Below are 115,343 nucleotides of genomic sequence, written 5' to 3' on the forward strand. Positions count from 1 at the left end.
GCCGGCGCGGGGCCGCGAGCGCGCCGCGGCCTGCGCCTAGCCGCGCGGCGCCCGCGGGCCGCGGCTGGCGCCGCCAGCGCCAGCGCGAGCGCGCCTAGCGCAGCGGCAGCGCCGGCTGCGCCGGGGAAAGCGCCGCCGGCTAGCAAGGCGGCGCCAAGAGCCACAGCGGCGCCGCCTGCCAGCGCCGCTCCAATCCATAGCGGGCCGGCAGAGCTTTGGCCCGCCTCCTCCAGAGCGGCTGATGCCTGCAGCCGCTCCAGCTCCCACTCGCGCAGCGCGGCGTCGCAGCTGTTCCACGCTGCGCGCATAGCGTCGCTCGTCTGCGGCAGGAACGCCGCGCTGCCGAACACGCTGCGTCCGCCTGCTGCAGCTTCCGCGCGCGCAAGCTCGGCTTCCGCCTCGGCAAGCTGCTGCGCCGCCTCCCGCTCCTGCTGGATAACGGCCTGCAGATCGGCGTTAAGTCGTTCCGAGCTTCGCCCGGCTTCCGCCTCAAGCTGTCTCTGCCCGCGAACATATTCCCGGTCCGCGACGGTTAACCGTAAAGCCAGCAGCTCTTGCTCTCCCCAATTCGGGGAAATGCGGCCTAGCAGCCGGGTTAAAGCTTCTGCGTCCGCTTGCAGCTCGGCAGTCAGCGTAATCTTTTCCTCTCTCAAAAGCTGCATCCGTTCGCTCTCAGACAGCAAAGCTTCCGCTTCTTCTCTTCGGGCAAGCAGCTCTTTGTCTACCAGAATGGCCTTGCGCTTTTGCCTGATCAGCTCCCCCTCATGCTCAAGCTGTTCTTGCTCTTGCGTGCGGCTTTTTTGCTCCCTCCGCAGCTCCTGCCAGCTATGCTCCGCTTCAGCCGTAATCCGTTCAGCCTCGGCAATTCCTTCACGCTCCATACCTAATTCTAGCAGCTTCAGCCATAACGGTCTTATCGCGTTCGCTTTTCCTGCAAGCTGCACGGCAGACTGCCGACGCGGCAGCTCTGCCTCAAGCTGTTCCATTGCCCGGCTAACCCGGTCAAGCTCCTGTTGAAGTTCATTGTATACCTGAATCGCATCAGCCTGCTTCCGGAGCTCCTGCTCGGTCTGCTCCAGCGACTTCAGCAGTTTATTGATCTGCTGGTTAGCCCCGCGCGGCTTGAACAGCTGCTCCATTTCGAGCTGCAGCTTTTTCTCGGCGGCCGCAATAACCTTGCCGTTCTCCCATCCGGCATGGTATAGATAACGGCCTAATTCCTCATGCGATAAAGCTCCGACCTGCTGCAGCTCCGTTAACGTGATCGCATACAGCTCGCGAAACAGCTTTTCGTTTGTTCCTCCAAGGTAGCTCTGCTCCCATTCCTCCTGAGTTGGCCAGCTCTCCTCGGCATCAGATTGAATATCATCCTTCGTAAGGTTAATCCTTCTAAGCTTCAGACGGCCTCCATTTACATGTGCGTACCGCTCCGCTATATAGGTTTGGCCTTCCGCATCCTGGAATACCAGCTGTCCGCCGTGAGTGCCGCCATTAACAGGCTCCTGCCGTTCCGCAGGCTGATTCCGCCTTGCAAAACCGAATAAAATTGTCCGGATAAATCCGAACAACGTGCTTTTCCCCGCTTCATTCATGCCATATAAAACAACGGAAGGACCGTCCAGCCTACAGTTGAATCCCTGCAGCTGGCCGAAGCCGTCAATCCGGACTTCCAACAGCTTCATTCATCCTTCCTCCCTTCAGCCGTCAGCAAGCCAAGCACATGCTCCTTAGCCTGCTCCAGCCAATGCTCGGGCAGCTCGTCCCAGTGCCCTCGGAGCAGCCTTCCCAGCTTGGCATGGCCGGAGAGCGGCGCAACGGCGGCGGCCGCTTCCCGCCTCCAAGCTTCCTGATCCTGCTCTAACCGCTGCGTTAGCCTGAACAGCTCGCCGACGAAGCTGTTTTCGTCTTCAAGCTCTGCCAAACGAACCTCCGCGCGCGTATTTACCTCAAGCGCGTAGACCCATGCGTATTGCGAACCTTGCTGCAGCTGTTCCAGCAAGGTCCGTACGGTAATCATCTCCGTCAGCTTATGATGCAGCGGGCCTTGCCCTTCCAGCCTTAAACGAACCATAACAGGCCGTCCGTCACCTTGAGCCGCAAGCTGCTCCACCTGCTCTTCCAATAGCTGCAGCAGCTCCTGCTCCGTATGCAGGCCGTTAATCGGCAGCCCCCCGTCCAGCCAGCGAACATCATCAAGCGGAATAAAAGTTAGCTGAACCGCCTTTGATACGGAGACCTCTACTAAATAGCACCCTTTTGGCCCGGTCTCCCGCGGATTGCGCCCTTGAATATTGCCCGAATACACGACATGCGGGTATTCATGCATTACTTTTCTTGTATGTATATGGCCAAGCGCCCAGTAATCGAAGCCTTTGCCGATTAGCTCCTCCAGCGAGCAAGGAGCATAAGGATCATGGGATAGATCCCCGTTTACGTTGCCATGCAGCAAAGCGATATGAAATGGCGCTCCTTCAACAGGCGTATAACGGGCGGCCAAATTTTCCGTTACATGCCGTTTCCCGTAAGACATCCCGTAAACAAAAGCGGCCAGCTCACCGTTTCTGCAGTAAGCCGGCCGATATTCCATGCCACTCGCGCCAAATTGCGTCACGTTGGCCGGCAGTTTCAGCTCCGCCCGCGCGCCGTTCAGCGGATCATGATTGCCGTGGATGACAAATACGGATATCCCGTAATGCTGCAGGCGTTCCCATTCTTTTAATAGGAATAACTGCGCTTTTAGAGAGCAATCCGCTTCGTCATACAAGTCGCCGGAGATTACGACGAAATCAACCCGTTCCTGGATCGCCGTATCCGTTAACCGTCGCAAGGCGCCGAAGGTAGAAGCCATTAGCTTCTCCTTCCGGGCATCCGGCAACTTGCTCATGCCGCGGAACGGGCTATCGAGATGCAAGTCTGCCGCGTGTATAAATCGAAAAGGAATCGTCACGTTTACTCCTCCGGCTTCAGCGATAAGTAAACTTTCTTCAGCTGCGAGATTACCCGCTGTAGCGAATAGACCTTTTTCGCTTTGTCCCAGCCGGTACGGGCAAGATTGTACCGGTAGGTCGGATCCGTTACCAGCTTCTCAAGCGCATCGGCAAGGGCCGGCGCATTTTCCGGAGGTACTAACAACCCGTTTACGCCGTCTTCGATTTGCTCCGCGATACCGCCGACATTGGTCCCCACTAAGGCAAGCCAGCATAATGCCGCCTCGGCAAACACGGAGCCGAAGGCTTCCGCGCGCGACGGCAGAACAAAGACGTCGAAGAACGGCATGAACTCTTCCGGATGAAGCATATAGCCGTAAAAAATAATATCATCATATAAGTCCAGCTGGACCGCCAGCTGCTCCAGCTCTTCCCGAATCGGTCCGTCCCCGATAATATGCAGGACAAAAGGATGGCCGCGATGTTTCAGCTCCGCGCAGGCATGCAGCAAAATATCCAGACCTTTCGCAGGCACCAGGCGGCATACCGTAATAAACTGCGGAACGGCATTCTCGTGGGCAATCGGCTTGAATCGCTTCTCGTCGAAGCCGTTAGGTATAACCTTAATGGCGGAGGAATCCTTCATATAAGGCGATAGATAAGTCCGGAAAGAATCGGATACCGTCAGCAGCCGGTCCAGCTTTGCCTCCAATTCGCCATAGATGGAGGTCAGGAACCGGTGCGCGATGCTGTTTTCCTCGATTTTACCGTTCAGGACAAGCTCCCGTTCGAAGGAGGAGTGAATCGTCATCATGACCGGCGTATCCGGGAACAGCTGCTTCATCACAAGCGCCGCTATCGGATGATGCGCATGAATAATATCATAGGAGCGCTTCAATCGCAGACGCGTCCACCAAATATAGTCCCGCATCGTCTGCAAATATTTATCTACGATAGGATCACCGAGAAACGGTGTCACGTCAAAAGTCTCGAATACGATTTCCTCTTGTCCTTTTCCTCTTACCCGCTTCGGAAGCGAGAATAATTCCATTTGCCAGCCTAGCTTCAAAAATCGCTCTTGAATATAAGGCACCATGGAGGACACGCCGCCCGGTTGTTCCGGCGGAAAAAACAAAGCCTGTAGTATATTCAATGTCCTTCCTCCTAAAAAAAATTATCACACTAATAGCGTTTTTAATCGCTATTGTGATGATTTTTACTTCGTAAGCATCATCTTAGAATTGTGAAGCAATTCTTTGCTTCGTAAGCATTTGCTTAAAAATTATCACACTAATAGCGTTTTTAATCGCTATTGTGATGATTTTTACTTCGTAAGCATCATCTTAGAATTGTGAAGCAATTCTTACTTCGTAAGCATTTCGCTTATAATTAGCACGCGAACTTTAATTTTACCCTGTCAAAAGCCGATATCTTTATTATTAGATAGATGCTTTGTTAGGCAGATTCGTTCTACGGTCATGCTTTTACCAGCTCGTAAATCATGATATATTAGAACATATGTTTCTGTAAAGCAACACTCCATAGGATATGGTGATACTACATTATGACAATCTTAACCTGGCTAACCGGGCCCAACGGCCAACTTATTTCTTCCGCTTGTGTCATTATCATCCTTATATTGATGCTCTTCATGTCCACCCGGTTGTATACCAGCTATCGGAACAAACGCATCTACCGGCTGCTTACCCTGACGATCCCGCTGTTTATGGTGCAAAATACCGTACTGGCCATGCTCGCGTATCCCGAGCAGAAGCTTCCGCCATGGCTGCATATCGTTTCGATGATTTTGCAAATCGTCTCTTTTATCATTATAAACTTTGTCTTCATGAAATTATATACTCATCGCGGAGCGCAAATAAAAGTTACGCCTTTTGTTCTGCTCATCGTCTTAACCTTTGTTATTGCCGCGGTGCAGTCCATGTTTATGGATCCTTCGGATGACACCTTGCTGCCGGGAGGGCAATACCGTCTCCTTGGACTCGATTTCTACTCTTTAATCGTAACCTTTATGATTCTGCTTGGCACCAAAGGCGCCGAAATGAACGGCAAATTCTCGGCCAGTCTTATTACTTATTTTATTCTCGACCTGTCTAGAATTGCCGACGGCTACGTCTTTCACGGTTCTGTGGATTGGCTGGTGCTGCTCAGTTATTTCCTTCCGATCGTCTATTTCATGCAGTTGTTCCTCCTGCTGTTCGAGTGGGTCCTTGAACGGCTGATGATGACTTATCAATCGTCGATTACGGATGGCTTGACGGGCTTGTACAACCGGCGGCACTTCACTTCCAAGGCCGAACAGATCTTGCAGAGGCAAAAGGGTCTCGCCGTCATCTTCTGCGATATCGATAATTTCAAGAAGCTGAATGATACGCATGGCCATCATAAGGCCGACGGCGTGCTGAAGCAGGTCGCGGAAATTATGAAGGAAGAGTCAGCTGGCATCGGCGCGGCCGGCCGATACGGCGGAGAGGAGCTGCTTGCCTGCATCTCAATCGACCGGGTGAAACCGGACCGTGTCGCCGAGTCGATCCGCAGCCGCGTTGAGAAAGAAACCATCGTAACCGTAAGCGTTGGCGTAAGCACCTCCAAGGACGCTAAGGAGGTTATCCAGCTCATCAAGCTGGCGGACGAAGCCATGTACCATTCCAAAACAACCGGCAAGAACAAGGTCACCTTGTTCAATGCCATGCCTTCCAGCAAGAAAAAAGCACTATCTACTTCATAGAAGAAGGTCTAGACCAGGCAACTGCAATCTGCCCGGACTAGACTTTGTTTTTTGTCCCATCCCCTGTGCTGTAAGCATCTAAAGAAGCTTACAGCACCTTTTCCACCTTCTAATTACCTCCCTAGCCTCCAAAAGATGCTTACAAAACGCTACCACAGCACTATTCCCTTCCATTGCTCATACATAAGCTTCCATAGAAGCTTACAGCACCATTTCCACTCTCTTTGCAGCTCTGTAAGCTCCAAAAGCGGCTTACACGCCGCTAACCCACAACAAAAATGCCTGCTCCCTCACCGGAGAGCAGACACTATCTCGTCAAGCATCAATTACTTCCTTACCAATCCAACCAGCAGCTGGCCCAACTCGTCCACCGTACCTGCCAAATAGGTTGGTTCCGCCAGCTTCAGCTCTTCTTCGCTGCCATAACCATAGCCGACACCAACCGAATCCATGCCATGGCGCTTGGCCCCGATAATATCATGCTTGCGGTCGCCGATCATCACGGCATCCTCCGCGGACAGACCGCAGGTTAGAAGCACATGCTCGATCACTTCGCCTTTATCGACCCTAGTATTATCCAGATTGCTGCCGCCGATAAACTCGAAAAATTCGCTTAGCTCGAAGTAGGCAATGATTTTTTCCGCGAAAAAGGCAGGCTTCGAAGTTGCGACGTATAAGGAAGCTCCCTGCTCCTTCAAGACCGCGAGCACTTCTTTAATGCCTTCGTACCGTTTGTTCTCGTACATGCCTCTCTCCGCGAAGTATTCCCGGTAGTATTTGATCGCCTCCGTGCACATCTCGTCCGTAAAGCCGTAAAACTCCTTAAACGAGCCGGCAAGCGGCGGTCCGATAAAAGGATCCAGTACATCCAAATTGTCGATGTCGACGCCGAATTTGCTTAGAGAATATTGAATGGCGCTTGTAATGCCCAGCTTGGGGTCCGTTAACGTCCCGTCCAGGTCGAATAAAATCGATGAATACGTCTTTGTCATAGAAGAGTCAGCACCTCGGATAATTGTTTGATTTCGAATTTCGGCTTAACGGGCGTCTCATTCGGCTTGTTATGCGGGTTATACCAGCAAGTATCGATGCCGCTGTTCAGCCCGCCTTGAATATCGGAGGTGAGCGAGTCTCCAACAATGAGCACTCTGGCCGGGTCGGTAATGCCAAGCTTCTTAAACGCGTAATCGAAAATGCCGGTATGGGGCTTCTGATAGCCCGTATCTTCGGATACGATAATATGCTCGAAGTAATGGTCCACGCCTGCCTTGGAAAAACGCGACAGCTGCACTTCCCGGATTCCGTTCGTAATAATCGCCAGTCTTACCTTGGAACGGAGCTCTTCCACAAGCTCCACAGCTCCGTCGATCAGGTATGCACCTGCTCCCAGATAACCGAGATAGCGGTTGCTGAACTCCTCGGCTCCAATCGTAAGGCCCGTTCCGTTGAACAGCCGGCTGAAGCGTTCTACGCGGAGCTCCGCAAGCGAGATCGCCCCTTTTTCGAAATCGTTCCACAGCTCCTGATTGATGGTCCGGTAGAGGGCTACATAGTCGGTATCCGGCGATTGAACCCCAAATTCTTCAAACACGCTTGTCAGAGCGAAGTCCTCTGCTTTCTTATAGTCGAATAGCGTATCGTCAGCGTCAAATAGTATCACGTCGTAGTTCATTGCAGTCAAACTCTCCTTGCTCATTATTAGTGTTAGACTTCCAGTGTTGCTTGCAAAATCATCCTCGCTTGGCCGGCCAACAGAATGCGGCTGCCGTTCACAGCCACCTTCACGATGCCGCCCCGTTTCGAAGCCTGATAACCCGTCAGCTCCTGTTTGCGGAGCCTCTTGGCCCAATGCGGCGCAAGCGCGCAATGCGCTAGGCCCGTAACCGGATCCTCCAATATACCCGCATTCGGGAAAAAGACGCGCGCTACATAATCATAGGGCGCACCTGCAGCTGCCTTTGCCGTTACAATGATTCCCCTGCCGCCTGTGGCGGCAAGCTGCTGCTGATCCGGTCTTAGACTGCGTACGGTTTGCTCGCTATCCACCTCAACGACGTAATCCTGACGGTTCTTGGCGGTATAACGCGGAATTAGCCCAAGACCATGGATAAGAGCTTCCGGCGCATTTACCGGCCTCGGCGTCTCTTCCGGATAGTCCATCGTCATCCAGCCTTCAATGGCATCGTAGGCTACGGTTATTACACCGCTTTTCGTTACAAACAGGGCCGTCTGATCGAAACGAATTCTCCCCGTATGCCACAACATAAAAGCGGCTGCCAACGTGGCATGCCCTCCTAGGTCAACTTCCGTCTCCGGAGTAAACCAACGCAGGTCATAGCCTTCCTCGATCGGAACCAGAAAGGCCGTCTCGGACAGATTCATTTCCGCCGCCACCTGCTGCATCCACCGTTCATCCTCCGGCTTCTCGCATAAGCACACCGCTGCCGGATTACCCCGGAATGGCTCGCTTGTAAAAGCATCCACCACATACATCGGCTTCATCTTCCGCCCTCCCTGTTATCCTTATTATAAACGACAAACGCAAACGACTGCATCTCTCCTTGGAAGAAGCGGCATGCAGATATAAAAAACCTCTATCGCGCGTCTCGAAGAGGAGCAGCAGCGATAGAGGCAGGTTGTAATCTAATTATTCATCCCTTAGCGGAATTAGAAGCTCGACTTCTTCCTCTTCCCAATGGCGTTCGTTAATATAAAATACTTCAATCGCAAGCGCGCTGTCATGCTTGTTCAGCTTCCGCTCATTCATCCAAGCAAACAATTGCTCATAGGCTTCGCCAATTCGTTTGTTCGAGGTGGCCACCATGGCATAGCGGTGTTCCGGAATCGTGAACTGTACCATGCCCCTTGGAAGCTCCTCCATATGATACACCTCATAACAGGCCCAATAGGATGCAAATACTTCATTGCCGAAATACGGGCTGTACAGAACAGGTGATTTGGATACGGTATTTAATTCATGCTTGCGGGATAAAAACTCGCTCTGCAGCCGGATCGCCTCATCCGGAAATGTGGAATAAGGACCGCAATAGCTGATGCCGGCCAAATGAATGGCAGGCTTCGTAATAATAGAGCAGTTGTCCAAGCGAATTCCTCCTAAAGTATTGTACGTCTACGCTAGGATGAGCTTTTATTTCGCCAATAGTGTAACATGAATTACCATTTTCAGGATAGTATTTTAATTGTTTTTTCCGGTCCCCCGCAAACAAAAAAAAGCCGGCTTCGGAAGCCGGCTGTGAATGATCTTACATATTAAAAACGAAGTCCTCGTCGCGCAGTTGCTCGATATGAACGGTACGCACATAACCGTTGCCTTTTTTCGAGAAGAAGTCATGCTGCTTCGTATGCGTGCTGATGCCGTTGAAGACGATCGGGTTAACCGGCTCTTCCGGGAAGTATGGTTCAAAGCCCAGGTTCATCAGTGCTTTGTTTGCGTTGTAACGAACGTAAGTTTTAACGTCCTCCTGCAGGCCAATCGGGGTGTACAGGTTATCCGTGTAAACCACTTCGTTCTCATACAGCGTGTTCAGAAGGGCGAACACTTCTTCTTTCAGCTGAGCTTGCTCTTCCGTCGTGAATCCGTTGAACAGCTCTTGAGCCAGAACGCCAACATACAGGCCATGGATGCTTTCGTCGCGGAGGATCAGGTCGATAATCTCGCCGCTGCTTGTCATTTTGCCTTGGCCGGCCAGGTAGAGCGGGTAGAAGAAGCCGCTGTAGAACAGGTAGCTTTCCAGGAATACCGAAGCTGCCATCGCTTTGTACAGCTGCTGCTTCGTTTCAATGCCTTGGTACCAGGAAGAGATCAGAGTCGCTTTCTTCTGCAGCTGCTCGTTTGTCTCTACCCACCCAAAGATGGCGTCGATTTCTTCCGTCGAAGCCAGCGTCGTGAAGATACTGGAGTACGACTTCGCATGGATTTGCTCCATCATCGACATAAACGCGAGTACCGCTTTACGCTGCAGGCCGTCCACATGCTCGAGAATTTTCGGCATGCCCACGCCGCCTTGAATCGTATCGAGAAGCGTCAGTCCGCCCAGCACGTTTTTGTATACGGTGCGCTCGGTGTCGCTCATTTCCATCCAGTCCATTTTATCGTCGGAAAGTGGAATTTCTTCGTCTGTCCAGAACTGCATCACGTTCTGCTGCCAGAAGGTAAGCGTAAAATCGTCATCCGGACGGTTCCAGTTTACTGCTTTCATCAATCCTGCTCCTTTGGTTAAAGGCTGCTTTCCGATTGTTTATCTTCCGGCAGCCTTGTCATTAGTTCGAATTATACGGCGCAGCTTGTGCATTCCTCAACGGAAAGACGCTTCGTTCTCGTATAGTAGAGCGATTTGAGGCCCTTCTGAGCGGCATAGATGTAGAAGCGCGCCAGTTCGCGGGTTGTTACGTTGCTGTTCACGTGAAGGACGGTCGAGATGCCTTGGTCCACGTGCTGCTGGATTTCCCAGATCAGGTCAATCAGCTTGAATTGATCGATATTGTAAGCCGATTTGTAGTAGAAGTAATTATCTTGAGCCAGGTAAGGCATCGGATAATACGTTGTCGAGTTCGCGTAAGTGCGAGTCTCGATATGCTCTACGATCGGCATAACGCTCGAAGTCGAGTTTTGGATGTACGAGATGCTTTGCGTTGGCGCAATCGCCAGACGGTAAGCATGGTACAGGCCGTGTTTTTGCACTTTCTCTTTCAGTTCAGCCCAGTCCTGAGGAGACGGGATTTCCATGCCTTCGAACAGTTCTTTTACTTTATCCGACGTTGGACGGAAGTCCGTTTCGATATAACGGGTGAAATAAGTGCCTTTTGCGTATTCGGAACGATCGAAATCCTTGAAGCTTGTACCGCGTTCTTTGGCGATTTCCATGCTTTTCTCGATCGAGTAGTAGTTCATCATCATAAAGAATGCGCTCGCGAACTCTTTCGCTTCGTCGCTTTCGTAAGCAATTTTGTTCTTCGCGAAGAAGCCGTTCAGGTTCATTGCGCCAAGGCCAACGGAGTGAAGCTCTTCGTTTGCTTTGCGTACGCCGGGAGCGTTGTCGATCTCGGATACGTCGCTGACCGTCGTCAAAGCTTCGATGCCGACATGGACGGATTCTTTGATTTTTTTGCGTTCCATGACGTTAACGATGTTCAGCGATGCCAGGTTGCAGCTGATGTCGCGGCGAATTACATCGTCCATGCCGTAGTCGTTGATTGTCGAAGTCTCTTGCACTTGGAAAATTTCGGTACAGAGATTGGACATCTTGACTTGACCGATATCCTTCAGGGCGTGAACTCGGTTGGCGTTCGATTTGTTCATGATGTAAGGATAGCCGGACTCCAGCTGGATCGAAGCGATCTTTGTCATCATGTCGCGGGCGTTCATGACCGCTTTTTTCACGACTTTATCGTTAGCGAGCAGCTCTTCGTACATAACGTCCATATCCATGTCGTCGAGGTGCGTGCCGTATGCTTTATGAACGGAATGAGGGCCAAAGACGTACAGCGTTTCGTTCTTTGCAGCCAGCTCATAGAATTTATTCGGTATGATCAAGCCGATCGACAACGTTTTGATGCGTGTTTTCTCGTCGGCGTTAATTTTCTTGCAGTCGAGGAATTCGATAATATCCCAGCCGAAAATGTTGTAGTAGCCTGCGCCGGAGCCTTTGCGCTGACCCATTTGGTCCGCGTAGGAGAATGCGTCCTCCATCAGCTTCAGTACCGGCATAACGCCTTTCGCGGCGCCTTCAACGCCCTTGATTGCCTCGCCGCGTCCGCGCAGCTTGGACAGGTTAACCGCTACGCCTCCGCCGATTTTCGACAGCTGCATGCATGTGCCAAGCACATAGTTGATAGAGTTCAAGGAATCGTCCATTTCGAGCAGGAAGCAGGATACCATCTCGCCGCGGCGGCTTTTGCCAGCGTTCAGGAACGTTGGGGTAGCCGGCTGCAGTCGCTGCTCGATCATCGCTTCCGCGATGCGGAGCGCTTTCGCGCCGTCGCCTTCGCCGAGGTTCAGGGCAACGATCGCTACGCGGTCCGGATATTGCTCGAGGTATTTCGATTTATCGTTGGTTTTCATTGCGTAGTCTTTGTAGAATTTCGAGATGGCCATATACGATTCGAACTGGAAGCCGCTGCTCTCGGTTAGATTAAATACCGCTTCGATTTGCTCATATGTATAATTCTCATATACATTCTCGTAAAAGTCGTTCTCGATGAGGTAGTCCAGCTTCTCGCGGAGGGAACCGAATTTCACGCTTTTCGCTTCCACTTCCTCCATAAAAGCGGCTACCGCTTCTTTATCTTTATCCAATTGATAGAAGCCGTCCGCTCCCCGTTGCATCAGTTCGTTGTTCAGCTCGATGTGTTTCAATATTTCGCACCCTTTCGACAAAGTATTCCATATCTTGATTCGTACCGGATAGTTCAAACTTCGATATGACCGGCACGTTGAACAGGCTTGAGATCGTATCTGCGCTCTTCGCGAAGCCGTCTCCCCAGTTCCGATTGCCGCTTGCGGATACCCCTTGCAGTTTATTGCCGTTGCGGTTCAAGAAACTCATGACGCGGTCCGGCACCTGACCAAATCCTGTCGTGTAGGTGACCAGAACGAAAGGCTCGTCCACTAGATCAAGCTCGCCAATGGGCATCGCTCTCATATTCAATTTATTAATAAAGCGTTTCACATTGCCTGTTCTTGAATCGTAGACTACCAGCATGTTTCTCTCTCCTCAAAAGAATTGCAGAGCAATTCTTACTTCGTAAGCATCGATCTAGCAACGTCTATCACTGAAATTTCAGCAATATAAAAGCGCTTCTGACAGCAAAAATGTCAAATGCGCTAGTTGACAAAATCGTTGAAATCTGACTACACAACTCAATATGTAGTTGATGAATTTGATTCTACATCAAGATATAGGTCTCGTCAATGCAAATTATGGAGAAAATATTTAAATGGGCTTTTTCGACACTCGACTATTTTAACAGATGAAGATATGATGGGATAGTGACATTTTATTGCTATTACGGAGGTACAAATGGACAAGCAAATGACGCCGGAGCTGCTGCGGGAAGCCATGCTCCAGTTGTTCCGGGATGCCGGATACACCGTACCCGAGCTGCTGCCTTACATAGATGGTTTAACCCGGGAGAACGATCGTCTGAAGCAGGAGTTGAAACGTTTGAGGCTGGCGGCCGCCCGCGGATCGGCTTCCTCGGATTCTATGAACACCCGATTGAAAGACGCTTTAAGGGAGTAATTAATAGATCGGAATTTGGACGTCAAAGATTTAGAGCAAAATCTATATCTAGTGTCCGCCAATTAAAAATTATGTCGAATACCCCTGTTGCATCCGCGACTTATTCTGATAAAATAATACAACCATTGTAGCAAAGGTAAGGGATAAGTCATGGATAGAGGGTTCATTACGGTCATAATCGGACCGATGTTTTCGGAGAAGTCGGGAGAGCTTATCCGCCGCTGCCAGAAGCTGATGCAATACGGCCGCAAGCAGGTGCGGGCCTACAAGCCGGCCGAGGATGACCGCTTCAGCAACGAAGAGATCGTCAGCCGGATCGGCTACCGCCTTCCCGCAACAAGCGTACCGCGCGCGCTCCCCTCATCGTCGGTGGAGCAAATCCTGCTCGAGTCGAGAGATGCCGACGTTGTGGCGTTTGACGAAGCATCCTTTTTTGGGAAGCCTATCATCGCCCTGGTAGAGGAGCTGGCCTACCAAGGGAAACATATTATCGTAGACGGTCTAAATATGGACTACCGGGGCAAAGAATTCGGCTACATCGGCGGCTTGCTGGCGATTGCCGACGAAATCGTAAAGCTGACGTCGTTTTGCGCCGTATGCGGCGATGCCAACGCGACCTTCACCCAGCGTATCGTCAACGGCAAACCCGCCAAGCTTGGACCGGTCTTTCTGATCGGCGATACGGAGAGCTACGAGCCACGCTGCCGCTCCTGCTTCGTCCCTCCGCACAAAGTGACGGGCGATGCTGCGGAAGAGCTCACAGACGCCATTACAGCGCCTTAAGCATACACGTCTGCTAAGCCCTCAGATGGAGGAGCAGACGTGTCGCGAAGGAAAACAAACAGGGTTGTCTCCTGTCACTCGAAGTGACGGAAGACAACCCTGTTTGTTTTAATACTCCAAGCTCGTCATTTGACCGCCGCAAAAAACAACCGTTCCGAACGGTCTCCCGCCGGCTCGAGTTCAAAGTCCGCATAGCAGTCGACCGTGCGGAAGCCAGCGCGCTTCAAGGCGGCTTCCATCCAGCCGCGGCCATACGCCCGCTGTTCGTGCATTTCTTCGAAGCGCTCGAACTTGCCGCTTTTCTCCTCGGCGAATATAGTCAGATGATGCTCGATCTGCAGACGGGACTCGTCCAGCTCGCAAGTCCATATATAAGCGACTTCATCCTCGTCCAGAACAAAAGGCTGCTCCTCCGCGTAACGAAGGAACACCTTCGGATCATGGACGTCGAACAAGAATAGTCCGCCCTCGCGCAAATTATCGTAAGCCGACTTAAAGGCTGCCTCCACGTCTTCTTCCTCGGTCAGATAGTTCACGCAGTCGCAGAACGAAATGACCGCGTCCACGGGCTCCGCAACCGTCCAGTCCCGCATATCCTGCTCCAGCCAGGTTGCATTCCCCCGTGCGCGGGCCATTTGCGACGAAGCTTCATCCCATTTGCTCCGCGCAACGGTCAGCATATCGGCAGACAAGTCGATGCCGTATACCTCGAGCCCGGATAAGGCCAGAGGAATCGCAATGCTGCCTGTCCCGCAGCCAAGATCCGCAACCGTCCTCGGCATACCGTACCGCTCCCAACTGTCGTGGGCGAATTGCAGCCAGTCTTCGTAAGGCATGTCACGCATCAGCCGGTCGTAGACCGATGCGAATTGACCGTATGCATCCATGCGGTTATTCCTCCGAAGGCTTGGCAGATGCAGCGGCATCCGCACCGGCATCATCCGCTTTGGCCGGATCCGCCAGATAAGTCCAGCTTCCTTTTTGCGTAATGAGGCCCTCCCTCATCAGCTTCCCTAAAGCGCGCTTAAAAGCCGATTTGCTAATGCCGAATCGCTGCTTGACCGTGTCCGCAGGCGATTCGTCGGAGTAAGGCATGCCGCCGCCCGGACGCTCCTTCAGGAAGGCCAGAATGCGGTCTGCATCCTCCAGCCGCCCTTCCTGCTTCAGCTTAGCCATCGACAGATTTACGCGTCCGTCTTCGCGGATGAACGTTACGCGCGCGGATACCCGCTCGCCAAGGCGAAGCGGACGGACACGCTCGGGTGCCGGAATCAGTCCGTATACGCCAAAGCCAACCACGCCGCCGTCAACAAGCACAAACGAGCCCATCTGAAGCGATTTGGTGACCCAGCCTTCCACCCACTGGTTGCGCCACGATTGCGGTGCCTCGAATACAAGCGGCCCAAGCTCGTCTTCGCCAGCCGTTCTGGCAAGCAAACGTCCCGCCTTGTCATGTCCAAGCACGACATGGACTTCATCGCCCGGCAGCGGGCGGAACTCCACCTTCTCCGGCAGCTCGGAAATCGGAAGCAGCAGCTGCCGTCCCAGCCCAAACTCCAGGAAGCAGCCAAGACGCGGATGCACGTCGGCAACCTTCAGCCGCGCCATCTCTCCTAGCAGGAGCTTTGGACGCTTCATCGTTGCGGCAATCCGGTCTTCGGAATCGTAGAAAATAAAGACTTCTACTTCATCGTTGATTTTCGGCTTCTTGCCTACCAGCTCGGTATAGTGCAGAAGCACCTCCGACTCTTCATCGGTCAGGAAATAGCCGTAGGGCGACACTTCGCGTGCCACCCTTAAAGTTACAATTGTACCGGCTGTCAGACTCATGCGAATTCCACTACCTTCGCATCGGACCACAGGCGTTCGATATTATAGTAATCGCGTTCGTCGCGGTGGAATACATGGACGATAACATCGCCAAGGTCAATCAGCACCCAGCGCGCCGAATCCATGCCTTCGATGCCTTTTACGCGCACGCCGCGCATTTCCGCCTGCTTGCGGATTTCCGTCGTAATCGCCTGCACCTGCGTATCTGAATTACCGTGGCAGATAACGAAATAGTCAGCCACCAGAGAGATTTCTTTCAAGTTTAATGCTACGATGCGATGCGCTTTCTTGTCTTCCGCAGCCGCCACCGTAATTTGCAGCAATTCATCCGAATGTACGGTCATAGCTCAACCTCCTTGTTTTTGCTGTTCAATTAAATCATTGCGGGATTCCACCGTAAGGGGATAAATCCGGTTCCCTTTTTCGAGCAGGAAAGAGATGGTAGAGTCGAAACCGGCGATAAGCGCCTGTTCAAGATTCGTCTCGCTAAGCTCGCGTATGCGTTCGACCCCGGGAAAATCCCGTCCCGGTTCCATGTAATCGGCCAGACAAACCACTTTGTCCAGCTTGGTCATGCCTACCCGTCCCGAAGTATGATACCGGATGGCATCCAGCACTTCCCGGTCCTTCACGCCATATTGGTGCTCAGCTACCCAATATCCGACTTCGGCATGCCATAATGCTTTATCGTGCTTCAACAGCCCTTGGTCAAGCTGCTGTTCCCGAATTATTTGCTCCATCTTGGCGATCGGCCAATATTTCGCCACGTCGTGCAGGATAGCGGCGAGCTCCGCTTTTACCGGATCTTCCCCGAACCGCTCGGCAAGGATCATGGAGGTCTCCATTACACCCTCCACATGCTTCCAACGTTTCTCAGGCATTTGCGATTTGACCGATTCGATCATTTGTTCACGATTCATAAAGCCCTCTCCCCTTTATAAACTGATGAACGGTGTCCGGCACCAGATAAGCAATCGAACGCCCCGCTTGCACTCTGCTTCGAATATCCGTAGACGATATGCCGATCGGCGGCATGGACGCCATCGTCACGCGCCTGCGAATATATTCTGGCAGTTCGTCCAGCTGTACCGCTGTCCCTTCCCGCTCCAGCCCAATGAAAGTTATCAGCTCCGCCAGCTCTTCAATACGATGCCACTTGGGCAGGTCGTTAATCCGGTCCGAACCGATAATATAGGAAAAGGCGGCATCCGGGTACCGCTTCTTCAGTTCCAGCACCGTGTCGATGGAATAACTCATTCCGCCGCGCTCCAGCTCAATGTCCAGCGCTTTGAAGGCCGGGTTGCCGCTCAGCGCTTCTTGCACCATCCGAAGTCTAAGCTCGCTGCCCGCACCCGGTTCATTATCCTTAAGCGGCGGCTGAAAGGTCGGAATAAACCATACCTCGTCCAGCCCGCAGCCGTCGCGCGCTGCCTCGGCTGCAATCAGATGTCCGGTATGAACCGGATCAAAGGTTCCGCCCATAATGCCTATTCTGCTCATGAAGCGCTAACCATCCTTTTCGGGCGACAGCACTATTTCGCCGCAGCCTTCGGCAGCTCAATCTTGCGGTTCTTCTCTTCCGTCGCTTCCTTGTATAGAACGATTGTTTTGCCGATTACCTGTACCAGCTCGGCGCCGGCAGCTTCCGCCACTTCCGCGCCGATCTCTCTTGGATCGTCCATGCAATTGTTCAATACCGAGATCTTGATCAGTTCCCTTACTTCAATCGCTTCTTCGATATGACGGACAAGCTGGTCGTTGGTGCCGCCTTTGCCTACCTGGAAGATCGGCTGAAGATGATGGGCCAGCGATCTGAGGTGACGTTTTTGTTTGCCTGTTAACATGGTTGTTCCTTCTTTCGTCTCTATAGGGTTGTCAATTTTCTCTTATAATAAAAATAAATCAGACAAGGGATTGCAATACCGTCTCGCGCATCGCTGCTGCAGGAGCTGCCTGCCCTGTCCAATACTCGAAGGCGTAAGCCCCCTGGTAAATAAACATGCCGAGTCCGCCGTGTACGCGGCAGCCGTGCCGCTCAGCGTCCAGCAGGAACTTGGTGCGGAGCGGATTGTAAATCAGATCGCTCGCAACGGCGCCCGGCTTCAGCCATGATGCCTCAATCGGAGATGCATCAGTATGGGGATGCATGCCAACCGAGGTTGTGTTAATGACGATATCCGCTTCGCCACAGGCAGCCTGCAGTTCATCGTTCGCAATCGCGCGAATATCCGCCAGAGACCGGAACGATTGCGCAAGCTCCTCAGCCCGCTCCACCGAACGGTTGGCGATCGTTATGCCGGAAGGCTGCTCGCCGGCGAGCGCGTACACGATTCCGCGAGATGCGCCCCCGGCGCCAATAACGAGAATCCGCTTGCCCGCAAGCTCCGGCTCGGCCTCTTCCTTCAAGGACCGGACATAACCGATCCCGTCCGTATTATATCCGATTAACCGGCCATTATCGTTCACTATCGTATTGACTGCTCCGATCGCCTGCGCGCCTGCGTTAATCTCATCCATATACTTCATAATATCCAGCTTATGGGGAATCGTCACATTCACTCCCCGTACGCCCATCGCCCGAATGCCCGCAACAAAATCTCCAAGCTTGCCCGGCGTAATATGAAAGGCCAAGTAGGCTCCGTTGATTCCCGTCTCGCGAAAAGCGCGATTCATCATAATCGGTGATTTCGAATGACGAACCGGATCTCCGATTACGCCATACAGCACCGTTTGGCTGTCAATACGGTTTCCCGTAATCCCATTGTCAAGCGCGGATACCGTCAATGTTCCCGTTCCCCTCTCTTCTATACAAGCGAATCGCGAAGCAGGACCTTAATGCCCTTAGGCGCATAGACGTCCACGATCGCGCCGGAAGTGCCATTCGCTTGAATCCAGCCCATGCCGGATACAAAAATATCCTTCTTCGCCCCCCGCGGAATGCGAATCGAATGGCGGGTCCACGCCGGCATTTCATCCAGTTCTTCGCGGGACGGACCGCCAAGCAGCTCCCCGCGGTGATCGGCGTACAGCTCTTCAGCCCGCTCCAGCTTTGTGCGGTGCACATTCAGAGCATTGGAGATATAGAACGTAAACGATTGACGCTCGCCCTCAACAAAGTCGAACCGGACCAAGCTGTTGATAAACAACGACTGCTTGTCATTTAACTGGTAGACCAGAGGCTTGATCGGCTTATCCGGCAGCAAAGCCTGAAGGAAGCCGCGCGGAACGATTTCCGTCATCCGGGTAGGATACACGATCCCCGGCGTATCGATAATCGATTTGCCGTCATCGAGCGGAATATGGACCGCGTCAAGCGTGGTTCCCGGGTAACGGGAAGTCGTTAGTTCACGTTCCATATCGCTGTAATCATGGATAAGACGGTTAATCAATGTCGATTTGCCGACGTTGGTTGCGCCAACGACATAGACATCGCGGCCCTTCCGGTGATGCTCAATCGCTTCAATGACATGCTCGAAGCCGATATTCCGTTTGGCGCTGCAGAGCACGATATCCACCGTGCGAAGACCTTCTGCCTTCGCCTGCTTCTGAACCCAGTTCCGAAGACGGTTCAGATTAACCGAACGAGGCAGCAGATCAACCTTGTTGACCACCAGCACAACCGGATTATTGCCTACAAAGCGCTGCAGACCGGAAATCAGACTGCCCTCAAAATCAAATAAGTCGACAATATGGACAACCAGGCTGTCCGTCGACCCGATGCTGCCGAGCAGGCGCAAGAAATCATCCTGATCAACCGTTATCGATGAAGCTTCATTATAATTACGAATACGGAAGCATCTTTGGCAAATAACCGGCTCCCGGTTTAATGCCGCTTCGGGCAGGTAACCCGACTCTTCCGGATGCTCCGTCTGGAGCTTTACTCCGCAGCCTGCGCATGCATGCGACTGACTATGCTGCTCTTCTCTCACTTCGTCTCCCCCTCATACCATGTCCCTTTTTTACGCAAACGGGAAAGAACAAAACGCTCAATTCTCCTGTTCACACGGGTCATTATTCCTTCGTCAGCAGGAGCAATCGGCGTGACCAGAATCGTATACAAGCCCATACGTTTCCCGCCGAGTACATCCGTAAGCATCTGGTCGCCAAGCACAACGGTCTGCTCAACGGGCAGCCCCAGCACGCTCAATGCTTTATGGAACGCTTTATTCGCCGGCTTGCGCGCGGCGTGAATAAACGGAATGCCCAGCGGATCAGCGAATTTGGACACTCTCGTCCTGTTATTATTCGACACAATGACGACTTTAAAGCCATAATCCCGAACTTGTTCCAGCCATTGCGTGAGCCTTGGCGTTGCAAGCGGCTCACGTGCTCCAACGAGCGTATTATCAAGATCGGTGATGATTCCGCGGACACCTTTTTTGTATAGCTCGTCCAGCTGAATATCGTACACCGAATTTACTCGTAAATGCGGCAATAATCTTTCGAACATGCTGCCTTGCCCCCTTGAACTTTCGCTCATCTCCTGCTATCTTACGAAACTATACCATATATTCGGATTTTGTTGCAAAAGAAATACCGCCCGCGCAAAGCGAGCGGCAAACTTTCCTTCTATTATAATGTACGCAAATTTCTACAATTCCTCTTTAATCGCTTTGATCTTTAGAATAAACCGGTCGGTCTCGGAGCTTGACGCCTGTATGGAGCCGTATTTCGCGCGTTCGAACCCGTCAAGCACCTCGCAGAACAGATTATTCAGACGCTTGTGGCTTGGCGACCATCTCTGAATCGCTTCGCGCAGCGTCTCATGCTCCTCTCGTTCATAACCTTTGCGCCGGCAGAGACGCAGCAGCTTCTCCGTCTCCCATACAATCCGGTCATTGCCTGAATACGCCCGGTATCTGAAACGAAGCCATGGCGTACGGAGCAAGACAAGAACAAGAACAATGGCAACGACGACGGCTGCCGATACCAAACCCCAGACGATAGCGGAATGGTTGACTCCCGTACTCTCGGTTACTTCCTCCTGCACCGGATCGGTATCTGGCGCTATGGAAGGCGTCGGCAATGCTTCCTGCTTCACTTCCGTTACCGTATAAGGGAAGGTGAAGCCTGCCGTAGGCTCGAACGGAATCCAGCCATAGCCGTCGAAATAGATCTCTACCCAGGAATGCGCATCCGAGTTGCGAACGGTATACGTGCCTGCTCCATCCGGATTTAATTCCGCTTCGCTTGGAATTCCACCGGCAGACGGCACATATTCCGAAACAGGGAGCACGCCCGGGGCAAAGCCTTTTACCCAACGGGCAGGCAACCCGATCGAACGGGACATGACCGCCATGGCCGTCGAGAAATAATCGCAATAGCCTTCCTTCAGTTCAAAGAGGAACTGGTCGACGAAATCCTTGCTGTCTCCGGTCAGCTTTGATTTATCCGGTTCATTCGTATACACGAAGTTCTGGCGGAGATAAGTTTCAATCAGCTTGGCCTTGTCATAATCATCCACTGCCGAAGCCGTTAGCGATACGGCGAGCGACCTTACCCGGCCGGGCAAGGAAGACGGAAGCTGCAAATATTGCTTCGTCTCGGCCGGATCCGGCAATTCCGCTTCCGTCTTGCGGAGCCCTTCTTCATCTAATATGGTGACATCCGAAGTTACCGCATAGCTTTGCGGATATCTGCGCAGCGGCTTGTCAGACCAGATCAGCTCCTGTTCGTTTACCGCCCACTTCAGGCTTTTCGGCAATACGGATGCATCCGGATCATCGACCCAATGAACCGATGTAATCGGAGAAGCGGCGAACAAGACCGGATAAATATTATTGTTCGCCATTCGGACCTGCTGGTCCACCTTCATCGTCTCCGCCTTCTCGCGTCCATCGATTAGCGGAAGCTCCCAGTCCTTGCCCACCGAGGCTAACCGGCTCCGATCCGTCTCATCGTTCACCGTCCAGCCTGCTCCGGTGTACGCCGTCTTTGTCTCGCCTCTCCAGTAGCTCTTATGGTTGGTCGTAATCGTCATAACCGGCGAATAGTCAAAGTCAAATCCGCCGCCAAGTTCTGAATCGTCGCGTCCATAGCCGGACTTGGAATTGCGGCTGCTCACGTCAACAGGAGCCGCGATTCCTTTGTCTCCGAGGAACACGTTAACCGTCTCGCCTTTGGATTCCTTCCACATCGTATAAGGATCCTGAATTATTGGCGATACCGAAGGCATCAGAATGCCGGCTGTCATCAGCACGGACAGAACAATGACGATCGGCATCAGCAGCTGCAGCGGATATTCCGTAAGCTCCTTCCAGCTGTTCGGATGATGGCTTGCCAGCTTGTGCATATGGTTGGCTACCAGCCAGAGCAGACCCAGAAAGACAATCCAGGCGACCTCATCCCATAACCAGATTGGAGTAAAGGAATCCGCGATGGTCAGGACGAGAATATTGACGCTGATAAATCCGAATAATCGCATCCTTGTCGTAATCCACATATCAAACAGGATATACAAAAGAAGCAGCGCTCCGCTGATCCATATAAAAGGATGCAGCTGCTCGGCGTACCCCCACAGCGTACGGAACAAATCGCCAAGCCGGTTCTCTTGACCGGAAACGGTCAAGACGACCTTTTTCAGATCTGCAAAATAAGCCGTCGCGCCTAACGCAAGCAGCAGTTGAACAACAATCCGCAGCACCCGCATGCTGCGCGGCAGCAGCCAGTCAGCCGCAACGGCGAAGAGCAGCGTGAAGCTGACCGCGTAGAAGGTCTCGCTCCACCAGAAGCCCTCAAAGATCCGAATCGTATGAATAAGCATAAGAGCAATAAATAATTGCGAGAGCTTCATATACCAGTTCGGCATAACACTGATAATCACAGTACGGCATAAAGTAAATACACGCGGCAAGAGGCTCATGCCCGGCCTCCTTCCAGCACGGCAGGAAGCTCCTGCAGCTGCTTCAGTTCAAATAATGCCCAGCCCTTGCTGCGGATCATCAAGCGCCACTGTTCCTCCAGCCGCCGGTCGCCGCCGATATGCATCAGACATGGCGTAAGACCTTTGCGGGACAGCCATTCCATCGAACGGACCGCTTCCCTGCCGGCAGTTCCGCTAATCACGATAGCAAAGGAACCCGGCTCCAGCCGCGAATCTGCTGCCGCAAGAGACTTGTACAGCCCTTGCTCTGCATCGGCATCCACAAAGGTTAAATGTTTCATTAGCGCGTTGCGCTGTTCTACACCGGACTTGGGCGGGAGAATCGTCAGTTTCTTGCCCGCGGACATTAGACCGATCGCCGTATCCCCCTTCAAACCGCTGTCAATAAGCGAAGCTGCGGTAGACACGGCCAGCTCGAACCTTTCCGCCCCGGGAACGGGGTAATCGGCCGCGTATCGGTCAAGAATAATAAGCGTGCGCGGCAATGATTCTCTCTCGAACGCCTTCGACTTCCAGTCGCCGGTCTTCGCGGTTGCGTTCCAGTGAATTCGCGACAGCCGGTCGCCGTACAAATATTCCCGAACGCCGTTGATTTGCGTAGTTTCCTTTGCCGCCCGAGGGGCTGCGGCATGGGAGAAAGGTCCGCGGAAGCCGCTTTGAATGCTATGCCATTGGCGCAAAGGAACAATCTGCGGCAATACGCTGAATGCCGACTCCGAGCCGAATTGGCCGGAATGCTCAAACAAGCCGAATACGTCATGGGAAATGCATTCGGTTGTGACGAAGCGGTACTCTCCCCGCTGAAGCGGCGGCGTCTGATACATCACATCGCCGGAACGCTTGAAGCTTGGGACGAATGAGGCTTCGAACTGCAGCTGCTGGCCGTTATGGCGCCGCAGCTTGTCTCTGACCAATACATAAGGAATCGGATAAACGCCCGGAACCTTTACCGATAACCGGACATCCAGCGTGCTGCCTGCCGTCAGCGAGTGGTCGCTGCCCGCGGTTGCCCCGGTCTGCCGGTAGCTGCGGATGCCGGACACGCGGCTGATCCCGCTCCAGCGGCCTAAGGCCAAATAGAGCAGCAGCACGTTCAAAATCATAAACAGCATTAATGCCGTTTTGCCGCCCTGAAACAATAAATAAAGCAATGCGGCGCCATAAATGATTGCGATAAGCCTCCAGCGTTTACGGGTCTTCGTCTCTTTCACCGCATTCATGGGATCACCGCTCCAGTCTGACGGGAACCTTTGTCTTCTCCAGAACTTCGGCTATAATATCCTCGCTTCGCAGACCGTTCATCCTTGCGTCCGTTTGAAGCAGCAGACGGTGGGAAAGAACATGCGGCGCTAATTGCTTGATATCGTCCGGAGTGACAAACGTACGCTGGGCAAGGAACGCGCTGGCTTTCGCCGCGCGCGATAACGCAATTGCGGCACGAGGGCTTGCGCCAAGCAGAACATGCGGATGCGAGCGGGTTGCGCGGACAAGCTGAGTCAGATAATTGCCGACCGCATCATCGATATGAACGGCTTGTACCTGCTCTTGGATTCGCTCGATATCTTCTATTGAAGTAATTTGCTCCATGCGGTCTGACGGATGGCCGGACTTTCTCCCCAGAATCATCCGCTGCTCATCCGCTTCGTTCGGATATCCGAGCGTCAGCTTCATCATAAAACGGTCGAGCTGAGCTTCCGGCAGGGAATACGTCCCTTCGAAATCGATCGGATTTTGCGTTGCAAGAAGAATAAAGGGAGCAGGAAGCATATACGTATCGCCGTCAACCGTAACATGCCCCTCTTCCATTGCTTCCAGGAGAGCGGATTGCGTCTTAGTTGTCGCCCGGTTGATCTCATCGGCGAGCAGGACGTTTGTCATAACCGGTCCCGGACGGAATATAAATTGCTCCTGCTTCGGATGATAAATCGATACGCCGGTAATATCGGTCGGGAGAAGGTCGGGATTGCATTGAATACGGCGGAATTGACCGCCGATTGTTCTCGCAAGTGCTTTCACCAGCTGGGTTTTGCCCGTGCCGGGAACATCCTCGAGCAATACGTGGCCGCCTGCAAGGACGGCTATCATTAAACGTTCAATTTCGCTTTGTTTTCCGAGAATGCATTCATTTAAGTTATTTAGAATTAAGGAACATAATTTCATGTCGGTTTCCATGGACATACCTCCTGCAAAGAATATGAGATGCAAAAAATAAGGGGATTTAGTACCATTTTACAGCAGCTCCTTCGAATAGCACAAATGAACGAACTGCCGAAAAAAATTGGAGGATTCCACATAACGCGGGCAACGCATTGCCTTGCTGCTGTAAATAGTGGGAATCGGTATTCTCATATGATATATTGGCAATATCTTCACTTTTAGACGAACGAAAGAATGAAAATGTTCTGTTCGCATAAAACTTTCCCGTAAGAAGGTGCCTATCTTTTGCTGACTCATCTATCCCGCTTTACTAACCGGTTCAAAAATGTATTCAAACTGCTGTTTCCCGTCGCCATTCTTCTCTTTCTGTATACGCAAACCAGCGGTTTCATCAAAGAGATCAAGCCCGCGGCGGCACTCCGTCTGCTAAAGCATCTGCACTGGAGCGACCATATTCAGCTTGCCACCGTCTGTTTCCTGGCGGTAGCGGTCATGTCGGCGTATGACTTTATATTAGTCAGATGGAACAAGGCGCGAATGCCCTGGACTGCGGTGTTCCGAATAAGCTGGATCGCCAATTCCTTCAATAATGCCATGGGCTTCGCCGGTTTAACGGGGGCAGGACTCCGCATAACGCTGTACCGCAAATGGGGCATTCAAGGCCCGGCATGGCTGCGGTCGCTGGTCTACCAGTCCTTATCCGCCCTTACCGGCTTGTCCATCCTCTCCATCTTGCTGCTTGTTGGCGTATGGAATGACCGAAGCCTTCTCGCGCATCATCTCTGGCTGTACCTGGCTATCATTCTGATCGCCGTGTATGTGGTGCCGTTCGTTTTACTCGGCAGACTGCCCAAGCTCCGCAACCTGCTTGGGCTGACGGACAAGGAACAGGAAGATGAGGTTTCCTTGCCGAAACCGCCGGCCTTCCGCATGACATTGGCATCTTTAGCGGAATGGCTGCTTGCCGGCTTCTCTTTCTGGCTGATCGTTCACTTGATGCATCTGCCCGTCGGATTCCGGGAAGCGATGAGCATCTATGTCGTGGCCGCCGTCGCCGGCGTTGCGAGCTTTGTACCGAGCGGTCTCGGGTCCTTTGACGCCATCGTCCTGCTGGCTTTCCAGCAGCTTGGTTTATCGCCCGACCAAGGGCTAGCCGTGCTTGTGCTCTACCGGATCTTTTACTGCTTCCTTCCATGGGCGATCGGGCTTGCGCTTGCGACAACGGAATGGATTCCGAACAAGGAAAAATGGACTCAAACGCAAGAGCAGGTTCTGAAGCCCGCCATCAAACGCTGGCACTCGGTCTGGAATTGGCCCAGCCAAACGGCCGTCCTTAGCGACATCAGCACTTGGGCGCTCGCAGCGCTTGTATTTATAAGCGGCATCATGCTTCTGGTCTCTTCGGCTACTCCAGGCAGCTGGCACCGGATGCACCTGCTTGAAGAGTTCGTAACGCCTTTTACGATGAAGGGCTCACACCAACTGGCCGTTCTCATCGGTCTTCTTATGCTGATGGTCTCCGAGGGCATCCGTTTCCGCGTTAAACGGGCGTACTTCCTGGCGATGATTTTGCTCATCGGCGGTACGTTCGCCTTGATTCTGAAGGGCTTCGAAATCGAAGAGGCGATCTTCCTCCTGTTTGTCTGCCTGCTCTTATGGCTGTCCAAAGACAGGTTCAACCGAGTAGAAGCGATCTTCACCTTGCGCAAAACGATTGCCTGGGCAGGCATCTCGCTTATTGTTATGCTGCTGTACCTGTCCGTCGGAATATCGACCAACGAGCTTCCGCCCGGCGTGCTTCATCATGCCAAATGGCATGCCCGTTACACGCTGAAGAATGAAGAGCTGCTGCGCGAAGGGATTATTGCGCTCGCGGTGAGCTGGATTTTGCTAACGGTCCGCAGAGTATTCGTACCAAGCCTCCCTCCTGCTCCGACACCCGGACCTCAGGACTGGCAGAAGCTGGAGCAGCTGCTTGGCAAGTATCCCGGCAATTTCCTGACCCATCTGCTGTATATTGGAGACAAGAGCTTCATGTGGTCGCAAGACAATCAAGCGGTACTCGCGTACGGCCGCATCGGCAAAACCCTTGTGGCGCTCGGAGATCCGATTGGCAATCCCGCGTCCGTCCGGCAGCTCGTTCGCCAATTCCGCGATTACGCGGATCATTACGCGGCGACGGCCGTCTTTTACCAGGTGAAAGCCGAAAACCTGCCGCTCTATCACGAATACGGCTACCGGTTCTTCAAGCTTGGAGAAGAAGCGATTGTCCCGCTCGACCAATTCCAGTTGTCAGGCCGGCGGAAAGCGGATTTGCGTGCGGCTTGCAACCGTTATGAACGAAACGGCTATACGTTTGATATCGTAAAGCCGCCATTCAGTACGATGCTGCTATCCGAGCTGAAGGCGGTATCCGATGAATGGCTGGATGACGACAAGGAAAAAGGGTTCTCGCTTGGCACCTTCTCCGAGTCTTATCTGGAGCTCGCCCCAATCGCCGTCCTGCGGGATAATGAGAACCGCGTTGCTGCATTTGCCAGCATCATGCCGGTGTACGATCGCAATAAATCCGTTTCCATTGACCTGATGCGTCACCGTGACGGTCTCAGCGGCGTAATGGATGTTCTGTTCGTTCATCTGCTGCAATGGGCGAAAGCGGAAGGCTATGAAATCTTTAATCTGGGGATGGCTCCTCTGTCGAGTGTCGGCGAATCGGTCTATTCGTACCGGGGAGAACAGCTGGCAAGATGGGTATTCTTAAAAGGCGGCCACTTCTACGGATTCCAAGGCATTCGGCGCTTCAAGGACAAATTCGACCCGGAATGGGAACCGCGTTATCTCGCGTTTCCGCAGAACAGCCTCTTCCTTAGGATGATCATTCAAGTAACAAGGATGATCTCCCGCGGCACGGGAAGCGGCAGATAAATATAAGCCTCACAATGAAAAAGCAGGTTTGCCCCGCATTCGGCAAACCTGCTTTTTGCATTTATCCCTTTGGACGGGCTACAAGCGCCGCCAGGAAGGAGAATATTATCGCCGCGGAAATACCGGCGCTTGTGACTTTGAAGATCCCGGAGATGACTCCTATCCAGCCGGAATTTTGCAGCTCGGTCAAAGCGCCGTGAACAAGCGCATTGCCAAAGCTGGTTATCGGAACGGTTGCGCCGGCGCCGGCAAAGCTGACCAGCGGCTCGTACCAGCCGATACCGTCAACGATTGCCCCTGCCACAACAAGCGTTGCCATCGTATGAGCCGGAGTCAGCTTCACGACATCAAACAGCAGCTGGCCAACGACGCAGATGGCGCCTCCTACAACAAATGCCCACAGAAATTGCATGCTGGTCTACTCCTTTCCGCCGCTGATCGCAACGGCATGTGCGATACAAGGAATGCTCTCGCCTTGCTGGAAGGAAAGCGGGGATAACAACGCGCCCGTCGCAACAACGAGTACGCGCTTCAATTCCCCCTTGGCGATTTTTTTGAGGATATGCCCATAGGTTACAACGGCCGAGCAGCCGCAGCCGCTTCCTCCCGCCTGAACCTTTTGCCGCTCCACGTCAAAAACCATCAGTCCGCAATCTTTGAACGTCGTCTCATCCATGGGTACCCCGTCGCGGATGAGCAGCTCCTTGGCAAGCGGGTGTCCGACGCTGGCGAGATCTCCGGTTACAATCAGATCGTAGTCCTTAGGCGTGCGGCCCGTATCGTTAAAATGTGCCTGAATCGTATCCACGGCCGCAGGCGCCATAGCGGCCCCCATATTAAACGGATCCTTGACTCCGAGGTCAATAACTTTGCCGATCGTCGCATATTCAACGACAGGACCTTCGCCTGCGGCGGCGACAACAACGGCGCCTGCGCCGGTTACGGTATACTGCGCGGTGGGCGGCTTCTGCGCACCGTATTCCGTCGGGTAGCGGAACTGCTTCTCCGCCGTGCAGTTGTGGCTGCAGGTTCCGGCCAGCACATATTGCCCGGCACCCGAGTCTACCATTAAGGATGCAATCGCAAGCGACTCCATCGAGGTCGAACAAGCGCCAAACACCCCCAGATTCGGAACGCCTAGCGTTCGTGCCGCAAAGCTGTTGCTTATAATCTGGTTCATCAGATCGCCGCCGACATAGAATTGCAGCTGTTCCTTGGCGATCCTGGCATTGTTCAGCGCAAATTCCGATGCCTGCTCCAGCAGCAGCCGTTCGGCCTTCTCCCAGCTTTTCTGCTGCATGTCGAGCTCCGGATGCACGAGGTCGAAATCCGCAGCCAGCGGTCCGTCGCCTTCGTCGGGACCGACAATGGTAGCCGCCCCTATAATAACCGGGCGGTTCTCAAACTTCCAAGTTTGTTTTCCCTGCAGCATCTTAATGAGCACCACCCGTACCAAAGATCAGATGAGCGATGCCGACAAAAAACGCCGCAACGGTACCATACACGATAACGGAGCCGGCCAGCTTGAACATATTTCCTCCCACGCCTAGCACCAGTCCCTCGCTGCGGTGCTCGAGAGCGGCGGAGCACATGGAGTTGGCAAAGCCGGTTACCGGTACGGCAGAGCCCGCGCCGGCAAACTGAGCGATTTTGTCATATACCCCGATGCTCGTCAGGATGACGGAAATGATAATAAGCACGGCAACGGTTGGATTGCTGGCATCCTCGGGCTTCATATGGGCCAGATGGATAAAAAGCTGCTGAATGGCTTGCCCCAGCACGCAGATGGCGCCGCCTATAATAAACGCACGAATACAATTGCCGAATACCGATCGAGAAGGCTCACGGGTCTTTGCAAAGGCTTGATATTCCTTTGGCGACATGGACATTTTGCGGTATTTGCCGCCTCCGGCGCTTTTCACTGCCATAACGTCACGCTCCTTTTTTATGTACACATTCGTAAGTACATTATTTGTCAACGGAAGAAAGGATATGTATAGGAGGGAGAAATGCACCAGCGACAACAGAAAAAAACCTCCGCAGCTTACTGCGAAGGTACAATAGCTAAGTATGTTTAACCTTTCGGCTTTACGAACAACGCGGCGATAAAAGAGAAAATAATCGCCGCGGATATCCCCGCGCTGGTCACCTTGAAAATGCCCGTAATAATGCCGATCCAGCCGGTCTTCTTCATCTCCTCCAGCGCGCCGTGAACAAGCGCGTTGCCGAAGCTTGTAATCGGAATGGATGCGCCGGCGCCGGCGAACTTGATCAACGGGTCATAAATGCCTACACCGTCACCGATTGCGCCCAGCACGACAAGCAATGTCATCGTATGGGCAGGCGTCAGCTTAAAGACGTCAAAGCAGATTTGGCCAATTACGCAAATCGCTCCGCCCACCAGAAAAGCCCATAAGAAAATCATATCTGCCTCACCCCGTTCTCAATGGAAACCGCATGCGCGATACACGGAATCGTCTCACCCTGCTGGAAGGAGATTGGAGACAGAAGCGCTCCCGTCGCAACAACAAGAATCCGGTTAAGCTCCTTCTCGCGCATCCGCCGAAGCAAATGGCCGTAGGTTACGGTTGCCGAGCAGCCGGCGCCGCTGCCCCCCGCTTGTACCTGCTGCTTCTCATAGTTATACATCATCATGCCGCAGTCTTTGTATACGGTCTGATGGATAGGGAAATTATGTTTTTCGAATAATTCATTCGCAATCGCGTAACCAACTTTGGATAAATCGCCAGTCACAATCAGATCATAATAACCGGGCTCAATGCGAAAATCACGGAAATGAGCCTGTATCGTATCGACCGCTGCCGGCGCCATAGCCGCCCCCATATTGAAAGGATCGCTAATGCCCATATCCACGACGCGTCCCATCGTAGCCGAGGTGACATAAGGACCGTCTCCCTGCTGAGTCACAACGCTGACTCCCGCTCCCGTTACGGAAAACTGAGCGGTTGGCGGCTTTTGGGAGCCGTATTCCGTCGGATAACGGAACTGTTTCTCGGCGGTAGCGTTATGGCTGCAGGCGCTTGACATTACATAGTTGGCCGAACGCGAGTTGACCAGATTTGCCGCGATCGCAAGGCTTTCCATTGAAGTGGAGCAGGCGCCAAACACGCCAATATACGGAATTTGCAGCGTTCTTGCCGCAAAGGTGGAGCTGATAATCTGGTTCATCAGGTCACCGCCCACCAGAAAGTTGATGGACTCTTTCGTTATCTTCGCCTTCTCGATGGCCAGATTCGCCGCTTCCTCCAATAAGGTCCGCTCGGCCTTTTCCCAGCTGTCCTGACCAAGCCGGATATCTCCGTGGACAATATCAAAGTCTTGCGCCAGAGGGCCCTGCCCTTCGAACGGACCAACAATAGCAGCCGTCCCCGCAATAACGGGATGATTCTCAAAGAGCCAGCTTTGATGGCCTTTCAGCATAATTAATGTCCTCCTCCAACCGCATGAGGATTAAAGATCAGATGAACAATGCCTACGACAAAAGCAGCGACTACGCCAAAAACGATAACCGGCCCGGAGATTTTGAACATTTTCCCTCCTACGCCCAGCACAAGTCCTTCGCTCCGGTGCTCAATGGCTGCGGAGGACATCGTATTGGCAAAGCCGGTGACGGGAACCGCTGTCCCTGCTCCCGCCCATTGGGCGATTTTATCGTAGACCCCAAGGCTCGTCAGTACAATGGAAAGAATAATCATGACCGCTACGGTCGGATTGCTGGCCTTTTTCTCGTCAAATCCGGCCCAATGAACAAACATCTCCTCGACGGCTTGGCCGATAATGCAAATCAAACCGCCCACCAGAAAAGCTTTAAGACAGTTAATGAGGATAGGCCGTTTGGGCTCGTGTTTTTTGGCCAGCTCCTGATATTCCTGCTGTACCGGAGTAAATTTCTTCTTATTGCTGGACATTGTCCTTACCTCCTGACTATTGAAGTCAATGATGAAGCAGCGGTTTCATTTTCGTAATGACCTGCCGCATTTCTTGCGCGCACCTTTCATACATGTGCTTGGCATCCGTATTCTTCGTCGAGAGTCCAAACAGCTCCAAATCGGCTTCGATCTTTTTCAATAAGGCGTACAGCTCGGCCTTCAGCTGAGGCTGGGGGACTTTAATATGATCATCGTAAAGATCTACATAAAGCTGACGGTAAGCATCAACCTGGGCAATAAAAACATTGTCCAGATGAACCCCGATTTTCTCGAGCTCGGTTGCGAGCCATCTGCGGTTAAGGCCAACGGTAGAGAGCGGCTCGTCCATGATTTTGCCGTCCATGATAACCGTCTGAGGCTCATGCTCGGGAGCTACCTTTATACCGAGATGAGCGGGGGTAAGCGGCTGGTTCTCCCTCGTAAGCAGCACGCTGATATCCCCGCTTGGCTCCATAATCGCGAACTCGACATCTGCTACCCGGAATACATCCTTCTTGCGCAGCTGCTCCAGCAGCTCATCGGCTGTCAACCGTTCCTTCTTTAGATTGTCCTCCAGCACTTTGCCGCCTTTAATAAGAACGGTTGCCTTACTGTCGATAAGGTCGCGTCCTTTCTTGCTCTTCAGCTGCAAGAACTCGATTCCGATGGAGACTAGAACCCAGCAGCCAAGCGAGATCAGACCCAAATACCAATTCGCCTCAAGATCAAGCGATACGTATGCCGCGAGGTTCCCGATCGAAATTCCGGTAATGTATTCAAAGAAAGAAAGCTGGGATATTTGCCGTTTTCCCACTAATTTCGTCAGCAGGAAGAGGACCAATATCGCCAGAAAGGTGCGTAGAGTAACCTCTAACCATTCCTGCACAATTCTTTTCCCCCTGTCGCTTGTTTCTACGTTTAGATTATTTGTCAAAAGGCGGATTGCAACACGAATAACCATTTTCCACAGCAGGAAAATGGTTCAGGTTAAGGTTCCACTAATTTCCATGAATGTAAGAAGTGAAAGGCTGACATATTAGTTTTGTTGTCAAGTTCTTAAGGAGGTGTTGGATATGACCGTAGCATCCGATGTCAAAACATGCGTTGCCTCTTTAAAGAGCGCGCAGGCAAGCCTGGAGCAATTTGCCCTGTCCACTGAAAACAAAGCGGCTAAGCAACTGTTCGAGCAGGCGGCACAACAGACGCAATCGATCGTTGATCAAGTGGCAAACCGTGTAAAAGATCTGGAAAACGAAGAGCCGCAGTACGTAGGTTTTTAATGGACTACGCATTCAAATGTTCTTCCGATCACCACAGGAATCATTTGAATGCTCTTTCCTGAGCAATAAGAAAATGGCCGTGCGAATAAAGTCGCACGGCCATTTTTCGTTATTTAATCAGAAGCAGAAGAACAATAAAATCACAAGAAGCACGTAAAGGACAAGAACAAAGGTCGTTAACGATGGCCGGCCGCCGCTTGATGCAGCAACGCTTTTCATTGGCATTCCCCCAGTAGGCTTCTGCCATTATGGTATGCGGCTTAGGCGCCGGCGGTTCATCCCCTTACAGGCTAAGGATGATTTCTTTGCCGAGGGGACTAACCGCCCGGATCTGTCCATCCCGGACGGATAGCTTGATGAACTCTTCCCATTGCTCAGGCGGAACCTCTTCTTGAGCGCCAGGCTCTCCATAGACTGCCGCAATCAGAATATTCGTTCCCGGCTTAAGCTTTGCCTGAAGCGTAGGGATCGCCGTCCGTTGATGCATCAGATTGGTGTTGGACTGGGCTTGAATAAGCTCGGCCCGCTCATAACCCCGAATGCCGGAGATGCCGCTGCCGCCAAAGCCGGTTCGTCCGATGACGCTGCAGGCTTGCCCGCTGGCGGCAAGCGTTCCGTCAAGCGGAAGAGCAAAGCCGCCCTCGGCCGCATCCAGCTCTCTTGCCGTCTCGATCCGGTGGATCCTGAGGTGCCAAGGCAGTCCGGCAATCACATAAGTCGTCACCGTAACATCCCGCCATGGCTTCCAGACGGACGTAAGGATGTCGCCATCCATGTCGGTCTCTTCGTTTTTCCGGCGGACCCGGTACAGGTTATCCCCTTCGCTTAGGGCAAGCATGGAGTCGTAAGCACCTTGGGACAATCCCCATTCCGCACGCGGAACGCTAAAGCCGAAGGAAGCAGAGTACGCAAACTTCTCGTATTTCGCCGAAGTGTGGGTATGCTCGTTGGTCCCGAGATGACCTGCGTTGAAGGCCGCAATATGATCCCGCCCGCTTTGCCTGCAGACAACAAGATGAGGGGCCTTCTGCACCGAGATGGCCGGCAGCATAGGCAGCGGGAGCTCCTCTGCCTGCCAGAACGGATGATCGTCCGGCAAGGCCAGCGGCAGAAAAGCTTTAAACGCCCAGTACACCGAGCCTGGCGCATTATAATTTTCGGCCATAATCAGATTGGGATAGCTGTATCCGACCGTTAGTATGCCATCCGACGAGAAAACCGGCTGGCTTAACCACCAACGCAAATGACGCAAATACAATCCCTTGACGATCCCAAGTTCAAACGGCAGAGCATCGGCAAAAGCATACGCCCCCCACAAAGCCCCCTGCGCGAAACGGTAGGTCAGGCTGCGTCCGTACGGAAGGGCCCGCCCATCCTCGGCAAACCAGTTCACGAACTGCCCGGCGAATAGAACTCCGCGCTCCTCGAAGCGTGCTGCCCGTTCCGGATCCACTTCCTTCATCAGCGCCGCATAAATAAGTCCGCAGTAATGAAAAGCCAAAGGCACGTAATAATCGCTATGACCGTTTACTCCGTCTTCGTACCAGCCATCCTCCAAATAAAACTGCTCCAGTCGGTCCAGGTTCGCCTCAAGCTGATCCTTCGCGTAAGGAAGACCAAGTTTATAAAAGCCTACGTTAACAAGAACATGGAAGAACAGCCAGTTGCAATCATGCGCCTTACGGCTGTTGATCTGATTAAGCCAGTTGTAGAAATGCTGCTTGGCTTCTGCGCTAAGCGGCTCCCACAAACGATTCGGAGCAATAGCTAAAGCAAGGCCTAGCGAGGCCATCTCCACCAGGCGCTGATCGTAATCGGCAACCTCGCCCCAATACTCCACATGCGCGGGATTGGAGCCGTTTGTTATTCCTTTAAGCACTAGCTGAAGCAGCTCATCGTCAACCTTGGCAGAGCCCGCCGCAAGCGGCGCAAGCCCCCAGACAATGCGGGAGAAGCCTTCCATCCCCGCAACTTCCGGAGCTTGGCCGGCGCCGGATCCGTTCAGATCCAGCCGTGCTCCACCGGCTGAATAATACGGCAGGAGCGGCTTGGTAAGCTGGCTGAAAGCGAGCTCCAGGTCTGCTCTGCTTCGCAGCGGATTCGAAGCGATTGCCGCGCTTACTCCCATGGAATCGTGACGCCTCCTTTAAGACGCGCGAGACCCTCCACAAAGAAATAATCGCCGTAAATAAGCGGTACATCCATGTTTTTGCGCTCCGGATAATGGCTGGTTCCATGCAGGATAAGTCCTTCTTCCTCTTCCTCGCCAAACGAACCGTAGTTCTCGTACAGGGATTTCAGAATGCGCTCTCCGGCACTCCGATAGCTTGACGCTTCCGCGGAAGGCACCAGCTCAGCCAGCAGCAGCAAGCCGCAGGCCGCGCATGCCCCAGCTGAAGTATCGCGCAGCCATTTGGTCTCCTCCGGCGCGCGGAAATCCCATACCGGCACGCTGTCCTCGGGCAGCTGCGATAGGAAGAAATGCGAAACCTGCTTCGCTGCATCCAGAAGGTCTTTGCGGCCCGTATGCTTCGCGGCCAAAGTCAGTCCATAGACTGCCCAAGCCGTGCCGCGGGACCAAGCGGATTCCGGTCCATAGCCTTGGCCGCCAATATACTCGGCAACCTCGCCGGTCCGCGAATCGAACCGGACAATGTGGCGGACCGAGCCGTCGGTACGGATAAAGTGGTTCAATACGGTACCCATGTGGGCTTCCGCAACATGGCTGTATCTTGGGTCTCCCGTCTCCCGGGCTGCCCATTGCAGGAGCGGTACATTCATCGCGCAGTCAATAATCGCCCAGCCGCTGTTGTCCTCTCCTTCACTCCAAGGGTTCCAGGCGCGGATGAAATTGCCCTTCAGGTTAAAGCGTCCCATCAAATAATTCGCTGCTTTCAGCGCCCTTCTGCGGGATTCTTCTCCGCCGTTCAGCTTATAATTGATTACGCTTGTCAGAATCCACATAAAGCCGATATCATGGTCGAGTCGGTCGTATCCGTCCAGCACTTCATCCAGCTTCAGCTCGCATTCTTCCGCAATTTGACGGAAAGGAAGGCCGGCATTTGCTTCACCTTCATGCAAAAGCCACAACAGTCCCGGCCAGAAGCCCGCCGTCCACCAGTGCGGAGCTTCCAGCACATACTTGCCGCCTTGGCTCGCGTGCGGGAATTCCGCGCCGATACGGGCGCTTGTCCGCAGCACTTTTTGCACCGTTTGTTCCCAAGCTTCATTTACCCATGATGCAGTGTTAATCTGACTAGTAGCCGTTGTATTTGTCATTTAGGATTCCACCTGTTCCTGAAATTTGAAGTTCAGTTTCAACGTCTTTTCAAGGGATGCTTCATCTTTAGAAATAAAATAAATGCGATAATAGCCCTCTTCCTGGCCTGAATGATTGGAATACAGGCGTTCTTCAATCGACACTTCCAGGCTTTGGGGGTCAAAGGACAACAGAACCGAATGCCGGCTGCCCTTCAAGATAATCTGGCCCTCTGACCGTACGAATGGCGGACATTTGCTGACGATTGTTTCTGTAATTGCCCCGCCTTCCTGGCTGAATCGGAATGTGTCGGTTAACTCAAGCTCCGGAAGCCCGGTTTTATGCCAGACAAACTCACGCTCAAGCGCTGCAAGTCCGCTGCCCGGGTAACAGGCCGCAAGCTCCAGCTTAAGCCGATCCGCAAGCTCTCCCTGCTCTACCCGTTCTACGATAGCCTTGCTCTCCGCGCCAACGGCTTGAAGCCGACCGTTCACTATCGGCAAGGAATGTCCTTGCGCTCCCGTACAGTCATATTCATAACGGCCTTCGCCAAAGTATTGCGCCGTATATTCCCCGCTTCCAAGATCCGCGGCAAACGCCGGGTCATCATCCGCAATGAGGATAAAATGGCCAACGTCGATGTGATTATGCGGTTCATCGTTATGCCCGCCTTTGGCCGCAAAGCCAAAGCTGCCCGATGCATGGCTTATCCGCGAAATCAGCCATTGCGCATCTTTAAGGTACCAGCTACCGCTCGGCCAGTCCGATTGCCTAGAAGCTTCCGGCTTGAACCAGAGCAAATTGCGCAAAGCATGGGCAAAGCGGCTGCAATGATCATCCGTGAAGCCTGCCCGTATCGCTAAAGGCGCGAAGCCCTCTCCTTCAACGCGACTAACAAGATAATCGGACAAACCGATGTTTACGCTTACATGGGGCGACGCATCCGAGAAGTTGGCCGGCCGGTTCCCGGCGAGATACGCTTTTTGCTGGAACCTGGCGATGGTCCGTACGTGCTTCGAATCAAGCAAATCGGCATGGCCGCCGGTGGCGCGCTTCAGCAGATCTGCGAAATAAACAAAATAACCAAAGCCGTAATTCCAATAGCCCGGCCCTTCCGGGCAAGCCCCGTCTTCCCCAAAGCCGGATAAATAATGGTTCATCGTTCCGATTGCCCGGTGAAGGATGGCTGCTCTTCGTTTCCGGTCAATGCCAAGCAGAATGGCCGTCGATCCAATTGAGCCTGCGCATACGGCGGACCAGTTATGATCGGCTGTCTCCCAATGATAAGGAGGATATCGATCATCCAGATAAGGGTTCAATATTCTTCGCTCGATTTGTGCCCGAATTTCATCTCGAAGCGCGGAAGGAAGCGATTGTTCGGTAATCGTTAAAATCTCGGCCAACGCAAATCCGGTTTCCGAGGCGAATAAATCGATATGCCGATCAAACGAATTCCCCTTCATATGAGCCGGCAAACACCAGGTCATCTCTTCCAAAATGGCCTCGATCGTATCGATTAGGGCCTTACGATATTCCGGTGAATCCGGATAAAGGCAATGCAGCAGCGCAAATGACGTGAGCCGGCTTCTGCGTTCGAAATACAACCCTTCGTAAATGAGGCGGTTCCCGTTTGTCTCGTACAGATCGTAATTTTCCCGGGTCAGAACCGGAATCGGACGCTGAAGCAGGCGTTCGCCCTCCGTCCGAATCTCTCCGATCATATCGGAGTAAGCCGGGGATTGCGCAATCCCTCTCCAGTCCGCTTTGTTTCCGGAGTACGTATATACATCGCTGGACGCCGCCGGTTGATCCGTCAGCCGCCTTTCCAGCAATTCCTTCGGCCATTCATAATACGTCCGCAAGATTCTCTCCTCCTAGCCGCGGTATTCGGTTGGCGTTAAGCCCGTCTGCGCCTTGAATGTCTTAATGAAATAGCTCTGATTGTCGTAGCCGAGCATTTCGCAAATCTCGCTTACGTAATAATTCGTCTGATCGAGCAGTTCCTTTGCCCGTTCGATCTTCTGGTCGGTTACATACTCGATAAAGGTCAGCCCGGTCTCCTTCTTGAAGAAACGGCTGAAATAACTTGGATTCATATGCAGGTGAGCCGCAACTTCCTCGAGCGATATCCGTTTGCCCAGGTTCATCGATACATACTTGCAGGCCTCCGACACCTCGCGGCGCTTGCTGACCGGCAAAGCGTCTTCCCTGGCTGCGATGTAGGACTGAAGCTGCGTATGGAACCACTCGAACAGCCCCCATAACGAATCGAAATAAACGATTTCCTTATGCAGCTTCTCGGCGGTTAAGGTCTGGGAAGCAAACAGCATCGCATGAAGCTTGAGCCGCATATCGATCAGCAGCTTGAGCACCCAATCCCGCACTTCCTCGGAGGCATATTGTTCCTTGCGGATATGCGTCTCCCACTTGCCGGCCAGCTGCTTGACTCGACCGCTGTCCTTCGCCATAATCGCTTCGCGGATTTCAACTGCAGCCTGGTCGTACATCGCAAGTAGTCCCGAACCATATTGGGCGGCTTTCGCCCATTTGGCGGTTTCCCCTTTGGACAGATAGAACCGCTGCTCATCCGCTTCCAATAAGTTGCACAATGCCTGCTTCAGCAGATGCGGATTGTCGCAGCCCGTTCCTATCAGAAAAGCCATTTGAATCTTCAGTACTTGTCCAAGCGTCCGTTGCACGGTTTGAAGAGCGGACTGCACCTGATCAAATACATTTTGCTTGATACCCGGCTTAAAAGCGAAGAGCAGCAAAGACTGCCTGCTGCTGTAACCGATATGCACAACGCGCAAAGGCAGCTCGGCCACCAGCTCCTCCATCACGTTGCCGATCGCGAAATGCAGCGTTTGATCCGATTCAAACCGGTTTTTGATCACGCTATAGCTTTCTATAAAAGCGGCTACGGGAAGGCATAACTCGCCGGGCAGGAATAACCCGTAGGTGCTGAAGTCGCGCTGCCATTGCTCGGCCGAAATAAGCGGCTGTTGGACAAATTCGCGAAACAGCTTCTCCTTGCGCAGAACCTGAGTCTCGCTGACCATCCGCTTCATCCGGTTTTGCTCGGATAATAGCTGCTGTTCTCCGTCAAAGCCTTCCTTAAATTTCTGCAGCAGCCGGGCCAATTCCTCCGGATCCAGCTGATCCTTAAGCAAATAATCCTGTACGTCAAGCCGCATCGCCTGCTGGGCATACTGGAATTCGCTATGACAGGACAAAATGACAATCCTTACCGAAGGATTCAATTTCTTTACCCTTTGCGCCAGCTCCAGGCCATCCATCTTCGGCATCCCGATATCGGTCACGAGAATATCCGGTATTTCCTTCTGCACATGCTCCCATGCCGCGAGTCCATTCTCATGCTTGCCGGACAAAACGAGACCAAGCTTCTCCCAATCCACCACTTCCGATAACAGCTCGATTACCGGATAATCATCATCCACTAGCATTACTTTATACATGAGCACGCCCCTCCTCCCGAATAGGGATATGCATCGTAATCCGCGTTCCTTTGTCGCTGTCGACGGTGATACGAAAAGCTTCGCCAAACATAATCCGCATACGCTCGGCGACATTCGCCACGCCAATTCCGGACATTCCCGGGCCTTTCGAACGCCCGGTCTCCCGAATCTCTTCCGACTCTGATCCCGCAGCCAATAGCCGCGCTCTCAGCCGTTCCAGTACCTCTTCATCCATTCCCATTCCGTCATCCTCCACCGACAGCTCGAGGAAGCGGTCGTTTCTCTCCGTCGTAATCCGGATTGTTCCGGCACTTTGATTAAAGCCGTGAATGAGAGCGTTCTCCACTAACGGCTGCAAAATAAACCGCGGTACCCGAACATCAAACGATGTTACGTCCACATCCACCACTAGCTGCGCTTCTTCCTTCTGCCTCAGATTCATCAGCTCCACATAATGCGTCAGAAGCTCGACTTCTTCATGCAGCAGAATGGCGTCCTCATCCCGGCTGATCGTCATCCTCAGCAGCTTGGATAAAGAGGCGATCATCTTGGCACTGTCCTGATCGCCGCTCCGCATGACTTTCATCCGTATCGAATTAAGCACGTTAAACAGAAAATGCGGGTTAATCTGGGCCTGCAGCATCGCAAGCTCCGCCTTGCGCTTGCGCGCTTGCGTAAGCGATACCTCCGAAATCATCTCCTTAATGCGGTCGAGCATTTGGTCGAACAGAAATCCCAATCTTCCGATCTCATCGGCGCCGCGGATACTGGACCGTACCTCCAGATTGCCCCGCTGCACGCTTGAAGCTACCTTCCCCAGCTTGATCAGGGGCTTCGTCAGCTGTCTCATCAAGAGGAGCAGCACGACGAGAAAGGCGAAAAACGACACGATCTGGAATAAAAAGACCCGGTTAAAAATCGAGCTGATGTTCACGATCGCATCCTGATAGGGCTCCGTTGCTACCAGATGCCAGTCATTAAAGGAAAGATCAGCCGTAGTCAGCAGCAGCTTCTTGTCCTCGTCTTTAATAATGGACGATGCAACGCGAGGATCCCTCTCCGCCATCTGCTTGCTGTATTCGAATTTCCCGTTTACTTGATCCAGCTTGGGCGATGACAGGATCTTGCCGTCTCCGTCAACAAGGACAACCTCCTGGTTACCCGTCAAGCTGCCCAAAATCTTGCTGAACTTATTCTCCATCATCGTCACGATGACGTAACCGTAAATCCGGGTGCTGTCGAACCGGAGCGTTCTCGCAACCGAAATCTGATACGGACTGCTTATGCGGTCATACGGAAAAATCGTCGGCGATGTGCTTACCCAATAAGACTGCAGCCCCGTGAGCTGTTTCAAGTTATTGAACCAGGGAGCCTCCTGAAAAGTAAGCGGATCCATTTCATCCTTGGAGTAGTTCGTAAAGGTCTCTCCGTTGGTGAGAATAATCGTGATGTAACTCTTCTCCCCTATATAAGTCAACGTCTCAAGCTGCTGCATGATCCGGCTCGTTGCCGTAAATTTCTCATAGGGATCCAAATCCGTATTCAGCATCTTGATAAAGCTTGCTTTCATATCCGCGTTGGCCTGCAAATAATTCGCCGTGTTGAGCATGCCTTGAAATAGATTATTGATCGAGCCGTTAACGAGCTGCATGGAATCCGTCGCGTTTTCCTTGGCTTGCCGTTCCACGGCTTCGCGGGTCAGCGAGTTATAGATCAGCATCGTTAAGACGGCGGGTATAAGAATACATATAACCGCTACAAGAGAAAGCTTTCCTCGGATGGAATGAAAATAAGACCTGATGCGGTACATCGCGCGAAGTCCCCCCTAGATAGAAAAGGGGGACAGTTCATCCCGTCCCCTTTGAATATTTATTATACCTTATTATTTTTTGTTCGCCGCAATAATTTCGTCCACGCGTTTCTTGGAGTTTGCAACGGTAGTATCGATGTCTTGGTTGCCAAGAATCAGCTTCTCGTACTCTTCGTTAATGGCTTTGTATACTTCGGCTTGATAAGAAGCAGGAGCGATAATTTCCGTTGCTTTCGAGTTCACGAGCGTATTCACAAGGCTTTCTTTGTCAACAAGCTCAGGGTTCTTCGTGCCGGCAAGAATCGTATCGATAATGCCCGCTACTTGATCGTTGCTTACGCCGTTCCAAGCCGGAATGTTTTTGCCTTGAACGACTTGGCCTTCCGTTGTGTACCAGCGAACGAATTTATAAGCTTCTTCTTTTTTCTTGGAGCTTTCCGATACCGCTACGTAGTCCGTCGTAACCGGCGTGATGCCCGATTGGTCGCCGGCATTGTTTTTCGGGAATGGCGCAACCGCTACATGGAACGTCAGAGGCAAGGTATCGGTACCGCCGATTTCCGTATTCATCCAAGAGCCGATCGTCAGCATGCTTGCCGATTGGTTAAAGAATTGGTTACGGTAAGCCAGCTTTTGCGAGATCATATCCGAATAAGGAACGGAGGACTTATCCTCTTTCTCCATTTTTACGCGAAGCTCAAGCGTCTTCTTGAAGTTGGGATCATCCAGGTTGGACGTGCCGTCGGCTTTCAGGAATTCGGATCCGGTTGGCTGGTTCTCCATCATCAGCTTCAGGTATTCCATCCATCCGCCGTTTTGCGGACCGTGGAAGTAAGTACCGTAACGTTTTGTCGCGCCTTCGCCTTTGGTCAGCTTTTTCGCGTAGTCCGCGTATTCATCCCAAGTCCAATCCGTCGGGACCGCAAGTCCGGCTTCGTCCAGATTGTCCTTGTTCAGAAGGACGTACCAAGGATTGAATTTGCCCGGCAGCGCGTACACTTTGCCGTTAAGATGCGTATCAACCTTGTAGTCCTCTTCTACCTTGTAGCCGTCTTTGGCAAGGAAGTCATCAAGAGGAGCTGCCATGCCAAGCGCTACGCGCTGCGCGTAACCGGCCGCGTCGCTAAACATCATCACGTCGATTTGCTCGCCGGATGCTACGGCAAGATCGAGCTTTTTCATCGATTCCTGCGTGTCGCCTTTTTCGCTCAGCTGTACCAGCTCAACGGTAACGTTCGGGTTCTTCTCATGGTAAGCATCCAGAGTTGCTTTCCAGTTGTACGCTTGCTCCGTGCCGTACGTGTAGAGGCGGAGTTTTACCGGATCGCCGCTAGCACTGCCGCCCGCGTTAGAGCTTGCTTCCGTAGAAGGTGCCGCGCTTGCGTTCTTGCTGCCCGAGTCATTGTTGCTTGAGTTTCCGCAGCCTGCGAGAACTCCAGTAAGCAATAAACTAATCGCCAATCCTGATGCCCATCTCTTTTTCATTTCTAAATGCCCCTCTCTGAAATGCAAGGTTATAGGATGTTGATAGTTTTCATTATAGTGAGCGGCAATCCGGTAAGGATGAAACTATCTTTACCTAAATTGCAACAAATTCGACTTTTTTGCTAACGCTTTCATGACTATTACCCTTTAACGCCGCCTAACGCGATACCCTCGATAACGCTTTTTTGACCAATGATAAAGATGATGAGGAGTGGCAGAATCGCCGATACGGCAGCGGCCATGATTAGCGAGTAGAACTCGCCGCTGAGCGACGTGAACTTCTGCATAGCCAGCGGAATCGTGAACAGCCGGTCCGTGCGAAGGAAGATCAGCGGATTCTGATAATCGTTCCAAGTCCAGATAAAACGCAGAATCGCATAGGTCGCAACTGCCGGTTTCACCAGCGGGAAGGCGATGCTCCAGTAGATTCGGAAATGGTTGGCCCCGTCTATTTTAGCAGATTCGATAAACTCTTGGTGAATTCCCATGAAGAACTGACGCAGCATAAAAGTTCCCAATACGCTGAAGCTGCTAAGGATAATCAAGCCCCAGTGGCTGTCGAACAAACCGATTTGACGGTACAAAATAAACTGAGGAATCAGAATCGCCTGGCTTGGCACCATGTAAGTGGCAAGCACGATCAGGAAAACGAAATTGCTGCCTTTGAACTTGATCTTCGAGAAGCCGTATGCGGCAAGCGATGAGAACAACGCCGAGATACAGGTCGTAATGACGGCGATTTTGATGGAATTCAAATAATATTTCCAGAAGGGATAGTCCCCTACCCATACTTCCTTATAGTTCTCGATGGCGTGCCAGTGACGCGGTATCCATTCGATCGGGTAGACAAAGACGTCCTTCTCGATCTTGAACGAAGTGACCAGCATCCAGATGAACGGAAGCAGGAACATGATACTGACGGCAAACATGAGGACGGTCAGAACGCCTTTGCGCCAGTTGAAAGCTGTGTTAGATGTCTCCATAAGGTTGGTCTCCTTCCGTTAGTAATTAACCCATTTTTTCTGCGCAAGCCATTGTCCGAAGGTAATGAGAAGGACGAAAATAAACAGCATGGCCGCGATCGACGATGCATAGCCGACCTTCAAATTCACGAATGCCGTATCGTACAGATACCATACCATCAGCGACGTGGAGCCGATTGGCCCGCCTTGCGTCATAACCGCGATAATGTCGAATACTTTAAAGGTCGAGATAATGCCGGTTACAAGCAGGAAGAACGATGTTGGGGACAGCAGCGGGAACGTAATGCGCGAAAATTTGATCCAGCCGTTCGCCCCGTCAATATCGGCCGCTTCGTACAGATCCTTCGGAATCGACTGCAGACCGGCGATGTAAATAATCATGTTGAAGCCAATCGATGTCCATACGACAATCATCATTATGGAGGCAAGCGCGAAATGCGGATCCGCGATCCACTTCGGCGGATTGCTTACGCCAAGCGTGTGCAGAATCTGGTTGATCGGGCCGAAAGACGGCTGGAACAATACCTGCCACACGATCGCTACGGCAACAATGTTGGAGATGTAAGGCATAAAGTAAGCAACCTTGAAGTAGCTTTTCAAGTAAACATGGCGGTCAATGATGACGGCGAGCACCATGGAAATCAGCATGTAGATCGGTACAGCTAGCAGGAAGATAAAGTTATTGCGTACCGAACGGATGAACTGATCGTCATGGAACAGCTTCTTGAAGTTGCCGAAGCCGACCCAGTCAATCCCTTTCCAGCCCTGAACAAAGTTCCAGTCGGCGAAGCTGAGTACGATTGTCGCAACAATCGGAAGAAGAACGAGAATACATACGCCAATGAGCATCGGGCTCACGAACAGCCATCCGGCCAGCGTCTCTCCGCTTTGCAGCGAGCGTACTTTTTTCGGCTTCTCCAGCTTGCCCATCATTTGCGGTGAAGTCTCCATCTTAAGCACCTCGAATTTCTTAGAATAGTAGGAAGTAGTGAAGTTGTTTTTATTATAGAGAATGAGGGAACGCGACCTATGCCGTTATTTTTACTTTTTTCTTGTTAGAATTGACTTCTTGGCTGGGGACTCGTCGAACGTTGCGTTGCCCGGGGACATGGGGATCGGGGGGATCGGGGGTTCTTCCGGATTCTAACGAAACGTGGTAACGCTATTTGGCGAAAAACAGCGGTTTTCCAAATCTAACGAAACTATATATCGCTATTGATGCATTTCGTCGCTAAAAACGGGGTAAAAGCCGGGAATAACGATACGTAGTTTCGTTAGAAATAGAAAGCCTCCCATTTTGGGCAAATAGCGATACGTAGTTTCGTTAGAAAAAAGAGACTGCCCCATGATGGGGCAGCCTGGGGCAGTTTTGTAGGGTGTGAATTCTTAATTCCCCGCTAAATACTCCAGTATTTAGCGGTTCGGACGAATGGATCAAATGTATGAGTATTTTCGTTGCCGGAATCAAACTTGTTTTCCTCCTGGACTTAATTCCTGTAGCTATTAGTCCTTCACAATTGGCATACTGCCTTTATAACCGCAAACGGGACAAGTAACGATCCGTTGATTGATTACTCCCGTTTTTAAGGCAAAAGCGAAATCCTTCTTCGATAACTTAAATCGACTACGGCATGCCGGGCAGACAAAATGCGTGGATTTGGTGCAATAATCGATGTACTTGTAAGTTAAAAGAATGATCACCGCCAGCGGGACAACGATCTGAAGCAGGATGACGACTGGACCGTGTTGATCCATCCTATTTGCCTCCTTCTTTGAATTTCAACTTAAGAATATCACAGTATGTCTTGGCAGCCGATATTTAGAAGCTATAAATAAAGAGGAGCTGTCCTTAAGACAACTCCTCTTTCTCTTCCGTTTCTATTACGGCAACTGCCCGAACCGGCGACCCGTCGCCGCCGGCGATCCGCAGCGGAAACCCGTAAAACTTAAAGTCCGTATCATCGGGAAGACGATTCAATCCCTGCAGTCCCGTATAGGTTACGATGTTGATCCCGAGCAATGCCCGCTCCAATTCTTCCGTCAATTCACCGCCAACAAAAGGTGGTCGCAGCGCAGCGAGCCGATGAAAGCATTCCAGCCCGGCCGACTCGAAGAAAAACAACCCCCGCCCTTCCGGCCATGAAGAATCTCCAACCCGCACTAAACGCGAAACCCCAAAAAATCGCTCTACCGGCAGCTCATCCAAGGTTGCGGCACCAGCATGCATATGAGATGGAGCATCCACATGTGTCCCGGTGTGGCTGCCCATGGAAAGATGCCGCAATTGCCAAGTATGTCTTTCGTATGTATGTGCTACCTTGACCTTAACTTCCGGATCGCCGGGATATACGGCCATTCCATCAGCAATGGGTACCGACAAATCAATTACTCTCATATAACCGTCCCCCTTCTGCAGACTATTATATACCGCATTAACGGCACATTGGACATCGAAGGGCAATATCATACATTAGTCTAACTAAGGAGAATGTATGACTATGAATCGGATATATGATTATATCGTCGTCGGAACTGGCCCCGCCGGTGCGGTAATCGCCAAAACCCTCACCGATGACAAGAAAACCTCCGTATTGCTCCTCGAGGCCGGGGCCAATAACGATAAGGATAAACCGATCACAGATTCGACCATGGCTTTGGAGCTGGAGGAGCAATATTACCCGCAATATTTTTGGCAAGGCGAAGGTATTCCTCAGACAGGACTGGATGACCGTATGTTTGAATGGACCACCGGCCGGCTTCTGGGAGGGGGCTCCTCGATCAACGGGGAGCAATATGTACGGCCTACCTCGGCAGTGATGAAGGAGTGGGAACGATTATTAGGGCCTCAATGGTCTCCCCAGCAGGCTGTCCGGCGATTTAAGGAGTTAGAAAAGTATAATGGGGAGACCGACAATCCTGCTGCCCGCGGATATCACGGAAGAATTGATATTCGGCAAGCCCCGAACCATCCGACTTCGATGGCAAAGAAACTGGTAGCGGCCATTGAGAAAGCAACGGGATTCCCGGAAATTCTAGATTATAATGACCCGGACACGCCTCTCGGCCCCTTTTCTCGCTGGCAATTGTACCAAAATCCGAACGGCCGCCGGGAAAACTCATCCGCCGCCTTTCTTTCTCAAGACATTATGAAGCCGGATGGCCGGGGAGTAAATGGACGTCGTCTGCGAGTGTTGTTCAACTCCACGGCTCTGCGAGTTATTTTCTCAAACAAACGTGCCAAGGCCGTTGAGTTTCTACAAGACGGTAAGCAGCAAAAAGCCGAGGCTAGAAAAAAGATCATTATTTCGGCAGGCATCAATAGTGCTCAGCTGTTAATGCTGTCCGGCATCGGGCCCGCTTCCATGCTAAGGGAGGCAGGTATTCCCTGCATATTCAACAATCCGAATGTGGGCCGGAGTCTAAGAAACCACACACTCAACTTTGCGGTATTTACAACAAACCCCGATGACGCTGCATTGCCTCCGAATGATAGCAATGCCCTTTACACCGGAGGAGCCTTTTTGCCCGATCCAACCGGTTCGAATCATGAACGCCGAGCGGTGCAAATGCTGGGCTTAGGCACGGAAGGCATGTTAACGTTGACATTGATTTATTTAAAGCCGAAGAGCCGCGGATCCATACAAATACAAAATAAGGATCCGCTTAAAATCGTGCTTGGGGATGAAGGTTTTATGACGGATCCATCCGATATGGAAGCCGTAAAAAATATTTATAAAATCTATGTCAAAAATATAGCAGCCGAATTGGCCTCCATCGACCCCTCTTACCGCCTCGTTTCGCCAACGCCCGATGTAATTGACAATGACCATAAGCTGGAGGAATTTATTAAACAAAATTTCGAGCACAACCATCATCAGCAAAGCTCCCTTCGCATGGCGCCTTTAAAGAGAGGGGGAGTTGTGGATCGGCTCGGGGGCGTACATGGGGTGAAGAATTTAATCGTTGCGGATGCCTCCGTCATACCGTTTACGGTTGACGGCAATACGTCCGCTGCCGCGTATTTGATCGGTTACACGGTTGCCAAGAGGTTACTAAATCGGGGACGGTTATTTGAAACCGAAGAAGAATAGCCGCTTCCCCATGCGGACGATGAAGGTGCCGGCAGCGGCGCGATGCACCTTGATGGGTTGGCTTCGGCTCGCCACGATCGTTGGTCCCGGCCACATGCCGTTGCACCTCAAAATCGGCGTAGGCGAAAAATCCCGGTGGACCTGCTGCTCGTTCTGCTGCATTCGCACCTCATAGTAAGGTTTGCCTTTTACCTTCTTTACCGGCCGCAGGATAGCGGAATCAGCAGTGGATCGACAAACTTCGGAATCGTGTTCGGATCCGCAGGATTCACTGTCATTTCATTTCCTGTGCGCCGGATGTTTAATTTCCATACGCAATGCAACTAAAGTTACTCACTTTTCGTTAAGAGACTTAGATGAAAAATATGCCAGAATCCATAAAGGCAAAAGCCGGCGGTCGGTTTCTTCTTTATGTTTACATATAGTAAATTTAGCGGCAGCGGTTTATTTTTTATTCTCAAATGCCGTTAACAAGAATAAGCAGTAAACATTTTCCAAGGAAAGGATAGGGAATTAGTGAAGGAAAACATCAGAGGAATTCTGTCGTTCAAGCTGGTTCGCGGCTGGCTGGCAGCCGTGCTTACCATGACGCTTGTCATGACTAGTCTTGATGGAGTTGCGCATGCCGCGACGACGGATACCGTAACAGGCATCGAATGGAGCTACGCGGAGTCGGACTACAATGCAGGCACATCATCGCTGGAAATGTACGTCGAAGACGGCAAAGTTGACCTCACCGTGCTTGCGTCCATATCGGGCTCAGCATCCAAAAAAGACGTAACGGCCGACGTAACGTGGAAATCATCCAATAGCTCTATAGTCAAAGTTGATAAAGGCGTGTTAAGCGGCATAGGCAAAGGCACAGCTACCATCACCGCTGCCTATAAAGGGTTCTCCTTATCGATCAAAGCGACTTCGGATTTCGTATACGACCAGGTTACGATTATGCAAAATGGACAAGCTGCTCCCGCTGCCTTAACGGACGTACTTCTTGGGCAGTCGCTAGTCTTTACGCTTGACGGAGACGGTCAGAACATTACGGACGATGCGACCTGGACAACTTCAAGCTCGTCTATCGCTACCGTCGATGACGGCCGCATCACGCTTGTTGGTGCGGGCACGGTTACGATCACGGCGAAGCATAAGGGCAAGTCAGACTCTATTAAGCTGACGATCTCGTCGCCTTACAAATCCATCGCTATTACTCCGGAAGCGGCTAACGATCTGTTGGAGCTTGAAATTGGCGGCGATGATTACAAGCTGGAAGCAGACGCCGTTCTGAAATCCGGCGAGACTTCTAACGTAACAAACGCTGCCAAATGGATAAGCGCCAATACCAAAGTACTTACGGTGAATAAAGGCGTCTTAACTGCCGTAAGCGCAGGCAAAACGACCGTCACCGTCTCTCATCTTGGAGTGACGGACACGCTCACGGTTGTCGTCCGGACTCCTTACCAGTCCATCAAGATTGCTCCGGAGAAAGAGTACCATATGCAATTGCAGGACGCTCCTCTGCAGATCAAAGCGGAGGTACTCAGCAATTCGAACGTAACCTCGGACATTACTGCCGCAGGAGCCTGGACTTCTTCCGATGTTACTGTCGCTACCGTTGATCAAGGCAAAGTCATTGCGAAAGCGGTTGGCACCACCAAGATTACGGTAGCTTACCGGGGCGTTAGCCGCAGTATCGATGTGACGGTATATCCGAGCATTACCAAGCTGAAGGCTGAAAAATCGTTGATTGACGGCTTCAAAGGGATCGAAGGCGAGCTTCCGAAAGTAACGGCAACAACGTTCGACGGCTCCAGCGTCGACGTCTCGAAGCTTGTGAAATGGACCGTTTCAGACGATGATATTGCTGAGCTTAAGGACAGCGTCTGGACAGCCAAGAAGCTTGGGGAGACAACCTTCACGGGAACTGTACAGGATCTGAAGGCCACGGTAAAGCTTGTTGTTCATTTGAAGCCAATTAAGCTTCTATCCGAAGCCAAAGACTTGAGCATTATTTTGGGTAAAGAAACGAATCTTCCAAACGTAACGGTCGTCTACGAGGACGGCACGGAAGCCGATATTTCCGAAGCGATGGAATGGAATACGACATCCGACAATATCGTTTTGCTGGAAAAGACGTTAAAAGGCCTGGAGGCATCAAACGTAACTTTAACAGGCAGCTATCTGAATAAAACCGTCTCCGTTCGAGTAAAGATCGAAGAGGAAATCGTTAAGATGGTTGTGGAGCCAACGAAGCTTGAGCTGAATCCGGGACGATCCAAAGCGGTTAAGGTCACGGGCTATTACAAGGATGGCAAGAAGGTTTCCATCGGTACCAAAATGAACTGGGTTGTTGCAAACGAGAATGTTGCTGCAATTAGCGGTTCATCATCCGTTAAGGCCCTTGATGTCGGTACAACCAAGGTGACGGGCAAATACCAAGGCAAAACGGTTGAAGTCCCTGTCGCGGTTACGCCAAAGCTGAAATCATTGCAGCTCTCGAGTAAATCCGCGCAGATGTCGGCAGGCGACACTTTGACGATCAGCGCGCAAGCCATCTACTATACGGGCAACCCGGCGAACGCGACAAGCAGCGCAGCTTGGACTTCCTCCAATACGTCGATCGCAACCGTCAAGGATGGCAAAATCACGGCGGTTCGCCAAGGCAGCGCAACGATTAAAGCAGCCTTCGGCGGTAAATCCGCCTCCATTCGGATCACGGTGAAATAACCCGATACGGTTAAACAAAAAGCCTTGCTCTCAACGTTAAGACGTTGATGGCAAGGCTTTGTTTCGCTTTTGGGGAAGATGTGCCTGTCAGCTGGCTTCATCCGCCCTCTTTCTTAATCCGCTCAACATCACGTCAAATGACGCTTCAAAAGTTGGGGTCAGCCTATCCATCAGCTGCTTCACCGTTTCTTCGGACGGAGCATACGTGGCAATGATGCCATACAACGTAAAAAAATAAATACGCGTATACATCAAAAGTTGTTCATCGCGAAGTCTATTTTCCAAGCACTCTTGGATGATTAGCGTCAGCTTCTCGAACAACTGGTTTCGAGCCAGATTGATTTCAAGCTTCGGATTTTTTTCATCCACTCTTTCCGACTTTGTATTAATAAACACCCCGTATAAGCTGCGGTTGGTCAGACAGAATTCGATGATCATCAGACTCATCTTCTTCAATTTGTCATCCGGTAACAGCGATTGAATCATGATTTCCTCAATCTTGCCTATGAGGTATTGAACGGGCGGCATAGAGAGCTGATGCAGCAAATCTTCTTTATCTTTGAAATAAATATAGATGGTCGTATGCGAGCATCCTGCCAGTCTGGCTATATCGCGCATGGTTACGGCGTCATACCCGCGGTTGCTGAATAACTCGCTTGCCGCGGCAAGGATGCTTTTCTTCGTTTCCTCCGACCTTAGTACTTGTCTGGATGTCACCTTTGGTCCACCTCTTCATCTAAAACTAAAGAAATTGTAACCAACGGTTAGGCCTAGAGTCAATCCGGACGAACGGCTTAACGGGTAATTTTGTTATCCAGCCATCCGCAAAGCAGCGTAAAGATTAGCAAAAACAAGATAAAACTCACGGCAATCGACTCCTTTTAAAATAGACTTAAAACGTCCGTTGCCAATGCGAAGACCAGCATGATTCCGAGTACAATCGATGATAGAATCGCCTCCTTCACCCTTGTTCCTCCTGCTTTTCGTAAAGCTGACCTCATATACAGGATGAAACCAATTATTAGCAGGAGCAGCTCTAGGGCGATGGACAGCCCTTCTAATTTCCATACCCCAAAACCTAATAAGGGCAGGTTCCCCCAATTTCCGGGGAGGATCGGCATATCCGCTCGATGAACGACGAGGTCAAGCAACCAATGGCTGAAGACGACCGCGCCTAAAACAAAGCCGGCCTTCCTGCCCCAACATTTTTTGGCTAACATTCCCGCTAATACAGCGATGATCATGGCTCCTAATAACGAGTGGGTATAATCCGCATGGATGATTCCCTTGCCGTATCCGCCGCCAAACGGCGTGTCTATCGTCTCAATCCCCGTTAAATACAACGGAACGAATACGGCGTCCAATAATTGCGTTGCCAACATTAACGCCCACAACGGTACCTCCGGCGTCTTGGCTCTTACACCTGCGGCCAAACCAAAATGTCCTGCAAACATGCTTATTCACGCTCCCATCCCATATAATAACCAACGGTTACAAACCACTGGTTATTATATAACCAGTGGTTACTTTATTTGTCAACTCTTTTTTGTCTGTATCGAAAAAAGCGACCGTGCATGTCAGCACAGTCGCTTTTTTTTTGCTCGCTAATTTATCCGTTCAACAACCCTGCCGCTACCAGCAAACGTTTCAGAAGCGTTGCGGCTTCGGCGCGGGTTACGCTGCCTGCAGGTGCAAAGGAGCCGTCTGGCAAACCTTTTAGCAGCCCTGCCCCGGTCGCTTTGCCAACCGCATCGGATGCCCAATTGGAGATTTGGCCGGCATCCTTGTAGTTCAAGCCAGCTGCGGCAAGCTTGCTGCTTGTTGCCAGCTCCATGGCCTTAACGGCCATCATCGCCATCTCTTCGCGGGTTACTTTGCTGTTTGGACGGAAGAATCCGTCCTCATAACCATTGATGATGCCCGCACCTGATGCGAGCTTCACCGTTTCCTCATACCAGCTGCCGGCTGGAACATCCTTAAAGATGCGTGCCTCGCCAATCTGGCGAAGGCCTAAAGCGCGAACAAGCATTGCGGCGAACTCGGCACGGGTTACCGCGCGTTCCGGTTCAAACTTGTCTGCCGATACGCCGTTCAGAATACCTTTGCCTGCAAGGAGGGCAATGTCCGCTTTAGCCCAATGGACTGCCGTATCCGTAAAGGCACGTTCCAGCTTTGCAGCGGTATAAATACTGTTGCCCATGCTCTTAATGGCCGCAACGGTCTTGCCGTCCTTCACGGCAATAAGGGCAGGTACCGAACTAAACGTACCTTTTGCCGGGTCATAGACCAATACGGTTAATTGGCCTGCATCCTGCGCGCCGTCTACCGCAATGGTTCTTTCCACGTAAACGCCGCCAAAGCTTGCAATAACAACCGTTTGCGCGCCGGATTGAACCGTGATGCTGAAATCCAGCGCAGAGCCAACCGTCGTTACGCCTTGGTCTGCCGCATCCTTATTCAGCTTGGCTGTCAGATCGGCCGCAGGCGATTGGATCGAGAAGGTCCAAATCGCGTTAGCCGTATCTGTAATCCCGTTAGCCTTGAGGATCAGGGCTAGCTGCTTCAGTGGGAACGTGAAGCTTCCCTGCTTGCTCTTCACAACCAATACCGTATCCGGCTTGGAGCCGGCCAGCGCCAGCAATGCTTTTACCGTAAAGGCTGCTTTGCCGGATGCCGCTGAAGCACCGATATCAACCGTAACGACAGAATGTCCGTCGTTGACTTTGTTTTTCAAGGCTAGGTCATTGTCTTCCGGCTTCCCAGCTGCCGCAATGACATCCTTGCCGTTGCCGTCAGTATCGCCCGTGTTGCCCGGATTCGTACCTGTGCTGCTGTCTTCCTCGCCTGTCACTTGAAGCGTAAATACCCGTTTGATGCCTTTATAGGTGACGGAGATTATTGCATTCCCTGGACGCACTGCTTTTAATACTCCGTTATCCAGATAAGCAATATTGCTGTTATCAGTCGTGATAACCGCTTCTCCCGTCACGTCCTCTCCGCTGCGGTTATAGACGTGAACCGCTTCCGAAGCCCGTTTCTCCATCTCGAAAGGACCGATACGGTCATTTCCAACCGCGAACCGGAACGGTTTTAACAGGCTTGCAAAGCCTTCGTTCTGCTCCTCGAAAGCAAAGCCCGGATTCGAATCATTCACAACAGAGATCCGTTCACCGCGCACGATAAGGTTATCCGCAATAACGGAGCCTTTTACGTTAGGAGTAACATCTACCCCGTTTGTACCCGCACCGTCAATAACCGTATTTTCGATGGAAACGCCGCTCACGTTAAAGTTGCCATGAACAAGCAGTCCGGCATACGTGCTGTTGAGAGCCGTGTTATTCCGGATGCGTACAGTACCGTTCAGATCCTTCTCGCTTGCGAATACCCAAATCGCGCCAAGATTCATGCCATAGCCTGTATCGAAGCTGCCCGTGCGAATCAGCGTATTGCGTTCAACCACCGTTGTACCGCTGAACGGCACCGGATTGAAACGTGTCGATATGGCTACGCCCGCACCGTTAGTAATGGTGTCTTTGGCGATATTGTCGGTCAGCTTATTGTCTTTACCGCCGAAAATAACCATATTATCAGCCAGCCAAGGAAGAGATACGGTGTTAAAACGCGCCGTATTATTTACGCTGGCTACGCCTTCCGCGGACCACATCGCAATGCCGTCGTCACCCGGGTAACGGATGTCGCTTTGCTCTAGCATGCTATTGCTCGTTCCGACACAGAAGTTAATGCCGTCCGCCATCAGATTGCGCATTCGGAGACCAACCATATGCAAGCTGTCCGTATAGCCGGTGCTTCCTTTCAGTCGCGTCAGCCAGAGCCCCGTCTTGGAATGCTCAATCCATACATTCTGGATAACGGAGCCTGGGCCAAATTCGCCTTCGAAGCCATGCGTGCTTGCTTCGTCATCGCGCACATTCAAGTCGCCGTCAACGAGCAGGTCATACACTTCGGTATGTCCGCCATCGCCGATAAATCTGGCTCCAAGAAGCGTGGTATACCACATGCCCGCACCGCGGATCGTCACGTCGCTGACATGCAGCAGGCTGCTGCGAAGCTCAAACGTACCCGCCGGGAACCAGACGCCTTTGCCTGCTGCTTTGGCTGCTGCCATGGCGTCGTTAAAGGCTGCCGTATCATCCGCGCCGTCATCGGCGGTTGCGCCGTAATCCGCAACGGAGAGGAAGCCATCCGGCATGGTCAAAGGATCCGCAACCTGCTCCATGTCGGCCAAATCGATTACGTAGTAATCCGCCGTGCTGTCCTTGTCTTTCTCCAACCGGATCGTTGCACCGGCAGGCACATCGCCGATATGCGCATGGATCTCGTCGAAGAAGCGGTGCGCGCTGCCCTGCTTCGGATCATTGGACCAAGGATAGCTGCCGTATTCCCAAGCATATTTTGAAGTCAAATTCAGCTTTTGCTTAAATTCGCCGTTTACGTAAAGACCTAGCGTTTCCTGCAGGCCGCTGCCGTCCGCGCTGTCCGGAATCGCATAACGCAAGACGATAGAGTTAGCAGGCTGAGCGAGGGTAAACTCTACATATTCGCCGGTCTCCTTAAGCGAAACCGCCTGTCTGCCCGAAGCTTCGGAGGCCATGTCGCGGTATACTCGGGATGGCCCAATCAATGCGGCATTGGTAGCCGCATGCTCCGCTTCGTAAGTAACGTAAGGAACGGTCGCTCCGCGATAAGCCAGATTCACCGCATGATCAATGGAGAGCGAATCAATGGAATAGCCGCCGCTGCCTGATGCTCCCTGTACCGTAACCGTATTTACGCCTACGCGAAGATCAAGCGACAACTTGGCGTTCTTCCAGCTCGAACCCGCAGGGAGGTTTACGTCATCAGACGGAATACCGTTAACCGTTACTTTCAGGGTACCGGTTTGACTTCCCAGGTAACGTATGAAAGCCTCGTAAGCACCTGCTTCTTCCGCGTTCACAACAAAGCGGATCAGGTCGCTTTTATTCTTCAAGCCCGCTAGATAACCCGTGCCCGTATAACCTTCCGATAAAGCTGCCGCCGAGATGCTTTGACTGTGGAAGGCGTTCTCCGCTTCGTAAACAACCTTGTCTTGCACCGGAGTAAAACTCCAAACGGCCGGGGAAGCGACTTCGCCGTAATGCAGCGCACCGCCCTCTACATGCAAGGCTCCCTTCTTATCTGCCGCATTAACTAGAGCAAAATGCCCCAACCGCTCTTCCATAACCCACTGCTCGGCATCCGTAATAGCCGCACTTTCTTTGAGAGTAAGGTCCAGCGACAGCAGCTTGCCCGTAGCGCGGTTCTTGATCAGCTTGCGACCATTGTAGTCCTGCAGCAGCCATTCCGCGCTAGAATTACCCGGGCCGGAGCTTGCCGTTATAACCGCCGTGCCGTTTGATTCAGCTAGATTTTTACCGCTTGCCGTTATGGTGATGTAATTGGTATCGTTAAAAATCGGAGTGCCGGTCACTTCGTTCCGCTCATCGCCCATTACCGGCGCCCTAAAGTCAACCGGCGCGTTGTCAAAGCTCCATTGCAGCGTCCCGTAGGATGCAGGGAACAAGCCGCGTTCCGCGTAGCCCGCACTATTTTGCACATTGATATATTCATCGTCAAAGCTGCCGTATAAGCTGCGGATCAAATAGGTCGTGCCTTGCGGCTCGATGGACCAATCCGCTCTTGCCGCCGCTCTTTCCAATGCTCCGCTCGTGATGTAGCGGTAATTATCGTCTACCGAGACGTAATGACCGGTTACGCGGTTGCGGATCCGGTAAGATCCGTTATCTGCTTCAAGCAGCCAATGCGAGTAGCCGTTATCCGCATCCACGTTGCCGTACAGCACAACGCCGCCATGGTTCTCGTAAAGGAATTGGCCGGTTGCGGCATTTTTGATCCGGACGGGAACGGCTGGCAGCGGCGCTTTCGGCACCTCAACCGCTTCCGCCGCGAACTGCCCTTCAGCATTGCCGGCAACAAGCTTGCTTACTTTCGCATACCCTGCATCGCCCCCGCTCGCCTCATAGACATAATGGCCGGCCCAAGCGCTCTTCATATTCACATAGCCTTCATTTGCGCTGTCCTGCAGGTACCACTTGGCGCTGCCCCATTGCGGGTAGATGTTTTCCGCAACCAGCTTGAAGTCCGGCGCGTCCTGCTCGACCGAACCGCCGACGCCCTCCATCGAAACGTAATGGCCGGTTGCGAGGTTTTTGAGCCTTACCGATCCAACTCCGTCGCCTGCGTCTTCCGGGAACCAGATCGACGAGGTTTCGGATTCGGGAATATCGGCAAATTTCAATTTGCCTAAATCCGCGCCGGCTTCCGTCACTTCGTACAGATAACCGCCGGTCAGCTTGCTCTTGATCCGAAGATTGCTTGGCGCAGCCTCCGGCACATTGATAAAGCGCCAGCGCGGGCTGCCCCAGTTCGGATTAATAATGCCGTACTCGGCATATTTGGTCAGGTTCTGCAGGTTGATGAATTTCTGCGAGCCCTCTGCGTCGTTTACGTCCAGAACGCTATGAATCAGCCTGGAGCCGCCGCCTTTATCCTCGATGACCCATACGGCGCTTCTCCAGTCGTCCTCCACGTCGGATACTTTGATATGACCGTCCGTTACATTTTGCAGGTTGATATAATGGTTGGTCGCTCGGTTCTTGATCCGCTTGCGGCCCTGGAACCGCTCAATGACCCATTGATCCCGCTGATCGTCCTCGCGGATATTGCCGTATTTCAAATTGCCCTGCGAATCCTCGTACAGATACATGGATTGCCATTCATTCATAATGCGCACAAATTGCGGGGAACCATCCGTTGCTGCCGATGCATCGGCAACCAGCCATTGCGCCGGATTTGTATTCGGATCAACCGTGCCCGCTTGGGCAGAACCCGTTGCATCCGCGTTATGCAGATAGACATTGGCTCCGCTAGCGCTTTGGATCGTCTTATAATCGTCGTAGATTTTTGAAGATGCTATTGTCCACTCGTAAGAAGAATCGATAGCTGAAAGTTTATCCGCCGTCAGAGGATCTGTCGGCCGGGCCGACCCGCTCCGGATATAATGGCCGGTTGCCAAGTTACGGATAAGCGTCTTGCCGTCGAAATCTTCCATTATCCATTGATAGAGGTAACTGCCTGCATTCGTGCCGTCCAGCGCTCCGTATTGAACAATACCGTTATTCTCATACAGATAAGAAGCCCCCGCCGCATCGTCGGAATAGCTTGCTATCCGGACAGGTTGAACATCCGCCGCCATATCGATCCGCCATTGCGCGCTTCCCCATGCCGGCTGGGCCCAGTCATTGGCACGGACATTGGTATCATCCGGGAACTGGGTATTCAGCACGTAATTTAACGGGGTTTCTCCTTGTGCAGCAAATACGTTTGCGAAAGTAACGAAGCCCGCGCTTGATGCCGCCGCCATCGTCCACTCGCTTTTCGTGCCGTCTTGCGCGATTGCTTTAAGCTGCATCCAACCTTCATCGCCTTGCGTAATGTAATGCCCGGTCGCGCGGTTCCTCAAGCGGACGACCGAGCTTCCGTCTTCCTTTGCTTCAACCGTTTCCATGTACCAATGAGTTGCCGGGTCGGTAATGCCGCCGGCAGCGCCGAATTTGACAAAGCCGTCTTTATCTTCGTACAAATATTGCCCGGCCTTGAACTGATTAACGATTCGTACCGGAACGCCTGCCGGATCAACCGGCTCCAGCGCCCATTGCGGGCTTTCGAACGTGATATTGATATCGCCGCTGACTTCGGCAAATCCGAGCTGGTCTTCCTGGTGAATGACCAGGTTCGCGGACGGGTCGCCGGCATTCTTAATAATGATATAACCGGCCCGGCTGGAATCCGCAAGGATCCATTGATCAGACGTGGTGCTTGTTGAAAGGTTTCGGCTGTAGAGAGGACTCCTCCGCTGTTTCGTATCCTCCATCGTGATGTAATGGCCGGTCGCGCGGTTTTTGATCCGCTTCACCCCGCCGCTTTCTTCAATCAGCCAATGGGAGCTCTCGTTGTCCATCGCCGTAAAGCCGTAACGGACAACGCCGTCCGAGCCCTCATACAAATAATTGCTTTTCCATTTGTTCTTGATCCGCACATAGCTGTCTGACCCGCTGCTAACCGCAGCGACTGTTTGACTGTTATCATTGTCGGCCGCATATACCGGAAACGCCGTCAACAGCAGCAGCAGCGCCATCAAAGCGGACAGCATCGCCTTGCTTCGTGCCATTCGTACTCCCCCTTAAGTCTCGTCAAGGATTAGTTGCATCTCCCATCTTAGAATGTAAGGGTTTACAGGACGAGGTGTATTATTGGGAATATTAGGTGTTATATTATGATGCTTGCCAGCGCATAGAAGCTTTATCTCTTCTTGCCGAATACGGCAAGGGTCAGCACGGAACCTCCGGAGAGCAATATCGCAATCAGGATAAAAGAGAGCTGCATGCCAGATAGAAACGACTGACTGCCGTTCAATACCGCTCCAAGCAAGGCAACACCAAGAACCGATCCCAACTGGCGGCTTGCGTTAATCGCCCCGGATACCGCGCCAGTCTGTTCCCTCGCTACGGAGGACATCACCGCCGCCATCAGCGAAGGAATGACAAGAGAAACTCCAAAGCCTATTAACAGCAAGCCAATACAACTCCAAGCATAGCTTGTGCCGGAATGGGTCCATGCCAGAATCAGCGTCCCCGCTGCTCCAAGGCCAAATCCTGCCGCCATAGGCTTGCGCGCGCCAATCCGGCTGACGATCCGTCCGGTCAGAATCGGATTAAAGGCCAGCGGCAGCATCATCGGGAGCAGGGACAGGCCGGCCGCATGAGCCGATAATCCTTTACTCTGCTGGAAGTATAAAGGCAATACAAACAGTACACCAGACAATCCCGCATTAATGGCCATTCCGGCTATCAGCCCCGTAGAAACGGTGCTGTTCTTGAACAAGCTTATAGGAAACAGCGGAGCATAACCTTTTGCCTCAATAATGACAAACAGGATCATACTCAAAGCCGCCAAACCAACCGTTCCCAAAATAACGGGAGAGCCCCAGCCATAGTACTGTCCCTCCATCAGACTAAAAGATAACGCAGCTATGGTAGCCAAAGCGGTTACCTGCCCGCCCGCATCAAAGCTCTTATGCGCGGATCGAGGAGTCTCTTCTGCCTGCATGCAAGTCAACAGCAGACTTACCGCGGCAATCGGTACATTAAGCAGGAAGATGCTCCGCCAGCCAAACGAGTCCACGAGTATTCCTCCAATCACAGGTCCTGCCGCCATTGCGGCTCCCGTAACTGCCGTCCATATTCCTAGCGCCTTGGCCCGTTCTCTCGGCACGGGATAGGCATGAGACAATAACGTTAACGAGGCCGGCAGCAAAGCTGCTCCCCCGATTCCAAGAATAGCCCGCAATACGATGAGCGCTCCTATAGTTGATACGACCGCGGATGCAGCCGATGCGGCAAGAAACAGGATGAGACCGCCGACATAGACCCGTTTGGCTCCCAATCGGTCTGCGAACACTCCCATTGAGAGCAAAAGCCCGGCAAACACGATCGTATAGGCATTCACGACCCATTGGAGATCGATGAGCCCTCCACCGAGATCTTCGTGGATCGCCGGAAGGGCAACGCTAACGACCGTCATATCCAGCAGCACCATAAAATAGCCAAGCGATAGTCCGAGCAGCAGCAGCCTGCTTCCGCCGGATACTTGTTGTAAAGCTTTCTCCATTGTTTTCCCCTACCTTACTCTTCATGTCGAATTCCCATAGAGTGTATAATGAATCCGACAAGAGCTTAAGAGGAGAGCTTATCCTAGGAGTTTTTCTTCTACGATAGAATTTAAATAAGCATTTCATTTCATAACGGGAAGAAGAAGGAAGGTTCTGTAGCATGGACGACTCGGTAAGATTAAAAGAGCTTGCGCAATTCTTGAAGACGCGGAGAGCCCGGCTGTCCCCGGAGCAAGCCGGATTGCCGGCCAGCGGGCGAAGGCGGACACCCGGGCTAAGACGCGGGGAAGTAGCTATGCTGTCCGGCGTAAGCGTGGACTGGTATACATGGCTGGAGCAGGCCCGTCCGATTCAGGTATCCGCTCAAGTATTGGATTGCATCAGCCGCGCGCTCCAGCTGGATGCCGATGAGCGTAAGCATTTGTTCCTGCTGGCTATCCAGCAGGTTCCGGCTGACCCCGCCTTGGAAGAAAACAGGATCGACGACAATTTGCAAAGCTTCCTTGACCGCCAAGGTACAAGTCCGGCTTTTATAACCGATCAACGTCTGATTATTAGAGCATGGAATAAAGCCGCAAATCTCATTTACGGTCCTTTCGATTCGATGTCGGAGCGCGAACGCAACACCGTATGGCGTTCTTTCCATTTGCCCGGCGTCCGGGAGCTTCTGAAGGAGAACTGGGAGAAGCATGCGCGGCACAGGCTTGCGCAATTCCGTGCCGGTTACGCCAAATTCCCGGGCGACGCCTGGTGGCTGGAGATGATTGACGAGCTGCAGCGAACAAGCGACGAATTCCGGGAATGGTGGCCGCAGCATGACGTGCTGAACGGACCGGAAGGGAGAAAGATCAATTATCATCCGAAAGCCGGAACTCTCGAGTTTAACCAGCTTTCCTTTATCGTATCGGACTCCCCCCACTTTACCGTCACTGTTAACCTCCCGGCTGATGAACAGACCGTCTCCAAGATGGAGCAGCTGCTGCGCAAGCACTAATGCTCCATCTTAAACAGAAACGCATCCGGTGAAGTTGGCGATTTACTGCCGCCGGAAGGTTCGATCGTAAGCGCAAGCTGGCTTGCGTTTACCAATGCCCCGGCTTTCACATAGAGATGGGCGTGCTTCTTCTCCGATTGCTCGAGCAATCCCAGGTTTACCCGGCTGCCGCCTTCCAGCGCCCATGCTTGTATGTCGTAATCGCGGCTCGACAACATGCCGTCAAGCAGAACCAGCATTTCGCCGGAGTCGCTGTTAAACCAGATATACCCTTCGCCCAGCTCATTGTTAAACGGATGCACTTTATAACTGGCCGTCTCCGGTGCGTTTATAAAGCCCAATGCTTCGGGCTCGTGCGCGGCGACGTAATCATTGCGCTGATCGGCAGGCTGCCGGACGCTGTTATAGAGCGAGGCCGCACAGACGACGAAAATGACGGCGGAGACAAGCGCGGCCGCCCATTTGCTGCGGGAAGTCCAGCCGCTTCGCAGCCGTTTAACGATACCGCGTCGCTGAACATGGGATCTCAAGCTCCTACGGATCCGATCCGACGGAAGTCTGTCTTCAGCGGTTTGTGAAATTCCTTCATTTGCAGCAGCAGGCGCAAGAATAGACCGCCACTCGGATACTTTTTCCCTGCAGGCACAGCATGTATTTAAATGATTGGCCATCTGGGCGTATCTCACGCCGGTCTGTTTCCCGAGCAGCCAATCAATCCATTGTTCTTCGCTATATCCAACCGCACATTGGTCTTTCGGCTTGCCGGTCATCTCCGCCCCTCCTCTACTCCGGTATTCCGGTCGCTTCCCCTTCGCTCCAGATGCTTCCTCATATTGTTTAATCCGTATCGCACCCACGATTTTACGGTGCCAAGCGGTACGTTCCAGGCAGCGGACAGCTCCTTCTGCGTAAGCGGGCTGTAATAGCTGTATGCGACCGCGTCCCGCTGATTACGGGGCAGCTTCATAAGCGCTTCGTTTAATTCCTCTTGCTCCAAACGCTGCAAGGCGATTTCCTCCGAACTTCGGCTGCTTGCTGCGGCGTCCTGCCCAAGCTCTTTATCCTTCTCGGCTATCCGTTTCGATCTGCGCAGACGGTCAAGCGAGCGGCTCCTGGTCATAACCGCCAGCCATGCCTCCAGCGATCCGCGCCCGGGATTATAATCCTTCCCCCGCCTCAGCACTTCAAGAAACACATCATGGCAAACATCCTCCGCCTCCATCCGTTCTCCCAGCATACGCAGCGCAACCTGCATGACAAGCGGCGCATATCGGGCATAAAACCGGTCAAAGGCATTTACCTCGCCTTCGCACATGTCGCGAAGAACCTCGCTCATATCCTCCAAGCGGCTCATCGCCATTCCTCCCCCGTTAACCGGATCAACCTTATCTACCTAACGTTGTACCAGATTTTTCGCCGGAGGAAAAATAAATTTTTTTTCAGGTTCGTAAATCCAATTTTCGTTTCCGTTCGTACCGATTACGTACGCTTCAAGGCGATGCAGTCAAAATTTCCAAGCTACAGGAGGGGATCGCATGCTTCAAGCATGCCGCAAAAAAAGCGCTAAATACTTGCTTGCGCTAGGAATGACATTAGGTGCCGTCTCATTGGGAGCAGGCGCAATGCCGGTCTCGGCAGCAGCGGCGGTAGAGCTGTATACGCCGTATCTTCAATTGTCCGCGCCGCCGGGGGATTCGATCGCATATTCGGTGGATATTATCAACCACGGCTCGTCTACCCAGACGGTGGATCTTGGTTTCGACGAGAAGGGCAACAAGTGGGATTACGAGCTGACGGCCGGAGGGCGTACCGTAAGCAAAATCGCGGTTAAACCGGGTGAATCGCAGACCGTAAACCTGCAGCTGGATGTTCCGCTCGAAATTAACAAAGGCGTATACCAGTTTCAAATGAATGCGGACGGCAGCGTTCTGCCGCTTGCCGTTCAAGTCTCCGAGCAGGGTACCTTCCGGACCGAGCTAACGACGGATCAGCCCAATATGCAGGGGCATTCGGATTCTACCTTTACCTTCAGCGCGACGCTTCGCAACCGCACGGCCGAAAAACAAACCTACGCGCTCGCTGCCGGCGCAGCCGCCGGCTGGGATGTGACGTTCAGCGACGGCAGCAACAGCGTGACCTCGGTTGAGGTCGACGCCAACGGCCAGAAGACGATTACGATTAGCGCGAAACCGCCTCAATCGGTTAAGGCCGGTACTTATGACATCCCTATATCCGCTTCCAATAACTCTACAAACGGCAGCACAACGGTAGAAGCCGTCGTAACCGGCACTTACGACCTTGCGTTAACGACGCCTAACGATCTATTAAGCACAAAGGTGACCGCCGGCTCTACGCGCAAGCTTGACCTGGTCGTCACCAACAAAGGATCAGCGGAGCTTAAGCAAGTGGCGATGACCGCGGAAAGTCCTACCGACTGGGAGGTTACCTTCGAGCCTTCGACCATTGCTTCCATCAAGCCGGGAGAAACCGCCCATGTTCAAGCCACCATTAAAGCGGATAAAAAAGCACTCGCAGGCGACTACGTGGTGAACGTCAATGCTGCTGCCCCGGAAAAATCCGCCGATGCGCAGTTCCGCGTCGCCGTGAAATCCTCGGTCCTCTGGGGCTGGATCGGCATTGTCATTATCCTGGCTGTTATCGCGGCGATCTACGGCTTATTCCGTAAATTCGGGAGGCGGTAACGATGGAGTCATTCGCCAAGGCACCGATTATTGAAATGTCCCGGCTGACGAAAAGATACGGCGAGCAAACGGCCGTGAACCAGCTGGATCTGACAATTCAAAGAGGGGAAGTATACGGTCTTCTTGGCCCCAACGGCGCGGGCAAAACAACAACCATTCTGATGATGCTGGGACTGACGGAGCCAAGCTCCGGCAAAGTCAGGGTATGCGGGCTTGATCCGGCTAGGCAGCCGCTTGAGGTGAAGCGAAGAGTAGGCTATATGCCGGATGATGTAGGATTTTATGAAGACCGCACGGCGCTTGACAATTTGCTTCTAACGGCAAGACTAAACGGCATTCCTATCGAGGATGCCAGGATTCAGGCACTGGAGCTGCTTGAGCGGGTTGGCCTTCAGCATACGCTGACCAAGAGGGTTGGCGCATTCTCGAGAGGGATGCGGCAAAGGCTTGGCATTGCCGATGTGCTGATCAAGAAGCCGGAAATTATTATTCTCGACGAGCCAACGCTTGGCATTGACCCGGAAGGGGTACGCGAACTGCTCGAGCTGATTGAACAATTAAGCCGGAACGAAGGGCTAACCGTCCTGCTGTCCTCCCACCATCTTCATCAGGTTCAGCAAATATGCGACCGGGTAGGCTTGTTTGTTCAAGGCAAGCTGATTGCTTCCGGCAACATCGAATCCTTGGCGAAGCAGCTGGACGATGACGGCAGCGTCACGGTCGAGCTGTCCGCCGCCCCATGGTCCAAGGAGCTGGATGATCGCCTTTCCAGCCTTGACGGTCTTCTTACGTATAAAGGTCCTGCCGCTTGGGATCATGCTTATAGCAGCGTTCAGCCATTGGAAGCCGTAATCACGGGCACGCGCGATCTAACCTCGGAGGCGGCCCGGACCGTGCTCGACTGCGGGGCTTCCTTGTTCGGCATTCGCCGCAAGCAATACGGTCTGGACGATATTTATCACCGTTACTTCGAAGGAGGGGGACAGCTTGAACGCAGCAACAGCATTCAATAGCGGCTTTTGGAAAAAGCTTGCCCGCCGATTAAACGGCAGCCCGGTTCAAACGACTGAAAGCCGGCGCCGCAACTACTCTCCCTTTTGGGTGCTGGTCCGGAAGGAATTCGGCGACCATCTGCGGAGCTGGCGCTTCACGATTCTAATCGGCATTATAACGTTGGCCTGCATTGGCTCCATCTATGCCGCAGTGACCGCTATTCAAGCGGGCGTCAAATCGCAGCAGACGGATACCTCCTTTTTGTTCCTGCAAATGTTCACCGCTTCGGACGGCTCGCTGCCGACGTTTGTCACCTTCGTCTCGTTTCTGGGGCCGCTGATAGGGATCGCTCTCGGCTTTGACGCCGTCAATACGGAGCGCAGCAAAGGAACGCTGAGCAGGCTGCTGTCGCAGCCTTTGTACCGGGATGACTTTATCCTGGCGAAATTCACGGCATCGCTGCTGTTAATCTCTGTGGTGCTGTTTTCACTCGGGCTGCTTGTCATGGGACTTGGCCTGTTTGTTATCGGTTATCCGCCAACACCGGAGGAAGTACTTCGTGTTCTATGCTTCCTCATCGTAGCTATTGTTTATGTAGGCTTCTGGCTGAACCTTTCGATTATCTTCTCCATCCGGTTCAGGCAGACGGCCACATCCGCGTTGTCGGGTATTGCGCTTTGGATTTTCTTCTCGGTATTCTACAGCATGATTATCGGACTGATTGATAAAGCGACTGCGCCCGCCGATTCGGCCGGCATCGGCGCGCAGATCAGCCACTTTAACGGGATGCTTCTGCTCAACCGCGTATCGCCTTCTTATCTGTTCTCGGAGGCTACCAGCACGCTGCTGATGCCGGGCGTCAGATCGCTTGGCCCGCTGACCACCGAGCAGGTTGTTGGGGCGATAGCAAGTCCTCTGCCCCTTATGCAAAGCATCCTGCTGTCCTGGCCGCAGCTTATTTGTCTCATTGCCGAGACGGCAATCTGCTTTGCCATCTCTTACGTGCTGTTCATGCGCCAGGAAATCCGTTCGCGGGCATAACCAAAAAAGCTTTCCCCGCTCTTCATCGGGAGCGCCGGGAAAGCTTTTTTCCTTATTCACTCGGATACTGCTCCAAAAGCTCGCCCGTCTGCGAACGTGCAAGGATAACGGAATCCGGCCCTTCCTCTTCCTCAGATAAATTGAACCAGAATCTCTCGCCGGCCCCGTATTCAATGATTTGGCAAGGCAGTTCCTTGCCGCTCGACCTGCTCTTAATCCACATGCTTGCAATCCCAGGATCATAGATTTTTCCGTAATACATACCTGCGTAATACGGCACATCGCCGTTAAATCCGTTAAAGGACCAACCAAACTTATGCTCTCTCGGCTCCGCCGAAGTGGAGCCGCCAGTAAAATGCCAGCCGAATATAGTCTTCTTCAATTGCGCGATTCCGAAATACTCCGGATAAGTGCCCCAGTCATAAAACACGATGGCATTCTTCTTCCCCAGCTTTTCAATATGAGCTACCCTTGCCATCGGCTGGTTCAGGGATAGCGCGGCCCTTTCCATTCCTTGTTCACCGCTTTGGCGAATGATTATTAAGGAACAAACTAATAACGCTAAGATAAAGCACAACAGCATTATTTTTGATTTTTTAGCCAAGTCTCCTGCCTCCTTCCAAACCATTCCACCTTAAAGACGCAATCGAATTCATTATGTTGCGGCAACAGCTATACTGCAAAACAAAAGGACTGTCCCTGTATCATCAATCGTGAAGGGACAGTCCTAGTTTTTTCTCAACATACGTTGGATTTCCTCCAGTAAAATCCGGATAAAAGCAAAGGCTTTAGTGCTACGTTGGAGTCACTCATACTGCGGAGGTGTATCCAATGCAGACCGAGTTGCTTGTTAAAAACGCCCCGGTATGCTGTAGTAAATCCAATGTAGCTCTCTCCCTACATCGTTTATACCTTCACCGACCTGGCTTGTTCCCGGTAATCAATCGGGGCGAGGCCCGTAACGCTTTTGAATACCCGGTTGAAATGGCGGATATTCCCAAAGCCGGTACTCTCCGCGATAATGGTCACCTTTTCGTTGGAGGACACAAGGCGCCTCTTCGCTTCGGAAACTCTAAGCTCGGTCCAGTACTCGACTAAAGAGCTCCCCGTCCGTTGCTTGAACAACGTCGACAGATAAGCCGGGTTCAAATAAACCTTCTCCGCGACTTGCGTCAGCGACAAAGGCTCGTGATAATGCTGGTTCACGTACCGGATGACTTTCTCGATCGGATCATGGTCGGCGTTCTTCTGCCCGTTTGCAATACATTCAGCCAGCTTCTCCAGATAAGCGCTGCAGCAATCGATCAGCTCCGTGCGGGAAGTGAGGGAACAAATCTCCAGCAGCACCGCCTGGATCGCGCGGTCGCCAAGCCAGCTTTGCGTCAGCTCCAGCTTCTCCGCTTCCTCATACCCGTGAATCAGGAGCTTGCAAATCTGCTGGTGAATCGCTTCCGGACTTCTGGCTTGCGAGCAGAGAGCGGTTACGAAAGAAGCCGCGTATTGTTTTGTCCGTTCCGGCTTTCCTTGCTGAATCGAGGACTCGAGCAGCTCAAGCGGCAGCTCGGCGAGCGAGCTCCAAGCCATCTCCCCTTCGCCTTCCTTCATCCTCGAATAGCTGATCACGCGGTCACCGCCTACGATTAAACGGTGCAGCTGGGCGACCTTCGCTTCCTGGAACGATTGCGGAATTTCCTTAATTCCGCTTACGGTTCTGCCTAATCCAATCGTTACGGTTAATCTCGACAAGGAAATCATCCGTCTGCGGATCGTCTCCGACAGTTCGAACAGCGGGTCCCCCGCCTCCGGCTGGCCGGGCAGATTAACTAACGCCACAACCTCGGTCTCGGATAAAATAAACGAAAAACCTTTTGCCCGCTGATCCAAGAGCTCTTGGACAATCTGCTGAATATACAGCTGAAACAAGCTTGGATCGGCTTTCTCATACCGTTCCTTGTCGAGCAGGTCTTTATCCAGCTTAATAATCATGCAGGCAAAACACGGCTCTTGAAAGGTAACGCCGATTCTCGCCAGCAAGGCCAGATCCGTCTCGTTCACGTAGCCCTTAAGCAGCCCTGCCACCAGATGCTCGCTTACATGCTGGCGGATGATCCGCGCATCGGCCGGCTCCGCCGTGTACAGTTCGGGTACCTGCTGCTGGGACATGGCGAGCTCGTTCTCCAGCTTCCCCAGCGTCTTGAACAGCTCCTCCCGCTCCACGGGCTTCATCAGATAATCCCGAACTCCGTGGCGGAGCGATTGCTGCAAATACGTAAATTCGTCAAAGCCGCTAAGAACGATAACAAGCAGCTTCGGAAACCGCTCCTTCGCGATTTGAATCAGCTGCAGCCCGTCCATCCGGGGCATCCGGATATCCGTCAATAACACGTCGGGTTTGAGGCTCTCCACCATTTCCAGAGCTTCGTACCCATCCTTCGCTTCGCCTGCAACCTGCCAGCTGCCGGAAGAGGACTCGATGATTTTACGAAGTCCCCTGCGGAATATCGCCTCATCGTCAACAATCAGAATGTTTGGCATGCGCCTGTCTCCTCCCTATCCCGTCATTGAAATAGCGATTGGCATCGTTAAGATGACCTTTAATCCTTGGAACGGCATACTCTCCAGCTGCAGACCGTATTGCTCGCCGTAATGCAGACGGATTCTGCGGTGAACGTTCATGAGACCGTTGCCGGAAGTGCCTCCGAGGTCATGGATTTTATCCAGCCGCTTGCGCATCGCGCTTAGCTGCTCGCTGGTCATGCCTATGCCGTCGTCCTCAATGACGATCATGAGCATCCCCTGCTCCTGATAGCAGGACAATTGAATCCTTCCTTCGCCGATCCCTTTATCAAGCCCGTGATTAATGGCATTTTCTACGATCGGCTGAATCATAAGCGGAATAACCGGGCAGCCGTGCAACGATTCATCCACCTCGAGGCGGAAATCAATCCGGTCGTCGTAACGCATCTTCTGAATGGTCATGTAACCTTTTACATGGTCCAGCTCATCGCGCAGCGTTACGATTTCCTTGCGCCCGCTTAACGAATATCGAAGCAGACGGCTTAAATTATTCGTCATCGTAACCACTTCCCTATTGCCCTCCACTTCGGCATACATGGAGATCGAACCAAGCGTGTTGTACAGAAAATGCGGATTAATCTTGCTCTGCAGCGCGGCGATCTCGGCATCCTTTTCCCTGATTTCCGTCTCGTACAGCCGGTAACCCAGCTCGCTCAGATGAGACACCATCATGTTAAAGGCATTGCCCAGCTGGCCAACCTCGTCCCACTGCCGGACCGGGAACGATACCTTAAGATCGCCCCTCTCCACCTTGCGCATAAGCGACCGCAGCATCCGGAGCGGACTTGTAATTCTGAACGCGATAAAAACCGACAGCAGCACGGCAAGTCCAACACAAATGCCGCCGATCAGTATGATCGAGTTGCGGACCATGAGACTGTCCTTCATCAACACCGATACCGGTACGACGCCAACGGTGGTCCAGCCCGTTACCTCCGAGCTGACATGGGCGACAAGCAGGCTTTTTCCGTCTACCTTATGATGAGAGACGCCTTCATTCGATAAGCCTTCGATCACGGGATAGATCGTCGTTTTTTCCTTGCGCAGCACCAGATCTCCGGCACTGTCCGTCATGTACAGCGACTCCTTGCTTCCCAGACTGACCTGAGACAGCAGCTTGCGCACTTCCGCGGGATCGATGTCAATCACGATATAGCCAAGCGTATCCCCGCTGTCGAAACTCCTTAGCTCACGGGCAATCGAGAATACTTGATAGGCCGTCCCGCTTGTCGACTTTACTTCATGGGTGGTTATAAATGTCGGCTGGCCGAAGCGCCCCTTTGCCTTCTCCAGCCATTCCGTATTGCCGCCAAGCTGATAAGTCGTCATGTATTGGCTTTCCGGCAGCACGACATAAGAGGCGCCATGCTCGCCGAATAAGGAAATGCCCATAATATCGACACGCCCGTTCAGAAACACCTTGGAGACAAAGTTGTTCAAATCATCGATTTCCTGCAGGGACAAGGCTTCGCCGGGTTTCCTGGACGTTGCGAGAAAATCCAGAATCTCCTGATATTGATACGGCATCAGCGACAGCCGGTTCAGCTCATTCATATACGTATCGATATTCAGCGTCACCTGCTTCAGCATCTGAAGCTGATACTTGCCGACCTGCTCCTCCATCTTGGACGCAAAGATCGAGAAGGACCACGCTCCGATCACTCCCAGCGGTACCACAATAAGAAGCACGTTGACGAGAATAAGCTTGCGGGCAAGCGCAAGATTTTTGAACCATTGCTGCAAGCGTCTGTAGATTGTCATCATCGCTCACCCCGCTTATTTCGACAGCTCAAGATTGATTTGCTTCTCGGTTGCCTGGAGCACCTGCTCGGGCGTCTGTTGACCGTAGATCATCCGCTCGAACTGCCGAATGATGACCTCGATAAAACTATGCTGCTTCGTATGCTTTGGCCAGAAGGCGACGGAATTGGCCGCGGCGGCGTAATCGCTGCGGTAATCCAGCGATTTGAACGCATCCGATTCCATTACCGCGTTGACGCTTGGAACATGGCCCGCTTCCGCCCATTTGGCGCCATGTTCCGCCAGCCAGTTCATGAACAGCATTGCGGCGTCCCGTTTCTCCTGCGGCATATCATGCTGCGACGGAATCGCCAGCGTATGGGAATCCGCCCAAGCAGCGGGCTTATCATAGATGGTAGGCAGGGGCACAACGCCGAAGTTCAGGGCGTCGTTTTTCTCAAGCGCGCCGGTTGCCCATACGCCCGTAATAAGCACTGCCGCTTTTCCTTCATTAAATAGCTTGAAGGAATCCGGAATGTTAGGCGGTATCAGCCTGCTCTTATACAGCCCTTCAACATAGTTTAACGCCTTCAGGGCAGCCGGGTTGTTAAGCACCGCCTTGGTGCCTTCCGCGTTATAGAACTTCCCGCCGCCTTGAATCTGGTTATACAGACTCCACCACAGCCACACGGCATCGATTCGGGTGCTCGGCTGGGCAAGCGGGGCGACATCGTTAGGGATGGCCTGCTTGATTTGCTGCAGGAAACGGGTAAATCCGTCTTCCCCGCCTTGAAGCACCGGCTTGCCCAACGCGTTAAGAACACCGGCCTGCTGCAGATAGGTTTTGTTGTAATACATGACAAGCATATGGGTATCGAGCGGCACGGCATACGGCTTCCCTTGGAAGGATACCGCCTTCATCCCTGCTTTGTTATATACGTTCCAATCCAGACCCGCTTCTTGCGCAGGGCCGGATAAATCTTCAATGTAACCGTTCTGCACGAATTGAGGCAGGGAGCTTGCGTGAATAATGGCCACATCCGGCGCGTTGCCGGAAAGAATGGCCGTTCGCAACCGCGAATAATAGTCGTCCAGCCTGGAATTCATCTGGACGACTTGAATGTCTTCGTGCTCTTTATTAAATTGATCGACCATCTCGGTCATAAACAAATTGTCTCCCCCGCTGAAGGGGGTCCAATAATTAAGCTGAATAGCGGGAGCTTTAGGCTCGGCGGATGCCGATGCGTTGTTTTTGTTAGGGCTGCAGCCAGTCAGGGTAAGGCTTGCCGCAAGGATGATACTTAAACCTGATGTAAGATAAGAGCGAGGGGACAAGCCTCTCATGACAGCGCCTCCTAAAAGAATTGTGAAGCAATTAGGTTAGTAGAATTGCTGTACAATTCTTGCTTCGTAAGCGTTACTAAGAATTGTGAAGCAATTAGGTTAGTAGAATTGCTGTACAATTCTTGCTTCGTAAGCGTTACTAAGAATTGTGAAGCAATTAGGTTAGTAGAATTGCTGAACAATTCTTGCTTCGTAAGCGTTACTAAGAATTGTGAAGCAATAGGTTAGTAGAATTGCTGAACAATTCTTGCTTCGTAAGCGTAATCCTATTGTGCGGAACTTCTCAAGATGTCCATATAATCGACATGCACCTCTGCAGTCGCATTCTCAAGTATAATGGCGTTCTTGCCCGCCTTCAATTGCAAGGTGACCGATTGAGTCTGGTAATTGTTGCGTTTTCCGTTTGGAAAAACAATTCTTTTCGCTTTGCTGCCGCTGCCGTCTACGCGAACCTGAAGCTCAGCGTCATTGCCGGAGGAATTGGCGGCCGCAAGCCTAATCTCATAAGATCCGCTTACGGGCACTTGAATGTTGGCAAAACGCAAGCCCTCGCCTTCACCCGGCGTAATCACGGCTTTGCCTCCCGCTGAAGAGAACAGATTCTCCTCCGCTTCGCCTCGCGCTCCCGCCGCGGCATATTCCGCTTCGTATCTTGGAACCTCAATGGCATCAATTTCCCCTTGCCCGCCGGCAATTGCGATATGGATCTCATTCATGCCCGCCGCAAGCGAAATGTCGGCGTAAGCGCAGCCCTTTCCATCCGTTTCGGGAAGTTCAACATCCGCGGCTTGTTCGCCATTGACGCTAACGCTTGCTTGAAGCTTTTCTCCCGTATCGTTCCGATAATGAATAAGAAGAGGGGCCGTAGTATGGATGGTGGAAGGAATCAGATCAAAGCTTGCGTCGGCAGAGGCTGCCGCCGCCTTGAATACCCCCATTCCCGCAGGGACCTCAATGGCTGTATCGAGACTTAACGGCTTGCCGATCCGTAAATTCCCGGCTTCATCCCATGCCAGCTTCTGCGCGCGTGCCTTCCGGTTGCCCCAGCCGTCCGTAGGCGCGGTTGTTGCGTGATAAACGATCCACTGCTCCGTAACGTCAGGCGAGGTTACGAAGGAATTATGCCCCGGACCGTAAACGCCGGCGTCATCGTCCATCTTCAGAATCGGCTCCTGCGCTTTCGTCCAGTTCGAAGCCACCAGCGGATCCGCGCCTTCCTTCAGCGACAGCATGCCAAGCGCGTAAAACGGCGTCCAGCTGCCCGCTCCCGAATACACGATATGAACCTGGCCATTATGATGGAGAATCGAATGCCCTTCATTAATATAAGGAGGGCCTCCGGCTTTCTCCCATTCCAGATCGGGCTCGGATAAAAGGACGCGAGGGCCGCTGATGGTCAGTGGATCGCTCATCGGGGCGATATACGTATTTTGCTGCACGTTAATATCGCCTTCCCAGCCGGACCATACAAAATACAGCTTGTCGTTCAGCTCCATCGCGAGTCCGTCAATCGCCCATTTATCGGTGTCATCCTTCACCTGACCTTTAAACGTATAGCTCCCCATCGGATCATCGGTGTTCGCTTCAAGGACAAACATCCTGTGGTTCTCGTTCTGACCGTCGTCAGCGGCGAAATAGACGTACCATTTCCCTTGCAGGAACTGGATTTCCGGCGCCCACAGCTCAGCCGAATAATTGGTTCCGATGTCCGGGTACCAGACAACCTTCCGCTCCGCCTGCTTGAAATCGATGGTACGGGATTTCATGACCATGATATCCGCGCCGTTATGCGTAAACGTCATATAATAGTAGCCGTCCTTGTACACCACGGCGGGGTCCGGCGTATCGATCTCCGCCAGCGTATTTTTGAACGTACCGCCATGGCCTTTATAATCGGCCGCAACCTGGCTTGTTTCGTTTGCGCTATCTTTCATTGCCCACACTCCTATGCCAGCCGCCGCGACCAGCAGCAACGCTGCTGTCAGGACAGCCCATCGTTTTGCGTTCATTTCACACCTGCTTGCGTAATGGCCTTAACGAACGAGCGCTGGCCTACGATAAAGATGATAAATACCGGCAGCGTGGCGATAACCGTCATCGACATCAGCTTGCCGTATGCCTGCGTATAGCTGCCTTGCGCCATCATCGCAATGCCTGCCGTAATCGTGCGCATCTCCGGCGAGGTTGTGGAATAAAGCGGCCATACGAAATCATTGTAAATGCCCATAAAGGTAAAGATCGCGAGCGTAACCATAATGGATACCGAGGCAGGAAGCAGAATCCGGGAGTAAATCTGCCATTTGTTTGCGCCGTCGATTCGTGCGGCCTCTTCGATCTCCTTCGGAAACGCCGTGAAGAACTGGAACAGCAGAAATACGCCAAATGCGCCGGACGAATAAGGAAGAATAAGCGCCGCATACGTATTGATCCAGCCAAGCGCGTTAAATTCCATGTACATCGGCAGGAACGTCAGGACGCCGGGAATCATCATGGAACCGATAAACATAGGGAACATCAGCTTTTTAAAAGGCAAATCCTGCAGACGGGCAAGCGCGTAGGCCGCCATTGACGAGAAGAGCAGCACAATCGCCGTGCCGGCGACGCCTACAAACAAAGAGTTCGAGATCCAGCGCGTAATCGGTACGTTCATCAGGTTGCCTTTTAACCCGTCCAAGTAGTTCTCGAACGTTGGTTTTTTCGGAATCAGACTCATCTGTCCGGCAAGAGCCTCGAAATCGTTCTTGAAGGAAGTGGACAACATCCAAATGAGCGGAAGCAGGAAAATAACCGCTATGATGACTGCTACGAGAACAAGTAATGTTTTTTTCATGCCCCTACTCCTTCCTTCCGTAAGCGATTTTGTACTGGACAGCCGACACGATAATAATGATAAGCGCCATCAGAATCGCCATCGCCGAAGCCGAACCAACCTGCTTGCCCTTAAACGCTTCGTCCAGCACGTTCATAAGCAGAACCTTGGTGCTGTCGCCGGGCCCGCCGCGTGTGAGGAGGAACGGCTGCGCGTACACGTTAAACGAGGCAATCGTCGAAGTAATAATGATAAACAGCATAACCGGTCGGATCGACGGCAGGGTGATGCTGACGAACCGTTTCCAAGCATTCGCGCCGTCAATCGAAGCCGCCTCGTAATAATCTTCCGGCACCTCATTCAACGCGTTGGTGAAAATAATCATATTAAAGCCAATCGTCCACCACAGCGTGGTCAATACGAGCGACACCCATACCCACGGCAGATCCGTCAGCCACGCAACCGGATTGATATGAAGCTTGGCCAGCAAACCGTTCAGGAAGCCCGCGTTCGTATCGAACATCATCAGCCAGATTACGGCCATTACCGATCCGGAGATGGCGTAAGGCATGAAGTAAAACGTTCGGAAAAGCCCGCGGATCCGCTTCGGCAGCTGATTCAGCAGCAAAGCGAGCGCAAGGCCAAGAACAACCAGCAGCGGAACCGAATACAGAACGAATTGCACCGTATTCCATAGACCGGTCGTAAACTGCTCGAACAAATAAGAGCCGGGCGTAAAGATTTTAACGTAATTATCGAAGCCTACGAATTTATGCGTATCCGACAGCAGCTCGAAGTTATGGAACGAAATATAAATACCGTATAAGATCGGGATCAGCAGAAAAGCGCAAAAGCTGAGCAGGTACGGCAGTACGAACAAGGTTGACGTTAAGCGGGATTGCAAAGAGCTCTTGACCATTACAGCTCCTCCATTCGGATTAAAGGTATAAACAGAGGGACGAAGAAGCTGGTTGTCAGCCTCTTCGTCCTGCCGTTGCTTATTTTTTCATCGCTTGTCTGGACTTCGCTACGGCATCGTCCAACGCTTTTTGAGCGTCCTTCTTGCCAAGCAGCGCGTTGCTCAGTTCGCCCCAGATCGGATCGGAGATCGTTCCCCAGTTCAGTACGTTTGGCGCGAATTGAACGTAATCGAACGATTTCGCCACGTTGCTTTGCATGTCGAGAGCTTTGAATTCCGCGCTTTCCAGCATTGGCTTGGAAGCCAGCGCTTGACCGGAAGCCGCCCAATCCATCGAGTTGGTCGATACGTATTTCAGGAAGTCGCCGATGCCTTTCACGACATTTGCGTCTGTTACGCCTTTAGGCAGTACGAAGTTATGGGAGCCTGCGTATACCGCTTGTTTAGCCTTGCCGATTTGCGGAACCGGTGCTACGCCGTAGTTAATGCCCGCTTCGTCGAATTGGCCTTTCATCCAAGGACCGTTAAATTGAATCGCGTTTTTGCCTTGCAGGAACAGCGTATTTTCTCCGTCCTGTTGAACGTTGCCAGGCGATACGCCTTTGTCCACGAGACCGCGCATCCATTGCACCATCTCAACCGCTTCAGGCGAGTTGTAGGCTACGTCCGTGCCGTTCCACAGGTCGCCGCCGTTTTGCCATACCAGCGTCGGGAAAATAAATTGCTGCGGCCAAAGCGTTGGAACGACATAGCCGTACACGCCTTTCGATTTGTCTGTAAGCTTCTCAACGTCGGCTTCGAATTCGGCACGGTTGGTTGGCGGAGCCGTAATGCCTGCTTTATCGAACAAATCCTTGTTGTAGTACATGACGAGCGGATGGATGTCGAGCGGAATGCCGTACCATTTGCCGTCGATTGTCTCGTAGTTCACCGGAGCTTCTACATAGTCCGCTTTATTAATCGAAGCTGCCGCCGCCAGATCGTCCATCGGCTGAAGCTGGCCTTTGTTCACGTAAGTCGGAATTTGGTCGACGTGCATGATTGCCAGGTCCGGACGGTCTTTGCCCGCGCTCATCGCTACGTCAAGCAGCTTGTAGTATTCGCCGTTCGGCTGAATGACAAGTTTCACTTTGTACGTGTCCTGCGAAGAGTTGTATTTCTCTACAATCTTCTTCATGAATTCGCCGTCGGCACCGGAGAACGGTGTCCAGAACAGGATGTCGGCTTTCTCCGCTTTCGCGTCTCCGCTATTTCCCGCAGCCGCGTTTGTGCCGCTGTTTGCCTGGTTGTTCGTGCCCGCGTCTTTGCCGCCGTTGTTGCTGTTGCTTCCGCAGCCTGCTGCCGCTATAAGGCTAAGTGCGATAAGCGAAGTACCCAAAAGCTTCATCGATTTCTTCATGTTCGCTTCCCCCTAGAATGTGTGTCGTTCTTTCTGATACTCATTCTAGCCGGCCGGGGTTAGCGCGCCCATGTCGCTTTTTTAGAAGGAGTGGACATATTTTTAGATCGTTGCGAAAAAATTTGTCCCCCTCCTGAACGCAAAACCCCGGACAGCTGGGAGAATTTTCTCGTGCTGTCCGGGGTTTGTCAGTAAGCGGCGGATTCGCCGGTCTTTACGATGCGCGGCATCGTTAAGCACGCGAGCACCTCGCTTTTGCGGGACCTTAACGATGCGACGTATCGTTAAGCCCGCTCAATAGTGCCTTTTGGGCCGGAAATCCGGCCAATCCGCGAACCTTTACGATGCGCGGCATCGTTAAGCGCACGAGCGCCTTGCTTTTGTATGTCCTTAACGATGCGCCGCATCGTTAAGCCCGCTCAAAAATGGCCGCTCCGGCCGAAACTCGGCCATTTTCCGCGGAAACGAGCCGGTCGCGTCGACCAGCTGCCACCAAAGCCGCGTACTATTTGCCTTCGTTGATCGCTTTGATCAACTCAAGCGGCACCTTCGGCTTGCGGTCGTACGTCAGCAGACCGTTGATCTCCTGCTCGACGTCCGTCAGCTGCGTATAGCAGTAGCCTTGGACAACGCCGGAGAAAATAAGCGGCTGAATAACATTGCGGAGGCGTTCAACAAAGTCCTCGTCGCTCGATGCGCCGGAGTAACCCCAGCCTTCCCAGTCGCTCTTCTTGTAGGCAATGCCGCCGAACTCGGTGACGATGATCGGCTGCCCGTCGTATTCGTAGCCCGCTACGCTAAGGCGGCGGTTAGCCGGCATAGCCGACACGGCTTTTTCCACGCTGCCGTAACGGTCTTCGAGCACTTCGCGTCTCCACTCGTAATCGTGGATGTTATACAGGTCCGTTGCTACCATCTCCCAGCCGTCATTGGAGATGACAAGGCGGGTGGGGTCAATCGACTTGGTCAAATGGTACATCGCAAGCGCATGCTGCTGCTGACGAACGTCGACCTGAATGTTAGGAACGCCCCAGCTCTCGTTCAGCGGTACCCATACGGCGATGCATGGATGGTTGAAGTCGCGTTCGATCGCTTCCTGCCATTCCTTCGTAATGCGGCGAACATATTCTTCGGAGTAGTCGCAAGCGTTCGCCATTTCGCCCCATACGATAAGCCCCAGCTTGTCGCACCAGTACAGGAAGCGCGGGTCTTCAACCTTCTGATGCTTGCGCGCGCCGTTGAAGCCCATTTCCTTCATCAGCAAGACATCCTGCTTGATCGCCTCGTCCGAAGGTGGCGTCAGGTTGCCGTCCGGGAAGTAGCCTTGATCCAGAACAAGCTTGCTGTAGTAAGGACGGTTATTCAGATTGAACTTGCCGTTCTCAAGCGAGATTTTCCGCATGCCGAAGTAGCTTGTTACGCGGTCAACCTCGGCTCCTTCAACAGACAGCACGTATTCGACATCGTACAAATTAGGACGCTCCGGCCACCAGAACCGGTCCATGCCATGGTCGTTCAAGCCGCTTAGCTTAATCTTCCGGCTTTCTTCTCCCGCACGCACTTGATACGTATCTTCCGACACAACCTCTCCGGCAAAGGAAATCTTTACCGACAGGCTGACATTTTTCATTCCTTGCGCAAATCCGCCGACAAACGAACGGATCTGAATTTCGTTTGTATCGATATCCGCTACGTATTTCACTTTGCGAAGATGAACCGGCGATACCGCCTCCATCCACACGGACTGCCAGATGCCCGTTGTACGGGTATACCAGATCGAACGGGATTTCTCTTCCCAGAACTGTTTGCCGCGCGGCAGGAATACATCCGTGCCGTGATCCACTGCTTTGACCACAAGCGTGTCGTCGCCGTCTGCGCGCAAAGCATCCGTAACGTCAGCCTGGAAAGGCGTATGACCGCCTTCATGGGAAGCTACCAATTGGCCGTTCACCCATACATAAGCTTCATAATCAACGGCGCCGAAATGAAGCACCACCCGTTTGCCTTGGAAGGACTTCGGAATTTCGAGCTTTCTGCGGTACCATACCACATCATGAAAACCCGGATCGCCAATGCCGCTTAATTCGCTTTCGAAGCTGAACGGCACTTGGATTTTTTTCGAAAAGCTCCTGCTGCCCGAATGCCAGCCTTCTGCGCTGCCTGCGCGCGCATCGTCAAATTCAAATTCCCATTCCCCGTTCAGGCATTCCCATGCGTTACGGTTGAATTGAGGTCTAGGATATTCGGCTCTTGGCAAGTTGGTCATTTGTTACGCCTCCATTAGTTAACCATTTAGTTGTTATATTAACGAAATCATATGATTCTGTTGCCTATTTTATCGCCTGCCCTCTTAACCGTCAACTAAAAAGTTGTTTTATTAACAATTAGGTTATATAATAACCAAGACAACGGAAAGCGAGGAAACCGGCGTGCATATACAAGTCAGCACCAAATACATGACGATGCTTGAATGTTTTTCATCGGAAACGAGGGTGAAGATGATCGAGCTGCTTAATAACGGACCGATGAGCATCAAGGAGCTTGCGGAGACGCTAGGCTTGTCGTCGGCAATCGTAACAAAGCATATTCAGAAGATGGAGGAAGGCGGCCTGATCAAGACCGAGAGTTTGTCGGGAACCCGCGGGAGCCCAAAAATGTGCTCGCTTGCTATCGACTCGCTTACTTTGCAGCTTCAAACCTCTTCACAAGAAAAAGCTCTTATAGAAGAATCTAAATACACCGTAGAGATCCCGATTGGCCAATATTCGGATTATGCGGTCAAACCAACCTGCGGCCTTGCATCGGAGAGCAAAATTCTTGGGCTTGTGGATGATCCGAGATACTTCTCCGATCCGGAACGGATGAATGCGGCGCATCTCTGGTTCGGCAGCGGTTATGTCGAATACCGGGTTCCGAATTATCTGCATGCCGGACAAGCGGCTTCCCAGCTGGACATTTCGCTCGAGCTCTGTTCGGAAGCCCCTTCGTATAACGAGAACTGGCCTTCCGATATCAGCTTTTATATCAATGACATCGAGGTTGGCATATGGACTTGCCCTGGGGACTTCGGAAGCAAACGCGGGGCGCTGACGCCTTCCTGGTGGCAGCTTGGCACGCAAAACGGTCTGCTCAAAAGCTTGTCCGTTCAGCCAACCGGTACGTTTCTCGATGGCGTCAAGCTGTCCGACGTGACCCTTGCGGATGTCGGCCTTAAGCTTGGCGAGGATTTCCGCTTCAAGCTCGCCTCCCTCGAGACTGCCCGCCATTGCGGCGGAATCAGCCTGTTCGGCAGACATTTCGGCAACTACAAGCAGGATATTATGGTCAATGTTTATTACAAGGATAAGAGCAGAACCGAATCAAACTCATAAATAATAGCTATTGGTCCCGATAGCCGGCTCGATGAAACAGGAGAGCCGGCTTTTTCCGTTTTTTTATATCTAATTAGATATAAGAGACTTCAAAATTCCTTTGCTATACTACATTTTGAAAACGCTTACCAAAGCGTTGATTAAAGGATAAGGAGATGATGTTGTTGAAAAAATGGAAAACCCTGCTCGTCGGCGCGGCCGCAGCCGTTATGCTGATGCCGCTTCACGTGAGCGCGTACAGCAATCCGATCAATATTTCAGACTCTTGGCATTGGGGGAACAATGATTTCTATGGCGAAGGCGACCCGTATATTTTGAAATTTAACGGCACCTATTATCTTTACGTCAGCACCGTTGACGATCAGAGCGGCGTTAAAGTATGGTCCTCTACGAATCTCGTCGACTGGAGCTATCGGGGCTTGTGCACGACAGAGGCGGTTACCAAGGCGGCTTATGCGCCTGAGGTTGTCTATTGGAACGGCATGTTCTACATGTACACCTCCCCGGGCGGAGGCGGTCATTACGTGCTGCAAAGTACAAGCCCAACAGGTCCATTTACGGTTGCAACGGGCAATCTGGGCATGGGGATTGACGGCAATGTCTTTATTGATGACGACGGCAAATGGTATTTCTACTCGACCGGCTCCAATACGATTAACGCACGGCCGATGACAAGCCCAACGGTCTTTGGCGCCGCGGTCGGCACCGGCTTATCGATGTCAGGCTGGACGGAAGGCTCCACAACCTTCAAACGCAACGGAAAATATTATATGACCTATACGGGCAATCATGTATGGAGCACCGGGTACCGAGTCAATTACGCAACCAGCACAAGCCCAACGACCGGCTTTGCGCCGGCGGATAACCAGAATCCGGTTCTGATCGACACGGAAGGCTCGAATGTCGGGCTTGGCCATAACAGCATCATCAAAGGCCCTGACCTGGATTCGGATTTTATGGTTTACCACAGCCATGCCTCCGGAGGCAATCTGGTCTACCCGGGCCGCAAAATGAATTTGGACCGCATCGCCTGGAACGGAGACAAGATGCTGGTCCTTGGACCAACAACGGCTTCCCAGCAAAATCCCGAGCTGGCGGATTTCGAAGACCGCTTTAACCGTACCTCCATCGGAACCGGATGGACGAACATCGGAGGCGGCACTTGGGGGATCTACAATCAAGAGCTGATGTGGCAGGATACGATTGGGAACACCAATACGTACCGCCAGGTTACCAGCACGGGCACTGCCGGAGATTACACGGCGGAATTCAATACCAAGCAGATGAAGCAAGGCACCAGCAGCAATCCGGTGTACGGCACCGTTTTCTCCTACACCGATGAGAGCAACTATGGAACAGCCGTCTTGAATCGCAGCCTGAACCGTCTGGAGACAAACTTCGTCGTTGGCGGCGTCAGCCAGGGCTGGCAATATTCCGCGCTGCCTTCCGGCTATGACTATACCAAGTGGCATCAGATCCGCGTCGAGAAAGCCGGCACCAGCTTTACCGTCTATGTGGACGGCATGAAAAAACAGTCCCGGACCGTCAGCGGGATCGGCGGCGGCAAGATCGGCTATACCACAACGGATGCGCATGCGGACTTCGGCTATACCGCCTTCAGCAATAAAGTGAACGGAAGCAGCGCATGGAATGCGTACAAGCCTCTTCCGGGCAAAATTGAGGCCGTTCATTACATGAACGGAGCCGAAGGAACGGCCTACCATGACTTAACGGCCGACAATATCGGCGGTGCTTACCGCAGCGGACCGGTTGATATCCGCAGCTCGGCAGCCGAAGGCAAAAATGTCGTAGGCTGGAATCAGACCGGGGAATGGCTGAAATACCGCGTCAATGTGGCGGAGACCGGCTATTATGATCTGGACGTGCGTCTAGCGACAACGTTTGCCGATGCAAGCTACCGCGTATGGGACGGGGCTACCGACTTGACCGGCGTCGTTGGCGTTCCTAGCACCGGCGACTGGGAAACGTGGACAACTTCAAGCAAAAAAGGGCTGTATCTGACCGCCGGTTATCATGAGCTGCGCTTTGAGTTCGTCAAAGGCGAATTCGACTTCTCGGGCATGACGTTCTCCCGCGGCGATGCGGTCACCAGCCTTTCGGATGACTTTAATGACGGCAACGATAACGGCTGGACAAGATTTGAAGGCAGCTGGTCCGTCAATTCGGGCGAGCTTGACTCTGCCGGCGGAGGTGTATTCGGCAAGACAACCATCGGCAATGAGCGTTGGGCCGACTACACGGTTGAATCGGATATCAAGCTCGTCGACACGACCGGCGATGCCGGCGTACTGGTAAGGGTAAATAATCCGTCAAACGGTACCGTACTGGTTAATAACCCGGATTATCTTCAAGGCTATTATGCTTTTATTAAGCCGGATGGCGTCTACTTGGGCAAGATGAATTACAACTACGCGGGCGTCGCCTCCTCGCCTGTATCGCTCGCCGCCGGAGTTTGGCATCATATGAAGGTTGTCGCTTCCGGAACAACGATTAAAGTCTATGTAAACGATATGGCAACTCCAAAAATCACTTATACCGATAACAGCGGCAATCCGTTTACCCACGGGAAGGTGGGCTTGCGCACGATGAATAATCATACGCGGTTTGATAATTTCAAAGTTAATCCGTAAGGCACGGGAGGCAGACCATCATGGGTCTGCCTCCTCTCTACTTATAATGGCAATATTAGCTGAGTCGGTACTACAAACCTGCCTTGTAGCTGCTCTCCGCGGGCGATACGGCCCATCAACAGGGAAACGGCTTTTGCGCCGATTGCCGATTCATCTTGACGGATATAAGCAACCTCGGGAATCTCGGTATCGTCAAAAGCTACCAATTGTTTATCTGCCGTCAGGTTCATCCGTTTCAAAGCATGATAAGCGAGCCGGGCAAGCTCCACATCCGTAGCAACAAGGCCGGAGAAGCCGCCATGATGCACAAGCATCCATTGATTAATCAGCTCCGCCCCATCCTTCCTTGACACGTTAAATCTTTCATAAGGAACGGTATATCGTAAAACCGATGATGGCTTAATCCCGCATTCCGTCACTGCGCTTTCGAAGCCGGAAAGCCTGTCGGCCATTACGCTATGCTCTGCGGGCGGCGTCAGCAAGGCAAGACGATCATGTCCCTTGCTGAAGAGATACGATACGGCTTTTCGCGCGCCCGCCTTATTGTCCGAGCAGACGCTGACGACAGGCATATCGTTGTAGTACCGGTCGATCAAGACTACTGGACATTCGAGCTCCTCCGCCCTAACAACAGTCTGGCGTTCATGCTGAGCTCCTATGGAGAAGAGGATTAAACCGCTGATGCCAAGCGCGCCAAGATCCTCAAGAGATTGCAGCTCTTTGGCGGTGCTGCCCCTGGATACGCGGATCGCCAGCGTATAGCCATAGCCGTTAACCGCATTCTCGATAGCGTCCAAAAGGCGCTGTTCCACCTTCGTACGCATGGAAGGGATAATCATCCCGATAAGCTTGCTGGACGAATGGCGGTTTGCCCTGAGCCCCGGCTCCAGCATCATCCCGCTTCCTTCACCTGCCGGAACAAACAATTTGTACGGCGCTTGCCCGGCAACAAACGTGCCTTTGCCCTTGGAGCGGACGACAATTCCTTCCTCCGCGAGACCGGCCAAAGCATTTTTTGTGGTCATCAGACTGACATGGAACTGCCCGGCCAAATCCGTCTCGGACGGTATCCGGTCGCCGGGACGCAGATTGCCAAGCGAGATTTGGGTTTTGATAGCTTCCTGAATTTGTTTGTATAATGGAATATCCTTCAAGGGCGCTCACCACTTTTACTATACTGTGCCAGCCCCCTGCAAAACAACAAAAATCCCCTTCCGACTTCCGGAAAGGGATTTAATGCCCTCTTTATTTTTTCTTCAGCAGATCTTCGATTGCTTTGCGCGTGTCGGCGCTGAACTCCTTGAAAAATTTGATCAGCTCCGCATTGCACAATCCTGCGTTATACAGCATTTGAATCGTAATAAACTCCGGCATTCCTTTATCGTTGACCGAAGTAATAATACCCGCTTTCATGGCTGCCGAAGTCGAAGTCTTCGTCCAGTCCGGCGGCGTTTGGTTGCCCGAAATATTCACATGAGTCTCAAGCGCGGCAATCCGCTGCTGAAGCTCCTCCATTTGTTGTTTTTCCGCTTCTGTCATTGGTTTATCCTCCTCCGGCGCATAGGCTCTAAGCAAATCGTCTTCCGTCCCCGCATATTCATTCAGATCGACATTGCCGCTAATGCCGGCCACCTTCCGGGTCCCGCTAGGCAATGTACCGCCCGAGCTTCCGTCGCTGTATTGCCAGAACGTCCATTTGGTCCAAGCCTTGGCATCATCCGGCGGCGTTGAAGCATTATATCTTGCAATCCATACCGGATAGGCGCCAAGCGAGGCGTCAAAATGATTCGCAAAGGCGTTACCGGTATAAAAAATCGGCTTTACGCCAAATAAACGCTCCGTCTCTTCCAAAAAAGCTTTCGCTACCGCGCTCATGCTGGCATCGCTAAGGCCGCCCGAATTCGTCTCGTAATCCATTACGGGAGGCAAAAGCAGGTTGTTGGCCTGTGAAGCCGTTTGGTAAAAATACTGCGCTTCCCGTTTCGCCGCAGCCGAGGAGGCTGCCCTCAGAAAATGGTAAGCCCCAACCAGAAGTCCGGCCGCTGCCGCTCCGTTGGCATTTTGCAGAAAGGTTGGATCCTTATAGTTCTCTCCTTCGGTTGCTTTGACAAAAGCAAACGTTATACCGTCGCCCGCTACTTTTGGCCAATCAATCGTTCCCTGGTAATGGGATACGTCAATGCCTTGGGCATTGCCCTTTGATCTTCCTTGCACGACATCCCCTCCTCTGGGTCATTAAAACATCCTTCTTCTCTATTAGTAGATTCATGTGCTGGTAGATGGGACACGGCTTTTTGGCACAAAGAAGGCCGTCCTGCGGAGGACGGCCTTCTAAAGATTCATTTTTTATTCCGGCATTATGGCGCGGCCGTCAGATTGAAAGCTTCCCAGCCGCTGATGCTGTCGCGGTTGGCAATCAGCATGCCAAGGTTCAAATCCGCGCTGACATACTTGTTGTTGGCGACCGACTTGAACGATACGGTTCCGTCGGCATTGGTTGTTTTCGCGAATTTCTCCCAAGCCGCAATCCCCTGCGCCTGGGCGATCAGCCGGCCGTTGTTGTTCAGATCGGCGCTGACATATTTATTATTGGCAAGCGACAGGAACGATACCGTGCCGTCCGCGTTCGTCACCACGATAAATTTCTCCCAAGTGCCAACGGAAGTGCGGTTGGCCACAAGCGGCGAGGTGCCGGTATTCTCAGCCGTAACGTACAAATTGTTGGCCCTTGCCTGCAGGCTGGAAGGCGCATTCAGCTTCGCGTAAGCTTTGAACATATTGATTAGGGTTGTATTAGGCGCAAAGTTATTGGTTGTGAATTTGGACAGCTTCGATTGCATTGTTGCAATGCTGTCGCTGCTTACGTCCGGGAACGGGTTCGTATTGTTCTGGTACAAGCCCCAGTTGCCGCCGCTCGTTACTTTATAAGACCAGTTCGTCCAAGAAACGTCAAGCGCGTCTAGGCCGGACAGCCATTTCTCCCATAAGTCGTTGTGCGTGAACAACGTGAACTCGCCGGAGTAGACCGGTACATTCCAGTTGTTCTGATGCCAAATAATATCCGAGAACCACTGGTTGATGCTGTTGTTCTGGCTATTCCAGTCCGTATCATTCCAATCATAGCTGTGCACCTCGTAAACCACGTTCGTCCAGCCGTATGTCGAAGGAGCCACGATATTGTTCCAATAGCCGAATGCTTCCACGTAAATCATATGATCCGGGTCAATCGCGCGAACGGCTTTGTACAGACGGTCATACATTTGACTGATCGACAGGCTGCCGTTATTGCTCACCGGTTCATTAAGCAGATCGTAGCCGGCAATCGTTGGGTTGCCTTTATAGTGAGTGGCAATCCGCTGCCACAGCTGCACGACCCAGTTCTGATACGTGGTGTTGTTCCACAGCTCATTTGCGCCTTCGCGACCGCCGCTTTGCCAGCCGTTCATATTGCCCGGTACCCCGTGCAGATCAAGCAGCACATACAGACCGCGGGATTGGGCGTTAGAGACAAGCCAGTCCAGGTTGCCGAACGATACGGCGTCCGACTTCATCGTACCGTCGCGGTTCATCAGGTTCTCCCAATAGATCGGCACCCGGATAAAGTTAAGTCCCATATTTTTAATCGTGTCCAAATCGCTTGCCTGAATCCATAAATCCTGATAGCTGTCCTTCAAGGAATCAACTGCGGAGGGTCCGAACCGGTTAAGCAGCGTTCCCCGGACCGTCCACTCGTCGGTGCCGCCAAGCGGGGACATCCAGTTCTCTTCCATCATCCAGCCGCCAAGGTTCGTGCCGTGCAGACTGACGACGCTGCCGTTGCCGTTGTTGTTCTTAATCTGCTTTCCGTTTGTCTTCAGAAAATCGCTTGCTCCGATAGCCGCATCCGCATGCTGTACCTTGATGGAACCCATCATCCCCGCCGCAAGACATGCCGTGACGGCCAAGGTCAGTACTTTTTTCAAATTCATAATTAGCCTCCTTAAAAGAATTGTCGCCTTAGTGGCCTATCCGGCCGATTGTGATGATTCTTACTTCATAAGCACCTTTCCTATTTATGAAATCGATTTCAAACAATAATATAACGACCCGACCGGCAAAAAGCATCGGCTATTTTTCAGATTCATTTGTATGGTTTTCAGGTTTGAAGGATTAACGCGATTAAGTTGGGCGAAAAGAAGCCACGGACCTATTCGAATTACCCCGACCGGTTTCCGGAAAGCCCGATCCGATCGGCTTCAGATCAGTTCAATAAGCTTTTGCGCTGCTTTGCTTAAATAGTGCTGCTTCAACCATATGATCGCAGAGCTTGAAGTTACGTCCGGACCGTCGATTGGCACAGCACGGATACGATGACTAGAATACCGGTTAACTGATGTCCTAGGCAGAATTGAAGCACCAAATCCGGAAGCGATAAGCTCCACAAGCATGCCGATATCGGAACATTCCCCGATAATGGACGGCGACAAGCTCCTCGAATGGAATTGGTCCAGAATCAAGTGATACAATCCAAGTCCTTCCGTACTAGGGAGAACTAAAGGATGTTCGGCGATCTGTTCATACGTTATCGAAGGATAATCTTCATCCCCAGCCCCTGTTACGAAAAATAACGGCTCAGCGCCTAGCATGACATGGTCAAATTCCTCCAGGCTGATCGGAAGCCGGACGATCGCCAGATCCAAGGCTTTGTCCTTGATCAGTCTCGTTAGCGTATTGGTCTCATTCTGCTGAATCTTGAAGGTAACCTTCGGGTACAACATGCGAAACGCGCTGAGTACTCGGGGAAGCCGCTCATCGGACAGCGTATTGATGCCAATGGACAGCTTTCCCCTTACGCCAAGACCCGACTCCTTCACTTCTTCCTTCGCTTCCTCCAGCAGCCTTGTAATGGTAAGAGCATGTTCGTATAACGTTTTGCCCGGAGCGGTTAACTCCAGATGGCGGCCGCTGCGTATAAATAGCGACACGCCAAGCTCCTCTTCCATCAGCTTTAACTGCTGACTAAGCGGCGGCTGCGACATATGAAGGCGCTGAGCCGCTGAAGTAACCTGAAGCTCTTCCGCAAGAGCTATAAAATATCGCAATTGTTTAATATCCATTTTTTATTCCCACCTGTACGTCTGCTATATGATTTTCATATGCTTTCGCAATTTATTTAATATTTTTAATATAGTTATGCTCATGATACCATATACGAAGCATTCGGGAGAAAAACGAAGCTCGATTGAACGGAAATTTTGAAGAAAGCTGGGAATAGTAATGTTGAAATCAAAAGATAGCTTCACCGTACTGCTTGCCGGCATGCAGTGGCTGTTCTTTATATTTACCAATACGGTAATGGTGCCGCTCTCCATTGGGCATGCACTGGGACTGGCACCAGAAGATATCGCTTCCTCCATGCAGCGCTCCTTCATATTGACCGGACTGCTCTGTATCGTCCAGGCGGTATGGGGTCACCGTTACGCGCTAATGGATGGTCCGGCCGGCGTCTGGTGGGGGCTTGTGCTCAGTATTTGCGCATCCGCACCCGCGATGGGACTGGATATCGGCACGGTTGCGGCAAGCCTTAGCAGCGGCTTTATAATCTCGAGCGGCGTAGTCATTATTCTTGCGTTATGCGGCTTCCTGAACGTACTGCGGCGTATCTTTACGCCGATGGTTATGGGCGTGTTTCTGCTGCTGCTCACCTTCCAGCTCGCCAACACGTTCTTCAAAGGGATGATTGGATACGATCAAGGCGGCAAATGGGATTTGAAGCTGGCAGCCTTATCCCTCTTTATTATTGTCGTTGTAGCTTTTATTCATTTGAAGGGCAAAGGAAAATGGGGACAATTCTCCCTGTTGGGCGGGATTATTGTAGGCTGGATCGCCTACGCCGTCTTTTTCGGAAGTCAGAGCCGCATGGAAACGGCAAGCGGCGGCACCGGCATCTGGCATTGGCTTCCTTGGGGAACCCCGGGCTTTGAGCCCGGCATTATTATGGTGGGCCTGCTTGCCGGGCTCGTCAATATGACCAATACGCTTACGAGCTTGACCGCGGCGGGCAGGCTTTTCAAACGGGAAGCGACCAACAAACAGTTCGTCCGATCGATCCTGTTTACGAACGGCTTCTCGATTCTGGCCGGTTGTCTAGGCTTAATCCCTTTCGGAACCTTCGCATCGTCGATCGGGTTTCTGGAAAATACGAAGGTACTGCGTCGTGCCGCGCTTATTGCCGGAGCAACGATGTTTATTATCGTCGGAATTTTCCCGGCATTAGGGGGCTGGCTGGCTAAGCTGCCATTGTCCGTCGGGAATGCGGTATTGTTCGTCGCCTACCTGCAGATGTTTGGCACCGCGATCCGTTCCTTCCAAGGAACAACGTTTAATGCCAAGACCATTTACCGGGTTGCGCTTCCGGTCCTTACCGGCATTAGCATCATGAACATTCCGGCTTCGGCCTTTGCGGAGTTCCCTCCGCTCCTGACTCCAATTCTATCCAACGGACTTATTATCGGAGTTATCCTCGTCATCATTCTGGAGAACGTCATTCGCTGGGAACGGTTCGAGACCAAGACTTCTGCTCCTGAACCAAAGGTTGCGGAACCGAAGGAGCACACGATGAAACCGGCAGCACAATCATAATCATTAAGGCCATGCCCGGCTTGGGCATGGCCTTTCGTTCTTCAGTTGCTCAACTGTTGGAAAAAGGCTCTATCTCCCTATTAAAACACCCATTCAGATTCGGCATTTTGTTCATAGACTATGAGATAAGCTGACGCAGCGAGGGGATGCGAGTCTTGCATGTTTAATTGTATTGGTAAGGTAATTGTCGTGAATAACAGCGGCATTATCCATTTTGGATTTGCCAAACAAATCGCTCCCGAATCCATTCAAGTCGGCAACGGCAACGGCTCAACGACATCTGAGGCGGATTTGGAGGAAACGGGGAGAGAAACCGAAAACCAAGCTAATGGGGAAGACAGCAATAGCAGTACTAATGGCAATAGCGACAATAAAGGCATTAAAGGGAAAGTCACTAACGGAAAAAGCAAAGGCTCAAGCAAGAGCAAAAGTACAAGCAAAGGCAAAAGCAAGCCAACCAGAAAAACCACTGCTGCGAAAAAAACGTCAGCACCAGCCATGACTTCCTTGCCTAACCTGCCTTTCGGCAATATCGGCACAAATCATCGGCTGCTCAAATTAATGAAAGGGTTCAAGTAAGCCGAATCTGCTAACTTGAACCCTTTTATTTTTACTCAAATATATGGGATAAACGGGATCCGTTATTGTTCCACAACCACTTGCGGGATTTCGAATCGCCTTGCGCCGTGTCCTTCAGCTGGCCGCTGAGCTCCATGAACCAGGCTTGATCCTGCGCTGCTAGAGCGAGATCAATCAAGCTGCGGAGATCCTCCTCGTCCGGAACCCATTCTGTCTGCTGTCTCAAATGATGAACCTTAGCAAGCGCCATACGCCCCGCGGAATCTTCATTATCCGATTTTACAACCTGAACCTTAGCAACGTTGTGCTCCAAGTCGATATGCTCAACATAGCCGAAAACAAATTCACCGCTGATCGTTTGACCTTGCACCCAATCGCTGACTGCAATACTCATGGTCATCACCGCCTTAATTGAAGTAAGTAACTGTAACTTAAGTTGTTACTGTTATAATAATGTATACAGTTATCGATGTCAACAGGCTAACGGGAAGATTACTCATGCAGCAGATTCCCGGTTAAGAACTCCTTCACCTGACTGAGATACGCGTAATGTTCATTGTTGGCAGGTTTCAGCTCATTTCATACATCCTCTTTCGAAGGATACGCGCTGCAGCCGGTTATCGAAAGAAACAGCAATACCGGTTACCTATTATACGTAAGTGCAATGGAGAAGTCTTACTCGAAATCCCCTAAAATCATTTCATCCAAGGCTGTGCCGCCGAGAACCATCGGGTATACGTTCTCATCCATCGGAATAACGAACTCTACGAGCACAGGACCCGGCGTTTCCAGCGCTTCCTTCCAGGCAGCGTCCGCTTCCGCCTTGCTCGAAGCGCGCAGACCTTTTAACCCGTAAGCTTCCGCCAGCTTGACAAAATCCGGACTGCCAGCCAGATCGATCTGGCTCAGCCGGTTCTCGTACATAAGCTCCTGCTGCTGTCTTACCATGCCAAGCACCCGGTTATTGAGAACCACGATCTTTACCGGGATTTGCTGTACCGCGCAAATCGCCATTTCCTGGGCGCACATCTGCATTCCGCCATCGCCGTTGATCGAAATAACAAGCCGGTCGGGATTGCCGATCTGAGCACCTACCGCAGCGGGAAAACCAAAGCCCATCGTGCCTAGTCCACCGGAGGACAAGAGCGAGCGCGGCTGATTAAACTTGTAAAATTGCGCCGTCCACATTTGATGCTGGCCTACGTCCGTTGAGATAATTGCGTCGCCATGGGAAGTCTGATGAATCATCTCGAGAACATATTGCGGCTTCAGCTCGTTATCCGAATCGTTGTAGCGCAGCGGATGCCGGGACTGATCCTGCTTGATCTGCTCCATCCAGTCTTCGGTTTTGGAAGGTGCGGCCAACGTACAGGCGTGAGCAAGAATCTCCTTCAAGTCGCCTACGATGCTGATATCCGCTTTAATAATCTTATCGATCTCCGCCGGATCGATATCAATGTGGACAATCTTTCTGGCCTGCGGCGCAAAGCCCCCTACCTTCATCGTCAGCCGGTCGTCAAACCGGGAGCCGAGAGAGATAATCAAATCCGCTTGTTGAATGGCCATATTTGCCGCGTAATTGCCGTGATGGCCCGCCATGCCTAGCGCATAATCATGTCCACTCGGAAATCCGCTAAGTCCGTGCAGGGTAGTTACAACCGGGATCTGCGTCCGCTCAACAAACCGGATAAACTCTTCGGAAGCATTCGCATGAACGATTCCCCCGCCGGCTATGATAACCGGTCTTTCCGCTTCCGCCATCGACTTCATCCATTCATCTACACACTCTGCATCAATGGCAGGATAAGGCTCATAGCCGCGAAGTTTAACTTCCGCCGTGTACGGCTCATAGAGCAGCTTGGCATTCGAAATATCCTTCGGAATGTCGATCAGAACCGGACCTTTCCTCCCCGTGCTTGCCAGATAAAAGGCTTCATGCAGAATTCGCGGAATATCCGCCGCATCGCGTACCGAATAGCTGTGCTTCGTAATCGGCATCGTAATGCTGATAATGTCGGCCTCTTGGAAAGCATCCGTTCCAATCATATACGTAGGTACGTTTGCGGTAATGATGACCATCGGGATGGAATCCATATGGGCAGTCGCAATGCCGGTTACCAGGTTTGTCGCTCCCGGTCCCGAAGTGGCAATACATACGCCAACCTTGCCGGTGGAACGGGCGTAGCCGTCGGCAGCATGAACCGCGCCTTGTTCATGGCGGGTAAGGATATGCTTGAAATCTTTATTTTGCGTCATCGCGTCGTAGATATATAAAGCACTCCCGCCCGGGTAACCAAATACCGTATCAACACCTTCGTCCAATAATCCTTGCAGCAATGCTTCCGAGCCAGTCATCCAAGTTTTTGTCGATTGTTCCATAATGGGCAGCCTCCCGTAATAAAAATAACCCCTTTCTTCCCCGGCTAATCACAGCTATGCTGCAAGGCCATAAGGGACGAAAGGGGTTTAGTCTTCGCGGTACCACCCTGGTTCACCGGAATTCTCGCGAATCCGGTCTCAAGAGGCAGGTAGGATCCTGCCTGCTGCACGTTAACGTGTGCAATTCCGGTTGAGCCTACTCGGCTGAAGCTTCAGCTTTCGGTCAACAGCTCCGAGATGACCGCGTCCATCGCTTATGGCAAAGGTTCCACCAATCCCCCTGCTCTCTGGGCATAAGCCGCATGCCGCTATTTCTCTTCCACGCTTCTTTATGAAAATCATAAAACCCCTTTCTTCCACAGGCGCCAGCATACAGCTGAACTTGCCTAGGGACGAAAGGGGTTATCTTCGCGGTACCACCCTGGTTTACCGGCGTTGTTGCAAATCCGGTCTCATGAGATAAGCCTCTGCTTACCTGCTGCACGGTAACGTGTGCCAATCCGGTTGAGCCTACACAGCTGAATCTCAGCCTTCAGTCAACAGCTCCGAGATGACCTCATACAACGCTTAAGGCAAAGGTTTCAGCGTTCCCTCTGCTCTCTGGACATAAGCCGCCTGCATGTTATTCTCTTCTGCGCTTTTTGCTTTTGCACATCATAGCATATCAAAATCGGCTTTTCAATCCGTATTTTTCCCAATCGTATTGTTCTTGCCGTTTAGCGCTCTATGCAGAATCAGAAATATGACGATAGCAATCAGCGCTCCGCCAAGCGCCGACGTCATATCCTTCTGCGAATCAAACACATCGCCTTCAAGCCCGATATACTTGGCCGCCATCTTCTTGTTAAAGAGATAAGCCGACCACATTTCGAGCAGTTCGTATAATGCGCTCGCCGACATAATCATCGTAAAGGTCACGATATAGGCTGGCCATTTCCTGTGCAGCTTCAGAAAATATTGAACAGCCTCCCGTACGGGAAAGGCGATAAGCAGGCCAAAGGCAAAGTGGACAATCCGGTCGTAGAACCCTCTTTTGATATGAAAAAGCTGCTTCAGCCAATCATCTATCGGCGTATGCTGATACGTGTAATGCGCGGCATAAGCATGCATCGCCAGGAAGATTGCGATGAGCAGATACGATAAATTGCTGAGCGGAAACTTCCGGTACATCACAATCAGAACAATAACAAAGGCGACGAGAAGCGAATTTTCGACCGCCCATATTTTCCAGTCCGAGGGACGGATCGCCGCGATAATCCAAAGCGCGGTAAACACCGCAATTGTAATCTGCAGCAATCTATTCTGCTTGAACGGAATCAGATGGCTTCTCAACCATTTGGATATACCTGTCATAGGGGTACAACCTCTTTTTTTCATCAAGTTGAGGATTATCTTTCCCCAAATGGCACAGATTATATAGCAAAGAGGAGAGGGTCAGCCCTCTCCTCTACCAGAACCCGCTTGACTTTATCGAACGGCTTGCGAATGGGAAGCCTCTGCCACAACCTCTTCCCATAATTCCTCGGCGATTTGCTTCAGCAGCAAAGCCTCCTGCCAGCGGTCGGTTGTCTCGACCTCGCGGCCGTTCTCGACCACTCTTGTAATCGCGTAACCTGGAGGACCCAGCTCCGGAATAAAGGAGAGAATGTCGCCAGGCACGGCATTCGCATACCAATTGTGCATCCCTTTGCGCCACCAGCGTTTGAAATGCTTAACCATCGGATGATCACCGTTAACCATATCCACCTGAACTTGCTCTCCGTTGGAAATACGGCCGTGGATTCCGGCAGTCCGCTGAAGCAGCACGTCAAACTCGGCTTCCGAACGGTTGTGCGTACCGTCGAGCTCACCGCCAACAACGTAATGCGACAGATCGATAATGAGCTTTAACTGCGGCAAAGCCCGTACGTAATCGGTCGTCCGAAGCAGATCCTGCGTGATTCTTCCCCGGTGGGTTTCGATAAATTGCGGAATGCCCGCTTCCGAAGACGCCTCCAGAAGTCCCGCCAGCAATTGCACGGCTTCATCGCCAACAACAAAAGCATCCATGACCTGCGAATTGATGTATTGAACCCGGCCGAATTGTTTGGCGGCTTCAAGCGTATCCAGAATGTCCTTTACGTTCGCCGGAAAAGCAATCGTGCTGAAGCTGAACTGATGCTTATCCAGCAGACGGTGCCACTGCTCATATTCCTGCTCAGCCGGCATCGTTGCGCTAATGCCAGTAAAGCCGGCTTCCGCAATCTTCTCGAACTTCTCCTCCATCGTCCATTCCCGGCCGTTCTCGCCAAGACCAATCATCGCCCACCAGGACTGCTGGATTTCCATTCTTGGCGGACGCGAAGAACCGTCGTTCAGATGAAAGTTAGATGCCACTGCGAACACGCTCCCCTACTAGTAGTTGTTGTTCACTTCCTGACCGCTTACCATATCAATGACTGCCTGATACAGGTTAGGCGGATATTCCGCAATCCGGTGACATAAATACAAATACCACTCGCGGCCGTAAGGAACATAGATCCGGATCGGATTCCCCTCATCCCGAAGCCGTTTAGCCAAATCCGGACGGATGCCGTAGAGCATTTCAAGCTCAGCTTGAGCGCTTGTTAACCAGCCTTTTTCCCGTACGGCATTCATAATCGCGTCGTCATGGGTAGCGATGGATACCTGATGGCCATGCCGGATTGCGAATTCGACTAGATTCAAATAACGCTCATTCAGCTCGGGCGACCGTGCGAGCGACAGATGATTCGGTTCTTGATAAGCTCCTTTTACGATACGGATCCGGCCGGGCGAAGTCAGCGCCGCCAAATCCGCCGGCGTTCGGTGGAGATGCGCCTGCAAGGTAATGCCTATGCCGGAATACTCGGCCGCAGCCTGCTTATAGACGGATAATATATCATCCGTCTTCCCCGACTCTTCCATGCTGATAAACAGCTCAATCTCCGTTCCTTCCGCCTGCCCGGCCAGCTCGGTCAAGTTGGCGTACGCAAGCGATGGGCTTATCATCAACCCGATATGGGACAGATCAAACGACACCCGCCCCGGAAGTCCCGACTGCTTCAAATGCTGGATAAGCGCTTTCATCTCCGCCGCTGCTTGTTCGCACTCCTCGGCATCCGATGTGTTCTCGCCAATGTATTCGATAGAAAGAGAATAACCCCTTCTCGAAATCTCTTTTCCGGCTTCCAATCCTTCCGGAAGACTATCTCCCGCCACATACCTTAACGCTGACTGACGCAAAAGCCGATTAACAAGCGGGTTCTGCTCCACATAAGCTTTCAAATCCGAACGGCGCGCAATAGATTTCAAGGCCATAGTTAACTGTTGTTCCAATTTCAATTCCGAATGCTGATTCATGAGGCAATGCCACTCCCTTTTCCCGAACTTTCGTTTATTGTAAGAGATAAGGGAGTGACCGTATTGTATAAAATTGCTCTATCGCTACATCGATAACGCGTACTTCTGCGGGGTAGCTCCTACAATCTTGCTGAACGTGCGGGAGAAATGGCTTTGGTCATAAAATCCCGCTTCCGCCGCAATATCCGCTATCGCCCGCCGGTTCTTCATAAGCTCCGTCTTGGCATGATTGATCCGAAGCAGGTTCTGATAAGCATGGGGCGGCAGGTGACTTGATTCCTTAAACAACCGGATTAGATGGAATCTGCTGATATCCGTCATCTTCTCCAGTTCGTCCAGAGTAATCTTTTCCGTATAATGCTCATGCAGGTATTCTTTGACCAGGTTGACGTATTTACGGTCTTGTTTAGTCCTGCGGCGCTGATGCGCAAAATCGGAATCATTCCGGCTGACTACCGCTTCGATAAGCTCGATCAGCGAGGTTTCGATCTCAAGCGGTGAACTTTCCCCCGATATAGCTTCCATAGTCCGGTTGATACGGATCCGGCATGCCTTGTTCTTGCCCTCTTCCAGCAGAAAAGGAATATGGAGACGTTCAAGCTCCCGCTGCTTCAGCCCTTGAAGCCAATCCTGCTTGATAAACAGCATTTTGTAGCTCCAGTCTGCTCCTTCTTCCGGATGGCAGGCATGAAGCATCATGGGCGGAAAGCTGATCATGCGGCCTTCCTCTACCCGGTGCAGCGTTCCGTCACACCACGCTTGAGTCTCCCCGGTATCGATCAGACCTATGGAATACTCTTCATGGAAATGCTTCTGATAGGCAAAATCACTCTTCCAGCATCGCTTAGCCTCAAGAAACGGAAGCGCCTGATCCCGGTAAAATACGACATCCGGCATGGGTATTGAACACCTCCTTTAATCTAGCACTATTATATCAGCCTTTGCATGAAAAAGGACAATCCGGATGAATGCTGCTCCCGGATTGTCCCCGCTCAAACTCTAATTCTTGTAAAGGTTATACAGCATAACGGCAACTTCCGCCCTTGTTGTTGTCGCAAGAGGAGACAATTTGCTTCCCGACCCTTGAACGATGCCGTTCTTAACAAGGGTTGCGATGCTGTCCGCGGCATACGAGCTTACTTGATCGGCGTCCGCGTAACCGCTTATGTCAGCTGCGGTACCGTTCATCGCCGACAGCTTTTTAGCCGCAACCAGCGCTTTGGCTGTCAAGGTCATCATATCCTGTCTGCTGATGCTTGCGCGCGGATCAAAGCGGTTCTCGCCAATGCCGTTCGTAATGCCAAGCTTTTTCGCGATGCCTACCGCCCGGTAGTAATAATCGGTTGTTTGGACATCCGCAAAGTTCGAATCTGCTTCGGCTGTCAATCCCAGCGCGGATACAAGAAGCTGTATGAAATCAGCTCTCGTGATCGCCGCATTTGGCGAATAGGTCTGAGCCGATGTGCCTTTAATGATTCCTCTGGACGCCAGAGCTTCAATCTGTGCTTTAGCCCAAGGTACGGCAGTCAGGTCATTAAAGGTCTTGTGCATTAACGCAACAGCATACTTGCTGAAATGCGTCGTTGTAAACACCATAACGCCTGCTGCCTGATCATAATAACCGCTTGGCACTGGCTCTGTCATGCCGTCTTCCTTCACGTACAGGATGACGAGATGCTCCGGATTTTCGCCTGCCGCTGGCGTATACGGAATGGTTACACGGACTTGAACATCGTCATTATGGAAGCCAAGCGGCTTGTTGTCCGCCAGCAAATGAATATCAACAGCCGGCTTTCCTTGATCCACAGAGCTTGCAGTCCCGATATGAAGGGTTACGTTTTGGGCGGAACCAAGCTCCGCTGTCGTAAACATGCCTGCCGGAAGCGTTGCGGTGCCAAATGGCGTTTTTACCCGAATCTCTTGCGATTCTTCGAGCTGTCCGATCAAGCTGGCCGGAATTTGCTGCTCATACGCTTCCGCTCCCGCCACTTGCGTCAGCTCAATCTCTACTACCTTTCTGCCGTCCCGCATTACCGGGGCAAGCAACAATGCTTTTGTCAGTTCGGTGCTTGTTACGGAACCTTTCGCAACCTTGGTAGACAAGTCAATAACTCCGTTCACCGTAAGTCTTGCCAGATCCGATGTAACAACTGGCGTCAGACCATTGGACGAGCTGGAATTACCGCCGCTGCCGGAATTGCCTTGGCTGGATTTCGCAGGCACAACCACTGCAATAGAAGCTGTATCCGCTGTCGTATTATCCGACGTTCTCGTTACGCGAAGCACCAGATGAACCGTGATTTCAGCTGCTGGCGGCGTAATATCGCCATTTGTTCCAATCACTTCGTTGTCTGAAGACTGGATGGCAATCGTGAATCCTGCAGGTACTCCCGGCAGCGTCAGCGTTCTAGCGTCCTTTGCCGGAGCCGTAATGGAAGTAATTCCGTTTGCCACTTCTTGCGCCGTGCTTTCGACTGGCCCTTCTTCCGATTTCGCCGGTACGACCACAGAGATGGAAACCGTATCCGCTGTCGTATTATCCGACGTTCTCGTTACGCGAAGCACCAGATTAACCGTGGTTTCTGCTGGTGGCGGCGTAATTATGCCGTCTGTTCCGATCACTTCATTGTCCGAGGACTGGATAGCAATCGTGAACCCTGCAGGTACTTCCGGCAGCGTCAGCGCTGTTGCATCCTTCGCCGGAGCCGTAATGGAGGTAATGCCATCCGCTACTTCTTGCGCCGTGCTTTCGACTGGCCCTTCTTCCGATTTCGCCGGTACAACCACTGCAATGGAAGCCGTATCCGCTGTCGTATTATCCGACGATCTTGTTACGCGAAGCACCAGATTAACCGTTGTTTCTGCCGCTGGCGGCGTAATAACGCCATCCGTTCCAATCACATCATTGTCCGAGGACAGGATGGAAACGGAATAACCGGCAGGTACTCCAGGCAACGCCAGCGTCGTGGCATCCTTCGCCGGAGCCGTAATCGCCGTAATGCCATCCGCGATTTCTTTCGCCGTGCGGGCAATCGTGACATTTTGCGCAGCGGACAATGCCGACTCCATGCCTGTTCCGTCAATCACGCCAACCTTGTAGAAATAGGTATGCTCGGAAGGCAGGCTGCTGTCGGTGTACGTGCCGGCCGTGCCGCTGTACACTTTCGTGAATGTTCCGTCTTCGCTGTCCGATCGGTACAGGTTATAGCCAAGCGCACCGGTCGTTTTGTTCCAGGCCAGCTTCACGCTGGTCGAAGATGCCGCTGTTGCCGTAAGGCCCATTGTAGAATCCGCAGCCGGCGTCAAATCCGGATCCACGATCAGGATCCAGCTGATCATCGGATCTTGCGCCGCCGTATTTCTAACCGTGATGTTCAGCGTTCCGTTTGTTGCGTTTACGCCTGTAAATGCCATCGTATTGCTTGGCGTAAAGGTAATGGCGCCTTTATTCTCGTCATTCAGGAGCAGATTGGCCTTTCTGCTCGTATTGGTCCACGGATCGTTAAAGCCCAGATAAACATCATACGATCCGTTCTCCAGGGTGAACTGATAAGCAAGGTCCGTACCCTTCGGAGAGTTGGTTACGTTGCCGCCGTTCAAGTAACGAACCGTTGAGAAGATATCCCCGTCAGCCGAGCCGGAAGGCATCGAATCCTTCCCAAGATAGCCCCAAGGCGTTGCATCGGCCGGATTGTAGGCTTGCTCGATTACCGTTTTGTTCGCCAGTGTGTCCTGCATGTAAGAAGCGAGCAGCTTGTAATCGGATGTCGCGTAACCGCCTGCGTTTACGAAATACAGCGCATTGTCCGGCACGACGTACATTTTGACGCTCTGCACCTTATTGTAGTACTCCGGCAGCGTCATTTGAACCGTAATCGGACCCGGTTTGGCGAAGTCCGCCGCTGTAAGAGCATGCGAATTAATGGACCAGGTTACGGGCGTCGATACGGTTCCCGTTTTGCCCAAGACGTCAACCTGGCTCGGCAAGCTAGGCACTTCTCCAAGCTTAACCGCTTCAGGGAACTTGGTGGTCACATTGACTTGTCCCATTGCATTCAGCAGGTCCGGTGTCCAGCTCGCATACCATTTAATCGCAATATCGGTTCCCATTCCGAATTCGATTGGCAGGAATACATATTTGGCTCCGTCATTGGCAAAGTTGCCGCCGTTCCAAATATCGCCTACGTAAATAAATTTGCCGTTCTCCGGATCAACCGGAATCACATACGTCGATTGCGTATTAAAAGCTTTCGTCGGGTCCGGGTCGCTGGCCGACGTACGGACGAACGGATCCTGCATCGGAGCCCATGGTCCAAAGATATGATCGGCTACCGTGTATTTGTTCTGGTTGGCAGACCAGCCTGTTGCACCGGAAGTAATTAAGTAATAATGGCCGTTATATTTGAACATGGCCGGCGCTTCGCGTTGAGCTCCCGGGAATACCCGCACATAGTCGACGCCGTTTACGCCTTTGTACGATGTATCGCGTACGGCGTTTCCGTTCTCGTCCACGTTGCCGTCTTTATGCCAGCCGGTTACATCGAGATAATCCGGCATCAGCTTGGAGATGTAGATCGTCAGGTTCTCTTCGCTCGAATAAATCAGATACGCGGTTCCGTCATCGTCCTTGAAGAGGTTCATATCCCGCGCCATACCCGGGTTGCCCGGCTGGTAGTCGATCTCGCCTGCAGGAGCCTGATCCATCCGGTAGCTTCGCTGGTAGACGAACGGTCCGGTTGGCGAATCGCTTATGGCCACGCCCGCTTGAGCTTTGCCGTAGTTGGCGTTGTTGTTGTAAGGATCCTTATCGCCGTCGATATGAGCCCACATAACGTATTTCTTCGTTTCATCGTTATATATGACTTTCGGACGTTCAACAATTCGTCCTTTACGGATATCCGCCCAGATGTTAACGGTATCCGTTCTTCCTTCATACAGCTTGGAGATAAGAGGGTCATTCGTAAAATCATCCATCGAATTGATCAACGTAAGAGCCATGCCCTCGTCTTTCCAGTTCATGAGGTCAGTGGAAGAATACACTCGGACGCCTGCAGCCGGCCAACCGCCTTTGTGGTATTCCCCATACCAGTAATACTTCTTCGTTTTCTCGTCGTACATCATGCCTGCGCCATGAGCATCGATCGGATTGCCCGTCGTATCTGCCCATAAAGCGCCGGGTGTTAAGGATGTACGCAACGCACTCACTCCAAGCAAATCGGATAAGGCGGAGGAAACGCCGTCTGCAACTGCGCTAATCGTGTAGAAGTAACCCGTACCTTGCGTTAATCCGGTATTGGTGAAGGTCGTATCCGCACCGTTATACACTTCGGTAAAAGTTCCCGCGGCACTCGCTGCTCTCTTAACGGAATAAGTAACGGCTGATCCCGGCAATGCATCCCAGGTCAGCGTAACCGAAGAATCCGTTGTGGACGCGGCCTTGAAGTTAGCGGGAGCATCAAACGCATACGTTGTTGCTTGAACGGATGCAGGAGGAGATTCGCCATAGGCATTGTACGCGGTTATTTGATACTTGTATGCCTTGTTGGCTGTCAGGCCCGTTGCCTGGAAGCTTAAAGAGGTCCCGTCGTAAATGTTCTCATAAGATGTGCCGCCATTCGAAGACTGGTACACCTTGTAGCCGCTTGCCTTGGCAACGGCCGCCCAGCTCAGATTGATTTTCGACGAGTTAACCGCCGCCGCGGTCTGACTGGTTGGCGCAGCCGGCGCTACTCCTATGGTCTTCACCTTAAATTCCGGCGACCACTGGGACTCGGTAAGTCCCCCGTACAAATAAGCGATCTTGTAATAATAATCCGTATCCGAGCTCAAACCTGTGTCCGAATAGCTGGTTGAGGTTGTAGAACCCACATAACTGTAACCGCTTCCGGAAGTTGTGGAACGGTAAACGTTATAGCTGCTTGCTCCGTTTACCGCATCCCATTTCAAGGAAACGGAGGAGCTGGTCTTCGTATCCGATTGAATGACGGTCGAATTGGCTGCCGGGATATCCGTAACCATAACGTCATCCACTTGAACCGACTGCCATTTATTGCGGATGCCGATCTTCCCGCTCGCAAACGTTGTATCGACTGCATCGAACAGAAGCTTATCCTTTCCGTTCTCCACGATATAGGCTTTGATTGAGCTGCCGATAAGCACAAGCTTCAGCGTATACCAGGTATTCTTGCTGAGCGTGTAAGCGGTAGCTCCCTTAATCGTTGCATCCGTGTTATTGACCCGTTTGGTCAAGGTAAGCCCAGTTGCAGCCTGCATCTGGAAATAATAAAAGTTTTTATAGTCTTGGACGCGGGCCAGAATGCCCGGATATGCGCCGCCGGCTCCCGTATAGAACCGCATGGAAACCGTGGAATCCGTCCAGTTATCTCCCGTCGTAATAATACCTTCGCCCGTATCGGTCTGGCTAAGCACTTTATTGCTGGCGTCAGCCGGATCGGCTGCTACCGTCCATGTACCGGAAGTAACCGTCCATTCCGGATCTGCCGTATAATTCCCGTCCGTAAAATGATCTTGAAAATCGATAGCCGAAGCTGCCGAAACCTTGGGGATCGGCGTAAAGTTGAACAATGAAACACCCAGCGACAGCATTAAAAGCCAAACAATCGGTTTTTTCCGCACCTTCTTTTCGCTCCTTTGGATAGATTAGAGTACGATCAAACGCGGATGTTACTGGCAAAGCTTGCGAGCTCCCTCCTTTTTGTTTCGGTAACCGGTTTCATGAAACCCGTTACATTATTGATATAAAAATATGAAATCCAGCGAGACTTCTCCAGAGAATAAAGAAGAAAGCGGTTTCATTGCACCAATTGTACTGCGTTCTCCATCAATTGGCAACCAACTTTCTTCTTATCTCACTTTCGTTTAGCCGATATTTTTGTCAAAACTTGTTGGATTTCAAAAATTCCAAATCCTATTAACGCAAATAAAGCATAAGCGGCTGGAGCTTCATCGCCTTTAATTCCTCATAGACCAATCTCGCGATCTCGATCCCGCCAAGCTGCTGGAAATGCGTATTATCCTCCGTGCCGTCCGGAAAGTTCATAAATTCCCCCGGGGCCAGCCACATGAACAGCTTCTTGCTTTCTTCCGGGCCTAACGCTTCAAACAAGGCTTTGCTTGCCTTCGCCAAATCGATTAAAGGTACTTCCTCTTCGGCCGCCAGTTCCCTGACCGCTGTTAAATAATCCCCGTGAGTATCCCTTAGCGTTCCGTCCTCCTCAAAGAAACGGCGCTGCACGGACGTGACCAGAACCGGAATCGCCTTGCGTTCCCTCGCTCCGTCGATATAGGTCTTCAGTGTCTGCTTGTAAGTGGTAAATGGCTCCGTATAACGCTCCTCGTCAAACTTCTGATCGTTATGGCCGAACTGGATTAGCAAATAATCGTAAGGCTTTATGCGGCTCCAGATTTGATCCAGCACGCCTTCGCCGATGAAGCTTTTGGAGCTTCGGCCGGATAAGGCATAATTCGCAACAGCCGCGTCCTGCTTGACGAACATCGGAAGCATCTGCCCCCAGCCCGCGTACGGATAACCGTCATCAGGCTGGTCGGTAACCGTCGAATCTCCCGCCAGGAAAATCGTGCAGGCTTGCGGCGCCGGCTCCACCTCCATTGCGTTAATGCGAGGCGCAAGCCCGGAGAATGAGAGCTTCAACTGCCCGCCGGTTACCCATACCGAAAAGCTAATCCGGGAGAAGCTGCCCGGAGCTGTCCGCTGCTTATGCACCATTAGGCGTCCCTGACCGGCTTTGATCGTTGTTTCGGTCTCGGCGATTTCATCGCCCAGCAGGACAGAGACGCGGTAAATGCCGTCCTCTGTATCGAGCAAAAAAGCCGTATCGAGCGGGATGCAGAAATCTCTGCGCAAGGCTCCCGGTTCGCCGCGGTCCTTCGCATTGATCCGGTCCGTCCGGGTAAAGCCGTGTCCCGTAAAGGAATCATAGACGGATTGCGGCGTAATCTTCGTATAACCTTCGGCTGGGGTGCCTGTGCCAAAATCAAATCGATAGTTTCGCGTCATTTCGTTTCTAGCTCCTCTGCTTTATTTCTCCGCCGGGATACAAGGTTGAGCTGGACAGCCGTTTGGGCTGCGGCAGCGGAGAACCGCTTACGCATTCGCTAAGCTTCACTTGCTTGCTTGAATAAATCGAGGCCGTATCATGCGTATAAATAATGACCTGCTCCGTGCCGCTTCCCCATAAGTCCGCATGGACGGCATATCCTTCGGAAGGAAATTCCATCACCGTATTCATAGAGCCGTCATACAAGGCTGGGAATACGCCGCCTCCGCGCCGGTAAGCCAGAATGTAGTCCAGTGCATCCTCCGTCCAGCCCCTTAACGGTTCAATGATGGTCAGCCAGCCCGGCGTCTTCCGGTCTTCCTTCCACAGCTCCTTGCCTTCGCTGTCAAGCAGGAACAAGGCATCCTTGCCAACCTGCCCTTTACCGTCATCCTCCCGGACAAGCCGGTCCAGCCCGGCAATCTGCAAGCCCGGAAGATCGGTCCGGAACCGGCCCAGCGCGATATGCTGCGATTCAACGGACCCCTCATAACGCCACAGCTCCTTGCCATACCGGTCATACATAACCGTCACGCTGCCTCCGATAACGAGCTCGGGCTCCCCGTCTCCGTTCACATCGCCAACCCAGATGCAGTCGGCATGGTCGTCCAGATCATGGCAGCTCCACAGCAGCTTGCCGTCATGATCAAGCAGATCATAGCCGGCCATGACTTCATCCCTTCCGTCGCCATCCAAATCGTACACCCACGGGAAATGACCCGGATTCCCCTCATGCGTCCATAACAGCTTGAAATTGCGGTCCAGCGCCCACAGCCGGTGATAACGGTCCTTCAAAATAAGATCTCCGGCAAACGTGCCACCCGTCAGGTTTGCGACAATAATGCAGTCATGGGCATGCGGATCGGGCAGTTCTTGAGTCGATCGAACCGAGCCGTCATGCCCGTTAAGGATATGCAGCCTGTCGTTCATGACGCAAAGCACTTCAAGCCTGCCATCCCCGTCGATATCCGCAATCTGCGCCGGATAATCCGAGCCTTGGCGTCCCGCTCCGGGATCCGGCTTGCCGGTCTGCCACAGCAGATGGCCCTCGAGATCATAGGCGGTAAGGCATTGCACCTGATGGGGTATATAACGGACATCCTGACGGTTATCGGGTTGTACCAGCAGCAGCTCCATACGGCCGTCGCCGTTCAGATCGCCAAGCAAAACTTTGCAGTGTGGCCCCGCAGCTTGCAGATCTATGGTTCCAAGAAGAAAAGGTTCCGTCGTGGATACAGAAGACATCCTTGTCCCTCCTAAAAAGAATGATCACCCAAACAGCCTGAAGGCTGTCTGTGATGATTCTTGCTTCGAAAGCTTAAACTTAAAGAATGATCACCCAAACAGCCTGAAGGCTGTCTGTGATGATTCTTGCTTCGTAAGCTTAAGCTTAAAGAATGATCACCCAAACAGCCTGAAGGCTGTCTGTGATGATTCTTGCTTCGTAAGCATAAGCCTAAAAAGATTTTATTTATTCAGGTTGACCTGCTGTCCGCCTTTCACTTCCACCGTCTCGCCGTCAACCTTCAGCCACACGCTGATCGCGGAAGGATTGTAGACAAAGCTAAGGTCAGCCGCAAACTTCAGCCCCTCGAAGGCTTTTACGTAATCTACAAGCTCTATATTCGTGCAATACCAGATCGCCGGATTACCTCCGATGAATTGTCCGAACTGTTCCATCAGCTCCCAATTGTTGTCGCTGTCAAATTCGTAGCTGTGGCCCCACACGTACATCAGGTACAAGTACTGCGACTTGTGAAGGCCTGCGAATTCCTCCGCATGCTTCATCAGATCCCGGTTATGATGGCAGGTCGGCGCCCACTCGTGCCAGTCATCCGGCATGCCGTAATGTCCCGTGCTGGGAACAACCCTCGCATACTCGATGCCAAGACCGGGCAGCAGCTCCTTGATTCTATTGTTATAGGACCCGTTCGGGTAAGACATTCCGCGGACCGTGCGGCCGACAATCCACTCCAGATTGCGCCGATCCTCCATAATCTCATAGACGATCTGCTCATTCGGGCAGCGGGCAATCGTTGGATGAGTCAGCGTATGAGCCGATACTTCATGCCCGGCATACAGCGTCCTGACTTCATCGGCACCAATGCGGTCGTGCGTTCCAAGCAGACCGGAATTAAGATGGAATGTACCTTTCAGCCCGTACCGGTTAAAAATATCGACCAGCCGCCGGTCGGCGTACCTGCCGTCATCGTAGCTAAGCGTCAACGCCTTATGCCTTCCTGCCGGAAAACACATTACAACCGCCATTGCTTTAACCTCCCGTTTCTATCGCAAGTTTCCCTCACGGGGCGAATACCTGTAAATTTGCGTATTCCGCAATAAGCGGGGCCATCTGGCGAAAGCCCAGCTTACCTTTCCCCAGCAGCGGCCCATAGGTAGAGCCGTCATCCTTCCAACTGAACAACAACAGATCATTAACGGCAAATTGCACATAAGGCCCCTGCTTCAGCAGCTGCATTCGGTATGGCCCCTCCGCATCCGCCGCATCCGGGATCGGATCCGCCCCTTGCGCAACGAGGTGAAAGCCGTAGCTTTTCCGCAAATTGCACGTATGGAACCGTCTTTCCTCCGCATGGCGCCTGCGGAAATAGGACACATGGAACGCATTAATGTCCCCGTGATGATACTGATCGTAAATCCCGCTGCGACTGGCTAAGCCGGAATCAAACAAATCCTGTCCTTCCATTCCCGCCGCGCAGAAAAATAGAATAGCCAGCCCCGGCTCGCGTACCGGCCAGAAATCCCACGTGACAACGAGATCCGGCGGGAATTGCTCCGGGCACCATAACACTAGATTGGCTGCCTGCCCCTCTTCCGGGTCCCGCCTGCTTTCAATACGCATGCGCCCCATCGGGAAGGTAACGGATGCGTCGCCTTCCATCCGGAAATCCGATACGTCCTCAGCCGAACACAGCGGGTTGTTGTACACCATTCTCCATCCGGCCGGAATCAGCATGCTTTTCGTCATCGTCAAGTCAACTCCTGTAGAGGTTTCTCCTGAAGCTTCGGCAGATGGTCTGCGATCAGCTCCAGGGCGATAATCGTATTCAGCGACCATTGGGCGGCTTCATTCGTATTCATCCAGTCAATCTCCTGCAGAACGTCCACATGAGCAACCGTCGAGGCCTCCTCCTGAAGATTCACGGCCGCAAACGGATTGCCAAGCAATATGTCCCAGCATTGCCGGGCCGTTGCTTCATCCTTTGTGTAATAAGCTCCGTATGCAACAATCGCCGCGCTGAGCACCGGATGCTCGAAATGCGTTGTGCTGATCTCGCCCTTCGTCAGCTTATCCTTCTCTTCCTGCGTCTTGTTGTAATAAACGCCAAACTCCGCGAGCATCTCTTCCCATTCCGGATCCTTCAGCATGCCGGCCAGCTCGAACCATACCTGCGGTCCTCCCATGCAAATCGCAAGATGCCGGCCCCAGTTATCGTCGCCCATCGGAGTTAAAATCCCCGTCTTTGGATCATAGCCGTAGGTCGGACCTGAAATAAGCCGGTAATTGGCTCCTTTGATACTGTTAATGCCGACCAAAATTTTATCCCGGTAAGCCGCGCTCTCGTAACGCTCCCATTGCGTCATCCAGTTCGAGCTGAAGGCCGCCCAGTCCGGTCCAACCCGGATATGGGTCGGATGCTCGTCTTTCGGAAAATAATACCGCATCGGGTCAAGATTAACGGTTGTAAAATCCGAGTCTTTCGTTTCGTTCATCATATCGCCGATCCGCTCATCAGCCGTCAGATAATAAAAGTAACGGTGAAGGCCGGCCATGCCGATTCTCGCTTCCTTGCAGCCGCAGCCCCAATGGACGACGTTATGGCGCGAGCCAAGACCGGCATATTCGCCGAAATGATAGACGTCTACCTCGCTTGTATGCCGGGTCATCGCTTCGGCCATCCGGAAGATGTCTTCCCGGCCCGATCGAAGGAACATGATCCACAGCCACATGTTCGGCGCAAGCTCCGTGTTCTGCCAGGCGCATCCGCCCAAATCATAATTCCAGACATGCCGGACCGGATCGTAGCTGTGCATGTAATCGCCGTAATCCCATAATCCGTACCATTTGCGCTGCTCGACTTCCTGCTGGTAAAAAGCAATAATGCCGTCCAGCCTCGCTTCAAGCTGCCGCTTCTCTTCGGTCGAATGATCCGGCAGACTCCAAATTCCGAAAGCTCCCGCTTCATGGTAATAGGACGGCTCGCATACAAGCAGGGACGGATTGTCCGTTTCCCGCCGCATCAACTCCAGCAACTCAGGCCCCGGCGTTTCCTCCGTGCACCAGAGCGTCAGTTCATTCGTGTTGGCGATGCCGTATGGAGTTGCGCGCAGCTCCTCCGCCCCTTCATAGGACGATTCCACATGGGTCTTCGTGTCGTAATGCCTCATGTCCATCGGCTCGCCTTCCGGCGTCCATAACCATGCGGTAAACGAAGCCTTGTCTCCTGATGCCCCATGAATCTCAAAGCCCGACGGATGCTTTCTCCAGAAATGTCGCAGCCCGCAAGCAAGTCCACCCCCTTCGCCGCCAACAAAAGCGAGCCCTCCCGCCCGGTGGCCATCCGTGACCTTTACCCAGCTGCAGCCTTCCCCGGTTCTTTTCCAAATCCGGTAATGCTCGGACGATTGCTGCATAAGCTTGAAGCCGTCCCAAGTCGCCGAGTCATCCAGCAAACCAAGGAAATACGCATCCTCCGAAGGATCAAAACCGACTTTGCTGCCGGCGGTCTGCCGTTCGAACAGCTCCCGGTATTTCCCTTTTGTCCTGCGGGTATGGAGCGTCTTAGGCGATTCTGCGAATAGTCCGCTGTCTCCCGAGAAACGGATATGACGGTTATAGTGCTCGCCTCTCATCGGCACGGCAAAGCGAATGCCAAGCCCCTTAATAAAATCCTCGTTCGGGTTGCCGTCATAGAAGAACGTATGCACGACCCGGATCGTCTCAAGACCCGCATACAGATAGAGCCTCATGGAAAAAGGAAGCCACTCCCGCGAACCCGCGGCTGCGCGGTGCCTGCCGTCGATTTTAACAACAGCCCGGACGGGACCCTCCTGCTCAATAGTTAACCGGTGGACCCGGCTTTCAAACGGTTCCTGCCTGACCGTTCGGACGCCGGATACCTCGCTTGCTCTCTCTCTTATGCAAACAAGCTCTCCGCCGCTGCATAACTCCACCCCATTCCGGGTAATGCCGCGCAGCCAGCTGCTTCCATGCTTGCCAAGCGTACAAACGATGATACCGGTATCCAGCTGAACCGTATCATCCGTCTCCGTCACTTTAACCGTTAAAGGGGCAGCTGCCGCTTCCCCTTTCGTCAAGGTGTAAGATTCCGCGCCGCAGTCAGCGCTTACCGCTGCGTGTGCGGACCATTTTACGCTTCCGTCCGGCCAATAAGCCGTCGCCCAGTGCTGCATCGGAACAGGCTCGCCCAAGCTGGTTGTCAGGCGCAACGCCTCGTCCCGCTTAAGCTCGCCTTCCTTCCACGGAATTCCCCAAGTCATCCCGACCGGCATTGCATTCTGATTTGGCGACAAGCTGTGCAATTGAATCGTAGCAGCCATTATCCTCATCTCCTTCGTCGTTTGGCCCCATTGTAAAAGCTGCTGGATTAACGCTCAATGAGACAATATTGCGGAAGGGCCATAAGACGGTTTGCACATTATTGCGCCGTTTGCACGATCTTGCTTACAGGTGCTGGCTCTGCTCTCTGTAGCTGGTTGGCGTCATGCCCTCCAGCTTCTTGAAAATCCGGTTGAAATAGCTGTGCTGATAACCGACCTGCTCGGCTACGTCATTGATTTTTAATTCCGATTCCCGCAGCAGCTCTTTGGCTTTCTCGATTCTAAGCTCGGTCAGATAGTCGATGAAATTTTTTCCGGTCACCACTTTAAACGACTTGCTCAAATAAAAAGGATTGGTCCCGATATGCTCCGCGCAGTTATCCAGCGAAATATCCTGCCTGTAATGCTGCTGCATATAGATCATCGCCGCTTCAATCAGCCGTTTAACCTCGGAGCCCGCCCGGCAGGACAGCTCCTTCTGGTATGGAGCCAGTACCTTATCCCCGAACCAAGCCAGCATTCGCTTCGGCTCGCGAATTTGGGACAGCTGTTCATACAGATTAACGCCCTTGAACAGCCTGTTCGGATTAACCCCGGATACCATAATGACATGCTGGATATTGCCAAGCAGATGAAGCATTCCCTGCTGCACGTCGATTTCCTTGGCTCCGGCGCAGGATAACGCTCCAACAAACGAGCTAAGCAGTTCGCTTGCCTCTTCTTCCTTGCCCGTGCGGAGTGCCTGAATAAGCTCCCGCTCCAAGTTAAAAGGGTACTGCGGCTCCGCCCAAGCCTCGCCGCCCAACACGCCCTGCTCCATATCGATAATCTGGTTGGCATTATCGCAATTGCGGTAGCTGACCGCCTGCTTGACCCGCTCGAACTCATTCGGCAGATCGGAAATAGAAGCAGTCTGGCGGCTAACCGCAAGGGTCACCCTCATCCGCAGAATCCGGTTCACCGAAGTCGTCAGCTCCTCGCTGAAAGCTTCAACCGCCTGTTTATACGAGGCGCCTTCGGGGATAAAGAGCATGATTCCTGCCGTAAGATCATGAAAGTTCAGCGTGTCGCTTTGCTCGAAATGCTTGGACGCCAGCTCTTTCATCATATTAACGGCCGCAAACGTAACCAGCCCTTCGTCTCCGCTGCGGAACTTTTCGTCCATGTTTGCGATACCGTTCAGCTGAATGAACAAGACGGCGAAATGGCGGCCTTGCACCTCCCATTTGAATCTTTCCATGCGGCGCTGCAAATCTTCTTCCGAATAAGCATACAAATGCCCCTGAAGCAGCTGATGCAGGAAGCTTTCCTTCACATGCGGGAGCTGCTCCGCCAGCTTCGAATTCAGCTCAAGCCGCTCCTTATGAAGATGCTGATATTGCTGCTCGATAAGCGCAAACTCATCCTCCTTGCCCGTCCATGCCGCTCCGCCCGAATACCCTCCAAACAGATTAGCAAGCCGTTTCACCGGCGAATAAATCCGGTGGGAAGCGAGCCAGGATAACAAAGCCGCCAGCAGCAAGGCGATCAGACTTACCGTAATAACAAGCTTGGAGATAAACATAACCGGCGCGATGATGCTGTTGATCGGAGAGGCCGAGACGTACAGCCATTCATCCGAGATCCGCGACAAGCTGCCGTAAGACACGGTGTAGGTTGAACCCTTCCAGTCGAAGAAAAAGGAGCCTTTCTCCGACTTCATGCCATTGATCTTCTCGCGGAGCGCTTCCACAAACGAATCGTTGGAAGCGCTTCCGCTTGCGGAAACAAAAAGATCTCCAGATTTCTGCTGCAGGAAAGCTTCGCCTTCGTAATACGGGGTCATCGTCTGAAGCAGACTGGCAATCTTGTCGCTGTCAAACCGGAAGACCAGCACGCCAAACGGATTTGGACTTCCGCCCGGAATATGGTGGACGAGCGTCAAGTCCTTCTGCTCCGGATGATCGGAGTCAAACGACCACTCGGTCCAATAAGTCAGGTTTTTACCGTGTATCAGTTTGCTGTATAGGCTTAAATCCTGCTGATCCTGCAGCGGCGTATATTCGGGATTAAACAAGATCTGACTCTTCCCGCCAACAAAGAGCTCGGCTTTCTTGACCAAAGCATTCGAGCCTTGCATGGCGATCAACGTCTTTGTTATATCGTCGGTTCTCTTGAAATCGCGGACAAAATCAAGTCCGTTTAAGCTATAGTCGAATTTGTTGTCGAATGCCCAATGGGAAAGCAGAAGCTCAAGGTTGCTTAACTGATCATCCATTTGCTCGGAACGTTGTTCAATCTGCTGGTAGTGAAGCTGCAGCAGCTCGCTTTCTACCCGGCCGCCGGCCATCCAATAGATAAGTCCCCCGATAATAAGTCCGGGAATGCCGGAAACGATGAAAATCATAATTAAGCTTTTTCTAAAAAAGCGTCCATTGCCGGAATCCGTGCGGCTCCGCCAAATTTTCTTTCCATGGCGCATCCTATTCCCCCATTCCTTTCGGTTATAAATTTGACCTTATAATAGATTCCAATATAAGGGAAGCATGAAAATCAGACTATTTTGTGCGAAATTCAGAGTTTTTTTCGGTCATGCCAAAGCACCCATCCTCCCGAAGGAATTTTTGATGGGTGCTAAAAGCCTGCTTATTTTATTTCGCGGAGGCAGTGTACAGCTCGTTCATTTCTTTCACCAGATCGTCGCCGCCCGATTTCTTCCATGTCTCGAAGGCCGCCATCAGCCCCGCTTCATCGGTTTGACCGACGATAAACTTGATGCGCGCATCGTTGATGATGTTATCCAGCTGCTGGCCCTTCTGCGAGTAAACGTCGGAGATAAACGGCTCAGCCGAGTTGGCAACAATGTATTGCTCGGCTTCCTTCTGAATTTCCGTCGTTTGCAGACGAAGCGGCGTTTGCTGCACGACGCGCCCGCGGCCTGCCGGGATAAACGGCAGCATCTGGTTAAGGCCTTCCACCTCGGATTCCAGCAGGGCAGCATCCTTGGTAGGCACGATAAACTCTCCGTCCAGCGTATAATGCTTGCCCTCAATACCATATCCGGCTAGTGTCGTCAGATCGTCATCATTCATTTGATCCAAGAATTTAAGCACGCGCTTCAGCTCTTCTTCCGTCTTGACCGTCCCTTTCGGAATCGCCAGCAAGCCTGCGAAGCCCGATGTCGGCAACGCCTTCAGCTTACCGTCCGCTCCCGTTACGCCAATCATATTGTCCATATATTGGGCGTCCGGATTATCTTTGTTTTCCTTGGCGAGCGCCGCGTGAATCTTATCCTCAATCCGTCCAGCCGTATCCGTTACGTCAACGATAACGCCGGCCTGGCCGTTAACGATCGGATCTACCCATTTCGCGGAATCGAATACCGCAAAATCCTGATTGATCAGCTTCTCGTCGTACAGCTTTTTCATAAATTTAAGAGCTTCCAAATATTCTGGCGTCTGATGCTCCGGCACCAGCTTGCCGTCTACAACTCCCCATTTGTTTGGCGCGCCGAACCACAGCTTGATCGTATCGAAGGCACTTGCCCAGCCGCCGGTCCATTTTACAAGCACCATGCCGTACGTATCGTCCTTGCCGTTCTTGTCCGGATCCTTCTCCTTAAACGCCTTCAGCATGTTATAGAAATCATCGACCGTCTTCGGCGGCTGAAGGCCAACCGCTTCCAGCCAATCCTTGCGGTAGACAATCCCGTTGCGGCCAAGGGCGCGTCCGCGGTAGATGCCGTAGTTCTTGCCATCGATGGAGGAGTTGTTCATAATGACCTCGTTCGCCTGGCTAAGGTTCGGATAGTCCTTCAGATAAGGGCCAAGCTCCCAGAAAGCGCCTGAACGAACCGCATTTACAAAGCTTGGATCCTTCGAGCTTGGTACGTATATAATTTCGGGAAGCTTCGTTGAAGCAAGAGTAATGTTGAATTTATCGCCGTAGGAGGCGTTAGGCACCCATTCCAGATGAATGTTCGTATTGGTCTTCTTCTCGATCTCCGTCACAACGGGACCGTCATCTTTAGGAAAGTTCGTCTTGAAGATAGGCAGCATGATGCTGATGTCCAGCGGCTTCTCGGCGGCCGCCTCGTTTGTGGCTGCGGAGGTTGCCGTCGCGCCTGCCGATTGTTCCGGCTTAGCCGTTTCTTCTTTATTGCCGCTGCAACCGGCAATCGCTGTCATGGCCAATGTTCCGAGAGCTGCCGTTGCTACCCATTTTTGCGTCTTTTTGTTCATCTTTACTGATGCCTCCCTTTAATTAAATACTATATCGCAATCCGTATTACCCCTTGACCGAACCGATCAAGACCCCTTTGGCGAAATGCTTCTGAAGGAACGGATAGACGAGCAGAATCGGAATGGTGCCAATAACGATAACGGCCATCTTGATCGATTGATCCGGCGGTGCGACAAAGTTTGGATCCATCGAATTAATGTCGCCGGCGGCTGTCTGAGAGAGCAGTACGATTTGTCTGAGCATAACCTGCAGCGGCCATTTCTGCGGATCGTTGATGTAGAGCAGGGCGGAATAGAAGTTGTTCCAATGCCCTACCGCATAAAACAACGTGAAGGTCGCAAGCACCGGCATCGAAAGCGGCAGGACGATTTTCCACAGCAGCCCCAGCTCAGTGCAGCCGTCAATTCTGGCCGCTTCCTCCAGCTCGGCGGGCAGCTCCTGGAAGAAGTTTTTCACGATAATCAAGTTAAAAGCGCTGATCGCGCCGGGAAGCATCAAGGCCCAAAAGGAATCAAGCAAATGAAGATCGCGGACAACCAGGTAAGTTGGAATAAGTCCTCCGCCGAACAGCATCGAGAATACGATCAGGTTAAGTACCGTATTTCGCCCCATCAGATTACGCTTCGACAAGGCGTAAGCCATCGTCACCGTAAAGAACAGATTCACCGCCGTGCCCACTACCGTTACATAGAGAGAAACTTTAATGCTTTGCAGAATCGTATCGGTCGAGAAAATAAACTGGTAAGCCGCGGTGGTGAACGTCTTCGGAATGAGGAACACGGCTCTCTTCGTTAATTCCGCATCCGATGCGAAGGATCCCGCTATGATGTAGATAAAAGGCAGCACGGCCAGCAGGCTGATGACGCTCAGCAAGATTACGTTCGTTATATCGAACGCGGTCCCGGACGCGCTTCTATATTGTTTTGCCACGCGTGATTCCTCCTCTCCTAATAGATTCCGGATTGTCCAAACCGTTTGGCCAGCCAGTTCGCTCCAAGCACAAGCGTGACGCCAACAACCGCCTTGAACAGGCCTACCGCCGTACTATAGCTGAACGCCCCTTGCGTGATCCCCATCATATAGACGTAGGTATCGAACACTTCGGCAGACTCCCGGTTCAGCGGGTTTAGCATCAGGAAGATCTGCTCGAAGCCGTTGTCCAGCACATCGCCCATCCGCAGAATCAGCAAAATAATAATCGTGCTCCGAATCGACGGAAGCGTAATATGCCAAAGCTGCCGCCACCGGTTCGCTCCGTCCGTAATCGCCGCTTCGTATTGCTCGACATCTACCCCCGCAAGCGCGGCCAGAAAAATAATCGTGCCGAAGCCGGTTTCCTTCCAGATCGTCTGCATAATAATCATCGGCCGGAACCAGTCCGGACTGGCGAGGAAATCGATTTTCGTTCCCGTATACTTAAGCAGCATCTCATTGATTAGGCCGCCTTCGGTCGTCAGAAAAACGTACGTCAAGCTGGCTACGATAACAAGCGATATAAAATGCGGGATGTAGATCAAGGTTTGTACGATTCTTTTGAAGAATGCCAGCCTCAGCTCATTTAATAGAAGAGCTAATATAATAGGCGCCGGGAAGTAAAACACCAGATTGTACAAGGAAAGTACTAAAGTGTTTCGCAGCAGCATGAAAAATTCGGGATTCGTGAAGAACACCCGGAAATGCTCCAGTCCCACCCAATCGCTCTTCC

The 115,343-nt window shown here is 52.3% G+C and carries 91 protein-coding genes (1 of these 91 running past the window's edge); 15 read left to right on the forward strand and 76 right to left on the reverse strand.

Annotated elements, in window-relative coordinates; translation table 11 throughout:
• From WFK81_RS22090 to WFK81_RS22100, 3 genes are all read right to left on the reverse strand, one after another.
• The coding region (locus tag WFK81_RS22090; protein ID WP_336788540.1) for an AAA family ATPase at positions 1-1,682 on the reverse strand (1,682 nt) is incomplete at its 3' end.
• Positions 1,679-2,947 (reverse strand): metallophosphoesterase family protein, encoded by a 1,269-nt coding sequence (locus WFK81_RS22095; RefSeq protein WP_336788541.1) that lies wholly within the window; start codon positions 2,945-2,947, stop codon positions 1,679-1,681. The genes WFK81_RS22095 and WFK81_RS22090, both read right to left, overlap by 4 nt.
• Before the next feature lie 2 nt (positions 2,948-2,949).
• Positions 2,950-4,080: a glycosyltransferase family 4 protein gene (locus WFK81_RS22100; RefSeq protein WP_336788542.1), complete on the reverse strand. Its 1,131-nt coding sequence runs from the start codon at positions 4,078-4,080 to the stop codon at positions 2,950-2,952.
• A gap of 411 nt (positions 4,081-4,491) precedes the next feature.
• Between WFK81_RS22100 and WFK81_RS22105 the strand changes: the two genes are divergently transcribed.
• Positions 4,492-5,673 carry a GGDEF domain-containing protein gene (locus WFK81_RS22105; RefSeq protein ID WP_336788543.1) on the forward strand — a complete coding sequence of 394 codons (1,182 nt, stop codon included), beginning with the start codon at positions 4,492-4,494 and terminating at the stop codon, positions 5,671-5,673.
• Positions 5,674-5,999: 326 nt separating this feature from the next.
• Here the strand turns inward: WFK81_RS22105 and WFK81_RS22110 are convergent, their stop codons facing one another.
• From WFK81_RS22110 to nrdI, 7 genes are all read right to left on the reverse strand, one after another.
• A complete protein-coding gene (locus tag WFK81_RS22110) occupies positions 6,000-6,665 on the reverse strand; it encodes an HAD family hydrolase (RefSeq protein ID WP_336788544.1) in 666 nt (221 codons plus the stop codon).
• Positions 6,662-7,345 carry a YjjG family noncanonical pyrimidine nucleotidase gene (locus WFK81_RS22115; RefSeq protein WP_336788545.1) on the reverse strand — a complete coding sequence of 228 codons (684 nt, stop codon included), beginning with the start codon at positions 7,343-7,345 and terminating at the stop codon, positions 6,662-6,664. The genes WFK81_RS22110 and WFK81_RS22115 overlap by 4 nt, the downstream gene beginning before the upstream one ends.
• A 32-nt stretch (positions 7,346-7,377) precedes the next feature.
• On the reverse strand, positions 7,378-8,175 hold the full coding sequence (locus tag WFK81_RS22120) for a PhzF family phenazine biosynthesis protein (protein ID WP_336788546.1): 798 nt from the start codon (positions 8,173-8,175) through the stop codon (positions 7,378-7,380).
• Between the two features lie 145 nt (positions 8,176-8,320).
• Positions 8,321-8,776 carry a GyrI-like domain-containing protein gene (locus WFK81_RS22125; RefSeq protein WP_336788547.1) on the reverse strand — a complete coding sequence of 152 codons (456 nt, stop codon included), beginning with the start codon at positions 8,774-8,776 and terminating at the stop codon, positions 8,321-8,323.
• Between the two features lie 160 nt (positions 8,777-8,936).
• Positions 8,937-9,893 (reverse strand): class 1b ribonucleoside-diphosphate reductase subunit beta, encoded by a 957-nt coding sequence (gene nrdF, locus WFK81_RS22130; protein ID WP_336788548.1) that lies wholly within the window; start codon positions 9,891-9,893, stop codon positions 8,937-8,939.
• A 71-nt stretch (positions 9,894-9,964) separates the two neighbouring features.
• Positions 9,965-12,049, reverse strand: coding sequence for a class 1b ribonucleoside-diphosphate reductase subunit alpha (gene nrdE, locus WFK81_RS22135; protein WP_336788549.1), 2,085 nt, complete (start codon positions 12,047-12,049; stop codon positions 9,965-9,967).
• The gene (gene nrdI / locus WFK81_RS22140) at positions 11,982-12,395 is read right to left on the reverse strand and encodes a class Ib ribonucleoside-diphosphate reductase assembly flavoprotein NrdI (protein WP_336788550.1); all 414 of its coding nucleotides are present in this window, start codon (positions 12,393-12,395) and stop codon (positions 11,982-11,984) included. Before nrdI ends, nrdE begins: the two co-directional genes overlap by 68 nt.
• Positions 12,396-12,713: 318 nt before the next feature.
• Between nrdI and WFK81_RS22145 the strand changes: the two genes are divergently transcribed.
• Together WFK81_RS22145 and WFK81_RS22150 are read left to right on the forward strand one after the other, a co-directional pair.
• Positions 12,714-12,935, forward strand: coding sequence for a hypothetical protein (locus WFK81_RS22145; protein ID WP_336788551.1), 222 nt, complete (start codon positions 12,714-12,716; stop codon positions 12,933-12,935).
• A 150-nt stretch (positions 12,936-13,085) separates the two neighbouring features.
• Positions 13,086-13,718, forward strand: a complete 633-nt coding sequence (locus WFK81_RS22150) for a thymidine kinase (protein ID WP_336788552.1) — start codon at positions 13,086-13,088, stop codon at positions 13,716-13,718.
• A gap of 125 nt (positions 13,719-13,843) precedes the next feature.
• On the opposite strand, the gene WFK81_RS22155 is transcribed toward WFK81_RS22150, so the two are convergent.
• From WFK81_RS22155 to WFK81_RS22210, 12 genes are all read right to left on the reverse strand, one after another.
• The gene (locus WFK81_RS22155; RefSeq protein ID WP_336788553.1) at positions 13,844-14,605 is read right to left on the reverse strand and encodes a class I SAM-dependent DNA methyltransferase; all 762 of its coding nucleotides are present in this window, start codon (positions 14,603-14,605) and stop codon (positions 13,844-13,846) included.
• Positions 14,606-14,609: 4 nt separating this feature from the next.
• Positions 14,610-15,548, reverse strand: coding sequence for a CvfB family protein (locus WFK81_RS22160; protein ID WP_336788554.1), 939 nt, complete (start codon positions 15,546-15,548; stop codon positions 14,610-14,612).
• On the reverse strand, positions 15,545-15,892 hold the full coding sequence (rsfS, locus tag WFK81_RS22165; RefSeq protein ID WP_127497094.1) for a ribosome silencing factor: 348 nt from the start codon (positions 15,890-15,892) through the stop codon (positions 15,545-15,547). Before rsfS ends, WFK81_RS22160 begins: the two co-directional genes overlap by 4 nt.
• 3 nt (positions 15,893-15,895) lie before the next feature.
• Positions 15,896-16,468 carry a bis(5'-nucleosyl)-tetraphosphatase (symmetrical) YqeK gene (yqeK, locus tag WFK81_RS22170; RefSeq protein ID WP_336788555.1) on the reverse strand — a complete coding sequence of 191 codons (573 nt, stop codon included), beginning with the start codon at positions 16,466-16,468 and terminating at the stop codon, positions 15,896-15,898.
• Positions 16,458-17,048 (reverse strand): nicotinate-nucleotide adenylyltransferase, encoded by a 591-nt coding sequence (gene nadD / locus WFK81_RS22175; protein WP_336788556.1) that lies wholly within the window; start codon positions 17,046-17,048, stop codon positions 16,458-16,460. The genes yqeK and nadD overlap by 11 nt, the downstream gene beginning before the upstream one ends.
• A gap of 32 nt (positions 17,049-17,080) precedes the next feature.
• Positions 17,081-17,392 carry a ribosome assembly RNA-binding protein YhbY gene (gene yhbY, locus WFK81_RS22180; protein WP_336788557.1) on the reverse strand — a complete coding sequence of 104 codons (312 nt, stop codon included), beginning with the start codon at positions 17,390-17,392 and terminating at the stop codon, positions 17,081-17,083.
• Positions 17,393-17,450: 58 nt separating this feature from the next.
• Positions 17,451-18,332 carry a shikimate dehydrogenase gene (aroE, locus tag WFK81_RS22185; RefSeq protein WP_336788558.1) on the reverse strand — a complete coding sequence of 294 codons (882 nt, stop codon included), beginning with the start codon at positions 18,330-18,332 and terminating at the stop codon, positions 17,451-17,453.
• 20 nt (positions 18,333-18,352) lie between these two features.
• Positions 18,353-19,477, reverse strand: a complete 1,125-nt coding sequence (yqeH, locus tag WFK81_RS22190; RefSeq protein ID WP_336788559.1) for a ribosome biogenesis GTPase YqeH — start codon at positions 19,475-19,477, stop codon at positions 18,353-18,355.
• A complete protein-coding gene (locus WFK81_RS22195) occupies positions 19,474-19,998 on the reverse strand; it encodes a YqeG family HAD IIIA-type phosphatase (protein ID WP_336788560.1) in 525 nt (174 codons plus the stop codon). Before WFK81_RS22195 ends, yqeH begins: the two co-directional genes overlap by 4 nt.
• 141 nt (positions 19,999-20,139) lie before the next feature.
• Positions 20,140-22,410, reverse strand: a complete 2,271-nt coding sequence (locus WFK81_RS22200) for a transglutaminase TgpA family protein (RefSeq protein WP_336788561.1) — start codon at positions 22,408-22,410, stop codon at positions 20,140-20,142.
• Positions 22,407-23,651: a DUF58 domain-containing protein gene (locus WFK81_RS22205; RefSeq protein ID WP_336788562.1), complete on the reverse strand. Its 1,245-nt coding sequence runs from the start codon at positions 23,649-23,651 to the stop codon at positions 22,407-22,409. The genes WFK81_RS22200 and WFK81_RS22205 overlap by 4 nt, the downstream gene beginning before the upstream one ends.
• A gap of 4 nt (positions 23,652-23,655) precedes the next feature.
• Positions 23,656-24,603 (reverse strand): AAA family ATPase, encoded by a 948-nt coding sequence (locus tag WFK81_RS22210; protein ID WP_336788563.1) that lies wholly within the window; start codon positions 24,601-24,603, stop codon positions 23,656-23,658.
• Between the two features lie 270 nt (positions 24,604-24,873).
• Between WFK81_RS22210 and mprF the strand changes: the two genes are divergently transcribed.
• Entirely contained in the window at positions 24,874-27,513 is a 2,640-nt protein-coding gene (gene mprF, locus WFK81_RS22215; RefSeq protein ID WP_336788564.1) for a bifunctional lysylphosphatidylglycerol flippase/synthetase MprF, read from the forward strand.
• Positions 27,514-27,574: 61 nt separating this feature from the next.
• On the opposite strand, the gene spoVAE (WFK81_RS22220) is transcribed toward mprF, so the two are convergent.
• The 7 genes from spoVAE (WFK81_RS22220) to WFK81_RS22250 form a co-directional block, all read right to left on the reverse strand.
• The gene (gene spoVAE, locus WFK81_RS22220) at positions 27,575-27,925 is read right to left on the reverse strand and encodes a stage V sporulation protein AE (protein ID WP_336788565.1); all 351 of its coding nucleotides are present in this window, start codon (positions 27,923-27,925) and stop codon (positions 27,575-27,577) included.
• 6 nt (positions 27,926-27,931) lie between these two features.
• On the reverse strand, positions 27,932-28,945 hold the full coding sequence (gene spoVAD, locus WFK81_RS22225) for a stage V sporulation protein AD (RefSeq protein ID WP_336788566.1): 1,014 nt from the start codon (positions 28,943-28,945) through the stop codon (positions 27,932-27,934).
• Between the two features lies 1 nt (position 28,946).
• Positions 28,947-29,441, reverse strand: a complete 495-nt coding sequence (spoVAC, locus tag WFK81_RS22230; protein ID WP_336788567.1) for a stage V sporulation protein AC — start codon at positions 29,439-29,441, stop codon at positions 28,947-28,949.
• Between the two features lie 146 nt (positions 29,442-29,587).
• Positions 29,588-29,938 carry a stage V sporulation protein AE gene (spoVAE, locus tag WFK81_RS22235; protein ID WP_336788568.1) on the reverse strand — a complete coding sequence of 117 codons (351 nt, stop codon included), beginning with the start codon at positions 29,936-29,938 and terminating at the stop codon, positions 29,588-29,590.
• Positions 29,935-30,954: a stage V sporulation protein AD gene (gene spoVAD / locus WFK81_RS22240; RefSeq protein ID WP_336788569.1), complete on the reverse strand. Its 1,020-nt coding sequence runs from the start codon at positions 30,952-30,954 to the stop codon at positions 29,935-29,937. The genes spoVAE (WFK81_RS22235) and spoVAD (WFK81_RS22240) overlap by 4 nt, the downstream gene beginning before the upstream one ends.
• A gap of 2 nt (positions 30,955-30,956) precedes the next feature.
• Positions 30,957-31,442, reverse strand: coding sequence for a stage V sporulation protein AC (gene spoVAC, locus WFK81_RS22245; RefSeq protein WP_336788570.1), 486 nt, complete (start codon positions 31,440-31,442; stop codon positions 30,957-30,959).
• Between the two features lie 25 nt (positions 31,443-31,467).
• Complete coding sequence (locus tag WFK81_RS22250; protein WP_336788571.1) at positions 31,468-32,328, reverse strand: DUF421 domain-containing protein; 861 nt, start codon at positions 32,326-32,328, stop codon at positions 31,468-31,470.
• Between the two features lie 187 nt (positions 32,329-32,515).
• On the opposite strand from WFK81_RS22250, the gene WFK81_RS22255 reads away from it, so the two are divergent.
• Complete coding sequence (locus WFK81_RS22255) at positions 32,516-32,722, forward strand: DUF1657 domain-containing protein (protein ID WP_336788572.1); 207 nt, start codon at positions 32,516-32,518, stop codon at positions 32,720-32,722.
• Between the two features lie 283 nt (positions 32,723-33,005).
• Here WFK81_RS22255 and WFK81_RS22260 read toward each other — a convergent pair whose 3' ends face one another.
• From WFK81_RS22260 to WFK81_RS22305, 10 genes are all read right to left on the reverse strand, one after another.
• Positions 33,006-34,850: a DUF2264 domain-containing protein gene (locus WFK81_RS22260; RefSeq protein ID WP_336788573.1), complete on the reverse strand. Its 1,845-nt coding sequence runs from the start codon at positions 34,848-34,850 to the stop codon at positions 33,006-33,008.
• The gene (locus WFK81_RS22265) at positions 34,841-36,001 is read right to left on the reverse strand and encodes a glycosyl hydrolase (RefSeq protein ID WP_336788574.1); all 1,161 of its coding nucleotides are present in this window, start codon (positions 35,999-36,001) and stop codon (positions 34,841-34,843) included. Before WFK81_RS22265 ends, WFK81_RS22260 begins: the two co-directional genes overlap by 10 nt.
• Complete coding sequence (locus WFK81_RS22270) at positions 36,002-37,843, reverse strand: hypothetical protein (RefSeq protein WP_336788575.1); 1,842 nt, start codon at positions 37,841-37,843, stop codon at positions 36,002-36,004.
• A 12-nt stretch (positions 37,844-37,855) separates the two neighbouring features.
• On the reverse strand, positions 37,856-39,457 hold the full coding sequence (locus tag WFK81_RS22275; protein ID WP_336788576.1) for a response regulator transcription factor: 1,602 nt from the start codon (positions 39,455-39,457) through the stop codon (positions 37,856-37,858).
• Positions 39,450-41,267 carry a sensor histidine kinase gene (locus WFK81_RS22280; RefSeq protein ID WP_336788577.1) on the reverse strand — a complete coding sequence of 606 codons (1,818 nt, stop codon included), beginning with the start codon at positions 41,265-41,267 and terminating at the stop codon, positions 39,450-39,452. Before WFK81_RS22280 ends, WFK81_RS22275 begins: the two co-directional genes overlap by 8 nt.
• Before the next feature lie 72 nt (positions 41,268-41,339).
• The gene (locus WFK81_RS22285; protein ID WP_336788578.1) at positions 41,340-42,752 is read right to left on the reverse strand and encodes an ABC transporter substrate-binding protein; all 1,413 of its coding nucleotides are present in this window, start codon (positions 42,750-42,752) and stop codon (positions 41,340-41,342) included.
• A gap of 140 nt (positions 42,753-42,892) precedes the next feature.
• Positions 42,893-43,735 carry a carbohydrate ABC transporter permease gene (locus tag WFK81_RS22290; RefSeq protein ID WP_336788579.1) on the reverse strand — a complete coding sequence of 281 codons (843 nt, stop codon included), beginning with the start codon at positions 43,733-43,735 and terminating at the stop codon, positions 42,893-42,895.
• Positions 43,736-43,753: 18 nt separating this feature from the next.
• The gene (locus WFK81_RS22295; RefSeq protein ID WP_336788580.1) at positions 43,754-44,686 is read right to left on the reverse strand and encodes a carbohydrate ABC transporter permease; all 933 of its coding nucleotides are present in this window, start codon (positions 44,684-44,686) and stop codon (positions 43,754-43,756) included.
• Positions 44,687-45,238: 552 nt separating this feature from the next.
• Positions 45,239-45,490 carry a hypothetical protein gene (locus tag WFK81_RS22300; RefSeq protein ID WP_336788581.1) on the reverse strand — a complete coding sequence of 84 codons (252 nt, stop codon included), beginning with the start codon at positions 45,488-45,490 and terminating at the stop codon, positions 45,239-45,241.
• Positions 45,491-45,584: 94 nt separating this feature from the next.
• Complete coding sequence (locus WFK81_RS22305) at positions 45,585-46,130, reverse strand: cyclase family protein (RefSeq protein ID WP_336788582.1); 546 nt, start codon at positions 46,128-46,130, stop codon at positions 45,585-45,587.
• 97 nt (positions 46,131-46,227) lie between these two features.
• Between WFK81_RS22305 and WFK81_RS22310 the strand changes: the two genes are divergently transcribed.
• Positions 46,228-47,826, forward strand: a complete 1,599-nt coding sequence (locus WFK81_RS22310; protein WP_336788583.1) for a GMC family oxidoreductase — start codon at positions 46,228-46,230, stop codon at positions 47,824-47,826.
• On the opposite strand, the gene WFK81_RS22315 is transcribed toward WFK81_RS22310, so the two are convergent.
• Positions 47,803-47,988, reverse strand: a complete 186-nt coding sequence (locus WFK81_RS22315; RefSeq protein WP_336788584.1) for a hypothetical protein — start codon at positions 47,986-47,988, stop codon at positions 47,803-47,805. The genes WFK81_RS22310 and WFK81_RS22315 overlap by 24 nt on opposite strands.
• Before the next feature lie 354 nt (positions 47,989-48,342).
• Between WFK81_RS22315 and WFK81_RS22320 the strand changes: the two genes are divergently transcribed.
• A complete protein-coding gene (locus tag WFK81_RS22320; RefSeq protein WP_336788585.1) occupies positions 48,343-50,547 on the forward strand; it encodes an Ig-like domain-containing protein in 2,205 nt (734 codons plus the stop codon).
• A gap of 87 nt (positions 50,548-50,634) precedes the next feature.
• On the opposite strand, the gene WFK81_RS22325 is transcribed toward WFK81_RS22320, so the two are convergent.
• From WFK81_RS22325 to WFK81_RS22340, 4 genes are all read right to left on the reverse strand, one after another.
• Entirely contained in the window at positions 50,635-51,264 is a 630-nt protein-coding gene (locus tag WFK81_RS22325; RefSeq protein WP_336788586.1) for a TetR/AcrR family transcriptional regulator, read from the reverse strand.
• Positions 51,265-51,428: 164 nt separating this feature from the next.
• A complete protein-coding gene (locus WFK81_RS22330; RefSeq protein WP_336788587.1) occupies positions 51,429-52,001 on the reverse strand; it encodes a permease in 573 nt (190 codons plus the stop codon).
• Between the two features lie 155 nt (positions 52,002-52,156).
• Entirely contained in the window at positions 52,157-58,777 is a 6,621-nt protein-coding gene (locus WFK81_RS22335) for an S-layer homology domain-containing protein (protein WP_336788588.1), read from the reverse strand.
• A gap of 131 nt (positions 58,778-58,908) precedes the next feature.
• Positions 58,909-60,276 (reverse strand): MFS transporter, encoded by a 1,368-nt coding sequence (locus WFK81_RS22340; RefSeq protein ID WP_336788589.1) that lies wholly within the window; start codon positions 60,274-60,276, stop codon positions 58,909-58,911.
• Positions 60,277-60,437: 161 nt separating this feature from the next.
• On the opposite strand from WFK81_RS22340, the gene WFK81_RS22345 reads away from it, so the two are divergent.
• Complete coding sequence (locus WFK81_RS22345) at positions 60,438-61,271, forward strand: helix-turn-helix transcriptional regulator (protein WP_336788590.1); 834 nt, start codon at positions 60,438-60,440, stop codon at positions 61,269-61,271.
• On the opposite strand, the gene WFK81_RS22350 is transcribed toward WFK81_RS22345, so the two are convergent.
• Both WFK81_RS22350 and WFK81_RS22355 read right to left on the reverse strand, forming a co-directional pair.
• Entirely contained in the window at positions 61,268-62,041 is a 774-nt protein-coding gene (locus WFK81_RS22350) for an anti-sigma factor (protein ID WP_336788591.1), read from the reverse strand. The genes WFK81_RS22345 and WFK81_RS22350 overlap by 4 nt on opposite strands.
• The gene (locus WFK81_RS22355; protein ID WP_336788592.1) at positions 62,038-62,625 is read right to left on the reverse strand and encodes an RNA polymerase sigma factor; all 588 of its coding nucleotides are present in this window, start codon (positions 62,623-62,625) and stop codon (positions 62,038-62,040) included. Before WFK81_RS22355 ends, WFK81_RS22350 begins: the two co-directional genes overlap by 4 nt.
• A 181-nt stretch (positions 62,626-62,806) precedes the next feature.
• Here WFK81_RS22355 and WFK81_RS22360 point away from each other — a divergent pair, with 181 nt between their 5' ends.
• Genes WFK81_RS22360 through WFK81_RS22370 form a run of 3 tightly spaced genes read left to right on the forward strand, consistent with a single transcriptional unit; the run spans position 62,807 to position 66,007 of the window.
• The gene (locus WFK81_RS22360) at positions 62,807-63,973 is read left to right on the forward strand and encodes a COG1470 family protein (RefSeq protein WP_336788593.1); all 1,167 of its coding nucleotides are present in this window, start codon (positions 62,807-62,809) and stop codon (positions 63,971-63,973) included.
• Between the two features lie 2 nt (positions 63,974-63,975).
• On the forward strand, positions 63,976-64,986 hold the full coding sequence (locus WFK81_RS22365; RefSeq protein WP_336788594.1) for an ABC transporter ATP-binding protein: 1,011 nt from the start codon (positions 63,976-63,978) through the stop codon (positions 64,984-64,986).
• Positions 64,961-66,007: an ABC transporter permease gene (locus tag WFK81_RS22370; RefSeq protein ID WP_336788595.1), complete on the forward strand. Its 1,047-nt coding sequence runs from the start codon at positions 64,961-64,963 to the stop codon at positions 66,005-66,007. Before WFK81_RS22365 ends, WFK81_RS22370 begins: the two co-directional genes overlap by 26 nt.
• Positions 66,008-66,059: 52 nt before the next feature.
• Here the strand turns inward: WFK81_RS22370 and WFK81_RS22375 are convergent, their stop codons facing one another.
• The 10 genes from WFK81_RS22375 to WFK81_RS22420 all read right to left on the reverse strand — a co-directional run bounded on the left by WFK81_RS22375 (position 66,060) and on the right by WFK81_RS22420 (position 79,061).
• The gene (locus WFK81_RS22375) at positions 66,060-66,485 is read right to left on the reverse strand and encodes a hypothetical protein (protein ID WP_336788596.1); all 426 of its coding nucleotides are present in this window, start codon (positions 66,483-66,485) and stop codon (positions 66,060-66,062) included.
• Positions 66,486-66,913: 428 nt separating this feature from the next.
• Positions 66,914-68,542: a response regulator gene (locus tag WFK81_RS22380; protein ID WP_336788597.1), complete on the reverse strand. Its 1,629-nt coding sequence runs from the start codon at positions 68,540-68,542 to the stop codon at positions 66,914-66,916.
• Positions 68,543-68,557: 15 nt separating this feature from the next.
• Entirely contained in the window at positions 68,558-70,345 is a 1,788-nt protein-coding gene (locus tag WFK81_RS22385; RefSeq protein WP_336788598.1) for a cache domain-containing sensor histidine kinase, read from the reverse strand.
• A gap of 15 nt (positions 70,346-70,360) precedes the next feature.
• On the reverse strand, positions 70,361-71,668 hold the full coding sequence (locus WFK81_RS22390) for an ABC transporter substrate-binding protein (protein WP_336788599.1): 1,308 nt from the start codon (positions 71,666-71,668) through the stop codon (positions 70,361-70,363).
• A 266-nt stretch (positions 71,669-71,934) separates the two neighbouring features.
• A complete protein-coding gene (locus WFK81_RS22395) occupies positions 71,935-73,677 on the reverse strand; it encodes a family 43 glycosylhydrolase (RefSeq protein WP_336788600.1) in 1,743 nt (580 codons plus the stop codon).
• Positions 73,674-74,498, reverse strand: a complete 825-nt coding sequence (locus WFK81_RS22400) for a carbohydrate ABC transporter permease (RefSeq protein WP_336788601.1) — start codon at positions 74,496-74,498, stop codon at positions 73,674-73,676. Before WFK81_RS22400 ends, WFK81_RS22395 begins: the two co-directional genes overlap by 4 nt.
• 4 nt (positions 74,499-74,502) lie before the next feature.
• Complete coding sequence (locus WFK81_RS22405; RefSeq protein WP_336788602.1) at positions 74,503-75,396, reverse strand: carbohydrate ABC transporter permease; 894 nt, start codon at positions 75,394-75,396, stop codon at positions 74,503-74,505.
• Positions 75,397-75,475: 79 nt separating this feature from the next.
• Positions 75,476-76,795: an ABC transporter substrate-binding protein gene (locus WFK81_RS22410; protein WP_336788603.1), complete on the reverse strand. Its 1,320-nt coding sequence runs from the start codon at positions 76,793-76,795 to the stop codon at positions 75,476-75,478.
• A 284-nt stretch (positions 76,796-77,079) separates the two neighbouring features.
• Positions 77,080-77,202, reverse strand: coding sequence for a hypothetical protein (locus tag WFK81_RS22415; protein ID WP_336788604.1), 123 nt, complete (start codon positions 77,200-77,202; stop codon positions 77,080-77,082).
• A 98-nt stretch (positions 77,203-77,300) separates the two neighbouring features.
• Positions 77,301-79,061: a glycoside hydrolase family 2 protein gene (locus tag WFK81_RS22420; RefSeq protein WP_336788605.1), complete on the reverse strand. Its 1,761-nt coding sequence runs from the start codon at positions 79,059-79,061 to the stop codon at positions 77,301-77,303.
• A gap of 190 nt (positions 79,062-79,251) precedes the next feature.
• Between WFK81_RS22420 and WFK81_RS22425 the strand changes: the two genes are divergently transcribed.
• Together WFK81_RS22425 and WFK81_RS22430 are read left to right on the forward strand one after the other, a co-directional pair.
• The gene (locus WFK81_RS22425) at positions 79,252-80,166 is read left to right on the forward strand and encodes an ArsR/SmtB family transcription factor (RefSeq protein ID WP_336788606.1); all 915 of its coding nucleotides are present in this window, start codon (positions 79,252-79,254) and stop codon (positions 80,164-80,166) included.
• A 158-nt stretch (positions 80,167-80,324) separates the two neighbouring features.
• A complete protein-coding gene (locus WFK81_RS22430; protein WP_336788607.1) occupies positions 80,325-82,817 on the forward strand; it encodes a family 43 glycosylhydrolase in 2,493 nt (830 codons plus the stop codon).
• Positions 82,818-82,858: 41 nt separating this feature from the next.
• On the opposite strand, the gene WFK81_RS22435 is transcribed toward WFK81_RS22430, so the two are convergent.
• The 4 genes from WFK81_RS22435 to WFK81_RS22450 form a co-directional block, all read right to left on the reverse strand.
• Positions 82,859-83,971, reverse strand: coding sequence for a GntR family transcriptional regulator (locus WFK81_RS22435; protein WP_336788608.1), 1,113 nt, complete (start codon positions 83,969-83,971; stop codon positions 82,859-82,861).
• A 91-nt stretch (positions 83,972-84,062) separates the two neighbouring features.
• Entirely contained in the window at positions 84,063-85,031 is a 969-nt protein-coding gene (locus WFK81_RS22440; RefSeq protein ID WP_336788609.1) for a glycoside hydrolase family 25 protein, read from the reverse strand.
• 143 nt (positions 85,032-85,174) lie between these two features.
• A complete protein-coding gene (locus WFK81_RS22445; protein ID WP_336788610.1) occupies positions 85,175-86,785 on the reverse strand; it encodes a cellulase family glycosylhydrolase in 1,611 nt (536 codons plus the stop codon).
• A 267-nt stretch (positions 86,786-87,052) separates the two neighbouring features.
• Positions 87,053-87,913, reverse strand: a complete 861-nt coding sequence (locus WFK81_RS22450) for a LysR family transcriptional regulator (RefSeq protein WP_336788611.1) — start codon at positions 87,911-87,913, stop codon at positions 87,053-87,055.
• A gap of 160 nt (positions 87,914-88,073) precedes the next feature.
• Between WFK81_RS22450 and WFK81_RS22455 the strand changes: the two genes are divergently transcribed.
• Together WFK81_RS22455 and WFK81_RS22460 are read left to right on the forward strand one after the other, a co-directional pair.
• A complete protein-coding gene (locus WFK81_RS22455) occupies positions 88,074-89,438 on the forward strand; it encodes a uracil/xanthine transporter (RefSeq protein ID WP_336788612.1) in 1,365 nt (454 codons plus the stop codon).
• 159 nt (positions 89,439-89,597) lie between these two features.
• Positions 89,598-90,017: a hypothetical protein gene (locus WFK81_RS22460; RefSeq protein WP_336788613.1), complete on the forward strand. Its 420-nt coding sequence runs from the start codon at positions 89,598-89,600 to the stop codon at positions 90,015-90,017.
• 31 nt (positions 90,018-90,048) lie between these two features.
• Here WFK81_RS22460 and WFK81_RS22465 read toward each other — a convergent pair whose 3' ends face one another.
• The 16 genes from WFK81_RS22465 to WFK81_RS22540 all read right to left on the reverse strand — a co-directional run.
• Positions 90,049-90,411 (reverse strand): IDEAL domain-containing protein, encoded by a 363-nt coding sequence (locus WFK81_RS22465; RefSeq protein WP_336788614.1) that lies wholly within the window; start codon positions 90,409-90,411, stop codon positions 90,049-90,051.
• Between the two features lie 281 nt (positions 90,412-90,692).
• Positions 90,693-92,396 (reverse strand): biosynthetic-type acetolactate synthase large subunit, encoded by a 1,704-nt coding sequence (gene ilvB, locus WFK81_RS22470; protein WP_336788615.1) that lies wholly within the window; start codon positions 92,394-92,396, stop codon positions 90,693-90,695.
• Between the two features lie 678 nt (positions 92,397-93,074).
• Positions 93,075-93,749 carry a DUF2238 domain-containing protein gene (locus WFK81_RS22475; RefSeq protein ID WP_336788616.1) on the reverse strand — a complete coding sequence of 225 codons (675 nt, stop codon included), beginning with the start codon at positions 93,747-93,749 and terminating at the stop codon, positions 93,075-93,077.
• A 114-nt stretch (positions 93,750-93,863) separates the two neighbouring features.
• Positions 93,864-94,772, reverse strand: a complete 909-nt coding sequence (locus WFK81_RS22480) for a sugar phosphate isomerase/epimerase family protein (protein WP_336788617.1) — start codon at positions 94,770-94,772, stop codon at positions 93,864-93,866.
• Positions 94,773-94,790: 18 nt separating this feature from the next.
• Entirely contained in the window at positions 94,791-95,756 is a 966-nt protein-coding gene (locus tag WFK81_RS22485) for a proline dehydrogenase family protein (RefSeq protein WP_336788618.1), read from the reverse strand.
• An 84-nt stretch (positions 95,757-95,840) separates the two neighbouring features.
• Entirely contained in the window at positions 95,841-96,653 is an 813-nt protein-coding gene (locus WFK81_RS22490) for a helix-turn-helix transcriptional regulator (protein ID WP_336788619.1), read from the reverse strand.
• Positions 96,654-96,755: 102 nt separating this feature from the next.
• Positions 96,756-102,392 carry an S-layer homology domain-containing protein gene (locus tag WFK81_RS22495; protein ID WP_336788620.1) on the reverse strand — a complete coding sequence of 1,879 codons (5,637 nt, stop codon included), beginning with the start codon at positions 102,390-102,392 and terminating at the stop codon, positions 96,756-96,758.
• Between the two features lie 295 nt (positions 102,393-102,687).
• Entirely contained in the window at positions 102,688-103,794 is a 1,107-nt protein-coding gene (locus WFK81_RS22500) for a rhamnogalacturonan acetylesterase (protein ID WP_336788621.1), read from the reverse strand.
• 7 nt (positions 103,795-103,801) lie between these two features.
• Entirely contained in the window at positions 103,802-105,079 is a 1,278-nt protein-coding gene (locus WFK81_RS22505) for an FG-GAP-like repeat-containing protein (protein ID WP_336788622.1), read from the reverse strand.
• Positions 105,080-105,301: 222 nt separating this feature from the next.
• Entirely contained in the window at positions 105,302-106,102 is an 801-nt protein-coding gene (locus WFK81_RS22510; RefSeq protein WP_336788624.1) for a polysaccharide deacetylase family protein, read from the reverse strand.
• A 34-nt stretch (positions 106,103-106,136) separates the two neighbouring features.
• A complete protein-coding gene (locus WFK81_RS22515; protein ID WP_336788625.1) occupies positions 106,137-106,823 on the reverse strand; it encodes a YesU family protein in 687 nt (228 codons plus the stop codon).
• 2 nt (positions 106,824-106,825) lie between these two features.
• On the reverse strand, positions 106,826-109,417 hold the full coding sequence (locus WFK81_RS22520; protein WP_336788626.1) for an exo-rhamnogalacturonan lyase family protein: 2,592 nt from the start codon (positions 109,415-109,417) through the stop codon (positions 106,826-106,828).
• A 124-nt stretch (positions 109,418-109,541) separates the two neighbouring features.
• Complete coding sequence (locus WFK81_RS22525) at positions 109,542-111,803, reverse strand: AraC family transcriptional regulator (RefSeq protein WP_336788628.1); 2,262 nt, start codon at positions 111,801-111,803, stop codon at positions 109,542-109,544.
• Positions 111,804-112,047: 244 nt separating this feature from the next.
• Positions 112,048-113,637 carry an extracellular solute-binding protein gene (locus tag WFK81_RS22530; RefSeq protein ID WP_336788630.1) on the reverse strand — a complete coding sequence of 530 codons (1,590 nt, stop codon included), beginning with the start codon at positions 113,635-113,637 and terminating at the stop codon, positions 112,048-112,050.
• A 46-nt stretch (positions 113,638-113,683) separates the two neighbouring features.
• On the reverse strand, positions 113,684-114,568 hold the full coding sequence (locus WFK81_RS22535) for a carbohydrate ABC transporter permease (RefSeq protein ID WP_201001937.1): 885 nt from the start codon (positions 114,566-114,568) through the stop codon (positions 113,684-113,686).
• Between the two features lie 17 nt (positions 114,569-114,585).
• A protein-coding gene (locus tag WFK81_RS22540) for an ABC transporter permease (protein WP_442956088.1) crosses the window boundary here: on the reverse strand, positions 114,586-115,343 show its 3' portion. It continues 214 nt past the right edge of the window; only the last 758 of its 972 coding nucleotides appear in the window; its start codon lies off the right edge, out of view; the stop codon is at positions 114,586-114,588.

This window comes from Paenibacillus sp. MMO-177 (genome assembly GCF_037147795.1).
GTDB lineage: Bacteria > Bacillota > Bacilli > Paenibacillales > Paenibacillaceae > Pristimantibacillus.

Coding starts and splice junctions, on each gene's coding strand:
- spoVAE (WP_336788568.1), bottom strand. CDS start 29,938: ATGATTTTCTTATGGGCTTTTCTGGTGGGCGGAGCGATTTGCGTAATT.
- nrdF (WP_336788548.1), bottom strand. CDS start 9,893: ATGAAAGCAGTAAACTGGAACCGTCCGGATGACGATTTTACGCTTACC.
- WFK81_RS22210 (WP_336788563.1), bottom strand. CDS start 24,603: ATGGAAACCGACATGAAATTATGTTCCTTAATTCTAAATAACTTAAAT.
- WFK81_RS22160 (WP_336788554.1), bottom strand. CDS start 15,548: ATGAGTCTGACAGCCGGTACAATTGTAACTTTAAGGGTGGCACGCGAA.
- WFK81_RS22515 (WP_336788625.1), bottom strand. CDS start 106,823: ATGACGAAAAGCATGCTGATTCCGGCCGGATGGAGAATGGTGTACAAC.
- WFK81_RS22205 (WP_336788562.1), bottom strand. CDS start 23,651: ATGAATGCGGTGAAAGAGACGAAGACCCGTAAACGCTGGAGGCTTATC.
- WFK81_RS22145 (WP_336788551.1), top strand. CDS start 12,714: ATGGACAAGCAAATGACGCCGGAGCTGCTGCGGGAAGCCATGCTCCAG.
- nrdI (WP_336788550.1), bottom strand. CDS start 12,395: ATGCTGGTAGTCTACGATTCAAGAACAGGCAATGTGAAACGCTTTATT.
- WFK81_RS22505 (WP_336788622.1), bottom strand. CDS start 105,079: ATGTCTTCTGTATCCACGACGGAACCTTTTCTTCTTGGAACCATAGAT.
- WFK81_RS22120 (WP_336788546.1), bottom strand. CDS start 8,175: ATGAAGCCGATGTATGTGGTGGATGCTTTTACAAGCGAGCCATTCCGG.
- WFK81_RS22280 (WP_336788577.1), bottom strand. CDS start 41,267: ATGTACCGCATCAGGTCTTATTTTCATTCCATCCGAGGAAAGCTTTCT.
- WFK81_RS22375 (WP_336788596.1), bottom strand. CDS start 66,485: ATGGCAAGGGTAGCTCATATTGAAAAGCTGGGGAAGAAGAATGCCATC.
- WFK81_RS22415 (WP_336788604.1), bottom strand. CDS start 77,202: ATGCGGCGCATCGTTAAGGACATACAAAAGCAAGGCGCTCGTGCGCTT.
- WFK81_RS22345 (WP_336788590.1), top strand. CDS start 60,438: ATGGACGACTCGGTAAGATTAAAAGAGCTTGCGCAATTCTTGAAGACG.
- WFK81_RS22260 (WP_336788573.1), bottom strand. CDS start 34,850: ATGGGAGTAAGCGCGGCAATCGCTTCGAATCCGCTGCGAAGCAGAGCA.
- spoVAC (WP_336788567.1), bottom strand. CDS start 29,441: ATGGCAGTGAAAAGCGCCGGAGGCGGCAAATACCGCAAAATGTCCATG.
- WFK81_RS22380 (WP_336788597.1), bottom strand. CDS start 68,542: ATGCCAAACATTCTGATTGTTGACGATGAGGCGATATTCCGCAGGGGA.
- WFK81_RS22155 (WP_336788553.1), bottom strand. CDS start 14,605: ATGGATGCATACGGTCAATTCGCATCGGTCTACGACCGGCTGATGCGT.
- WFK81_RS22460 (WP_336788613.1), top strand. CDS start 89,598: ATGTTTAATTGTATTGGTAAGGTAATTGTCGTGAATAACAGCGGCATT.
- WFK81_RS22465 (WP_336788614.1), bottom strand. CDS start 90,411: ATGAGTATTGCAGTCAGCGATTGGGTGCAAGGTCAAACGATCAGCGGT.
- WFK81_RS22255 (WP_336788572.1), top strand. CDS start 32,516: ATGACCGTAGCATCCGATGTCAAAACATGCGTTGCCTCTTTAAAGAGC.
- WFK81_RS22360 (WP_336788593.1), top strand. CDS start 62,807: ATGCTTCAAGCATGCCGCAAAAAAAGCGCTAAATACTTGCTTGCGCTA.
- WFK81_RS22490 (WP_336788619.1), bottom strand. CDS start 96,653: ATGCCGGATGTCGTATTTTACCGGGATCAGGCGCTTCCGTTTCTTGAG.
- WFK81_RS22200 (WP_336788561.1), bottom strand. CDS start 22,410: ATGAGCCTCTTGCCGCGTGTATTTACTTTATGCCGTACTGTGATTATC.
- WFK81_RS22500 (WP_336788621.1), bottom strand. CDS start 103,794: ATGACGCGAAACTATCGATTTGATTTTGGCACAGGCACCCCAGCCGAA.
- WFK81_RS22315 (WP_336788584.1), bottom strand. CDS start 47,988: ATGCAGCAGAACGAGCAGCAGGTCCACCGGGATTTTTCGCCTACGCCG.
- WFK81_RS22195 (WP_336788560.1), bottom strand. CDS start 19,998: ATGTTCGAAAGATTATTGCCGCATTTACGAGTAAATTCGGTGTACGAT.
- WFK81_RS22365 (WP_336788594.1), top strand. CDS start 63,976: ATGGAGTCATTCGCCAAGGCACCGATTATTGAAATGTCCCGGCTGACG.
- WFK81_RS22525 (WP_336788628.1), bottom strand. CDS start 111,803: ATGATTTTCATCGTTTCCGGCATTCCCGGACTTATTATCGGGGGACTT.
- WFK81_RS22410 (WP_336788603.1), bottom strand. CDS start 76,795: ATGAAGAAATCGATGAAGCTTTTGGGTACTTCGCTTATCGCACTTAGC.
- WFK81_RS22400 (WP_336788601.1), bottom strand. CDS start 74,498: ATGAAAAAAACATTACTTGTTCTCGTAGCAGTCATCATAGCGGTTATT.
- WFK81_RS22475 (WP_336788616.1), bottom strand. CDS start 93,749: ATGACAGGTATATCCAAATGGTTGAGAAGCCATCTGATTCCGTTCAAG.
- WFK81_RS22285 (WP_336788578.1), bottom strand. CDS start 42,752: ATGAAAAAGAGATGGGCATCAGGATTGGCGATTAGTTTATTGCTTACT.
- ilvB (WP_336788615.1), bottom strand. CDS start 92,396: ATGGAACAATCGACAAAAACTTGGATGACTGGCTCGGAAGCATTGCTG.
- WFK81_RS22340 (WP_336788589.1), bottom strand. CDS start 60,276: ATGGAGAAAGCTTTACAACAAGTATCCGGCGGAAGCAGGCTGCTGCTG.
- WFK81_RS22300 (WP_336788581.1), bottom strand. CDS start 45,490: ATGGATCAACACGGTCCAGTCGTCATCCTGCTTCAGATCGTTGTCCCG.
- WFK81_RS22530 (WP_336788630.1), bottom strand. CDS start 113,637: ATGAACAAAAAGACGCAAAAATGGGTAGCAACGGCAGCTCTCGGAACA.
- WFK81_RS22290 (WP_336788579.1), bottom strand. CDS start 43,735: ATGGAGACATCTAACACAGCTTTCAACTGGCGCAAAGGCGTTCTGACC.
- spoVAD (WP_336788569.1), bottom strand. CDS start 30,954: ATGCTGAAAGGCCATCAAAGCTGGCTCTTTGAGAATCATCCCGTTATT.
- WFK81_RS22420 (WP_336788605.1), bottom strand. CDS start 79,061: ATGACCAACTTGCCAAGAGCCGAATATCCTAGACCTCAATTCAACCGT.
- spoVAC (WP_336788570.1), bottom strand. CDS start 31,442: ATGTCCAGCAATAAGAAGAAATTTACTCCGGTACAGCAGGAATATCAG.
- WFK81_RS22445 (WP_336788610.1), bottom strand. CDS start 86,785: ATGAATTTGAAAAAAGTACTGACCTTGGCCGTCACGGCATGTCTTGCG.
- WFK81_RS22450 (WP_336788611.1), bottom strand. CDS start 87,913: ATGGATATTAAACAATTGCGATATTTTATAGCTCTTGCGGAAGAGCTT.
- WFK81_RS22395 (WP_336788600.1), bottom strand. CDS start 73,677: ATGAACGCAAAACGATGGGCTGTCCTGACAGCAGCGTTGCTGCTGGTC.
- WFK81_RS22455 (WP_336788612.1), top strand. CDS start 88,074: ATGTTGAAATCAAAAGATAGCTTCACCGTACTGCTTGCCGGCATGCAG.
- WFK81_RS22105 (WP_336788543.1), top strand. CDS start 4,492: ATGACAATCTTAACCTGGCTAACCGGGCCCAACGGCCAACTTATTTCT.
- nadD (WP_336788556.1), bottom strand. CDS start 17,048: ATGAGCAGAATAGGCATTATGGGCGGAACCTTTGATCCGGTTCATACC.
- WFK81_RS22510 (WP_336788624.1), bottom strand. CDS start 106,102: ATGGCGGTTGTAATGTGTTTTCCGGCAGGAAGGCATAAGGCGTTGACG.
- WFK81_RS22485 (WP_336788618.1), bottom strand. CDS start 95,756: ATGAATCAGCATTCGGAATTGAAATTGGAACAACAGTTAACTATGGCC.
- rsfS (WP_127497094.1), bottom strand. CDS start 15,892: ATGACCGTACATTCGGATGAATTGCTGCAAATTACGGTGGCGGCTGCG.
- WFK81_RS22405 (WP_336788602.1), bottom strand. CDS start 75,396: ATGGTCAAGAGCTCTTTGCAATCCCGCTTAACGTCAACCTTGTTCGTA.
- spoVAE (WP_336788565.1), bottom strand. CDS start 27,925: ATGCAATTTCTGTGGGCATTTGTTGTAGGAGGCGCCATCTGCGTCGTT.
- spoVAD (WP_336788566.1), bottom strand. CDS start 28,945: ATGCTGCAGGGAAAACAAACTTGGAAGTTTGAGAACCGCCCGGTTATT.
- WFK81_RS22430 (WP_336788607.1), top strand. CDS start 80,325: ATGTTGTTGAAAAAATGGAAAACCCTGCTCGTCGGCGCGGCCGCAGCC.
- WFK81_RS22275 (WP_336788576.1), bottom strand. CDS start 39,457: ATGTATAAAGTAATGCTAGTGGATGATGATTATCCGGTAATCGAGCTG.
- WFK81_RS22390 (WP_336788599.1), bottom strand. CDS start 71,668: ATGAGAGGCTTGTCCCCTCGCTCTTATCTTACATCAGGTTTAAGTATC.
- WFK81_RS22150 (WP_336788552.1), top strand. CDS start 13,086: ATGGATAGAGGGTTCATTACGGTCATAATCGGACCGATGTTTTCGGAG.
- WFK81_RS22385 (WP_336788598.1), bottom strand. CDS start 70,345: ATGACAATCTACAGACGCTTGCAGCAATGGTTCAAAAATCTTGCGCTT.
- WFK81_RS22110 (WP_336788544.1), bottom strand. CDS start 6,665: ATGACAAAGACGTATTCATCGATTTTATTCGACCTGGACGGGACGTTA.
- WFK81_RS22335 (WP_336788588.1), bottom strand. CDS start 58,777: ATGGCACGAAGCAAGGCGATGCTGTCCGCTTTGATGGCGCTGCTGCTG.
- WFK81_RS22425 (WP_336788606.1), top strand. CDS start 79,252: ATGACGATGCTTGAATGTTTTTCATCGGAAACGAGGGTGAAGATGATC.
- WFK81_RS22355 (WP_336788592.1), bottom strand. CDS start 62,625: ATGAGCCGCTTGGAGGATATGAGCGAGGTTCTTCGCGACATGTGCGAA.
- WFK81_RS22115 (WP_336788545.1), bottom strand. CDS start 7,345: ATGAACTACGACGTGATACTATTTGACGCTGACGATACGCTATTCGAC.
- WFK81_RS22330 (WP_336788587.1), bottom strand. CDS start 52,001: ATGTTTGCAGGACATTTTGGTTTGGCCGCAGGTGTAAGAGCCAAGACG.
- WFK81_RS22350 (WP_336788591.1), bottom strand. CDS start 62,041: ATGACCGGCAAGCCGAAAGACCAATGTGCGGTTGGATATAGCGAAGAA.
- yqeK (WP_336788555.1), bottom strand. CDS start 16,468: ATGAATCGTGAACAAATGATCGAATCGGTCAAATCGCAAATGCCTGAG.
- WFK81_RS22310 (WP_336788583.1), top strand. CDS start 46,228: ATGACTATGAATCGGATATATGATTATATCGTCGTCGGAACTGGCCCC.
- WFK81_RS22520 (WP_336788626.1), bottom strand. CDS start 109,417: ATGGCTGCTACGATTCAATTGCACAGCTTGTCGCCAAATCAGAATGCA.
- WFK81_RS22265 (WP_336788574.1), bottom strand. CDS start 36,001: ATGACAAATACAACGGCTACTAGTCAGATTAACACTGCATCATGGGTA.
- yhbY (WP_336788557.1), bottom strand. CDS start 17,392: ATGTTAACAGGCAAACAAAAACGTCACCTCAGATCGCTGGCCCATCAT.
- WFK81_RS22295 (WP_336788580.1), bottom strand. CDS start 44,686: ATGGAGACTTCACCGCAAATGATGGGCAAGCTGGAGAAGCCGAAAAAA.
- WFK81_RS22305 (WP_336788582.1), bottom strand. CDS start 46,130: ATGAGAGTAATTGATTTGTCGGTACCCATTGCTGATGGAATGGCCGTA.